Source organism: Methanobrevibacter wolinii SH, assembly GCF_000621965.1.
Lineage (GTDB): Archaea > Methanobacteriota > Methanobacteria > Methanobacteriales > Methanobacteriaceae > Methanarmilla > Methanarmilla wolinii.
In genome coordinates this window covers 1-115,343 of sequence record NZ_KK211375.1, presented here as the reverse complement: position 1 = coordinate 115,343, position 115,343 = coordinate 1, and the positions used below count along the sequence as shown (strand labels likewise).

85 protein-coding genes, 4 tRNA genes and 2 pseudogenes (1 of these 91 running past the window's edge) are annotated in these 115,343 nt (G+C 25.1%); 34 read left to right on the top strand and 57 right to left on the bottom strand.

The genetic code is table 11. The annotated features are described in order from the left end of the window. From cyaB to fen, 5 genes are all read left to right on the top strand, one after another. A protein-coding gene (gene cyaB / locus T523_RS04235) for a class IV adenylate cyclase (RefSeq protein WP_042707679.1) crosses the window boundary here: on the top strand, positions 1–223 show its end. The gene continues 329 nt to the left of window position 1, outside the view; the window shows 223 of its 552 coding nt (coding positions 330–552); its start codon lies off the left edge, out of view; it ends in the stop codon at positions 221–223. A 341-nt stretch (positions 224–564) separates the two neighbouring features. Then, the gene (locus tag T523_RS04230) at positions 565–1,734 is read left to right on the top strand and encodes a homocitrate synthase family protein (RefSeq protein ID WP_042707678.1); all 1,170 of its coding nucleotides are present in this window, start codon (positions 565–567) and stop codon (positions 1,732–1,734) included. Between the two features lie 386 nt (positions 1,735–2,120). Next, a complete protein-coding gene (gene hacA / locus T523_RS04225; protein WP_042707677.1) occupies positions 2,121–3,371 on the top strand; it encodes a homoaconitase large subunit in 1,251 nt (416 codons plus the stop codon). Between the two features lie 61 nt (positions 3,372–3,432). Continuing rightward, entirely contained in the window at positions 3,433–4,002 is a 570-nt protein-coding gene (locus T523_RS04220; RefSeq protein ID WP_042707676.1) for a chorismate--pyruvate lyase family protein, read from the top strand. A gap of 440 nt (positions 4,003–4,442) precedes the next feature. Next, positions 4,443–5,429 (top strand): flap endonuclease-1, encoded by a 987-nt coding sequence (fen, locus tag T523_RS04215; protein ID WP_042707675.1) that lies wholly within the window; start codon positions 4,443–4,445, stop codon positions 5,427–5,429. 77 nt (positions 5,430–5,506) lie between these two features. Here the strand turns inward: fen and T523_RS04210 are convergent, their stop codons facing one another. Beyond that, entirely contained in the window at positions 5,507–6,163 is a 657-nt protein-coding gene (locus T523_RS04210) for a DUF2119 domain-containing protein (RefSeq protein WP_042707674.1), read from the bottom strand. 93 nt (positions 6,164–6,256) lie between these two features. After that, on the bottom strand, positions 6,257–7,513 hold the full coding sequence (ahcY, locus tag T523_RS04205; RefSeq protein WP_042707673.1) for an adenosylhomocysteinase: 1,257 nt from the start codon (positions 7,511–7,513) through the stop codon (positions 6,257–6,259). Between the two features lie 316 nt (positions 7,514–7,829). Between ahcY and T523_RS04200 the strand changes: the two genes are divergently transcribed. The 5 genes from T523_RS04200 (at position 7,830) to T523_RS04180 (ending at position 15,135) form a co-directional block, all read left to right on the top strand. After that, positions 7,830–7,940, top strand: a tRNA-Met gene (locus T523_RS04200). A gap of 573 nt (positions 7,941–8,513) precedes the next feature. After that, positions 8,514–9,686 carry an aldo/keto reductase gene (locus T523_RS04195; RefSeq protein ID WP_042707672.1) on the top strand — a complete coding sequence of 391 codons (1,173 nt, stop codon included), beginning with the start codon at positions 8,514–8,516 and terminating at the stop codon, positions 9,684–9,686. 236 nt (positions 9,687–9,922) lie between these two features. Beyond that, on the top strand, positions 9,923–10,678 hold the full coding sequence (locus T523_RS04190) for a HesA/MoeB/ThiF family protein (RefSeq protein WP_042707671.1): 756 nt from the start codon (positions 9,923–9,925) through the stop codon (positions 10,676–10,678). Positions 10,679–11,729: 1,051 nt separating this feature from the next. Then, positions 11,730–13,100: a type I glutamate--ammonia ligase gene (gene glnA, locus T523_RS04185; RefSeq protein ID WP_052334636.1), complete on the top strand. Its 1,371-nt coding sequence runs from the start codon at positions 11,730–11,732 to the stop codon at positions 13,098–13,100. A 346-nt stretch (positions 13,101–13,446) separates the two neighbouring features. Then, on the top strand, positions 13,447–15,135 hold the full coding sequence (locus tag T523_RS04180) for a DUF128 domain-containing protein (protein WP_042707669.1): 1,689 nt from the start codon (positions 13,447–13,449) through the stop codon (positions 15,133–15,135). 662 nt (positions 15,136–15,797) lie between these two features. On the opposite strand, the gene T523_RS04175 is transcribed toward T523_RS04180, so the two are convergent. Then, complete coding sequence (locus T523_RS04175) at positions 15,798–16,655, bottom strand: hypothetical protein (RefSeq protein WP_042707668.1); 858 nt, start codon at positions 16,653–16,655, stop codon at positions 15,798–15,800. 274 nt (positions 16,656–16,929) lie between these two features. After that, positions 16,930–18,279: an adenylosuccinate lyase gene (gene purB / locus T523_RS04170; protein WP_042707667.1), complete on the bottom strand. Its 1,350-nt coding sequence runs from the start codon at positions 18,277–18,279 to the stop codon at positions 16,930–16,932. A gap of 334 nt (positions 18,280–18,613) precedes the next feature. On the opposite strand from purB, the gene T523_RS04165 reads away from it, so the two are divergent. Next, positions 18,614–19,273, top strand: a complete 660-nt coding sequence (locus tag T523_RS04165; RefSeq protein ID WP_042707666.1) for a class II glutamine amidotransferase — start codon at positions 18,614–18,616, stop codon at positions 19,271–19,273. A 293-nt stretch (positions 19,274–19,566) separates the two neighbouring features. Here T523_RS04165 and T523_RS04160 read toward each other — a convergent pair. Next, positions 19,567–19,641 (bottom strand) — tRNA-Glu (locus T523_RS04160). Positions 19,642–19,714: 73 nt separating this feature from the next. After that, positions 19,715–19,876 (bottom strand): preprotein translocase subunit Sec61beta, encoded by a 162-nt coding sequence (locus T523_RS04155; protein ID WP_042707665.1) that lies wholly within the window; start codon positions 19,874–19,876, stop codon positions 19,715–19,717. A 301-nt stretch (positions 19,877–20,177) separates the two neighbouring features. Between T523_RS04155 and lysS the strand changes: the two genes are divergently transcribed. After that, a complete protein-coding gene (gene lysS / locus T523_RS04150) occupies positions 20,178–21,764 on the top strand; it encodes a lysine--tRNA ligase (protein ID WP_042707664.1) in 1,587 nt (528 codons plus the stop codon). A 189-nt stretch (positions 21,765–21,953) separates the two neighbouring features. Here the strand turns inward: lysS and T523_RS04145 are convergent, their stop codons facing one another. From T523_RS04145 to T523_RS04115, 7 genes are all read right to left on the bottom strand, one after another. Next, complete coding sequence (locus T523_RS04145; RefSeq protein ID WP_042707663.1) at positions 21,954–22,433, bottom strand: nucleoside deaminase; 480 nt, start codon at positions 22,431–22,433, stop codon at positions 21,954–21,956. 18 nt (positions 22,434–22,451) lie between these two features. Then, positions 22,452–23,132, bottom strand: a complete 681-nt coding sequence (locus T523_RS04140) for a coiled-coil domain-containing protein (protein ID WP_052334635.1) — start codon at positions 23,130–23,132, stop codon at positions 22,452–22,454. A 238-nt stretch (positions 23,133–23,370) separates the two neighbouring features. Continuing rightward, entirely contained in the window at positions 23,371–25,689 is a 2,319-nt protein-coding gene (gene nrdD, locus T523_RS04135) for an anaerobic ribonucleoside-triphosphate reductase (RefSeq protein ID WP_042707662.1), read from the bottom strand. A 383-nt stretch (positions 25,690–26,072) separates the two neighbouring features. Next, positions 26,073–29,441, bottom strand: coding sequence for a DNA polymerase II large subunit (polC, locus tag T523_RS04130; RefSeq protein WP_042707661.1), 3,369 nt, complete (start codon positions 29,439–29,441; stop codon positions 26,073–26,075). Between the two features lie 695 nt (positions 29,442–30,136). Next, positions 30,137–31,441, bottom strand: a complete 1,305-nt coding sequence (thiC, locus tag T523_RS04125) for a phosphomethylpyrimidine synthase (protein ID WP_042707660.1) — start codon at positions 31,439–31,441, stop codon at positions 30,137–30,139. 516 nt (positions 31,442–31,957) lie between these two features. Then, positions 31,958–32,878, bottom strand: a complete 921-nt coding sequence (locus T523_RS04120) for a carbohydrate kinase family protein (RefSeq protein WP_042707659.1) — start codon at positions 32,876–32,878, stop codon at positions 31,958–31,960. A 264-nt stretch (positions 32,879–33,142) separates the two neighbouring features. Then, positions 33,143–34,006 carry a LysR family transcriptional regulator gene (locus T523_RS04115; RefSeq protein ID WP_042707658.1) on the bottom strand — a complete coding sequence of 288 codons (864 nt, stop codon included), beginning with the start codon at positions 34,004–34,006 and terminating at the stop codon, positions 33,143–33,145. A 206-nt stretch (positions 34,007–34,212) separates the two neighbouring features. Between T523_RS04115 and hxlB the strand changes: the two genes are divergently transcribed. The 5 genes from hxlB to T523_RS04090 all read left to right on the top strand — a co-directional run bounded on the left by hxlB (position 34,213) and on the right by T523_RS04090 (position 39,725). Then, complete coding sequence (gene hxlB / locus T523_RS04110; protein ID WP_042707657.1) at positions 34,213–34,803, top strand: 6-phospho-3-hexuloisomerase; 591 nt, start codon at positions 34,213–34,215, stop codon at positions 34,801–34,803. A 327-nt stretch (positions 34,804–35,130) separates the two neighbouring features. Beyond that, positions 35,131–35,703, top strand: coding sequence for an FmdE family protein (locus T523_RS04105; RefSeq protein WP_042707656.1), 573 nt, complete (start codon positions 35,131–35,133; stop codon positions 35,701–35,703). A gap of 264 nt (positions 35,704–35,967) precedes the next feature. Continuing rightward, positions 35,968–36,357: a DUF126 domain-containing protein gene (locus T523_RS04100; RefSeq protein ID WP_042707655.1), complete on the top strand. Its 390-nt coding sequence runs from the start codon at positions 35,968–35,970 to the stop codon at positions 36,355–36,357. A gap of 402 nt (positions 36,358–36,759) precedes the next feature. Next, complete coding sequence (locus tag T523_RS04095; protein ID WP_042707654.1) at positions 36,760–36,972, top strand: heavy-metal-associated domain-containing protein; 213 nt, start codon at positions 36,760–36,762, stop codon at positions 36,970–36,972. Between the two features lie 290 nt (positions 36,973–37,262). Then, positions 37,263–39,725, top strand: a complete 2,463-nt coding sequence (locus tag T523_RS04090) for a heavy metal translocating P-type ATPase (RefSeq protein WP_042707653.1) — start codon at positions 37,263–37,265, stop codon at positions 39,723–39,725. A gap of 392 nt (positions 39,726–40,117) precedes the next feature. Here the strand turns inward: T523_RS04090 and T523_RS04085 are convergent, their stop codons facing one another. The 8 genes from T523_RS04085 to T523_RS04050 form a co-directional block, all read right to left on the bottom strand. Then, entirely contained in the window at positions 40,118–40,408 is a 291-nt protein-coding gene (locus T523_RS04085; RefSeq protein ID WP_042707652.1) for a DUF2097 domain-containing protein, read from the bottom strand. A gap of 475 nt (positions 40,409–40,883) precedes the next feature. Further along, complete coding sequence (locus tag T523_RS04080) at positions 40,884–41,750, bottom strand: formylmethanofuran dehydrogenase subunit C (RefSeq protein WP_042707651.1); 867 nt, start codon at positions 41,748–41,750, stop codon at positions 40,884–40,886. A gap of 14 nt (positions 41,751–41,764) precedes the next feature. After that, a complete protein-coding gene (locus T523_RS04075) occupies positions 41,765–43,477 on the bottom strand; it encodes a formylmethanofuran dehydrogenase subunit A (protein ID WP_042707650.1) in 1,713 nt (570 codons plus the stop codon). A gap of 17 nt (positions 43,478–43,494) precedes the next feature. After that, the gene (locus tag T523_RS04070; protein ID WP_042707649.1) at positions 43,495–44,871 is read right to left on the bottom strand and encodes a formylmethanofuran dehydrogenase subunit B; all 1,377 of its coding nucleotides are present in this window, start codon (positions 44,869–44,871) and stop codon (positions 43,495–43,497) included. Further along, on the bottom strand, positions 44,861–45,436 hold the full coding sequence (locus T523_RS04065; RefSeq protein ID WP_042707648.1) for a molybdopterin dinucleotide binding domain-containing protein: 576 nt from the start codon (positions 45,434–45,436) through the stop codon (positions 44,861–44,863). Before T523_RS04065 ends, T523_RS04070 begins: the two co-directional genes overlap by 11 nt. Before the next feature lie 10 nt (positions 45,437–45,446). Then, positions 45,447–45,677 (bottom strand): 4Fe-4S binding protein, encoded by a 231-nt coding sequence (locus T523_RS04060; protein ID WP_042707647.1) that lies wholly within the window; start codon positions 45,675–45,677, stop codon positions 45,447–45,449. A 10-nt stretch (positions 45,678–45,687) separates the two neighbouring features. Then, complete coding sequence (gene fwdF, locus T523_RS04055; protein ID WP_052334634.1) at positions 45,688–46,788, bottom strand: tungsten-dependent formylmethanofuran dehydrogenase subunit FwdF; 1,101 nt, start codon at positions 46,786–46,788, stop codon at positions 45,688–45,690. Next, positions 46,785–47,252, bottom strand: coding sequence for a helix-turn-helix domain-containing protein (locus tag T523_RS04050; RefSeq protein ID WP_198016026.1), 468 nt, complete (start codon positions 47,250–47,252; stop codon positions 46,785–46,787). The genes fwdF and T523_RS04050 overlap by 4 nt, the downstream gene beginning before the upstream one ends. Before the next feature lie 667 nt (positions 47,253–47,919). Here T523_RS04050 and mobB point away from each other — a divergent pair. Continuing rightward, positions 47,920–48,624 (top strand): molybdopterin-guanine dinucleotide biosynthesis protein B, encoded by a 705-nt coding sequence (gene mobB / locus T523_RS04045; RefSeq protein WP_042707645.1) that lies wholly within the window; start codon positions 47,920–47,922, stop codon positions 48,622–48,624. A gap of 8 nt (positions 48,625–48,632) precedes the next feature. Continuing rightward, on the top strand, positions 48,633–49,568 hold the full coding sequence (gene moaA, locus T523_RS04040) for a GTP 3',8-cyclase MoaA (protein ID WP_042707644.1): 936 nt from the start codon (positions 48,633–48,635) through the stop codon (positions 49,566–49,568). Between the two features lie 230 nt (positions 49,569–49,798). Here moaA and T523_RS04035 read toward each other — a convergent pair whose 3' ends face one another. The 12 genes from T523_RS04035 to T523_RS03980 form a co-directional block, all read right to left on the bottom strand. Beyond that, complete coding sequence (locus T523_RS04035; RefSeq protein WP_042707643.1) at positions 49,799–50,284, bottom strand: hypothetical protein; 486 nt, start codon at positions 50,282–50,284, stop codon at positions 49,799–49,801. A 578-nt stretch (positions 50,285–50,862) separates the two neighbouring features. Continuing rightward, on the bottom strand, positions 50,863–52,089 hold the full coding sequence (locus T523_RS04030; protein ID WP_042707642.1) for a Coenzyme F420 hydrogenase/dehydrogenase, beta subunit C-terminal domain: 1,227 nt from the start codon (positions 52,087–52,089) through the stop codon (positions 50,863–50,865). Positions 52,090–52,095: 6 nt separating this feature from the next. After that, positions 52,096–54,159, bottom strand: coding sequence for a formate dehydrogenase subunit alpha (gene fdhF / locus T523_RS04025; RefSeq protein ID WP_042707641.1), 2,064 nt, complete (start codon positions 54,157–54,159; stop codon positions 52,096–52,098). Positions 54,160–54,306: 147 nt separating this feature from the next. Continuing rightward, on the bottom strand, positions 54,307–55,161 hold the full coding sequence (locus T523_RS04020; RefSeq protein WP_042707640.1) for a formate/nitrite transporter family protein: 855 nt from the start codon (positions 55,159–55,161) through the stop codon (positions 54,307–54,309). A 912-nt stretch (positions 55,162–56,073) separates the two neighbouring features. Continuing rightward, positions 56,074–56,682: a class I SAM-dependent methyltransferase gene (locus T523_RS04015; RefSeq protein ID WP_042707639.1), complete on the bottom strand. Its 609-nt coding sequence runs from the start codon at positions 56,680–56,682 to the stop codon at positions 56,074–56,076. A gap of 131 nt (positions 56,683–56,813) precedes the next feature. Beyond that, positions 56,814–58,097, bottom strand: a complete 1,284-nt coding sequence (gene truD / locus T523_RS04010) for a tRNA pseudouridine(13) synthase TruD (protein ID WP_042707638.1) — start codon at positions 58,095–58,097, stop codon at positions 56,814–56,816. A 65-nt stretch (positions 58,098–58,162) separates the two neighbouring features. Then, a tRNA-Arg gene (locus T523_RS04005) sits at positions 58,163–58,236 on the bottom strand. A 259-nt stretch (positions 58,237–58,495) separates the two neighbouring features. Beyond that, positions 58,496–58,912, bottom strand: a complete 417-nt coding sequence (locus T523_RS04000) for a hypothetical protein (protein ID WP_042707637.1) — start codon at positions 58,910–58,912, stop codon at positions 58,496–58,498. A gap of 75 nt (positions 58,913–58,987) precedes the next feature. Beyond that, on the bottom strand, positions 58,988–60,358 hold the full coding sequence (locus T523_RS03995; RefSeq protein WP_042707636.1) for an AIR synthase-related protein: 1,371 nt from the start codon (positions 60,356–60,358) through the stop codon (positions 58,988–58,990). 562 nt (positions 60,359–60,920) lie between these two features. Beyond that, complete coding sequence (gene hisH, locus T523_RS03990; RefSeq protein WP_042707635.1) at positions 60,921–61,517, bottom strand: imidazole glycerol phosphate synthase subunit HisH; 597 nt, start codon at positions 61,515–61,517, stop codon at positions 60,921–60,923. Between the two features lie 401 nt (positions 61,518–61,918). Then, entirely contained in the window at positions 61,919–63,004 is a 1,086-nt protein-coding gene (cfbD, locus tag T523_RS03985) for a Ni-sirohydrochlorin a,c-diamide reductive cyclase catalytic subunit (RefSeq protein ID WP_042707634.1), read from the bottom strand. 945 nt (positions 63,005–63,949) lie between these two features. Next, the gene (locus tag T523_RS03980; RefSeq protein WP_042707633.1) at positions 63,950–65,137 is read right to left on the bottom strand and encodes a redox-regulated ATPase YchF; all 1,188 of its coding nucleotides are present in this window, start codon (positions 65,135–65,137) and stop codon (positions 63,950–63,952) included. Between the two features lie 442 nt (positions 65,138–65,579). Here T523_RS03980 and T523_RS03975 point away from each other — a divergent pair. The 3 genes and pseudogenes from T523_RS03975 to T523_RS03965 all read left to right on the top strand — a co-directional run. Beyond that, positions 65,580–66,452, top strand: a pseudogene (locus tag T523_RS03975) (metallophosphoesterase); the annotation flags it as partial. Between the two features lie 386 nt (positions 66,453–66,838). Beyond that, positions 66,839–68,872, top strand: coding sequence for a phage holin family protein (locus T523_RS03970; protein WP_042707841.1), 2,034 nt, complete (start codon positions 66,839–66,841; stop codon positions 68,870–68,872). A gap of 244 nt (positions 68,873–69,116) precedes the next feature. Beyond that, positions 69,117–69,758, top strand: coding sequence for a cobalt-precorrin-7 (C(5))-methyltransferase (locus tag T523_RS03965; RefSeq protein ID WP_042707631.1), 642 nt, complete (start codon positions 69,117–69,119; stop codon positions 69,756–69,758). An 878-nt stretch (positions 69,759–70,636) separates the two neighbouring features. Here the strand turns inward: T523_RS03965 and leuS are convergent. The 3 genes from leuS to T523_RS03950 form a co-directional block, all read right to left on the bottom strand. Continuing rightward, positions 70,637–73,504, bottom strand: a complete 2,868-nt coding sequence (gene leuS / locus T523_RS03960) for a leucine--tRNA ligase (RefSeq protein WP_042707630.1) — start codon at positions 73,502–73,504, stop codon at positions 70,637–70,639. A gap of 125 nt (positions 73,505–73,629) precedes the next feature. Next, positions 73,630–74,445 carry an NAD+ synthase gene (locus tag T523_RS03955; RefSeq protein WP_042707629.1) on the bottom strand — a complete coding sequence of 272 codons (816 nt, stop codon included), beginning with the start codon at positions 74,443–74,445 and terminating at the stop codon, positions 73,630–73,632. Positions 74,446–75,050: 605 nt separating this feature from the next. Next, the gene (locus tag T523_RS03950; protein ID WP_042707628.1) at positions 75,051–75,590 is read right to left on the bottom strand and encodes a DUF2115 domain-containing protein; all 540 of its coding nucleotides are present in this window, start codon (positions 75,588–75,590) and stop codon (positions 75,051–75,053) included. A gap of 267 nt (positions 75,591–75,857) precedes the next feature. Here T523_RS03950 and T523_RS03945 point away from each other — a divergent pair, with 267 nt between their 5' ends. Continuing rightward, positions 75,858–76,871, top strand: coding sequence for an ArsA family ATPase (locus T523_RS03945; protein ID WP_042707626.1), 1,014 nt, complete (start codon positions 75,858–75,860; stop codon positions 76,869–76,871). Between the two features lie 521 nt (positions 76,872–77,392). Further along, a complete protein-coding gene (locus T523_RS03940; protein WP_042707625.1) occupies positions 77,393–79,540 on the top strand; it encodes a hypothetical protein in 2,148 nt (715 codons plus the stop codon). Positions 79,541–79,634: 94 nt separating this feature from the next. Here T523_RS03940 and T523_RS03935 read toward each other — a convergent pair whose 3' ends face one another. The 9 genes from T523_RS03935 to T523_RS03895 all read right to left on the bottom strand — a co-directional run bounded on the left by T523_RS03935 (position 79,635) and on the right by T523_RS03895 (position 93,326). Further along, positions 79,635–80,366, bottom strand: coding sequence for a tRNA (adenine-N1)-methyltransferase (locus T523_RS03935; protein ID WP_042707624.1), 732 nt, complete (start codon positions 80,364–80,366; stop codon positions 79,635–79,637). 240 nt (positions 80,367–80,606) lie between these two features. After that, the gene (locus T523_RS03930) at positions 80,607–82,970 is read right to left on the bottom strand and encodes a DEAD/DEAH box helicase (protein ID WP_042707623.1); all 2,364 of its coding nucleotides are present in this window, start codon (positions 82,968–82,970) and stop codon (positions 80,607–80,609) included. A gap of 273 nt (positions 82,971–83,243) precedes the next feature. Beyond that, complete coding sequence (locus tag T523_RS03925) at positions 83,244–84,704, bottom strand: Mur ligase family protein (protein WP_042707622.1); 1,461 nt, start codon at positions 84,702–84,704, stop codon at positions 83,244–83,246. 439 nt (positions 84,705–85,143) lie between these two features. Next, entirely contained in the window at positions 85,144–86,337 is a 1,194-nt protein-coding gene (locus T523_RS03920; protein WP_042707621.1) for an aconitase X, read from the bottom strand. Positions 86,338–86,801: 464 nt separating this feature from the next. Next, positions 86,802–88,691 (bottom strand): Ig-like domain repeat protein, encoded by a 1,890-nt coding sequence (locus tag T523_RS03915; RefSeq protein ID WP_042707620.1) that lies wholly within the window; start codon positions 88,689–88,691, stop codon positions 86,802–86,804. 350 nt (positions 88,692–89,041) lie between these two features. After that, entirely contained in the window at positions 89,042–90,376 is a 1,335-nt protein-coding gene (locus T523_RS03910; protein ID WP_084486419.1) for a DHHA1 domain-containing protein, read from the bottom strand. Beyond that, positions 90,366–90,764, bottom strand: coding sequence for a 30S ribosomal protein S15 (locus T523_RS03905; protein ID WP_042707618.1), 399 nt, complete (start codon positions 90,762–90,764; stop codon positions 90,366–90,368). The genes T523_RS03910 and T523_RS03905 overlap by 11 nt, the downstream gene beginning before the upstream one ends. 184 nt (positions 90,765–90,948) lie before the next feature. Then, on the bottom strand, positions 90,949–91,506 hold the full coding sequence (locus tag T523_RS03900; protein ID WP_042707617.1) for an XTP/dITP diphosphatase: 558 nt from the start codon (positions 91,504–91,506) through the stop codon (positions 90,949–90,951). A gap of 167 nt (positions 91,507–91,673) precedes the next feature. Next, positions 91,674–93,326 (bottom strand): bifunctional N(6)-L-threonylcarbamoyladenine synthase/serine/threonine protein kinase, encoded by a 1,653-nt coding sequence (locus tag T523_RS03895; RefSeq protein WP_042707616.1) that lies wholly within the window; start codon positions 93,324–93,326, stop codon positions 91,674–91,676. A gap of 392 nt (positions 93,327–93,718) precedes the next feature. On the opposite strand from T523_RS03895, the gene cobT reads away from it, so the two are divergent. After that, the gene (gene cobT, locus T523_RS03890; protein ID WP_042707615.1) at positions 93,719–94,777 is read left to right on the top strand and encodes a nicotinate mononucleotide-dependent phosphoribosyltransferase CobT; all 1,059 of its coding nucleotides are present in this window, start codon (positions 93,719–93,721) and stop codon (positions 94,775–94,777) included. 448 nt (positions 94,778–95,225) lie between these two features. Here the strand turns inward: cobT and T523_RS03885 are convergent, their stop codons facing one another. The 4 genes from T523_RS03885 to T523_RS03870 form a co-directional block, all read right to left on the bottom strand. Then, complete coding sequence (locus T523_RS03885) at positions 95,226–95,924, bottom strand: DUF4013 domain-containing protein (protein ID WP_042707614.1); 699 nt, start codon at positions 95,922–95,924, stop codon at positions 95,226–95,228. 6 nt (positions 95,925–95,930) lie between these two features. After that, entirely contained in the window at positions 95,931–96,140 is a 210-nt protein-coding gene (locus tag T523_RS03880; protein ID WP_042707613.1) for a helix-turn-helix transcriptional regulator, read from the bottom strand. A gap of 420 nt (positions 96,141–96,560) precedes the next feature. Continuing rightward, on the bottom strand, positions 96,561–97,388 hold the full coding sequence (locus tag T523_RS03875; protein WP_042707840.1) for an undecaprenyl-diphosphate phosphatase: 828 nt from the start codon (positions 97,386–97,388) through the stop codon (positions 96,561–96,563). A gap of 44 nt (positions 97,389–97,432) precedes the next feature. After that, positions 97,433–98,359: a branched-chain amino acid transaminase gene (locus T523_RS03870; protein ID WP_042707612.1), complete on the bottom strand. Its 927-nt coding sequence runs from the start codon at positions 98,357–98,359 to the stop codon at positions 97,433–97,435. 490 nt (positions 98,360–98,849) lie between these two features. On the opposite strand from T523_RS03870, the gene T523_RS03865 reads away from it, so the two are divergent. Then, a tRNA-Val gene (locus tag T523_RS03865) sits at positions 98,850–98,921 on the top strand. Positions 98,922–99,290: 369 nt separating this feature from the next. On the opposite strand, the gene T523_RS09385 is transcribed toward T523_RS03865, so the two are convergent. Then, positions 99,291–100,370: a restriction endonuclease gene (locus tag T523_RS09385; protein WP_042707611.1), complete on the bottom strand. Its 1,080-nt coding sequence runs from the start codon at positions 100,368–100,370 to the stop codon at positions 99,291–99,293. A 313-nt stretch (positions 100,371–100,683) separates the two neighbouring features. Here T523_RS09385 and surE point away from each other — a divergent pair, with 313 nt between their 5' ends. Beyond that, a complete protein-coding gene (gene surE / locus T523_RS03855) occupies positions 100,684–101,469 on the top strand; it encodes a 5'/3'-nucleotidase SurE (RefSeq protein WP_042707610.1) in 786 nt (261 codons plus the stop codon). Positions 101,470–101,624: 155 nt separating this feature from the next. Here surE and T523_RS09155 read toward each other — a convergent pair whose 3' ends face one another. Next, entirely contained in the window at positions 101,625–101,771 is a 147-nt protein-coding gene (locus T523_RS09155) for a hypothetical protein (RefSeq protein WP_198016025.1), read from the bottom strand. A gap of 139 nt (positions 101,772–101,910) precedes the next feature. Between T523_RS09155 and T523_RS03850 the strand changes: the two genes are divergently transcribed. Next, a complete protein-coding gene (locus tag T523_RS03850; protein ID WP_042707609.1) occupies positions 101,911–102,114 on the top strand; it encodes an LSm family protein in 204 nt (67 codons plus the stop codon). A gap of 187 nt (positions 102,115–102,301) precedes the next feature. Here T523_RS03850 and T523_RS03845 read toward each other — a convergent pair whose 3' ends face one another. Next, entirely contained in the window at positions 102,302–103,309 is a 1,008-nt protein-coding gene (locus tag T523_RS03845) for a methanogenesis marker 12 protein (RefSeq protein WP_042707608.1), read from the bottom strand. Positions 103,310–103,553: 244 nt separating this feature from the next. Between T523_RS03845 and T523_RS03840 the strand changes: the two genes are divergently transcribed. Then, positions 103,554–103,892 carry a hypothetical protein gene (locus T523_RS03840; protein WP_042707607.1) on the top strand — a complete coding sequence of 113 codons (339 nt, stop codon included), beginning with the start codon at positions 103,554–103,556 and terminating at the stop codon, positions 103,890–103,892. Between the two features lie 594 nt (positions 103,893–104,486). After that, positions 104,487–105,014 (top strand): beta-class carbonic anhydrase, encoded by a 528-nt coding sequence (locus tag T523_RS03835; RefSeq protein ID WP_042707606.1) that lies wholly within the window; start codon positions 104,487–104,489, stop codon positions 105,012–105,014. A gap of 242 nt (positions 105,015–105,256) precedes the next feature. Here the strand turns inward: T523_RS03835 and ilvC are convergent, their stop codons facing one another. From ilvC to T523_RS03820, 3 genes are all read right to left on the bottom strand, one after another. Beyond that, complete coding sequence (gene ilvC, locus T523_RS03830; RefSeq protein WP_042707605.1) at positions 105,257–106,252, bottom strand: ketol-acid reductoisomerase; 996 nt, start codon at positions 106,250–106,252, stop codon at positions 105,257–105,259. A gap of 482 nt (positions 106,253–106,734) precedes the next feature. Continuing rightward, the gene (ilvN, locus tag T523_RS03825; protein WP_042707839.1) at positions 106,735–107,229 is read right to left on the bottom strand and encodes an acetolactate synthase small subunit; all 495 of its coding nucleotides are present in this window, start codon (positions 107,227–107,229) and stop codon (positions 106,735–106,737) included. Positions 107,230–107,239: 10 nt separating this feature from the next. Continuing rightward, entirely contained in the window at positions 107,240–108,940 is a 1,701-nt protein-coding gene (locus tag T523_RS03820) for an acetolactate synthase large subunit (protein WP_042707604.1), read from the bottom strand. Positions 108,941–109,246: 306 nt separating this feature from the next. On the opposite strand from T523_RS03820, the gene purD reads away from it, so the two are divergent. From purD to T523_RS03800, 4 genes are all read left to right on the top strand, one after another. Next, a complete protein-coding gene (gene purD / locus T523_RS03815) occupies positions 109,247–110,560 on the top strand; it encodes a phosphoribosylamine--glycine ligase (RefSeq protein WP_042707603.1) in 1,314 nt (437 codons plus the stop codon). Between the two features lie 223 nt (positions 110,561–110,783). Further along, positions 110,784–111,689: an ornithine carbamoyltransferase gene (gene argF, locus T523_RS03810; protein WP_042707602.1), complete on the top strand. Its 906-nt coding sequence runs from the start codon at positions 110,784–110,786 to the stop codon at positions 111,687–111,689. Positions 111,690–112,044: 355 nt separating this feature from the next. Next, positions 112,045–113,442, top strand: a complete 1,398-nt coding sequence (locus tag T523_RS03805) for an MATE family efflux transporter (protein WP_042707601.1) — start codon at positions 112,045–112,047, stop codon at positions 113,440–113,442. Positions 113,443–113,664: 222 nt separating this feature from the next. Then, on the top strand, positions 113,665–114,129 hold the full coding sequence (locus T523_RS03800; protein WP_042707600.1) for a MarR family winged helix-turn-helix transcriptional regulator: 465 nt from the start codon (positions 113,665–113,667) through the stop codon (positions 114,127–114,129). 142 nt (positions 114,130–114,271) lie between these two features. On the opposite strand, the gene T523_RS03795 is transcribed toward T523_RS03800, so the two are convergent. Together T523_RS03795 and T523_RS03790 are read right to left on the bottom strand one after the other, a co-directional pair. Beyond that, complete coding sequence (locus T523_RS03795) at positions 114,272–115,009, bottom strand: acyltransferase family protein (RefSeq protein ID WP_269593601.1); 738 nt, start codon at positions 115,007–115,009, stop codon at positions 114,272–114,274. 34 nt (positions 115,010–115,043) lie between these two features. Further along, positions 115,044–115,343 (bottom strand): annotated as a pseudogene (locus tag T523_RS03790) (IS5-like element ISMefo1 family transposase); the annotation flags it as partial.

Sequence of the window (115,343 nt, the reverse complement as noted above, 5' to 3'; positions counted from 1 at the left end):
TAAAGATAGAGAAATTTTCAAATATAAAAATTATGAATTAAGCCTAGATCATGTAAAAGGATTAGGTCCATATATGGAAATAGAAATATTAGTTAAAGATGGAACAGATTACAATGATGCTCAAAATGGATTATTTGACTTATTTAATAAATTAGGAATAAATGATGGATTTGAAAGAACATCTTACCTTGAACTATTAGAAAATAAAAATACAAAAGATTAAATTAATTATAATTAAATTTTAAAAAAATAAAAATTTAATATAAAATATTTTTTAAAAGATTTAATAAAATATTAAAATATTTAAATTGATAAATGTAAGAATTATATATTATAAAAAAATTAAGTATATAATATTATAAAATTAATATAATACTCAGACAAAATACTTATAATTATGCTTTAAAAAATAATAAAAATTTAAAAAATACTGTTTTTAGAGACTTTTAAAGTTAAAATATGTTTTTGGCTGACTATAAAATTTTTAAAAAAATAAATTTTATAATATATCTAAAAAATTAATATAATCAATAATTACTTATAAATTCAAGAAGGAGTGATATTTTGCAATACTATGTAAGTCCTTATAATAAAGAAGTTAAATACAATTTTCCAGAGAATATTGTAATTTATGATACAACCTTAAGGGATGGAGAACAAACCCCTGGTGTATGTTTTAATAAAGAGGAAAAACTAGCTATTGCCCATAAATTAGATGAACTTAGAATTCCACAAATAGAAGCAGGATTTCCAAGAGTATCAGAAAGAGAAAAGGACACAGTAAAATCCATATGTAATGAAGGATTAGATGCACAAATCATATGTTTAGCAAGAACTAAAAAAGAAGATATTGATGCTGCATTAGATGCAGATGTTGATGGAATTATTACATTTATGGGTGCATCAGATTTACACTTAGAACACAAATTACATTTTACACGTGAACAAGCATTAAATACCTGTATGAAATCAATTGAATATGCTAAAGACCATGGATTATTTGTAGCATTTTCTGCAGAAGATGCAACAAGAGCTGATTTAGATTTCTTAAAAAGATTATATAAAAAAGCTGAAGGATATGGTGTTGACAGAGTTCATGTAGCAGATACAGTTGGTGCAGCTACACCACAAGGAATTGAATATTTAATTAAAGAACTTAAAAAGGATATAAATGTAGATATTGCAATGCATTGTCACAATGATTTTGGTTTAGCAGTAATAAATTCAATTGCAGGTCTTTTAGCTGGAGCAAGTGGAGTTTCAGTTACAGCAAATGGTATTGGTGAAAGAGCAGGAAATGCTTCACTTGAAGAATTAACTATGGCTCTTAAAATATTATATGGAAAAGATCTTGGATTTAAAACAAAACATATTAAAGAATTATCTGATCTTGTATCAAAAGCTACAGGTCTACCAGTACCATATAACAAACCAATAGTAGGTAAAAACATATTTAGACATGAATCAGGAATTCATGTAGATGCTGTTATAGAAGAACCATTAACTTATGAACCATATGTACCTGAACTTGTAGGACAAAAAAGACAAATCGTCTTAGGAAAACATTCTGGATGTAGAGCAGTAAAAGCAAAACTTGATTCATGTGGTGTTGAAGTAAGTAACGAAGAATTATGTGAAATTGTTAAAAAAGTTAAAGAAACTAGAGAAAAAGGAACATATATTAATGATAATATCTTTAAAGAAATTGTGAAAGATGTTAATCTTAAATATTAAACCTTTTCTTCTTTTTAAATTTTACTACCATATTAAAATTATTAGATTTAATCTCATTTTCAAATAAACAATGTCTAATAATTTAAATTTTTAAAATAAAAATATCTTAATAATAATTTAATTATTTTTATTAATAGCTTAAGATAAACTATTAAAATATATTTAAAAGTTAAATTTTTATATACTTTTTTTTAAAATTTAATTTAATATATAATTTATTTTCAAATTAAAAATATACTGATTTTAGAAAATTAAATTTTTAAATAAATTAATTACAAGTAAAACAAATGCTTTAATGTTTTTAATTGAAAACTTAAAAATATAAAATATTAAAAACTTTAAAATTTATAATAATATATAAAAATATTAATTTTCAGTGTGAAAGAATGAATATTACAGAAAAAATATTATCTGAAAAAGTAGGCCATGATGTAAATCCTGGTGAAATTATAGAATCAAATGTAGATCTTGTAATGTCTCATGATGGAACATCCCCTCCTGCTATAAAAACATTTGAAAAAGTAGCAGATAAAGTATGGAATCCTGAAAAAATAGCTATTGTATTTGATCATAATATACCAGCCAATACTATAGGATCTGCAGAATTTCAAAAAGTTACAAGAAACTTCATAAAAGAACAGAAAATTACACACCATTATATTAATGGAGAAGGTATTTGTCATCAAGTCCTCCCAGAAAAAGGTTTAGTAGAGCCTGGAAAACTTATTGTTGGAGCAGACTCACATACTTGTACATATGGTGCTTTCGGAGCATTTTCAACTGGAATGGGTGCAACAGATATTGCAATGGTTTATGCTACTGGAAAAACTTGGTTTATGGTTCCAGAAGCTATTAAAATAGAAGTTACAGATAATTTAAATAATTTAACTTCAAAAGACATTATTCTTAATATTATAGGCAAAATTGGTATTGCTGGTGCAACTTATAAAACTGCAGAATTCTGTGGTGAAACAATAGATAATTTAGATATTGCAAGTAGAATGACTATGACTAATATGGCAATTGAAATGGGTGCAAAAAATGGTATAATGGAACCTAATGATGAAACTATAAAATATGTTTGTAAAAGAACTGGAAAAACAAAAGACCAATTAAACATCAAAAAATCAGATAAAGATGCTGATTATGTCAAAGAATACCATTTTAATATTGATGGATTAGAAGAACAAATTTCATGCCCTAATGATGTAGATAATGTTAAAGGAATTAGTAAAGTACAAGGTACATCTATTGACCAAGCAGTGATTGGATCATGTACTAATGGAAGACTTAATGATTTAAAAGTAGCTGCAGAGATTCTTGAAGGACATAAAGTTCATGAAGATGTAAGACTTATAATTCTTCCTGCATCACGTGAAATCTATCTTAATGCAATAAATAAAGGTTATATTCAAACATTTATTGATGCTGGTGCAATTGTTTGTAATCCTGGATGTGGACCATGCCTTGGTGCACATATGGGTGTTTTATGTGAAGGAGAAACTGCAATTTCAACAACAAATAGGAATTTTAAAGGAAGAATGGGAGATCCAAAATCTTCAGTATATCTTTCAAACCCAAAAGTTGTTGCAGCTTCTGCAATAAAAGGATTTATTGAAAAACCAGAAAACATATAACCTTTTTCTTTTTTTATTTTGATTTAATATAACTAATAAAAACTATTTTTAATGTGAAACTATGGACAAAAAAGAGAACAATATTAATAAATGTTTAATTGATAAAATAAATTATCTTGAAAACAAATATAATAAAAAATTTTCAAATACACAGAAAATACTTTTAACAACTGATGGATCAATTACTGCAATTTTAGATGTATTATATAATAAAATTAGTTTAAAAACAATAGAACAACATTTTGAAAAAGCAGATAAAAATGTTGCAGAACATTTCAATATTAAAGAAGATGAAATAGTTAATAACAGAACCATCATTATGCATAAAGAAAATCAACCATTAATTTTTGCAAGAAGTTTTATTCCATTATCTAGGATAAGTAAAGAAATAAAAGATTCATTAATGGCTGAAGATATCCCAATTGGAAGAATATTAAAAAATTATAAACTTGAAACAAGACGTGAAATTGGAGAAATTAAAATATTAAAAGCAAATGAAGAGTTAAATAAAATTTATAAAACAAATAATGATTTCTTATCAAGAGATTATGATATTATTTATAATAAAAAGAAATTTATGTGGATTCAAGAAATGTTTCCAATAGACTATTTTACTAAAAAACAATTATAAAACATTACCAAATTATATTTAATTAAAAAACTTTAAGTAATCTTTAAAAGTATAAATCTAATTATTTTAGTTGATATTTTTTAAATTTATAAAGTAATGAATTTAATTTAAAAAAAATAAATTTAAGAATTTTCTAAATTAAAAAGACATAATATTAAATTAAAAAATTAGATAAAACTAAAATTTAATTTATGTTAAAAAAATGTAAAGTATTACTAAAAAATTAGATAAAACTAAAATTTAATTTATGTTAAAAAAATGTAAAGTATTACTAAAAAATTAGATAAAACTAAAATTTAATTTAATGTGAGATTGATAAAAAAATATTAAAAATAATTATTAAATTTAAGATTATAATACAATTAAATAATAAAAAATTTTAAAATTAAAAAATTAAAGATAATATATGAAATTAATTAAATATAATTGAAGGTGAAAGAATGGGAGTAAATTTTAAAGATATTGCTTCTCCAGAAAAAATTGAATTAAAAGATATAGAAGGAAGAACAATAGCAATAGATGCATATAATACTATTTATCAATTTTTATCAGGTATACGTCAAAAAGATGGAAGTCCTCTTAAAGATGAAAATGGTAATGTAACTTCCCATTTAAGTGGCCTTTTATATAGAACATCATCAATTGTAGAAAAAGGAATAAAACCAATATATGTTTTTGATGGTAAACCTTCTGAATATAAAGCAGAAACAATTAAAAAACGAAGAGAAGCTAAAGAAAAATCAGAAATGAAAATGAAAAAAGCAATTGCAGAAGGTAATGATGAACTAGCACGTAAATATGCTATTCGTACCTCAAGGATGTCACCATATATTGTAGAAAGTTCTAAAGAATTACTTGATTATATGGGAATTCCATGGGTACAAGCTTCAAGAGAAGGAGAAGCACAAGCATCATACATGGTTCAACAAAAGGATGCATGGGCAGTATCCTCACAAGATTATGATTGTTTACTTTTTGGAGCACCTAAAATTATTAGAAATCTCACATTAAGTGGAGGCTTATCTAAATTAGAATATATGGAGCTTAATAAAGTTTTAGATAATCTTAAATTTACAAGAGAACAACTAATAGACTTAGCTCTTTTAGTAGGTACTGATTTTAATAATGGAATCCATGGAATAGGTATAAAAAGAGGTATTAAATTATTAAATGAAAAAAGTCTTGAAAATATATTAGAAGATTTAGATTACAAACCAGAAACAGATATTGAAATTTTAAGAAACATTTTCCTAAATCCAAATGTAAATAAAAATTATAAAATTAAATTCAAAAATTATGATAATGAAAAAATCATTGAATTTTTATGTGAAGAACATGGATTTGGAAAAGATAGAGTAAATAATGTACTTAAAAATAAAATGAAAAATCTTAATGTAAGTCAAAAAAGTTTAGAAGATTGGTTCTAAGTTTAGATAATAAGAATCATAAAATTCCTAGACATATAATAAATATAATTTTTATTAAAATTTTAAATAAACTTTTTTTAAAAGGGAGGAAAATCATCTCCCCAAAGTATTTTAACAAATTTTTTTGCCATTTCAACTTGTCTAGGATAATATTTACTAATATTAATTGTAAAATCTTCACGATTAGTAGATTTTGTAATTAATCTTAATAAATCCATATATCTCCTAATTGATTTATCTATATCAAAATCATAATTTTTAACAGCAAAATCTATTTTTTTAGAATTATGAAGACAAGGAATTTCTAATGTTTTACATATAGTTTCACGTGTAAAATATTTAACACGAATAAGTGGAGAAACAGAACTTATTAAAATATAATCTCCACAAGGAATTAAAGGAGGAACTCCTTGAGTATCTAATCTATCATAACTTGTAAGTCTCATATAATGTTGGATATTATAACAATGAAGTTCTGTATAAAAATTAGGTTTATATTCATTTATTAAACTAATAATTTTTTGACCCATTTCAGATTCATAATACTTCTTATCTACAGTTGAAATATATGGACTAGAATCAAAATTATAAAAGTAAAATTGACCTTCAGATAAATCTTCCAAATTTAAACGTTTAATTAATTTAATAGCAGTTTTACCTTCATTTCCATGAACACCACCAATAAATAACTTAGTAGGTCCTTCACCATTATCAATATGTTTAAAATAGTCCATAATATCATTTAATATAATTATAAATAAAATAAAATAAAATAAAAACAGAAAAAATTAATAAAAAATAAAAAAATATTTTAAAAATGGAAATAATTATGTTCCAGCATGCCAATCAGACATATAATCTTTTTGAGTATCAGTAATTGAATCAATTTCAATTCCCATAGCTTTTAATTTTAATCTAGCTACAGTATCATCAATAGAATCTGGAGCTTTCATAACTCCTAATTTTAAATTATTTTCATTTTCAAGAATATATTTAGCAGATAAAGCTTGTACTGCAAAACTCATATCCATAATTTCAGCAGGGTGACCTTGACCCCTTGCAGCAGCAAGATTAACTAATCTACCATCTGCTAAGAGATAGATTTTTCTTCCATCTGGCATGGTAAACATTTCAATACTTTCTCTTACAGTTTTAACTGAAACAGATTGTTCTTCTAAGTCATTTCTATTAATTTCTACATTGAAATGTCCAGAATTACAAAGCATACATCCGTCTTTCATGTATTTAAAATCATCACCAGAAATAATATTAATATTACCAGTTACAGTGATAATAATATCAGATATTTTAACAGCTTCTCTAATAGTCATTACTCTGAAACCATCCATTCTAGCTTCAAGAGCCCTGATAGGATCAACTTCAGTAACAATAACATTAGCACCCATACCTCTTGCTCTATTAGCTACACCACGGCCACACCAACCATAACCACATACAGTAAAGTTTTTACCAGCAATTAACATGTTTGTTGTACCCATAATAGCATCTAAAGAAGATTGACCAGTACCATACCTATTATCAAATAAATATTTAGTATAAGCATCATTTACTGCAACTACTGGGAATTTTAAAGCATTATCTTTAGCCATAGCTTTTAATCTATGTACACCAGTAGTGGTTTCTTCACAAGCTCCTTTAATATTTGATAAAAGTTCTTGTCTTTTACCATGTAAATGCATAATCATATCTGCACCATCATCAATAATGATATCAGGTTTATGATCTAAAACATTATCAATAGCTTGATAATATTCTTCATCAGATTGACCTCTCCAACCATATATATTTAAACCAAGAGCAGCAGCACCTGCAGCAGCATCATCATGAGTGGATAAAGGATTACAACCAGTCATTGCAACTTCTGCACCTCCTGCTTGTAAAGTTAAACCTAAATTAACTGTTTTAGGTTCAAGGTGTAAACATGATCCAATAGTAATTCCTTCAAAAGGTTTTTCTTCTTCAAAAACTTTTTTAATATGTTCAAGAACAGGCATATGTTTCTGTACCCATTCAATTTTCATTATTCCATCATCTGCAAGAGACATATCTTTAACATTACTCATTATAATCACGAAATAATCATTTTTAAATATTTGAGCGATACACCTAAATAAGAATTTAAAATATCATTCAAATAATATTATTTAAAATAAAATAGATTTTAATAATTTATATAATATATTTATATTTTTAAATTTTTAAATATTACTAAAAAATCATGATTAAAAAAGATAATATTATAAAAAATATTAGAATAAATATTAAAAAAAGAAAAATAAAATTAAATTAAATAAAAAATTAAATTAAAACACAAAGTATAAATATTAAAAAATACAAATTTAAGAAAGTATAATATTTAATATACTTTATTAATATTATGCCGGGGTGGCTCAGCTGGTTAGAGCGCACGGCTCATAGGGTTTTTTAGCTATGCTCTGACTGAATTCCTGGGATACCGTGAGGCCGCGGGTTCGAATCCCGCCCCCGGCATAAAAAAATCCCAGGAAAATTTTTAAAACTTTTTTTATACTATTTTAAAATACTGAATTTTATTTTAATCTATTTTTCAAAGATAATTTTTATTTTAACTACTGAATAATCTATTTTTCAAAAAATAAAATTAAATAAATAAAAATTAATAATATTTAATGGCTTTGTTGAAATCCTCAAAATTTTTAGAATAAACTTTCTTAAAATTGATTTTCATACATTAAATACTGTTTAAATTTTTATAAAAAATAGGATTTCAACAGATTCTATTTAATTTAAAAAATACTAAAAAATAAACTAACTTAATTAATAAATAAAATTAAACTATTTATTAATTAAATTACTAAATTATCAATTAAATTCAAGAATTATTATAAAATATTTTAATTATTAATTTATATTTGAAAATTTAGTTTTAAAACACATTAACTTTAAATTTAGAGTAAATTATAAATTTAAATAATTTCAAGAAGGATTATTTTAAAAAATAATAATTAAAAAACTTATAAAAAAATTAAATAAAATATTAAATTAATATATAATTAATTTATAAAAAGATATTTTGGTGTTTAAATGGAATATAGAGAATTAGGAAATACTGGGGAAAATGTATCTATTTTAGGCTTTGGAGGAATGAGATTACCTACTAACAATGAAAATAAAGATATTAACAAAAAACAAGCAGAAGAATTATTATCTTATGGAATAGACAATGGTATAAACATAATAGATACTGCATATTCATTTCATGCAAATGAAATACATGGTGGTGCTGGAAATAGTGAACCATTTTTAGGAGAATTTTTAGAAACAGGTTACAGAGATAAAGTTTATCTTCAAACAAAAATGCCATCATGGTTAATAAAAAAAGAAGAAGATTTAGAATTTTATTTAGACCAACAACTTAAAAGACTTAAAACAGATCATATTGATAATTACTTACTTCATGGTGTCAATAATGAAAACTGGGAAAATTATAAAAATGTAAATATTTTAGAATTTTTAGATAATATTCTTAGTGATGGTAGAGTTAAACATGTAGGCTTTTCAACACATGGAACTGTTGAAACATTATTTATTTTAACTGCAGAATATGATAAATGGGAAATTGCACTTACTCAAATGAATTTTTTAGATGAAACTTATCAAACAGGTATAGAAGGTTTAAATATTTTATCACAAATGGGTATTGGAAATATGATTATGGAACCATTACGTGGTGGAAGATTAGTTCAAAATGTTCCTGAAAATATTATGAAAATATGGGATAGTGCAGAAGAAAAAAGGACCCCAATAGAATGGGCATTAGAATATCTTTGGAATATGGAAAATGTTAGTTGTGTATTTAGTGGTATGAATTCTTTAGAACACTTAAAAACCAATATTAAAATTGCATCTAAATCCAAACCAAACATGATTTCTAAAAATGATAAAAAAGTTATTAAAGATGTAGCTGAAGAATATAGACAGCATAAAGGTAATGATTGCACTTCATGTGGTTACTGTATGCCTTGCCCTAATAAAATTAATATACCTCATTGTTTTAGAGAATACAACATGGGGAATATATTAAATAGTCCTAAAGGTTCTGCAAGACAATATTTCACCTATTTTGAAGACGAAACATTAGCACATCATTGTACCCAATGTGGAGATTGTGTAAATATGTGTCCACAAGGAATAAATATTCCTGAGGAAATGAAAAAAGTAGAAGAATATTTTGGAGATAAATTCAATCATTTTTAAGAGTTTATATAATAAATAACCTTAAATTAATAAGCTTAATAAATAAAAATTTTTTTAAAAATAAAAAATTATAAAGATATAAATATTAAAAGATAAAATATATAAAAAATAACAATTGTTATAAAAATTTTTAGTAAAAGGAGAATCAACAAAATATAATATAAAATAAAACAATTATATAACTTATTTATAAAAGAGATTTTGTTTGAAACTCAAAACAAATATTAAGTGATAAGATGCCAACAAGATATATTGGAAATGGATACTGGGAAATAGTATCAAGACAAATGAGTATAGTTACAAGAAGTGAACAACAAAGATTTAAAGATGCTAAAATAGCTGTAGTAGGTTGTGGTGGAATTGGAGGATCCGCAATTGAAATGTTAGCAAGAATGGGTGTTGGAAAACTTACAATAATAGATCAAGATTATTTTGATTTATCAAATCTTAATAGACAAGTAATGAGTAGTATAAATTGTTTAAGAAAAGATAAAACAGAAGTTACAAAAGAAAAAATAAGATTAATTAACCCATATGTAGAAGTTAATGCAAAAAATGCTAAAGTTGATGAAGATAATGTTGCAGAGTTAATTGGTGATGTTGATATTATCATTGATGCATTAGACAATCTTGTAACACGTATAATTGTAAGTAGATATGCAAAAGAAAAAAACATACCATTTATACATGGTGCAATAAATGGAACTAAAGGACAAATAACTGTATTTACTCCAGATACAGATAAAGATTATGAAGAATTATTTGGAATGCCATCAAAAGGTCGTGAATTAAATGAAGAAGTTAAAAAAGAAGTTGGAAACTTAACTTATGGTGTTCCTCCAGTAATTGGTCCAGTACCAAATATAATTGGTAATTTAGAAGCATTTGAAGCTTTTAAATATATTACAGGTATTGGAAAAGTTATAAAAGCCCCAAAAATATTAACTTATGATTTATTAGATTTAAATTCAATAACAGAAATAGAATTATGATTTAATGAATATATAATTTAAAATCTTAATCTATTTCATTTGAAATTTTAATCTTTTAAACATATTTATTTTTAATTTTAAATTTATATAATTAATTAATTAAAAAAACACTCTTTTTTAACTTTTTTAAAAATCTAATTTAATTAAAAAAAATGATTTTTTAAAATTTATTATTTTTAAATATAAAAAATTATATTCAAATTTTAAGAATTTAAGAATATCTCTTTTTAATAAACTTTAAATATAAATAATTAATTTTAAGATATTAATTAAAAAATTTAAGTTTTTAAAAACCATATTTAATTAAAAATTTAATTTTATAAACTATTTTTATTTTTAAATTTAAAATGATATTTAACTTAAATTTAAATAAATTCAATAAATCCAAAATTCAATTAAAAGTTTCTATTTATATAAGTAAAAAATATTTAAAAATAAGCTTTGTTGAAATCCTCAAAATTTTTTTAAAATAAACTTTCTTAAAATTAATTATCAATTATAACTAAGTTTAAATTTTTATAAAAAATAGTTTTCAACAGACCTAAAAATAATTAAAAAATATACAATTTTTAACAAATAAATATATAATCATTTAAAAATATAAAATTTAAAAAAAAATTGAAAAATAATATTAAACGTTCAATATTTTAATAAAAAAATGAATATAAAAACATAGAACATGATAGAAAACATTTATATATGAAAAAAATAAAATATATTGAAAGTAGGAATACTACTTCCGACTAAAATTAAAATCAATATAAAATAAAATGATAAATTTTATTTCATAAAGATTAATTTAAAATCAAAAAATTATTACCCTTAAATATTAATTATATACTGTTCATTTATTTAAACTAAAAATAATTAATATTAGACTGAATATAAAATTAATTTATTTTGATTAAAAATTAATTAAAAAATTGTATAAAAACATAATAAATAAACAAATTAATAAAACAATTAAATATATTAAAGATTAAATATTAAATAATTATTATAAAAAACATAATTTTTATTAAATAGTTTTTATTATTTTTATTTTATTAAAATGGAGACTGATTTAATGAGTAAAGATGTAGATAAAAAACAGATAGATAATGTAATAGAACAAATGGACAAAGACGATATCCAATTTATAAGATTACAATTTGTAGATATCCATGGTTTCCAAAAAAATATTGCAATACCAAAACCAAAAGATTTAGAAGATTTATTTACTGAAGGTAACTTATTTGATGGATCTTCAATTGATGGATTTGTAGATATTAATAACAGTGATTTATTATTAAAACCAGATATTAGTACCTACTCCAGATTACCATGGAGACCTGATGATTCTGCTGTATGTAGATTTATCTGTGATATTTACGATCCAAATGGAAAACCATTTGTAGGAGACCCAAGAAGTCAACTTAAAAAATCATTAGCAAAAATTTCAAAAGATGGATTACAATATAATATTGGTCCAGAACCAGAATTCTTTATTGTAGATATTGATGATGAAGGATATCCAATGCCTTATGATGATGCAGCTTACTTTGATATTGAACCTAAAGATAAAGGACCTGATTTCAGAAGAGAAATTAGTTTAAACCTACAAGAATTAGGATTTAATGTAGAAGCACTTCACCACGAAGTTGGTCCAGGTCAAAACGAAATTGCATTTAGATTTGATGATGCACTTAAAACTGCAGATGCAGTAGTAACCTTTAAAACAGCAATTAAATCAATTGTTAGTAACATGGCTGCATTTGATGAAATTGATTACAGAGTAACTTTCATGCCTAAACCATTCTTTGGTGTAAATGGTAGTGGAATGCACTGTCACCAAAGTTTATTTAAAAATGGTAAAAACTTATTTGCTGATGCAGATAGTGAAACTGGTTTATCAGATGATGCGATTTACTTTATTGGTGGATTATTAAAACATGCGCCTGCATTAACTGCTGTAACTAACCCAATTGTAAACTCATACAAACGTTTAGTTCCTGGATACGAAGCTCCAGTATATATTGCATATGGTCTTAAAAACAGATCAGCACTTGTAAGAGTACCTGCAGCTCGTGGACAAGCTACTCGTATTGAATATAGGGCACCTGACCCAGCATGTAACCCATACTTAGCATTTGCTGCTATGCTTGAAGCTGGTTTAGATGGTATTAAAAATAAAGTTGATCCTGGTGAACCTACTGAAGTTAACATTTACAAATTAAGTGAGGAAGAACTTAAAGAAAGAGGAATTGGTTTATTACCTGCAAGTTTATGGGAAGCATATCATACACTTGAAAACGATCCTGTTGTTTTAGGTGCATTAGGTGACCATATTGCTAATAAATTCCTTGACAGCAAATATGCTGAATGGGATGATTACAGAGTTCAAGTATTTGGTTACGAACAAAGAAGATATTTAGATGTATAAATCTAATATCTTTAATTTTTTATTTTTAAAATTTAACTAATAGTTATCTATTAGACGACTTTTTTTACAACATAATTAAAACTTAATATTCTATTAAAGAATTGCTTTTTTTAATTGTTTAATATTTAATATTAAATTTATTTAAAATAGAGTTAATAGTTTTAAAATTATATATAATCAAAAAATTAATGCTATTTATTAAATTAAAATAAATAATTTAATAAGATTAAAAAATAAAATAATAATATAAATATTTAATATTTTTATAATAAGTTAAAAACGATATAAAATTTTAGAAGACTCTATAATTTTATAAACTTAAAAAATAATAAAGTAAAGGTGCCATATGTCTGAATCAAAACAGAAGACTATTGAAATTTTACGAATTTTAGAACAAGCTGAAAAACCAGTAGGTTCTAAAAAAATAGCAAATGAATTAAAAAACAAAGGGTATAATTTAGGAGAAAGAGCTGTTCGTTATCATATGCAACTTTTAGATGAAAAAGGATACACTGAGCGAATAGGATATTCTGGAAGAAAAATCACAGAACTTGGGAAATCAGTATTAGAAAAAGGACTTGTATACGACCAAGTAGATTTTACATTTTCAAAATTTGAAGAATATATCTATCAAACAACATTTAATCCTAATAATAAAACTGGAAATGTTATTGTTAATACATCACATATATTTGATGATGAAGGATTAGAATTAATTAAAAAAGTTTTTCAAGCAAATATTGCAGTAAGTCCTCTTGTTAAACTTGAAAAAAGTACATATAAAGGAAAAGAAGGATATAGTCTCAGAACAATTTGTGGAACAACTATTGATGGTGTATTATTAAACAATGGTATAAGTACCCAACCACAATATGGTGGATTACTAGAAGTTAAAGATTATGTACCTAAAAGATTTACAGAACTTATTTCCTATAAGAAAACATCAATTACTCCATTAGATGCATTTGTTGGAAAAAATATGACTTCTGTATTAAATGTTGTAGAAGAAGGTAATGGAACAATACCTGCAAATTTTAGAGTTATTCCTAGTGTTGCTCGTGATAAAACTGTTAAAATAATAAACAAACTTAAAAAAGCAAATATTAATGGAGTAATCGCAATAGGTAAAGAAGGTCAAGATATATTAGGTGTACCTGTACCTAAAGGAACAGTTGGTGTTGCTATATGTGGAGGAGTTACTCCTTTCTGTGCAGCACAAGAATTAGACTATGATGTAGATATAAAATTAGGTGAAGATTTAAATGATTATTCTGAACTAAAACCTATAACAAGTACAAAAACTATACTTAAAAGACCTAATAATAAAACAAACTATGAACAAATTCCATTTTTACTTTCAAAATCATGGAATCTTATTCAAAAAGTAGATTATAACTATAAGACTAAAAAAGGAAATATAATTGCTAATATTTCATATATTGATAAAGAAGATATAGATGATGCATTAGACATTATGGAGAAAACATATAATGACTATCCAAATTATATAAATCCTTATTATAAAATAGTTAAAAATGAAGATAACTCTGATAAAGTAGGAATAGCCACTGTATGTAGTCTTTCAGTTGATGGAATTTTAATTAAAAATGGAATTATGAGTTTACCAAAATATGGAGGATTACTTGAAATTGGAAATCCTTCACTATTTACAGAACTTATATCTTATGGTGGTTCCTCAATAGATCCACATAAAATATACATATCTAAAAATTTAACTTCAATTACACAAAAAGATACACCACAAAAAATTCTTGCATCTATTAAAGAAGTACCTTTAATAGCAAGAGAAGATGCAGAAGTTGTTTTAAATAAACTTAATGGTGAGGTATTATCTATTTATAAAATAGGTAAACCAAGAGAAGTAGTATACAATGCTAAAGTTAATAATTATAATTTTGGTGTTGTTGCAGGTAGTGGTTTAAATTCAATAGCTGCAATCCTTGAAGAAGGTATTAATATTGAAGTAAAAGCACTTGAAGGTTTAATGCCACTTAATGAAATGAATAAATTTTAAATTAAAAAATTTAAAAATTATTCTACTTTTTAAATTCTTCAAAATTTTTAAAATAAATTTTCAACTTTGTTGAATTACTCAAAATTTTTATAAATAAACTTTCTTAAAATTAATTTTCAAGTATTAATTAATTTTAAAATATTATAAAAAATAGTTTTCAACAAACTATTATTCTTTTACTAATTTTAAAAAAAATACTATTTATAAATTAAATAAAAATTTTTTTATTATTTTTCTATTTTTTAATAATTTGATTTTATTGAAATCTTTCTAATTTTTAGAATAAATTTTCTTAAAATTGATTTTCAAGTATTAATACCATTTAAATTATTATAAAAAATATTTTTAAACAAAAAAATCAAAAAATATCTAGTTAATATAAACGTTTAACTCTTAGATAAAAAATATCCTTTTTTTAAAAAATTAAAAAAAATGAATATGTATATAATTAGATGTACATATAATATAGAAAATACTAAAAATAAAATTAAAACTTTAATTAAAATAAAAAAACAGTTAAATAAAAAAGATAATTAATTAATAAAAACTAGAATTATTAATAAATATTTAAATTAAAAGACAAGAAATTATTTTGAAAATATTAATAAAAACAAAATAAAAATAGCTAAAAAATTATAAAAATTATTTAAAAATAAATAATTTTATAATTCATTTTCTAATTTAAGTTTAACTTCACCTAATTTTGGAGCTAAATAATTATAGAAATATGTAGCTAAAAAGATAATAACGAAATTTAAAACAAATGTAACAATAATATTGTATATTGCAGACATACCTGCTTTTTGATTTACAATTAACATGATAATTGAAACAATAACACTAAGAATTGTCATTACAATAGACATGATTATTGCGGTTTTTGTAGGATCAAAACGTTTAATAATAGCCATATCTTTTTCATCTTCTAATTCTACAATAATACCTCCAATAATAGGACTAAGATAATTATAACAGTAAGCACCAATAAGGACAAAAAGGAATGGGAATACAAATGAAGCAATAAGTAATGAAATAATAATTCTAGGAGATACCATTAACATTGCTACATTATATAAAATCATTGCAATACCCATTTGACCAGTCATCATTAACATTTGTAATAATGAACTAATCATAGCAGGTACAAATACTGCTATTAAAGTATATACAATAATAAAAGATACAAGAGAAATTAAAGCTAAAACTAATGCAATAGGTAAAGGTTTAATTTCTTTAACCTCATTATCTTCAATACTGAAATTGATAGCATTTAATCTTTTAACAAATATATTGTATAAAAATCCTCGTCCAAAAAAGTGAATTATACTTTGTAAAATAGTTCCAAAGACAATAACAGGTATTAAGACTAAAGCAATTGATGATGCATTTCCTCCAGTCATTACAGAAATTACAATAAATAGTATAACTGCAAATATTATACTTAATAAAGTATTAACACACATACCCATACTTGTAAAGGAAGATAAATCAATTTGTTTAATATTCTTTGAATTTACCATATTTTCACCCTTTTAAAAAAAATTATAGAATATTTGTTTAAATAATAGATATTTAAACAAACATTTAATTTAATATATTTTTTATAATATTAATCTTTTGATTTGTTTATAAAATAATAAAAAGAAAATATAAAAAATCAAATAATATTAAAAAACTTAAACATTCAATAATATTTAAATTATAAATTTAATATTTAAATAAATTTAAAATATATAAGAAATTTAAATTATAATTTAAAAAGTTTTAAAATATTATAAATAAAATAAATTAAATTTAAAACCAATTTTTAGAATCTTCTAAAATTTCATCAACAATTATATCTGCAGAACCAGTGTAAGTATGAGGATCCATAATTTTTCTAACTTCTTCTTCAGATAAGAATTTAGAAGCTTCTTCATCAGCAAGTATTAAATCTGCAAGTAATAATTTTTCTTTATTAGCTTTAATAGCATTTTTCCTTACAATAGCATATGCAGTTTGTTTACCCATACCTGATCTAGTAAGTTCTGCCATTAATCTTTCAGCCATGACTAAACCATGAGTTAAATTAAGATTTTTCTCAATATTTTCATCATGGAATTGTAATTTAGTCATGAGTTTAATAGTTAATTCTAAAGTATAATCACTTAAAATACATGCTTCAGGTAACATTATTCTTTCACAAGAAGAATTAGTTAAATCTCTTTCATGCCATAATGGATTATTTTCCATAGCAGCAGTTACATATGATTTTACAATCCTTGAAATACCACAAATTCTTTCAGCAGTAATAGGATTCATTTTATGTGGCATAGTACTACTACCTACTTGTTTTTCTGGATCAAAGAATTCTCCAACTTCCATGATTTCAGTTCTTTGAAGATTTCTGATTTCAAGAGCTATTTTTGTAAGAGTAGTTGCAAGGTTTGCAATTACCATAATAAATTCTACATGATTATCTCTTTGAACAACTTGATTAGTAATAGTTGCATAAGGTAAATCTAAAATTTCAGAAACTTTTTTATGTACTTCCCAACCTTGAGGACCTAATGCTGCAGTAGTACCAACTGCACCATCTAACATTCCAACACAGACATTATTTTTTGCATGTTCTAATCTATCATACTGTCTTTTAAGTTCAGCAGCCCAATTAGCAAATTTCATACCATAAGTAGTAGGAATAGCATGTTGACCATGAGTACGTCCTATACATACTTTATCTTTGTTTTCTTTAGCTAATTTAAGAATAATATTAGTTAATTTAATTATTTTATCTTCAAGTACATGAATAGAATCTTTAAGAAGTAAAGAATTTGAAGTATCTACAATATCATTAGAAGTTGCTCCAAAGTGAACATATTCACCAGCTTCACCATCACATTGTTCTGCAATTCCTTGAACCATAGATGCAATATCATGTTTTTTAGCAGCTTCAATTTCATTTACTCTTTCAAGTTTAACATAATTAGTATTAGCTTTTTTACTAATCTCATCAGCATATTCTTTTTTAATAATTCCAAGTTGACCTTCAGCTTGAGCTAATGCAGATTCTACATCTAACATTTTTTGTAATTTATTTTCATATTCCCAAATATTCTTCATTTCAGGAGTACCATATCTAAATTCTATTGGATGTATTGCCATTATAACACTTCTTAAAATTTTTAACAAATATCATAATAAAAATTAATTTATTAAATCACAAATAAAATAATCCATTGATTTTAATAAAATAAAATTTTTACTACAATTAATAAATATTATAATAATATTTTTAATTTTAAAATTAATATAATTAGCTATAAAAAAATATTAAAAAATAAAAAATAAAATTAAAATCAATATAAATAGCTATAAAAATATTAAAAAATAAAAAATAAAATTAAAATTAAACATATAATTTTTATAATAAAAAAATTAAAGAGATATCTAGTTAATATATCAATCTGTTAAATTTTAATTAAGAAGGCGATTTTAAATGTGTGTAATTGTTATTAAACCACCAAACACAAATATTTCAAGAAGAAATATAGAAGCAATGTATAAACAAAACCCACATGGAGTAGGAATAAGTTATTATAATCCAAAAGAAGATATGATAGTTTGGAAAAAAGGTTTAACAGACTTAGATGAAATTGAAAACATTATAAACAAATTATATCCTATAGAGACCATTATTCATTTTAGATATGGAACATCAGGACCAAATAATGCTAAAATGTGCCATCCTTTTCCAATTAATGAAGAAAATAGACTCCAAGGTAAATCAAAAAAAATATTTTATCATAATGGAGAATTAAAAGCATTTGAACCAGAAGAAAATTCAGAATATAGTGATGCATATCTTTTTTGGAAAGAAGTTGTAAATAAAGTTAATATTCCTCTTGATAAAGAAGTTGAGAAATGGTTTGATGATGGAATAAATAAAATGGCATTTCATACAACAGATGGTATTCAAACAGTAGGAGAATACTTTGAATGGGATGGACTTAAAGTAAGTAATCTTAAATTTACAAGATTTTTATTTGAAAAATCTAAACCAAGAAAAGTTCTATCTTTTATAAAATGGAAAATAGTTTTAAGATCAATTAATGGAATTATTAATGGATTTACAAAATTAAGAGATAAAATTGAATAAATTTTATCTATTCAAACTACTTTTAAAACATGAAAATATTATATAACATTAACAATTTTTAAAATTTTATCTATTCAAACTACTTTTAAAACAAATATTAATATTAAAATTTCTAAGAAAATAAAAAAATTAAACTTATTTTAAAAAATTATAAATGTTAAAACTTTTTAAATTTAATAAAAAATTATAAAGTAAATTTATTTAAAACCTTTAATTTTTAAAATAGAATTTTTTCAAAATCTAGTTCTCAAGTATTAAAAGACTTTAAAATTTAATAAAAATATGTAAAATAGTGCTCCGTCCGGGATTCGAACCCGTGTCTCTGGTTCGAGAGACCAGAATGATTGGCCGGACTACACTAACGGAGCATATAAAATAAATATATAAAATAAAACAAGAAATTAAATAATAAATAAAAAATTTAATTATTATTTAAAGTATTTATGCAGAATATCTTAAAACAAAACAGAATATTGCTAAGATTATAGTTGCAACCACTACGATTTCAGGAGAAAGTTTAGGTCCTACACTTTCTTCATCAAAATATCTAACTAAACCTGCACCTGTCTGTGGCATATCAATTTTATCGTCTTTTCTAGACATAATATCACCATATATTCTTAAAAAAAATAATATAAATATAAACAAATAAAAAAGAATAAATTTAATTATATATTATAATATATGATAATACTTATATTTAAACCTTAATTTAAATTTAATAAAGATACTGGTTTTTCATAAAATAAAAATAAAAATATCAACATATTTATATTATATTTAAAAGAGATAATAACATATTATAAAAACTTATTTTTAGATTATTTTAAATTTTAAAATTATTTTATAAAGTTTAAATATTTATTTAAATAATAATTAATTCTTATTAAATAAAGGTGATTAAATGGAACATTGGATAGAAAGAATAGCTGATGATTTAAATAATATGGATGTAGAAAAACACACAATAGCTAGTGGTACATCTATATCAGGATCAATACATATTGGAAATTCTTGTGATATATTTATTGCAAATGCAATAGGTAAACAATTAAAAAAATTAGGTAGTGATGTTGAAGTCATATGGATTGCTGATGATCACGATCCATTAAGAAAAGTACCATACCCACTTCCAGAAAATTTTACTAAATACTTAGGTATGCCTTATTCAACAATTCCATGTCCTGATGGATGTTGTAAAAACTTTGTTGAACACTTTGAAAAACCATTATTTAATGTATTAGATGATTATGGAATAGATGTAAGTATTAAATCTGGTTTTGAAATGTATAAATCAGGAGTATACAACGATTATATAAGAACTGCATTAGAAAACCATAATAGAATAAGAGAAATATTCGATCAATACAGAAGAGAACCATTAGCAGAAAATTGGTTACCTTACAATCCAATTTGTGAAAAATGTGGAAGAGTAAACACAACTACTGCATATGATTTTGATGGTGATAAAGTTTACTACAAATGTGAATGTGGTCATGAAGGAGTTTCTGATATAACTAAAGGTGATGGAAAACTTACATGGAGAGTAGAATGGGCTGCTAGATGGAAAATATTCAACACTACTTGTGAACCATTTGGAAAAGATCATGCAGCAAGTGGTGGATCTTATGATGTAAGTAAAGTTATTTCAAAAGAAATATTTGATTATGATGCACCATATCCAGTTCCATATGAATGGATTACTCTTAATGGTGAAGCAATGAGTAAATCCCATGGAGTATTCTTTACACCACAACAATGGTTAGAAATTGGACCTGCAGAAAGTCTTAATTATTATTTATTCAGAAGTAAACCAATGAAACCAAAAGATTTCTCACCTAAAATGGACTTTGTAAATTTAATGGAACAATTTGATACTGTAGAAAAAGTATTTTATGATGAAGTAGAAGCACCATCTGAAAAAGAAGCAAGAAAATTCAAAGAAATCTATAATATAGCACAAATTAATGAAGGTAGTCCATTACCATTTAGACCACCTTATAGATTCCTTATTAATGCAATACAAATTGTTGGTGGTTGTGACCTTGAAAAAATTTTTGGAATCTTAAAAAGAAATTCACAATTAACTAAAAGCTTTGAAGATAAAGAATTTAATGATTTAACTGAAACAGAACTTGCACAATATAAAGAAAGAGTAGAGAATGTAAATAATTGGTTAAATTTATATGCACCTAAATTTGTTAAATTTAATGTACAATATAAATCAATACCTAATTTACCACTTCAAGAAGAACAAGATGCATTCTTAAAAGACCTTGCAGATTTAATTGAAAATAACAATTATACACATGCTGAAGATTTACATGACGATATGTATAAAGCATTAGAATCTCACAATTTAAAACCACAAAAAGCATTCCAAGCAATTTATAAAATGATTCTTGGTAAAAAACAAGGTCCTAGAGCAGCATCATTCTTACTTTCATTAGATAAAGATTTTGTTGTTAAAAGACTTAGAAAAGAAGAATAAATATTCTTCTTTTTACTAATTTTAAAAAAAATAGTGGTTTTGTTGAAACCCACAAAACTTTTAGAATAAACTTTCTTAAAATTGATTTTCAAGTATTACTATTGTTTAACTTTTTATAAAAATAGGATTTCAACAGACTTAAAATAGTATAAAAAATATAAATTCTCCTAATTTTTAGAACTAATTCATTTAAAAACTAGAATTACAAGTAGTAGAATTTGAAACACGCTCTTTTTCTTTATCCCATACTTCAGGATGATTCTCTATAAAGTCATTAAAAATTTCACGTATTTCTTCCATTTGAAGAACTTCAACTTCAATATTATTAATTTCTAAAAAATTCTCAGCACCCATTAAAGTTACATTTTCCCCAATTACAACACGAGGAATATTATATAAAACAATTGCACCAGAACACATTGGACAAGGAGAAAGAGTAGTATATAATGTAGATTGACTATATTCAAGATAAGTTAATCTTCCTGCATTATTAATTGCATCTATTTCACCATGTAAAATAGGAGAATCTTCTTGAATCATACGATTATGACCACGACCTACAATTTTCCCATTAGAAACTAAAACAGCCCCAATTGGAATTCCTCCTTCTTCAATAGATTTTTTAGCTTCAATAATTGCTTCTTTCATAAAATAGATATCATCAATCATTATAACACCATAATGATATTAATTAATTAACTTTGATAAAAAACCTTTATTTTGTTCATCTTTAAGATTATCATTTAACTTATTGTTAGATTTTTTAAGATCTTTAATAATTTTATCTTTATGATTAAGTTCAGAATTAAGTTTATTAAGTTGTTTTTCTTTATTTGAAATACTTTCTTTTAAATCATTAATTTTATATTCTAAATTTGCAATTTTTTCATTTAAATCATTTTTATAGGATTCTAATTCATTTTTATCATTATATAAACTTTTTCTTTCTTCTTTTAAAGAATTATTATCATTAGTTAATTTAGATAATTTACTTTCAGCTGAATCTAATTTTTTAGAAAGTTCCTTATTTTCTTTTTTTAATTGTTTAATTTCATTACTATTCTCTTCATTTTGAGAACTTATTACTTTATCATAATCTTTTTGAAGTTTTTCATATTTTACTTTAAGAATTGCAAGTTCTGCACCATTTTTAGTAAATGTTTCACTTAAATCTGCATTAATATCTAACTGTTCATAATATCTTTTAGTAGAAGAGTCTAATGCATCAGTTAATTCTTTTTTTAAATTTTTTAACTGTTTATTTTCCTTTTTAAGATCAGGTATGATTTCATTAGTTAAATGATTTAATTCTTCTGATTGATTTTTGCTTTTTAATACTAATTTTTCGTATTTTTCATCATCTACCACAATAATCACCATGTATAAGAAAAAACTTAATAAATTAGAAATGAAACTAATTCAATATATATTTATTTGTATATCATTATTATATTTAATTGTTTTAGTAAATAAGATTTATAATAGTAATTAAAAAATTAAACAAAATAATAAAAAAAGAACTAAAATTTAAGTAAAATTAATAAAGAAAAAAAGTAAAAATCTAAAAAAATCAATAAAAAATAAAAAAAGTGGAGAAAAAGTAGGTTTAATTTCTTTGGAATCGGCGTCTATCTAAAAGTTCTTGACGTTTACCTGCATTCCATCCACCATTAGCAGATTTAGCATGACCTACTTGTTGAACATATCCAGTAATCCTATCATACCATTCAACATCTTCAGTTTCACCACAGTTAGGACATTTATTATTTAATCCTTTCATTAATGTTTTACATTTTAAACAGAAACTTAAAGCAGAACTGTAAGCCCAGAATCCAATATCTGATTTTTTAGCAATTTTATTAGTTAAACTCATTAATGATTGTGGATCAGAGTAAGATTCACCCATAAATGCGTGGAAAATATGTCCACCAGGAGTAATTGGATGATATTGTTCTTCTATTTTTATTTTATCTACAAGTGAAATCTCAGAGTTAACAGGAACATGTGAAGAGTTAGTGTAATAATTAGCACCATTATCTCCTTGTAATATTGCTTTATCTCCAAATTGTTCTTTATCAAGTGTTGCAAATCTATATGCAGTAGTTTCTGCAGGAGTTTGAATTACAGACCATCTAAGACCAGTTTCTTTTTGTAATTCTTCAGCTCTATCATAGATATATTTAATACATTTTACACCAAATTTATTTGCATCTGGATTATCAATACCTTCACCAAATAATGCAAGTAACATTTCATTAAGACCAACAAAACCAAAGGATAAAGTAGAGTTTTCTACTCTGTAATAATTTTCACCATTAATTTTTTGAGTTAAGAAAGGAAGTACATCATAATCATTTAAACAATGTAATGCTTGCTCTCTTCTTAATAATAAAGTTTCAACTACTAAATCCATGTAATTATCTAAGTATTCAAATACTTGAGATTCATCTTTAGATTGATACCCAATTCTAGGAAGGTTCATTGTAACATAAGCAAGGTTACCTGTTCTTAAACAATCTTGATCCCAGTCTCCAGTCCAAGTATCTTGGAGACAAGTCCTACATCCCATATAATTTGCCATGTTTCCTCTGTATTTAGGTAACATATTTACAAAGTAAGGAGAACCAAATTTTGCAGAGAGTTCATGTACTCTATATAAATCCTCATCATAATCTCCTTTTAATGTTTCTTTACGTAAAGTATAAATAGTATTTGGGAAAAGGTGAGGTTTTCCATCTTTATCTCCGTGATATAAATTTTCAGTAAATGCTCTTTGGATTAATCTAGTTTCTTCCTCAAAATCACCATAAGTTCCAACTACTTTTCCACCAGGACCATATGCTGTTACATCTTCTAAGAATTTTGGAACTCCAAATTCTAATTGCATACTTGTAAATGGAACTTGTGAACCTCTAGCAGCATAAGCCATGTTCAAGTTGTAGATTAACATTTGAACAGCTTGTTTAATCTCTTCATAAGATCTACCTCTTGCAAATGGTGCTACAAATACATTCCAGAAAGACATAGCTTGTCCACCAGACATGTTTTGTTGTGCTGCAAGCATAATTTCACCAGTATGGTTCATTAAAGTTTCCATATGAGAAGGAGCTCCTGCAACAGAAGTATGATCTCCAGTACCATCTACTTTAAGACCATATCTAATAAATGATCTAATATCATGTTGTAAACAATTTAATGGTCTTGCTGCAAAGTATTCTAAATCATGTATGTGAATATCACCAGACATATGAGCATCTGCTAAATGTGAAGGTAATACATGTAATAATGCATATTGTTTTAATGCTTCATCAGCAACATATTTATGAATAGTTTCAGGGTTATGCATCATATTAGCATTATCATGGTTACCATTTTCAATTAAAGAAGTAATGTTATATACTGGAATTCCTAAACGAGTATAATCTTTCCTAATATCTTCAAGACCATATTCAACTAATTTAGTGTTAACCATTTCCCTAATCATAGGTGCAGTTACATAATCAACATTTAATTTTTTAAGTTCTTTCCAAACTTCAGAAGCAATTTCAAAAGCAGTTTCTTGAGATGCATTAGTTTCTTGAACTAAAGTATTAACTATTTTAGTTAAATCAAATGCTTCAATTTTATCTCTTGTAGTTCTTACTTTTAAAGTAGTAGTTGCTAAATATTTATTAGCTGATTCTTCACTAACATCACATAATGATTCATAAACAATTTTTTTAATTTCTTTTGTAGTGATTCCATCATATAATGATGAAACAACATTTGAAATTATTTTATCAGATTCAAAAAATGGTGTTTCTACCATGACTAAAGATTTTAATAATTTTTCATAACTGAATCTCTCCATTACACCATTATTCTTTTTTACAGAAACTTTAATATTTTTATTTAAGTTATTTGCGACTTCAGATCTAGTTTCCATTTTATTCTCCTCCACTTTAAAAATTAAAGTAATTAAAAAAAGTTCAAAACCCATTAAAATAAATTTAAACCATAAATATTATTTTATTAATCCTAAAGAACTTAATTTAGATAATAATAATCTAGAAAAAATTAGATTATATTATTAAGTAAGTAATATTATATCAGTTGTAACTAGTATAATAATGTTCGTATTAATACAAACAATATTATATACTTAATATAATTTAAACTTTGTGTATTTTTATAAAATAAAAAAATACTAAAAAATTAAATTAAAAATATAAATTAAAATATGAAAATAAGCTTAATTAATGACAGGTTAAATATAAATTAAATAATTAATAGTCAGTAATCTATAAAACTTATTTTAATAAAACTAAACTATAAAAACACATCTAATGAACTTTGTTTAGATTTATCACTTTCAAACAGAGACTTAATACCAAATTCTTGGATTTCTAACCTTTGTTCAAGATAATGTGAAACAGGATATCTATTAACTAATTGTTTTGAAATATCTAAATATTTAGTTACAGAACCTTTAGATACACTGAGAATAAGATTACCTCCACAATTAGTACATTTACCAGATAATGGAATTCGTCTATATTTTGAATTACAATTAGTACATCTAACTTTTTGTTTAGAAAATGCACGTACATTACCCATAATATCAGGTAAGAAATGACTTGATAAAACTCCTTCAACTACACCTCTTTGATCTACAGCACGTATAATTTCTGCAAGGTTAATTTGACCTTCTACTTTTTCTTTCATTGAAGGTAAGCGTTTATACATACATAATGTTGGACCTGCATGAATACTAGATGTGTTATGAGAAAACATTAAACCACTATACTGTTCAGGAGTTCCTAAATGCATACTTACATTATCAATAAGGTCAAGTAATTCTGCTGGTTTAACTGGTTTTTTAGTTCTTTCAAAAAATTCAAGAGGGAATCTTTCAAATATATCTAAATTATGTGATTCATCATCAATTTCCTGAGGATCAATTCGAGTTGATAAAACCAAAGGAGCATCCATACTTCCACCACGAGTACTTGGCAAATAGGATTTTGAAAAGTTAATTAACGGATCAAGTAAAAGCATTACTGAATCTTCATCACTATCACAATTTCTTCTTTTTGAAGAATGGAAATATGGATGAGCATAACATCCTAATGCTTTAGTAAATCCAACAATACGTCCTAAAACACCTGCAGAAGTGTGAGGAGCAAGACCTGCAATTAAATGACCAATTAAATCCTCACGTTTATCCACATTATAAAATGTATCCATTTTATAAAATTTCTCAAGTTCATCATCTACAAAATTTGCAACATTAACTAAATAATCTGCACAATTTTCTGAAATAACAACATCTTGAACTTTAAGTTCTATAATTTGTTCTTCACTAGTAATAGGTTGGCCATAACAATCATTTTCATATCCCATTTCATGTAATTTTTCAACACTTACCCCAATTTCTTTTGGAATAAAGTGAGTTAAAGGTAAATCAGTAGAATCATGTCTAATTGTAGCTTCTTTAAAACAAAATACATGATTTTTAGCACGTAAAATACCTTTTTCTAAAGGTTCAGGTATTTTATTCTCAGAAATTAAACCTACAACACCTTTCATTTCATCAACTTTTCTAACACCAATATTATCAGATGCATTTCTAAGCATTTTAGCTAAATTAATCTTTTTAATACCAGTTTTACCAAAAGTTGTAGGTGCACCACAATATGGACATAATGATTGGAATGAACTTAAATTACATTTAGTACATTGTCGTCTAGCAAGATCTATTTTAATTGAACCTTTTTTAGCAGCTTCTGCAACTAACCTTCTACTTCCACCATTATTACCAATAGGGAATAAAACATTAGGTGCTGGTCTCATTAATCTTTCTTTAGATTTTTCTGGTCTACCTACACGAGTTCCAATATATGTTGGTGCCTTAAATTCAATAGGTACTTCTGAAATTAAATTTATTGCATCCATTACTTCCATGTCATGATTATTTAATTCTTCATCAGTAAGAGTTCTTCCTAAAGTATGTATTAAAGCATAAGAAATATCTTTATTAATTATTATATTTCCATCTTCAACTTTATGAAAAACACCAATAACCTCAAGAATACGTTTTTGATATGAAATATTAAGTTTAAGTTCATCACCATCATTATAATCTGGATTTTCATCTAAAATCCATTGGATTAAATCATTAAGCTCTTTTTTACTTATATCATGATAACAGAAAGTATAATCAGGATGAAGTGGAACATTATACTCTTTAGAGATTCTAAATGCTTCTTCTGCAGAGATTTCTTCAAATTCTAAACTTTTTAAATCTAATTCATGTACATTATCTCCAGATTTGTACTTAGTAGAATTCCTAATATGTTCAATCCACCATTCTTGACACCATCCTGCAGGAAGCATAGGTTGGTTGTTTCTTAAGAATTCACCAAATGCAATAAGCATATCACCAAGGAAAAGAATTTCTGCAATATTCTTTTTAATTTTACGAGCAAGTTTAATACTATCTACACGTAAAACATCACCATTTTTAAGTTTAACAATTGGTCCTTCAATAGAATCTACAGGAACAACACAATTACCTTTACCTGGTCTTTCAATTTTCATTTGGGTTCCAACAGCAATATATTCAATAATTTCCATTGCTGCAGGATGAACTCCCATAGTAGCAAGTCCAGTATTACGTGAACGACCATATCTTAATCTAAAACCTCCTTTTTCAGAAGGATAACTTAAAACAGGCCTTCCTCCAATAATATCCTGAATATATTTAGCAAATATTGGTTTATCATCAACTTCTCCAGGATAAGTTTCTACATCACCTTCTTCAAGAGAATCATCAGATTTATTATCAGAACTATCATCAGATTTAGGTTTTGCATATTCAAGTAAAAACTCCCATTTATCTAACTTAAGTTTATTAGCAATTTTATGAATTTTTTTAGATTTTTGGATAACTCCTTCAACCATAGCAAGAAGAGCTCCACCACGTATATTATTAGTTTCAACACGAGGAAGATCTCTATGTGATACTTCAATAGAATCAGTAGTTTCACCAGTTACTTCAACAGGAATATTATTTGCAGCAAATCTTACTTCATCAGCAGTAGGAGAATATTGAAGATTAGTAACTTCAGATTCATAAAGTTCTACTTCTTCTACATATCTTTCAATTTCATCATCAGTAGGTTTATAAATATCTAAACCTGTAGCTTCCCTGATTTTATCTCCAAGAAGTACAGCTAAAGCAGCAGCAGTACCTCCTGCACTCCTAATTGGACCTGCAAAATAAACTGCAAGATATTTACCTCCATCAGAATTCTCTTTAATACTAACTTTAGCAATACCTTCTAAAGGAGCAGCAACTACTCCTTCTGTTAATATAGCTAATGCAGTCCTAAGAGCTTGATCAGCTAATTCTTCTCTTTTAGCAGATGCTTCTTTACCTTTTTCTTCAATATCTTGAGAAGATATTTCTGCTGCAATTTCAAATGCTACTTGCTCACGATCAAGACCTTGTGATTCAAGATGTTTAATCTGCTTAGCAACACCTTCAGGACCAACAAGCCCCTCTACTCTTTCAGCTAAATCTTTTGCTCTTGGAATTTCTGTTTCAGTAGTGACATCCAAACCTTTAGACCTAGCTTCATTAGCTATATCATATAATTCCAGTGTTTCTTTTTCTAATCTTTCAAAATAATCCATAATATCACTAAATTATAAAATCAAATTAATAAAAAATTATGATTTTCATAAAAAAATTAATGAAACTTATTAAATTGCATATAATATTTTAGTAAAAATTCATATTTAATAGTATTGAGTGTATAAGAAAAGTAATAAATAAATAGTTAAAACTTAATAAAAAAGATGAATAAAAATTAAATAAATAAACAAAAAACTTAAAGAGATTAAAACTAAAATTATTAGATAAAAATTATTAAAAATAAAAATAACTTATTTTAAATCAAATATATATTAAAATATAAATTTATACAAATTTAAACATGATATGACTTAATATATTTTCAAATATAAAAAATATTGATAAAATATCATATAATATACAATAATCTAAAATAAAATAATAAAATTTAAAAATATTATAAAAAACAATTTTAAAATTAAAAAAAATAGAATTTATTAAAATTCTATAAATTATAAAATTTAAACAATATTTAATATATTAAAATTAAGTTTATAAGAACTTATTCTAAAAATTAATGAATTTTAAGAAAAAAATAAAGATTATTAAAATAAATAAAAAATGTATTATTTAACTTATTCTAAAAATCTAAAAATTTAATTTAATACAATCTTCTATTTTTAAACTAGAAAAAATTTAAACAATACTAAGTGATAAAAAATGATAAAAAATGATAAAATTTTAATAATCTAAATTAAATATCATCAAAGACATTATCATCAGCTTTGTCTAACCATGCATTAACTATTTTAATTGCACAATAATCTCCACACATAGTACATGCATCACTATCTGATGGTGGCCTATTATTTCTTTTTGCACGAGCATCTTCAGGAGAAATAGCTAAATCATATTGAGCTTCCCAATCTAATGCTTTACGAGCATGTGCCATTTTAAGATCTTTTTCACCATTATGTACTCCCTTTGCCATATCTCCAGCATAAGCACCAATTCTAGTAGAAATAACACCAGTTTTTACATCTTCAGAAGATGGTAAAGCAAGATGTTCTGCAGGAGTTACATAACATACAAAATCAGCACCTGCTTTAGCAGATTCTGCAGCACCAATAGCAGATACAATATGATCATAACCAGGCGCAATATCACATACTAATGGTCCTAACATATAGAAAGGTGCATTACTACATAATTTTTTCTGAATAGTTACATTTGCAGGAATTTCATTAATAGGAATATGACCTGGTCCTTCAATCATAGTTTGAACACCTGCTTCCCTAGCACGGTCTACTAATTCACCAAGAACAATAAGTTCTTGAACTTGTGCTCTATCAGTAGAATCTGCAATTGCTCCCGCTCTCATAGCATTTGCAAGAGATAATACAACATCATTTTCTTTAGCAATATCTAAAATATAATCATAATCTTTGTATAATGGATTTTCTAATTTATTTTCAACCATCCATGAAGAAATAAATGATCCTCCTCTTGATACAAGACCACATTCACGACCTTGTTTTTTAAGTCTTTTTAAAGTTTCAACATTTACACTACAATGAATAGCCATAAAGTCAATACCCATTTTAGCTTGTTTTTCAATGGTTTTAAATAAATCATCTTCATCCATTTCTATTACAGAACCATTATTTCTAATAGATTCAATAGCAGCTTGATATACTGGAACACTCCCTACTGGGAGTGGTGACATATCTAAAACTCTTTGTCTAATTTCATCAAGATCCCCACCAATACTTAATTCCATTAAACAATCTGCACCTGCATCAATTGCAACTTGAGCTTTATAAACTTCTTCATCAAAATTAACAATATCAGTAGAAGTACCTACAGTAGCATTAACTTTAGTTCTAAGTCCAGCACCAATACCAGTAGCTTTAATATCATGATTTAAATTTTTTGGAATAACAATAGTTCCATTAGCAACAGATTTTAAAATAAAATCTTCTGAAACATTTTCTCTTTTTGCTACTGTTTTCATTTCATCAGTAAGTATACCTTTTCTTGCATCTTCTAATTGAGTCATATTATTTCTCCACAATATACAATAAAATAAATTTTAAAATTTAATAAAATTAAATTGATTAAAATCAAATTTAATTAAATTAAAATAGAGATTAGTTTTATAATAATACTTAAACTTTATAATATATAAATTAATCCATTATACTTATATTAAAATTAAAATAAACTTGATAAAATTAAAGAAAATCTTATAAATAAAGAAAATAAACTTGATAAAATAAAATATTAATCTAGATATTAAAATATAAGTATTAACTTAAAAATAGAGGATATTAAAAAATTTAACCAAATAATATAAATTAAAATTTAAATTTAAGAAAAAAATAATCATAAAATTTAAAAATAATCAAGATAAAAAAATAAAATTCAAAAAATAGCTTTATTAAAATCTTTTAGATTTAATATAAGTATATTTTTAATTTAAAAATAATTAGTTTTATAAAATAAAATTTTAAATAAAAAATTTTAACAAATCCTAAAAAATAAAATTCAAAAAATAGAAAGTTTTAAAAGAGATTTAATCATTATAAAAATTATTCATTCTTTCTTTTGCTTCTTCTAAACTAGGAATATTAGTTTGACAACCTTGTTTTTCTACAATAAATGAAGAAACTGATGATGCAAACTTAGCAGATTCAACTAAAGACTTTCCATTTAAATAATAATATAAAAATCCTGCTTTATAAGAATCTCCAGCTCCAGTTGGATCTACTGCAGGTCTATAAATAGCATCTACTTTATATTCATTATCCTTTGTATAGATATAACTTCCATATTCTCTACATGTTTTAAGAATAATTTCAGGTCCTAAATCAAGTAAACCATCAATATCAAGATTTAATGAATCTTTAATCTTATCAATTTCAAAATTATTTCCAAATAATATTGTTGAGTTTTCAATAACTTGTTTTAATCTTTCTAAACTATAAGTATTTAAATCTTGACCAGGATCAAATGATAAAATTTTACCTTGTTTTTTAGCTTCACAGGAACATTTCCAATTAAAATCAGGATTACCTGTTGCTAAATGAATTGCATCATGTGATTTAATTGCATTTATAGGTATATCTGCATCCCCAAATGCTTTACCAGAGCCTTCATAAAAATAAGTAATAGTATCTTTTTCTTTATCATTTACCATAATAGCAGTAGGGATTAATTCATCTTTAACTGTAATAAAATAATCTGTGTTTACCCCAATTTTTTTAAAATTATAATAATATTCAGAATTTAAAAAACTTTCACCAACAGAAGATACCAAACTAGTATCTAATCCAAAAGTAGCAGCACACATTGCAACATTAGCTGCTGCACCACCTTGTAAATTTTTTAAAGAATCCATATGAGCTGAAGTGTTTGGTTTAGGAAATTCTGGAACATCTATAATAAAGTCAGAAGCAGTATGTCCAATTACTAATAATTTTGAATTATTCTCCATATAATCACCTTAAAAAAATAGTTAAAAACTACATAAAAAATTATATTTTCATTATAAAATATTATACTATATAAAATATTATATATTTTTCATAGCTCATGAAAATTAATAAAATATTAAATTTTTTTAAAATAAAAAGTTTATGAAAAAAATAATACACTTAAAATAGAAAAAATATACTAAATAAAAAACTTATAAAAAATAGTAAATTTAAGAATATTAATAAGGAATAAGTTTAAATCAACTAAAATATTAATAAAAACTCTAAAAAGAACTAAATCCTTGTAATTTAATTAAATCAGAGCAATTATTAGAAATATAATCAACAAATTTATCAACTTCTGGATTAACACCATGAGAATATACAAAACCAAGTGAATGAATAGTTTGATTTTTTAAAACATTATTTCCTTTAAAATAACTACCATTTAAAAATGTATAAAGATTATCAGAATTTTTAACTAATTTAAATGCATCAAATTGTGATTTAACCTCTTTTTCTAAATTAAATGGAATATTATTAGTTTTCAATGTATCCCACACTAATCTCTGAGCAGATCCTTTTACAGGAACAAAATTTAAATTAGATAAATCTTTAATAGAATTTATTCTTATATTATTTTTATTATTTGACACTAAAACCATATAATCAAATGCAATTGGTGTAAAATCAAGGTCATTACTTAATGCAATTAAAGGATCATCTAATGCAAGAATATCAATTAAATCATCTTCTGCAAGACTAAATGCACTATCTGTATCAGTACTAAAAACTTCAAGATTAAAAGGTAAATCAAGAGATTCAATTAATCCTGTGATTATATGTCCTCCTGCTATACGAATATTATCTGATTTTTTAAGACGATTATTATAAGTATGATATAAATCTAAAAGATTTAAAGCCTCATTTGTAAGTTCACTTCCAGAACCTATTTTATTTACTAATTTATATCCTAAATCTTTTTCAGCTTTAAGAATACGCCTATTAAAAACAGAATGAGATATTCCTAATTTTTTAGCAGATTTTCTTTGAGAATAAGTCTTAGATAAAACATCTAATGATTGAAACAATTTATAATTATAAATCTTTCCATTAATTTCAATATTTAACAATGGTTTTATATCCATGATTTAACCTACTAAAAAGTCTTAAAAAAATTAATAAAAAATAATACTAAATAAAATTTAAAATAATAAATGTTTATTAAATAATATATTTCTATACTAAATAAAATTTAAAATAATAAATATTTATTAGATAATATACTTATATAATATTATATATTAATAAATTAAAATAATATATTATTAAAAAATATAGGTTATAAGATATTATGGAACAGATGAAATCTTCAATACATGCAATTTTAGATAATATACAAAGTGCTGAAAAATATTTAAATGATGAAGATATCAAAAAATTTATGGAGATTATTTTAAAATCAGAAAATGTTTTTGTAGTAGGTGCTGGAAGATCAGGACTTGTAGGTAAAGCATTTGCAATGAGATTAATGCATTTAGGTATTAGTGCTTATGTTGTTGGTGAAACAATTACTCCCGCAATTAATAAAGATGATGCAATTCTTGCAATATCTGGTTCTGGAGAAACAAATACTATAGTTTCAGCAGCGAAAACATCTAAAGAAAGAGGAGCTAAAGTATTATCATTTACTTCATATGTAGAATCTTCACTTGGTAAATTATCTGATGTATCTATTTATATCCAAGGAAGAACTAAAGCAGAGTCAGATGATAAAAATTACTTAAAACGTCAAATTGATGGCAATTATACTTCACTTACACCATTAGGTACTGCTTTTGAGTTAACTTCACTTGTTTTCCTTGATGGGATTATTGCTCAATTAATGAATGAAATGGGCGAAACTGAAAGTGATTTAAAAAGTAGACATGCAGTAATTGAATAAAGTATTTTTAAATTAAAATACTTTTAAAAATTTTCAGTTTATTCTATATACTTACTATTTTTTATTATTTAATAAAGTGAATAAACTTAAATATAAACAATAATTCAAAAATATTATAAAAAATTGAAATTTAAATTTCAATTAATAAATTAACAACAATATCTCTTTTTTAATATAAACAATAATATATTAAGTACTATACTAATTTTAAAGAATTAAATTTAAGCAATAAATTTTTTCTTCAATTAATTTAAAAGATTTAGAAATCAGAAAAAATTAGGAATATTATTAATAAAAAAATAATAAAAAACTTAAATAGGTGAAAAAATGGACATAAAAACTTATGACGAACAATTAATGAAAGTTAAAGAATATCATGGTGAAGTATGTGGTGGAATTGCAATAGGTACTAAACTTGCAATGTATGGTATGGAAATTATGGGTATGGAACTTAATCAAAGACATAAAAATTTAATGGTATTTGTTGAAACTGATAGATGTATGGCTGATGCTATTTTAATTGTAACCCATTGTAGTATGGGTAAAAGAGCATTTAAACAGATGTATTATGGAAGATTTGCTGCAACTTTTTATAATATTGAAACTGGAGAAGCATACAGAATTACTGATGTAGATGCTAATAAAAAAGAAACTAAGAAAGAAACTAAAGAAGAATTAGTTAAAAGATTTAGAGAAACCCCTGCTGAAGAATTATTTAATGTTCAAAAAGTAAAAATTGTAGGTCTTAAAGAAGCTCAAAAACCTGGACCATTACATACACATACTTTTTGTTCAGTATGTGGTGAAAAAATAGCTGACGATCAGCATTTAGTTATTGGTGGAAGACCTATTTGTAAAGCTTGTGCTTTAGGTTCTTATTATGAAATAATTGATGAATAAAACTTCTTTTATTTCATTTTTAAAATATTAACTTTGATTAAAAATATATTTAATCTGATATTATTTTTTAAAATTCATTTATTTTTAGATACTTTAAAATTTCAATAAGAATTAAAATTAATTAAGAGAATAAGATTAAAAAAAATAAAACAATTAACTTTGATTTATTAATATTTTATAAAGATAAATTATTAAAAAATTACAAAAAAGGTTATATTACTTAAATTTAAAAAATAATATTAAATATTTTTTATATGGGATATTATGATAAGTTGTAGAAAAATAGCAAAAGGTAAAGCAAGTGGAGAATTACTTGTAAGTAATGAACCTATTAGTTTTTTAGGTGGAGTAGATCCAGAAACTGGAGAAATCATTGATATTAATCATGAATTAAAAGGTCAAATAATTAAAGATAAAATATTATTTATACCTGGAGGTAAAGGATCTACAGTAGGTTCATATGTTATTTTTCAAATGAAAAAAAATAATACAGCACCTAAAGCTATTATTTGTCTCAAAGCAGAACCAATTATAGCAACAGGCGCTATTATGTCAAATATTCCAATGGTTGATTCACCAGATAATACTGAAAATCTTGTTAATGGACAAAAAGTAGAAGTAAATAGTGATGAAGGCATTATTAAATTATTATAATTTTAAATATAAAATAATAAAACTTTTTTTCTATTTTTTAAAGATTTAAATTTTTAAATAAAATAAGTTTTCAAACTTATTTTTTATAGATATACTAATTTTACATTATAAAAGTTTAAATTATAAGAATAACATATAATATTTTTTAGGTACAACTAAATTTTATAAATATTAAGAATTAATAATTTTAATTTTTATATAAATTTAAATTATTTAAAAGTTATTTAAATTAAAATAATTAATAAATGTTTATTATTATTAATCAATTTAAAACATAACTATTAAATATTAATAATTTTTATATAATTTTATAAATAATATTATAATATATAAAAATATAAATAGATTTAAATATATGAATATTATAATAATATAAAATATATAATCAAAGGAGAATTAATAATGGCTAACGAAAAAAAAGAATTTAAAGTTGTAGGAATGCATTGTCCTAGTTGTGTAAATGCTGTTGAATTATCACTTACTGATGTTGATGGTATTGATTCTGCAAAAGCAAGTTTAGAAGACAATAATGTAATCATTGATTATGATGCAAGTAAAGTTTCTGATAAAGATATTGAATATGCAGTTGAAGAAGCTGGATTTAAAGTAGAATAAATAAATTAATATTCCTTAATTTTAAGGAATATTTTTTTTAAAATAAAATATAACACCACTTATATTTGTTTGTATGTAATAAAATTAAAATTTTTACTATAATTGATTTTGTTTAAATCTTTAAAAATTAATAAAGAGTTTATTTTCAATTTAAAAATAAATTAAATTTTTAAAAAATAGAATATAAAAAAACTTAAGTAAATCCATAGAATTAGAATCTTATTTATAAATAATTTTAAAATCTTAGTAAAAATCAATATTATAAATAAAATATAAAGTGAGGTGATTTAATGACAAAGAAAAAAAATATGGATCTTCCTATTGAAGGTATGCATTGTGCATCATGTGCACTTAGTATAGACAAATCATTAAATCGACTAGATGGTATTAGTGATGTTAATGTAGATTTAAACACTAATAGAGCGCATTTTACTATGGATTCTAAAGAAGTTTCAATGGATGAAATTGATAAAACCATTAAAAATTTAGGATTTAGTATACGTAAAGATGAAGTAAAACTTAGAACTAAAGGTATGCATTGTGCATCTTGTGTAGTGAGTATTGAAAAATCAATGTCTCGTCTTAATGGTATTTTTTATGTAAATGCAGATTTAACTACAGGAATAGTTACAGTAGAATATGATAGTAGTCAAGTTGCAGTAGATGATATGATTAAAGTTATTGAAAATCTTGGTTTTGAATATCTTGGTCTAGAAGGAGATCTTAATGAAACTGATGAAGAAGAAATATACCAAGAAGATCTTAATCAAAAAAGAAATCGTATAATCGTTGGTTTAGTATTTTCTGGAATATTAATGTATATAATGTTTAATCATATAATGGTACCTTATCTTTCAATGGGAGAATTATCATTAATAATATCTATTATACCATTTATATATGTTTCATATCCAATAGTAAAAGCAGGATTAACTGGATTATTCCATAAAAACCTTAATATGGATGTAATGTATACAATGGGTATTCTTGTAGCATATGTTTCAAGTATTCTAGGAACCTTTAATATAGTACTTAATTCAAGTTTCATGTTATATGATACAGCAGTAATGCTTCCATCATTTCTTATGATTGGTAGATATTTAGAAGCAAGAGCTAAAAGAAAAACATCATCATCAATTAAATCTTTAATTGGTCTTCAACCTAAAAATGCAATTAAAATAGAATTAGATGAAAATGGAAATATTCTTAAAGAAGAAGAAATACCAATTGAAAATATTAAAATTGGAGATATATTACTTGTTAAACCTGGTGAAAAAATACCTGCAGATTCTACAGTATTATATGGTAGTTCATATATTGATGAATCTATGATTACAGGTGAACCAGTACCTAAAATTAAAGAAAGTGGTTCTGAGATATTTTCAGGAACTTTAAATCAAAATGGTGTTTTAAAAGTTAAAGCTAAAAAAATTGGAAAAGATACTGTATTATCACAAATAATTACCCTTGTTGAAAAAGCACAATCTTCAAAACCTCCAGTACAAGGATTTGCAGATAAAGTAGTTGGAGTATTTATACCAACAATTATTACAATTGCAGTTCTTGTGTTTATAATATGGTACTTCTTACTTGGAGGAAGTTTATTATTCTCACTTACTACATTAATATCAATATTAGTAGTAGCATGTCCATGTGCATTAGGACTTGCAACACCTACAGCAGTAACTGTAGGTATTGGTAGATCTGCAGAATATGGTATTTTAATTAAAAATGGTGAAACACTTGAAAGTTCTGAAAAAGTAAATTATGCAGTATTTGATAAAACAGGTACAATTACCCAAGGTAAACCTGAAGTCGTTGATGTTTTACCATTAAAAGAAAACATTTCAGAAGAAGAATTATTATCTTATATTGTAAGTATTGAAAAAAATTCAAACCATCCAATTGCAAATGCAATTGTAAATTATGGTAATAATAAAAAAATAGAAATCTATAATGTAGAAGACTTTGAAAATGTTACGGGTAAAGGATTAAAAGGAAAAATCAATGGTAAAAATGTATATGCTGGAAATAAAGCATTACTTAAAGACAATAATGTAAATATTTCCAATAATGATTTAAAAGAATTTGATGAATTTGTATCTCATGCAAAAACTGCTATTTTCCTTGGAATTAATAATGAAGTAAAAGGAATAATAACATTGATGGATAAAATTAAACCAGATTCAAAAAGTGCTATGAAAGAACTTCATAAAATGGGTATTGAAACTTATATGATTACAGGAGATAATAATAAAACAGCTAAAGTTGTAGCATCAGAAGTTGGAATAGACCATGTAATTAGTGATGTACTTCCTAATGAAAAATTAGATAAAGTACGTGAACTTCAAAAATTAAATAATGGAAAAGTACTTTTCGTTGGTGATGGTATTAATGATGCACCAGCAATTACAGGTGCAGATATAGGTATTGCTGTTGGTGGAGGTACTGATGTTGCTATGGAAAGTGGAGATATTGTATTAATGGATGGTAGCCTTGAAAATGTTGTTGCATCTATACAACTTTCAAAAAAAGTAATGACTAGAATTAAAGAAAATATTTTTTGGGCATTTGCATACAATGCAATACTCATTCCTGTTGCTGCAGGAATATTATATCCAAATTATGGTATATTATTCAGACCAGAATATGCAGCACTTGCTATGGCTTGCAGTTCAGTTACAGTAGTATGTCTTTCATTACTTCTTAAATCATATGTTCCAGATATTAAAAAATCTAAAACACAAACTTAAGGGATCCTATTCCCTTTTTTCTATTTTTAAATCTTTTAAAACTAATTTAAATTAATATAAAATCTATTTTTAAATAAATATAATTAAAAAAATCAATAATAAAATATAGTTTTTATTATATAAAATAAATTCCTTAAAAAAAATAAATTTCTAGAAAAAAAGAAACATGATTTTAATTAAAAATAAACTTAATTAAAAATATAAAATTAAATATATTTTAAATCAAAATACAAAGAATTTAATAATAAAAATAAGACTTTTCTAAAATATAAATTTTAATTAAATCCATGTATATATAGACATAGAAAAAAGTAAAATTAAAAAAAAATAAAATTTTTTTAATAATATGTAGATAGAAAAAAGTAAAATTAAAAAAAAGAAAATAAAATTTTTTAATAAAATTCAATAGTTATATCATCTTCATCATTAATATGACGTATTTCAACTATTTCATCTTTAACTTCATTTAAATCAACTTCAATGTTTTGATTTAAAATTTCACCATTAAGTTGTAAGTTTATTCTTAATCCTTCACCTGTTTCTGGATCTTCACCAATAACACTTAAAACTTCACCTGGTGCAAATATACGGTTGTAAGATAATTCTATAGTATCTCCTACATTAACATTATTACGAATGTATTCAACAGCTTCATCAGGAGTCATTTTAACTTCTTTTTCCATAATATCACACTCTTTATTATATATAAGAATTATATTTACTTAATATATAGTATATAATTTTATTTAAAAGTTTATACTTTAGTTCATTTAAAAAATTAAATTATTAAATATATTAAAATTATTATAAACTTTTTTAAACCATATTACTATTTGATTTAAAAATACAATTAATTTTAAAAAATACAAATCATAATAAAACAAATTTTACTAAAAACCATCAAAATAAAAAAACAAACATAAAAAACAAAATTTACTAAAAAACTAAGGTAATAAATAAAATAAAAAATAATAGAATTCTAATAAATTTCTAAAGTGATTCCATAATTTAGACAATATAAAATTCTTTTTTTCAAAATAAAATCTTTTAAAAATATTTAATTAAGATATTGTAAATTTCGATTTAATTATTAAATTATAAAAAAAAGTGTTAAGAAAATAGAAATAATCTATTTTCTTCGTGTTTTCAGTTGTGAATTTAGTATTTCCTATTTTCACCAAGAGAAATATATTCATCATCTGTTTCTTTCCAAGCAGATAATTTATCTCTATTTTTCTCAGCGTCAAGGTATAAGTGTCCTTTACCGTTTAAAGCAATATCTCCTTTATATTGGATATATCTTCCTTCGTAAACTTCACCATTAATTTCAGGATCAGTGACAATATCTTCTTCAACAAATCCTTCAAGTAATCTACCTAATTTACCGTGGATAATGATATTACCATTTTTCATTTGTCCACCAGGCCAACGGTTTACATTACCATCAATTTCAATAACACCTTTAGTCATGTGGATTCCAGCAAGAATATCACAGTCACCAAGAACATGGATATTTCCACCAGTTAAACATTCACCACATTGTTTTCCAGCATTTCCGTGGACAATGATTTTTCCACCAGTCATACCTCTCCATTCACCAATGTATGAAGCACCAGTAAATTCTTTAGTATTACCGAAAATTTCAAGTTCTCCACCAGACATTTCACGTCCAGCATGAGCTTCTACATTACCCATAACGGTCATTTTTCCACCAGACATTTCTGCTCCAGCATGTAAATCTGCATCACCGTTTACGATAATTTCTCCAGCACTCATTTTATTTCCAATATATTTTACTCTTCCACAATCTCCATTAAAGACCATTTTTACTTCAGCAGGAGAGTCAGCAGTACCTTCTACTGTAATATCAAAAAAGTCTGTTAATGGGAATCTTGAGTTTCCTACAGGAACAGCATATTTATCGAAGTCTTCAGCTTCCCAAGTGTAAACAGTATCAGGAATGATTTCATCGAATTCTAATGCTATTGGATTTCTTTTTTTAACATCAAAAGTTATTGTTTTCATTCTATCACCCTAATTTATTCTACATCTACTCTAATTGGGTTAGATAAGAAGTGGTCATGTACTTTGTAGTTTTCCCATTTAACTGAGTAGTATTGTTTGAAGAATGGCATTACTTTATCAATAATTGCTTTTTCTTGTTCTTCCATACCTTTAACATTACTCCAAATTACGTGGGAAGGTTTAGTACTAACAATTTCTCCATCTTTAACCATAATTTGACCATCTTTAATTGTGTATTTTGCACGACTGAAAGCTCTTTCAACAGTTTCAGGGTTTTTAGATGGATCGAAGTCATTAGGGTTAATATCATATACTGCAATATCTGCATTAGAACCAACAGATAAGTTACCTCTATCAGTAAATCCATGGATTTTAGCATTAGCTGCTCTTGTAATAGTAGCAATATCATAGAAGTCGTATTCTCTGTCAATACTTGCGACCATTGTTCTTTTTTCAGCCCATTTATGGATTTCGTGGCTTTCAATCATTTGATTTCTTTTTGGAGCACTCATTAACCAAGAGATAATTCTTGGGTATCTTGTGAATGGTCCTGCATTAGGGTGATCAGTAGTTAAGTTAATTTGCCATGGATTATCAATTAATAAGAATAATTCCATACCAATACCCCATTGCAAAGCACTTACTGGTGCTTTTTTAGAGTAAATACAAGGGATAATACCTGCAGCAGTTTCACATTCAATATCTGCATTAACCCATTTTAATCCAGATAATCTGTATAAATCGTATTCCATAGGTGCATCTGCAGTCATGGTTGTAGTTTCATCAAAGGTTACTTGACCAACATCTCCAGTTGCATATTTACAATGGTTCATGAATTTAGCTACTTCAGGAGCACCTGATCCAGCATTTCTCCAGTTAGTTCCAGTGTAAGAATGGAAATGCATGTGACAACAGTGGACAGTTTGATCTCTTACAGATGCTGTTTTTTTAGTACTTTTAACAACATCTTTAAGTGAATCAAGAGTTTCAAGAGTTGTTGGAGTGTTTCCTGGGTGTCCTAAATCATTAGGGTGTATATGTATAGAATGAGGAAGTCCAAGTTTTTCATTTGCTTTTGCAAGAGCTCTTACAACTTCTTTAGAAGATACATCAAAGTATGGTGCACTATCATTGTATCCGTGTACATTCATACCCCAACCCCATGCTTCACTACCACATGGGTTTACAATTTTTACACCGTATCCTTTAGTAATTTTTAACCAAGCTGAAATAAATGCAGCAAGACCATCAATATCTCCTTCTTTTGCAAGTTCCATTACAATCCAGTTGTTACCGAATAAGGTTAATGGGTTTACATCAATGTTTGGAATAATTCCAATTTCTTCATGAGTGTGTTTTGCTTCTAAAGGAGGCATAGCTGCTTCACAAACTGTACCATATCCCATTCTTGAGTATCTGTATCCAGTTGTAGGACAACTAGGAATAGAGAATCCAGATTCTCCTTTTTCTACTTTAGTTTTTTGGGTAACTCCTCTTCTTGAATCTTCAGGTCTGTATAACCTTCCTAAAACTAATTTTGGTCCTGCAATGTGAGCGTGTGTATCTACACCTGCTGGCATAACGATTTTATCAGTTACATCAATAACTTTTGCAGCAGAAGAAACATCTTCAACGATTTTACCATCTTTGAAGTATACATCTTTTTTCTCACCGTTTACTTCATTAGCAGGATCGTAAACAATACCATTTTTAAGTATATATTCCATATTTAATCACCTTTAATCTATTCTGCTGCCGGGTTAGGTACGTATTTAGGAGCTACATTAGGTTCTTCTCTAAGTTTCATAACTCTTTCTTTTAATTCACGTACAATCCATTCATCATCACGACAGGTTTCAGGTTTATCAATAGCTTTTTTCATGTAAATAGGTACACCATCCATACGATAACTTGTACCAGCACATTCTACACCAACAAATGAACCAGGTAATACTACATCAGCAAGTTCAGTAGATGGTCCCCAGTGAATATCAATTTGGATAACAGGAATGTGAGCTAAGTGTTGATTAGCACCGTTAGGGAAGTGAGCACCAGGATCTGCTGCAATAACCATAAATACATCAGGTTCTTTTCTAACAAGTAAATCAATAGTGTTAGTTTCACCTAACATATATCTAGCATAACCTCTACAGAAGTCAACACCAAATGCAAATCCAGTTTCATATGCCATAAAGATGTTGAAACCATTTACGTTAAAGTGACCTCTCATAGGAGTAAGTCCCCATTTACTTTCTTTGTTAAGATCCATGACCATTTTAATTGCAATATCAATGTTTCTTTGTTTGGATAAAGTATGGGTTAAACCTAAACCAAAGAAGAGAACACCGAATTCTGCATGTTTCATTTCATCTACTAATTCATAGATATCTTCTCTAGGAATTCCAGAAATTACTTCTTGAGTAAGTTTTTTACCTTTAATAACTGCTCTAATAGCATTATAGAATCCGTAATCTCCATTTTGTTCAAATCCAATCCATTTATCAGACATTTTTGCAGTATCTGAGAATTTAGGATCCATAGTAACTACAGTTCTATCAAATCTTCCTCTTTGTCTGAAGTATCCACGAGGGAATACAGAGTATCTTGCCATGTGTCTAGGGTGAGAGTTCATAGCATTACTTCCAGAGTAAACAATCATATCTGCTCTGTTTTTAACTTCACCTAAAGTTTGAATAGGATATCCTGCATTTTGAATAGCTTGTAAACTAGGTCCATGACAAATAGTTGCTTGGTTATCTAAAACTGCACCAATATATTGACCTAATTCAAGACCTTCTTTCATACATTCTGTAGAAGTTTCAGACCAACCATAAAATACAGGTCTTACGGAGTTAGCGATGTATTCTGCTGCTTTATCAAGAGCAGTATCCCAATCAACTTCTTCAAGTTCTCCGTCGTCTCCTCTAATCATAGGTACAACTAATCTTTGATCTAAATCTTCCATAATTTTACTTGCACCTAATCTACATGCATGTCTTACTGCAACTACATGACCATCTTTAATTAAGTAGTCTAAATCATCACAGTTACAACCACAGAAAGCACATGTACAGTTTTCTACAATTTCATCATAATCGGTTATTGGTGGTTCATAACTCATCTAATTCCTCCCATTTACGTCCCCTGTAAACAGGTCTTTCACCTAATGATTCCATATTTTCAATTACTTCATCATCAGTTTCATCAGTATATTTTTTATAAACTAATCTCATAAGATCAGCCATTAATAAAACTTTTCTGTCTGTTTTTTCAACAGTACATTGAATTCCTTTATAAGTAGGATCTGAACAACAGTAAGTTTCATGACTTACAATAGTATTAGCCCATGGTCCTTTACAAATAAATACAGTACCTTTGTGAGGTGCATCTCTGGATTTTGCTGCATTTACTACAACTTCACCATAATCAGTTTTTACAAGTACAGTATCCCAGTTTTTAACACCTAATTCAATCATGTCTCTAGGGTCCATGTAACAGGTTCCTGCAACATTTTTATATTCTTCTTTTAAAGTAGAACCTCTTTTTTTACATGCTCCTTGATAAATATCAGAACCAGTATTTAACATACAATGGAGAACTTTAGTAGTTCCTTCTTGACCTTCAGAATAAGATTCATCTAAGTCTCCAACTACTGGTTTGCTTAAGTAAGTATTTGCATAATGCATAATTATCACCTTATTCTAACCATATTGCATCTACTGGACAGAACATTTGACATGTTCCACATTCTTCACATTTTTCAGGTGAAAATAATTTAATAAAACCATTTTCTACCATCATAATGGTTTCTGTAGTTTTAGAACCGTGTCCACCAGCAACTTCTGGACTAATAGAAGCGTTAACAGGACATGCTACAACACAGACACCACATCCTAAACAATTATCTTGATTTACTTTAAGTTCCATATAATATCACCTAATTTTTTAAAGCTTCTAATGCATCTATCCAAGATTGGGAATCAGTAGCAGTATAATCAATACCAGTCCTTGTTACTTCAATAGCATCATTAGGACAGATTCTTGCACATGCTCCACATTTAATACAATAATCATCATTTGCGACGATTTGTACAGCTCTTATTGCTCCTTTAGTTGTTGGGAAAGATAAAGCATTACATGGACATACATCTACACATGCTCCACAAGTTCCACATTTTTCAGGATATGCAGTTAATTTACCAACAAATGCTTTTTTAACTTTAGCAGCATTAGTAGGACATACACCTGCACACCATCCACATTTAATACATGCTTCTTGATCAATAATAGTTGCTCCAGTAATTTCAGCATCAGCTTCATCTAAATCATATTCACCATAAGAACATAATCTACATAATGCTTTAATTGCATTAACTGGACAAGATTTTTTACATACTAAACAGTAAACACATTTATCTGTATCAATTTCAATAGATTCTTCACCAATGGTTTTTACTACATCAATTGCATCTGCAGGACACATTTCTTCACAAACACCACAGTGAATACATTCTTCTTCAATTACTTCAATTTCACCAGTAACTAATTTAGATCTATCTGGTAATTTTCTTGTTACAGTAATTGCATCTCTAGGACAAGCAGCTTCACATCTTTCACAGTAAATACATTCATCATCATCAATTTCAGCATAAGCATTATAACTAGGGTACGCATCGATGTTTTTAATTGGTTCATCATTAATAGTTAATGTTAATGCATCAGCAGGACATAAACCACTGCACATACCACAAAGAACACATTTATTTTCATCAATTGTAAGTCTTGTGAGTTTTCCGGATTTGTTAGTTTCTAACACATTATTTTGTTTAATTTTATCGTGACCACTGAAATAAATTCCTGTGTAGTTACGTTCTACATTAGCTACACCTTCAAGAGTAATAGCACTTACAGGACAAGTGGATTCACAAATTCCACAACCAATACAAACATGATCGTTAAAAGAAAGAGTACGTAATTCTTCTGCTGATCTTGTTATATTAAAGTTATTACCTTTAATTTCTTTCTCATTTTTGATCATTTATTAACCTCCAAAATTCGAATTGACCTTGTTGGACATTCTTCTTCACAAGTAAGACAACCACAACATAAGTCATTTTGTATTTTGGCTTTTAATGAATCTAACTTAATAGCCTTCATTACACATAAATCTACACATAATCCACAACCGATACATGAATTTTTAATCATTCCTTCGTAATTATTTGGTCTTAAGACTAAAACCATTGTACGAATTTTATCTAAATCTTCAAATAAAACCTGCACCATAGCAAGAAAGTCTTTTGAACACATATTTACAATAGTGTTTGCAACTTCTATAGAGTTCCAAGAAAGATTTCGTCCATTTAAATAATGAGAAACTGTGGAACGATCCATATCTAACTTTTCTGCTATTTCTTTTTGAGTATAATCTTTATTTCTTAACTTAACTGCAGCTAAATATTTTAGACCAGATGCTATATGTTTCGGCATATTATCTACCATGTGTACAATATACAAGTTTATTTTCTATTAATATAAAGTTTACCTAAGATTTTTAATTAAAAAATATTATATACTAATGTGTATTAACTACACATTTATGTTTTTTTAAAATGAATTTAAAGAAATAAAATAATAGATATAATTATTAAAATATTAAAATAAGTTAAAAACAGCATATTTAAAAATAGTTTCAAATAATAATCATTTTAATAAGATATATAAGTTTTTAAAAAATTATTTAAAAATAAATATATGTAAAAAAATAGTTGATTTTTTAAAAATTTCATTAATTTTTTAAAATTTTTTAATAAAAAAAGTATTACAAAAATAGTAATGTGGTATTACTACACACTTTATAATACTTTTATTAAATTTAATATTATAAGAAAAGTATAATAGAAATTTAAGATATTGTATAAAAAACTTAAAAAAAATAAAGTATATTTAAATAAATTTATATAATTTTCAAAATCAATTAAATAAATCTTAATCAAATAAAATATTAAAAAAATCAATGAAAAAAAGAATTTGAAATATTTAAAAATTAAAATCAAATATAAAAATACTATTACTATAAAGTATAATATTATTATATAGTGTAAATTTTTTTATTAAGTTAAAAAATTAAATAGATTATACAAAGAATCATAATATTGAGGGAATAATTATGAGAATTTTATCTGTGGTAGGTAAAAAAGATAGTGGAAAAACTTCATTAACTGTTCGTATTATAAAAGAACTTAAAAATAGAAATTACAAGGTAGCTAGTATAAAACATTCTCATCATCAAATGGAAATGGATCATGAAGGTACTGATACTTATAAACATAAACAAGCAGGTTCCAATATTACAATAGGAATAGGAACAAAAAGTTTTTTTAATATTGATGGTGTAATACCTCTTGAAAGGTTACTTTTCTTAATAAAACTCATTGATGAACCAGATTTTGTAGTAATTGAAGGATTTAAAAATTACAATTATCCAAAAATTGTAACATCAGAGGAACTTGTTGATGATTATTGTATAAAACTTGTAGATGCAAAAAATCTTAGTGATGATGATGTAAAATCACTTGTTAATATTATAGAAAATAAATCATATGATATTCTCCCAACATTATTTACTAAAGACTGTGGACATACTGATAGTAAATCAATTGCTAAAGCAATCATCAATGGAGATTTAGATTATGAATATGATAAACAAGCAGATGTTACCTTATCTATTGATGGAAAAGTCATAGGTTTAAATGATTTTGTTAATAAATTTTTAAAAGAAACTATTTTAGGTATGCTAAAATCTTTAAAAACCGAAGAATATGGTGTTAAAGACTTTGATAAAATAGAAATTCTTATTAATAATAAGAAATAGGTGGTTTAATGAGTATTCATGATAAATATAATAGGCCAATAATCTCTTTAAGAATTTCTATTACAAATAGATGTAATATTAAATGTTTATACTGCCATCATGATGGTATGCTACCATCAAATGAAGAAATGACTCCTTATGAAATTATTAAAATTGCTGAAATTGCAAAAAAACTTGGAGTTAAAAAAATTAGAATATCTGGTGGAGAACCATTAGTAAGAAAAGATATTATTGAAATTATTGAAGGCATTAATAATATAGGATTTAAAGACATATCTATTACAACAAATGGTAACTATCTTGAAAAATATGCTAAAGATTTAAAAGAAGCTGGTCTTAATAGAGTTAATGTTAGTTTAGATACTTTAAATAATGATACTTATAAATTCTTAACTAAAAAAGATTATCTTAATCAAACAAAAAGAGGTATCCTTAAAGCAGCAAAAATTGGACTTTATCCAGTTAAAATTAATATGATATTAATGAAAGGTATTAATGACAATGAAGTAAAAGATATGTTTGATTTTTGTCGTGAAAATGGACTTGTTCTTCAAATTATTGAATTATTAAAAAGTGAAAGTTGTGATGATGAAAGTTTCAGTGATAAATATCACTGTAATATTGATTCACTTGAAGAAAAACTTAGTAAAATAGCAGATGAAGTTAAAGTTCGTGAATTCATGCAAGATAGAAGAAAATATTATATTGATGGTGGAGAAATAGAAATAGTAAAACCAATGGATAATACTTGCTTCTGCGAAAATTGTTCAAGACTTAGAATTACCCCAAATGGAGAAATTAAACCTTGTTTACTTAGAAATGATAATTTAACAAATATTGTTAAATATATTCGAGAAGGTGCTTCTGATGAAAAATTAGAAGAAATCTTTATAGAAGGTATAATGAAAAGAAAACCATATTATTCTGAAGATAATGAAGAATAATATTAAATAAAATTTATAAATTAAATATTTAAAATCTTAAAGATATAAATTTAAAAAATTTATATTTCTATTATTTTTTAAATATTTAAATTAAAAAGCTTATTTTAATTAGAAAATTAAAAAAATTACTTATTTTAAACTGAAATAATTTTAAATTTAAAAATTAAGAGATTATATTTTTTCAATTATTAAAAAGATAATAATTAACTTTAAACTAAAAATAAAAATATTCATATAAGGAATATTTTAATATCTCCAGTTAATAAACTCTCAATAACTCCTAATGGATTTGCAGGGTGATTGGATAAAGATTCATCAATTGCATTTCCTCTAGATTGTCCTTCTCCCCAATTATTTTCTCTAATTGATCCAATCATATCAGTACCAAAAATCCTATCAGATGCATTATTTGTTAATACAACACAAACATTTGGAGTTACATTATAACTATATTGAATAATATCTTTAGCATCTCCATAAGGATCATGATTTTGGAATAAAAATATATTATGTAATGTACTACCTTCAGCATTCACTGAACTTCCAGGATAAATCCACTGAAATCCTCCAGATAATGACCATAAAGCAGCCATATCAACACCAGGTTCTGCTACACTCTCACTTGTATCTTCTGCTAAAAATAAAACATTAGCAGTACTTGCAAAGAAAAACAATATAACAATTATTAATAATAATATAATACTTAATTTTTTCATAGTATCACATCACTAATTTATAAAATCAAAATTCTCAATAATCTGTAAAAAATATAATTGTATGTTTAAAATACAAAGTAAAAATACTTTTTTTAAAAATTTTTAAAGAATTAACTTAAATAAAATAAAATCATATTAAACATAAAATACTATGTAAAAAATATATTACATTTAATATTTAAATTTATCTAAAAATTAAATTTTATAAAATTATAAAAAATTAAAATTTATTAATTATAATATAAATTTTATTTCTAATTTAAAAATAAAAAAGGTTCTGTTGAAAATCTATTTTATTTAAATATTTAACTCTTTAAAAATCATTTATAGTTATAAAATAAATTTAAATTTTATATTAAAATTAAAGGATTTCAACAAGGCCAATGAAAAATTAAAGTTTTTAAAGAAAAAATTAGCTAAATATAATCTAAATAAAGAAAAAATAAAATAAGATATGTTGAAAACTTTATACTGAGGCTATATAAAGTTTCCAAGCAAGTAGTTAAATATAATAATTAAAAAAACTAAAGAGGATGTTTTTGTTTCGAGTGATAAAAAATATAAGGAAATAAAATTATTTATTTCCTTTTTAAGTAGTCTCTAGTACCAGTATCTTTGAATTCAGTAAATGGTAACGGTGTATCACCATTATCAATACCACTGTAATAATCAAATTTATCTCTAACAGCTTGATTAACAGTAGCCCAAATTTTTGAAACTGGAATTTCTACAGGACATACATCAGAACATTGACCACAATTAGTACATGCATCAGCCATGTGCACCATACGTGTTAAATGGAAGAATGGAGCTGCAGGTACATATCCACCAGGTACCCATTCTGGACCTTCTGTTTCTAAACAACAATCGTCACAGTAACAGAGAGGACAAGATTCACGACAACCATAACATTTTATACATTTAGATAAATCATCTTTATATTTATCTAAAACATCTAAAACATCACCAGTAGTACCAGCGAAGTCAACTTCTCTTTGTTTAAATGCATTTTTAGTCATGATGCCATCAATTTTTTCACGAATTTCAATACCTTTTTCAATAGGTTCAACAGCTTCAACTAATCCTGCATCAACAACTTTATTAAATATATCTGCACCTTTTTCAGAACAAAGTTCTACAAATGTAGCTTTTCCATTAAGATCACCAATTACACCCCAATTACCTAATGCCATATCTGCATTAGTTGGAATGTTCATGGTACAACGTTGACAGTTTTCACGTCTACCTTTACCTTCTTTTTCAAGCTCATCTATTTTAAATGCTTTTTCTGTACCATCAGCATATCCCATAATGAGTTTACCTTTTTCAATTTCTTCTTTGGTAATTTTAGTAGGATCCATTTCATAGACTTCTTTAATCATTTTAATTGTGTCTACTGGAGGCATTGTACCACCACAGTTTACACCAATCATAATGACATTGTCTTCAATGATTCTACCTTTCCTCATTAATTCTCTAATAGTCATAGAATCACATGGTTTACATGTAACTGCTATTTTTATATCTCTTGCACCATCTAAGTATCTAGTTATAAATTTAGCTAAGTTTAATGTACCACAATGAAGGGATCCTGCAGATTTAATTATATCATCAGGATCAGTTATGAGAATAGGTTTAGCATCATATAAATCCCATCCTTCTTCAACAGCAACAACTGCATCAACGATGTTTTCTTCAAGTAAGTATTTCATTATGGTAGTTACTGCTCCACCATATTCTCCTTTTTCTTTAATGGTGTCGTTTGCAGAATAAGCATAAGCCATATCATTTACTTTATATGTCATTTTAATCTACTCCATTTTTTCAACATTAATAGCACAAGCTTTAAGTTCTACCATTTTAGATTTTGGATCGAATGATTTTGAGTTAGTTAACATGTTTGCTGCACATTCAGTAAAGTGCATAGGTATATTAACTATACCAGGTTTAATATCATCAGTAACTCTTGCAGGAATCTCAATAGATCCTCTTCTAGAACTTGCTTTTACAATTTCGCCATCTAAAATACCTAATTTTTTAGCATCATCAGTGTTAATTTCAATATATCCAGTTTTTACCTCATTAGCTAAAGTTTTACATCTTCTAGTCATTGCTGCATGGTAATGGAATAAAAGACGTGTAGTAGTTAAAAGGAATGGATATTCTTCATCAGGAACTTCTACAGGACCAGTATGTTCTAAAGGTTGGAATATAGCTAATCCATCAGGATGTGAGAATTTTTCTTCATACATTAAAGGACCACATGGATCATCAACACTGAAACAAGGCCAGTGGCAAGCTTCAGGAGTATCTAATCTTTCAGAACTTATACCAGACATGTTTGGAGCAACTTCTCTGATTTCTTCCCAAATATCTTGAGCAGTTTCATAATGGAATTGTTCTGGATGTGCATCTTCACCCATTCTAATAGCAATTTGTTCCATGATTTTCCAATCTAACATTGCTTCTCCAGGTGGATTTTGAGCTTTACGTACTCTTTGAACACGTCTTTCACCATTAGTGAAAGTACCATCTTGTTCACCCCAACCTGCTGCAGGTAATACAATATCTGCACATTGTGCAGTATCAGTCATGAAAAGATCTTGTACAACTAACATGTCTAAGTTAGCTAATGATTTTTTAGTATGGTTAATATCTGCATCAGATAATACTGGGTCTTCTCCAGTAATGTATAATACTTTTAAATCACCAGTTTCAGCTGCATTAATCATTTCAACTAAAGTTAAACCAGGTTCAGTACTAAGATTACAACCCCAGTATTCATTCATCCATGCTGTAGTTTCTGGATCTTTAACTTTACGATATCCTGCATAATCAGTAGGTAATGCTCCCATATCACAAGCACCTTGTACATTGTTTTGTCCTCTTAATGGGTTTACACCAGTACCTTCTCTTCCAAGATTACCAGTTAACATAGCCATGTTAGCAGTGGACATAACATTATCTGCACCATGTGAGTGTTCAGTAATACCTAATGAATAAACAATTGCTGCTTTATCTGCTTTAGCATATTCAATTGCAATTTCTTTAATTAATTCAGGATCAGCTTCAGTAATTTCAGCTACTCTATCTAAGTCATATTTTTCAACAACATCTTTAAATGCATCGAAGTTTTTAGTCCTTTTTTCAATAAATTCTTTATCTTCAAGACCTTCATCTATGATGATTTTCATCATACCATTTAACAATGCAACATCAGTACCTGATTTAAATTCAAGATAGGTATCAGCAATTCTTGCAGTAGGAGTATAACGTGGATCAATTACTACAATTTTTGCACCATTATTTTCTTTAGCTCTAATTAATTTACGACCAAATAATGGGTGTGCTTCCATACTGTTAGCACCAATAACAATAATATAATCAGATTGTTCAATACTATCGAATCCATTGGTCATAGCACCTGAACCAAAAGAGTTAGCAAGTCCAGCTACAGTAGGACCGTGACAAATACGTGCACAGTGATCAACATTATGAGTATTACATGCTACTCTAGCGAATTTTTGAGTAACAAAAATGTTTTCATTTGGTGATCTTGCACATGCATAAAATCCTATTTGTTTTGGATCTTCTGCTTTAACTTCATTTAATTTATTTGCAATTTTAGTTAAAGCTTCATCCCAAGTAGCTTCTCTAAATTCACCATTTTCTTTGATAAGTGGTTTTTTCAACCTATCTTCTCTATTGATAAATTCCCATGAAAAGTTTCCTTTTGGACATAATTTTCCAGAGTTTACAGGATGTCTTTTCCATGGTTCAACACCACAGATTTTACCGTCTTTTACAACGAGGTTTAATCCACAACCAGTTCCACAGAATGGACATATTGTTGGGACATATTTTATCTCAACCATTTTATAATCTCCATATTAAATTATATTAAATTTTAATCTCTCTAAAAATATATGTGTAAAATAATGTTATACCCCCTAGTTTAACATTATTTTGTGTTTTATATGGATCCATATATTTTTTTAAATTTAGTCTTATTGATAACTTGTCTACATAATTCCAACAAGGTAATCATTACCATTTTTAATATAGACAAAGTAGTAAATCATTGCAACGAATATAGCTCCACCAATTATGTTACCAATTGTTACAGGAATTAAGTTATTTACAATAGCTTGAGTCCAAGTAATTTTTCCACCTAAGAAAATACCTAATGGGATAAAGAACATGTTTGCAACACTGTGCTCAAATCCAAGGGTAACGAAAGCCATAATTGGGAACCAAATACCTAATATTTTACCAATTACATCATCAGAAGCTACTGCTAACCAACATGCTACACATACAAGCCAGTTACAACCAATACCTCTTAATAATGCTTGGGTCCATGTAAGGGATGCAGTTGCTTTTCCAGCAGCCATAAATTTAGCACCACCAAGTGCTTTAGTACTAGCAACTGTAATTGCTCCAGCTTTGAATGGTGCAGCTGTCATAATACCTGTTGAGTATGCAAGTACATATGCAACAAATAAAGCTCCAACAAAGTTGAAAACCCAACTGATAATCCAATTTTTACCTAATTTACCAGCAGTAGTTCTACCAGATAATACACTTAAAGTCATGTATAAACAGTTTCCAGTAAATAAATCAGATCCAGCAATAATAACCATAATAAGACCTACAGGGAACACTGCCCCGAATACTAATTTACTAAGTCCAACAGGATAACCTGCAGCAACCATTCCGGCATTAGCAATTTCTGCTAACATTCCACCAAATGCAATATATGCACCAGCAAGGAAACTTAATAAAACAGCTTCAGTTACTGTTGCATTACCTTTTGCCTCACCAGTTGTTGCTACTGCAGCAGCAACCTGTTTAGGACTTTTACAAGAAGAACTCATTTTAATAACCTCTATTTTCCCATATTATTTTTTTTTGATAATACTTAGTTACTCATAATATTCCCACATATTACAAGTCTTAATAGTATTATGTTTACTTATTTTCTTAATTCTATTAATAAAAGATTTTCATTAGATTCAAATGAAAATATTTATATAATAAGTTCAGATAATATAATAATATTACAATTAAAAATCATGATAAATACTATTTTTTAAACTAATTTTAAAAATAAAAAAAACAGATTAATTAACTTATTTTTATTAAATATTAATAATATATCTTTTAATAAATAATACAATGATAAATTCATCTTATTTTCTAATAATATAACTACTTCTTAAATTTTTTAAAAAAATAAAAAGAAATTAAAAAATTATTATAAATCATGATAAATTTTTTTATACACTAGATTTTTATATTCATAAAATTAGTTTTTATTTTGATTTTAACATCATTAAAGATTCTAATAGATTTAAAATTTTAGACATTAAAAAAACATGTCAAAAATCAATTTATCATTATTTATCATTGTAAACTAATTCATGTCGATGAAATAAATTAGAATAAAAAAATCTTAAATAAATAAATATTAAAAAATAAAGATTTAAATTCAAATTAAATATATAATAATTGAAATAAATTAAAAATAATAAATATAAAACCCATTTTAAACAATAAAATAATATTAATCGAAATGAAATATATAAAATTATATTTATTGAATTTATTAAAAATTCAAAGTAATAAAAAAGCATTTTTAAAAGAAAGATAAGAATAAAAAAAAGAATTTAATTAAATATAATAGATAAAAAAAGAAATATACACTTAAAAAAGAAATATTAACTAAAATATAAATTAATAAGAATTTTCTAACTATATTCTACATTAATTATCATAATAAAATTCAATCATTTTGTAAAAATTATTAAATAATGAGATTTACCAGTTTCAATATCTTCACCAGTATCATTTATTAATTTTAAACATTTAAGACCATGTTTATTAAAAAGCTTTTCAATTTCTTCAGAACTCATTCTTATAGGATAAGGAGGACCATGTTTTGCTTCTTGTTTTTTATAGTCCATAATAGCAATTTTTCCTCCAGGTTTAATAATCCGTTTAAATTCTTCAACAGCTTCATCTAATTTTCTTACTGCATTAAAGCCATGAAAAACATTAACCATTAAAACAACATCTACAAAATCATTAGGAATATTTACATGATTTGTAAAATCCCCAACAAGAGGAATAATATTATCAATATCCTCTTCTTTAATTTGATTTTTTAAATCATCAATTGAAGGTTCATATATGTCAACAGCATAAATTTTACTATCATCATTTAATAATTTTCTTGCTTCCATTGCAATATGTCCATCCCCACAGCCTGCATCCATAAATATTTCATCACCATTTAAATCCAAATTATTTAAGATTTCATTTGCATCTAAAAATGATTCACTAGATATTCCTTGAACTCTATGACCATTTGCTGGAGCCATCATACTTTTTTTCATTTTATACACCTTTTTTAAATTCTATTAAGTAAACTAAATTATTAAAAATTTCAGATAATTATAAGTCCACTTATCTTTAAATCTAAAAATAAATTTAAACAATTTAAAAAGAATTTTTAAAAGAATATAAATTATACAACATCTATTTTCATGATTTCTCTTAAAACAGCTGTTGCATAAGAACCTTTATTTATTGAAAATTCAACAGAAATTCCATCTTCAATTAAATCAACATTTGTATCCCATATTTGAAATCTCATAGAACGTCTTAAACCATGGCTTCCAAGTTTAGGCATTTTAGGACATTCAAAATCTTCTTTATTTAAATTATAACTTTTTAAAACTTCTTTTTCCATTTCTCCTACTTTTCCACCTGCAAATGGGACTTTTGTACCATATAAAGGAGAAGTAGGGTTTCCTTGGAAATTAGTAATTAATTCTTGATACTCAAAAGGTGTTTTATCTCTTATAATAGCTTCATCATTGTCAATTACAATATCTCCTTCAACATATTTATCAATACCCATTGCAACTCTTCTACTTACAACATCATTAAATAAATAAGATTGATAAGCATGTACAAACATTCTTTGAAGAGGTTTTGGAAGACTTAAAAGAGCACTTTTATAAGATTCATCATTAAGTTGTCCAAATTTATTATAATCATGAATAAGTTGTCTTAACATCATCTTTTCATAACGCATACCACCATGCATTAATTCTAATGATTTTCCCATATCTCCCTCATCATATGCTTTTCTTGCTTTTTGACTATCTAGAGATTCTAATTCAGAAGGATTACCAATATATAAATCTACAGCCTTTTTAAGATCATTTTGTACTAATGCTTCACCTACTAAATGAGTAGTAGTTCGTGGTTTACCAAATCTTTGCCAACCAAAGTAATTAGGAACACCTGTCTTTTCTAATTGTTTTAATACATCACGAGCAATTTCTGCAGCATCTTCTAAACTTTTAACATTATCATTGAATGGAATATGTTTAATATTTATTTTAAATTTATTTCCTTTAAGCTGACCCATTCTTAATTTTTTATGACCTCTTACTACTTTAAGAAATTTAGTATTATGAATACTATTTTTTAAATCTAAAACTTCTTGAAGTTTTTCATCAGATTCCATATTAGAAATACAAATCCATTGACGAGTTATAGCTTTCTTATCTTTCATTCCTGCAAAACCAGTCCTTTTACGACTAATATGCAAATCTCTTGAAATATCTAAAACAACATCTAATGTAGTTCTTCCAAGTTTTTCTATCCATATCCATATATTTGGACCTTCACCTTCAGGAAGATGTTCTGGAATCTCTTCAACATAAAAATCTTCATATTTATCTCTAATTACTCCACCAATACCTGGATTATTTGTAACATATGTGTTTGCATTAAGCATAATATCTAAAACCTAAAAATCATTAAAATAATATAAAATCTAAAAAGCTAAGAAAAAAATAGTTATGCCCTGGCCGGGATTTGAACCCGGGGAATAGGATCCGCAATCCTACGTGTTATCCAAACTACACCACCAGGGCATTTATATAAAAATTTAAAAATAACATTATAAAATCTTACAATTGTAAAACTTCATATATAATAAATTTTAGTAAGTTATAATATTTAAAACTTTATTAAAATTATTAAAAAAATAGGAAATCTCAAAGATAAATTAAAAAATATAAATATTAAAAATTTTAATTTAAATAAAAAAATTTACTTTAAAATTTAATATTTTAATTAATAATTAATAATTTAAACTATAAATCATTATAAAAATATAAAATTAAATAATATTTAGTAAATACTTAAACTAAATAAATAACCATTTACATATCTTGTAGCAGAATTATAATTATCTGATTTAGAATTAATATTCGATACTAAAGTTTTACCATTAACAGTGAATAAATAAGTTTTATTTGGAATTGTCTCATTTAAATATTTTTGAGAAATATATTTTGCATTATTAAAATTATTTGAATATTCTATTTCACAATAAATAGAATTTAAAGTATTATCCTCAGACATTAATTCTAGAACATCTTCTGCAGTATTATAATTATTTAAAGTTTTAGAATTAGAATTTAAAATATTTAAATTATTATTTACATTAAAAGCAAAAATTACAATGAAAATTAGAAAAATAGCTAAGATACCATCAAGTATTGAATAAAATCCTTTTTTATCAAAGATGAATCTTTTAAATAACATAATTATTATTAAATTTACTCCTTTTAAATTAATAAAAAATAATTAATAAAAATTAATTATTTTAAAAGAAATTTACTAACGATTATTTAAAATATAATCAATAACTTTATCTTTTTTATTTATTGCATTATCTGCTGCTTTTTGAACTTTATCTTTCATTATTTCAAAGTCTTCAGGAGTAGTATCTCCAACTAATTTTTTAATTTTAGTATAAGCAGCCTCTCTAAATAATGGAGTTAAAGTTTCAACAGAACCATCTTCATTAATAAGTCTTGGACTACCTTCATCATCAACTTCACCAATAATATCTATTGGTACATTAACTGATTTAATAGTTTTAATAACTTCATCAGAAATTTCCGGAGGTACAATTAACATTAATGAATCAGTAGATACTCCAAGAGGATCAATATTTAAATTTTCTAACATATTTAATACTTTAGGTGCTACAAGACTTTTGATTTTTTCATGATTAAATTTTAAACCTACACCAGTAGTTGAAGATATTTCATGAGCATCTCCACGTAATCCTCCATTTGTAACATCAGTCATAGCATGAATATCTTTAACAAGATCATTATTAAATAATGCATTAGATGCTTTTACAAAGTCAACATTTAATGTATCCCATACAACATCAAAGTATCCATTATATAATGCAGTAGTAGTAATAGTTCCTCCACCAGCACCTTGAGTCATTAATATAATATCTCCTTCAGTAGCTCCTTTTCTTGCAGTAGGTGGATATGGACTTACACCAACACTTCCAACAGCACTTACTAATCTATCACCTAAAACCATATCTCCACCAACACGTAATGTACTACCTGCTACAAGTGGAACATCAAGAAGTTCAGATACTGCACATACTCCTGCAGTAAAATCAAATAATTTACCAACATCTCCATCATCTGCAAGATGTAAATCACTTAAAATAGCTACTGGATCTGCACCCATAACACAGACATCTCTTAAAGTTGCACGTGTTACATGGAATCCTCCTAAAAATGGGTAGTCACTAAGTCTTGAGTGTACTCCATCAACAGCAGTAGTGACATAGATATCATCATTATTAGATTTAACCTTTACTACTCCCCCATCATCTTGAGCAGATGGATTAACCTCTGAATCAGTATTTGTACTTGATACAATTTGTGCAATTCTTCTATGTACAAAGAAATCACCAGCACCACGAGATCCTACTCCCATTTGACCCATACCAACACCTGATTCAGGTATTTTTATTATATCTTTTAATTCTTCATCATCACTATCATTAAGTTTAAGTGTTGTGTTTACCTCATCAATAACACTTTGAGCCATTAAAAGAGAACGTTCATCATTTATATCTTTATATTCTTTAATCCTTTCTGCAAGAATCTCTTTTAATTCTCCTTCATCTTGACCTTCTTTAAGTCTAGATCTTACAAATCCTTCAATATCCATTATTACACCATAATAATTATTAAACAAAATATTAAACAATTATTTTCTATTTTATAATAATTACTTTAGAAAATTTAAGAGTCATGAAATAATTGTTTAAATACATAGTTGATTAATAAAAATAAATTATTAAAATAAAAATTTATACATAAATTAGTTTAGTTTAAGATTAAATAAAATTTTTGATTACAATCTAAAAAAATTTTTTATAAATTAAATATTTTTAAAAATCAAACAATAAAATAAAGAAGATAAGTAGAAAGAAAATGAAAAGATTATAAAAAACTAAAATATATAATTTAAACATTTAAAAAATAAAATTAAAAAAATAAAGCTAATAAAATACACAAAAATTAAAAATTAACACTAAAAATTAACACTAAAAAAATAAAGCTAATAAAATACACAAAAATAAAAAAATAAAATAAAAAAATAAAACTAATAAAATATGCAAATTTTAAAATAAATATATTTAAATTTAATTTTCAAGTAATAAATACTGTTTAAAATTTTATAAAAAATAGATTTCAAGAATTTAAATATTAAAATTTAAAAGATAAATTTAATATTTTAAGTTTACAAAGTTTTTAAGTATTTTAAGACCAAATTTTCCACTTTTTTCTGGATGAAATTGAGTAGCATAAACATTGTTCTCACATAATGCTGCAGGTACATCAAAACCATAATCACAAGTTGCAACAATATTTTCCTCATTATCAGGATTAGCATAATAAGAATGTACGAAATAAAAATATTTTCCATCCATACCTTCAAGAATTGAACATGGTCTACATAAATTTAATTTATTCCAACCCATATGAGGTATTTTAAGACCTTTAGGTAATCTTTTAACATGTCCCTTAAAAATATCTAAACCTTTAACATCAGGTGTCTCATCACTAGTAGAAAGTAATACTTGAAGACCTAAACAAATACCTAAAAAAGGTTTATCATCATTAATATGTTCATAAATAATATCTTTAAAAGGTTCAAGATTTTCCATTGATGCACCAAATGAACCTACACCTGGTAAAACTAAATAATCAGCATCAGCTAATATTTCAGGATCATCAGTAAGTTGTACATCTACTCCTATTTTTTTAAAACCATTAGAAATACTTCGAATATTTCCACTTTTATAATCAATAATAGTAATCATATTATCTTCCAAAATAGATTATTAAAATTAGAATTATTATAAATTCTTAAATAAATTATCTTTTAAAACTCCACTAAAAATCTAGTTATATAATATTATATTAATAATAATATTTAATTATTAAATAAAATTATTAAAAAATAAATTATATTATACTAAAAAATAAATATTAAAAATCCATTAAAATTATTGAAATTTAATATTAAATTTTTTAATATGATTTCAATTAATAAAATTAACTAAATTTTAAAATAAATAAATTTTAATTAGTAATTAATAAAAAACTCTGTTAAAACCATTCTAGAATATAATTTATATAATTAAAAATTAAAGTTTAAAAAAAATTAGTAAAATAAATAAACAAAGTATAAGTATAATATTTTCTAATTTAAAAGTATAAATTATTCATTAGCCCACTCAATAACAGAACGAATCATCATACCAAAATCAGAATCAACAACACTATCTACACCAAGAGTTTTAGAATGTGCATCAAGTTCTGCAATAACATGATTATAACCATCATCACGTAAAGCTTCTACAAGTCTTGGACCATCAGTTACTGCAATAGATTCTACATTCAAATTATCGATTTTAAGAGCATGGGGAACACCTACTACAACTAATAAATCAATGCCTTTATTTTTAAGATATTTTTCTGCAACATCACCAGTAATAGGATATTCATCAAGACCTCCAGTAATATAATCAAAATCAATATTTGAGTATTTCTTTAAATCTGATTTAACATTTTTTGCATGAGTTCTTATTCTTGGAAGACCAATATTTTCATCTAAATTTCCAATAAATATTGGTTTATTATTTGGATTAATTTTAGTATAATCAAAGTTTAAAATATCAGCAAATAAATATGATGTCTCTTTTTTAGCATTTAATACAAAAGCAACCTTTTTATTATCACGAATAGCATCAACAATTATATTTGCAATTTTTTCTTTATTATCTCCAAAATTAGGTTTAATATATTTACCTTGTGCCATACCTCTTGTTTTTTCAACTTCAGTAGCAAGTTTTAACATTTTAATTTGTCTATCTGCTTCTTCTTTAGGTATTACACCATATTCAACTGCACGTTCTAAGACTAAAATAGCTCCTTCAGTATTATCTCCTTCACCTAAACCTGCATGAACTTCAACAGGTATTATAATGCAATCTAAATCAACATTTTCAATAGCTTCTTTTAAATCTTCACCTATAATCATACTAGCACATGTTCCAACAACTCCCATAAGTTTAGGATGAAACATATTATATGCTTTAATTAATGTTTCTTCTAATTTTTCACCAGCACCTAAAATAAAATCATTTTCACTCATACCTGTTGTTAAAACACGTACTCCATCACTTTCTAATAATCTACTTGTTCTAAAGCAACATCCTTTAGGACCATGCATAACAATAACATCAACATTTAAATCTCTTAATGTATATAATGAAGCAGCTATAGGACTTGGACGTGGATGCATTCTTTCACCTTTTTAATTAATTAAATAAAATTATAATTTTTAAATAAATTTTAGATTATTGAAATACTTTAAATTCAAGATATATAACTTATACTTAAAATATAAATTTTAAACTCCAAATACTTTAAATTCAAGATATATCTTATAATTAACATAATCTTTAAATAAATCATAAATACTTAAAATTTTTTAAATTTAAGATATATAACCTATAATTAATATAATCTTTAAATAAATCATAAATACTTAAAATTTTTTAAATTTAAGATATATAACCTATAATTAATATAATCTTTAAATAAATCATAAATACTTAAAATTTTTTAAATTTAAGATATATAATCTATAATTAATATAATCTTTAAATAAATCATAAATACTTAAAATTTTTTAAATTTAAGATATATAATTCATTTAAAAACAATGAAATTTATAAAAAATTCATAAATAAGATTTTCAATATTAACTAAATCTATCAAAAAATATATTATTTAATTTAATATCTTTAAATAATTTTATTTATACTTAATATAATTTTAAGAGGAGCATTTCAACTGTAAATATTGTTTAATTAAAAGTATATTATTTTTAATAAAAATTTAAAAAATAATTATTAATTACTAATCATTAAAAATAAAAAAACAAAATTAATAAAAATAAAAAATAAATTAAAATTTTATTAAATAGGTTTAAAATATAAATAAAAGGATAAGAAATCAAAATCACTTAAATAGAAAAATAAAAAAAAACAAAGTAAACAATAAATAGCTAGAAATAATAATAAATAAAAATTATAAATAATACTTAGAATACGAAAATTAAAATAATTAAAAAAATAATATAAAAAATCCACCAAAATATAGGATTTAAAACAATGAAAAAAATAGATATAAGAAAAACCCAATTAAAACCTAGAATTTAAAACAATAAAAAAAATAAAAGAAATTAAGTAGTTACAATACTTATAATGTCTCCATCAACAAGTTCATAATCACTAGCTATTCTCATATTTTTTCTTGCATCAATTGCATATAAAAATTTATCACCAATATCTGTATGGATAACATATGCAAGTTCTTGAGGAGTTGCACCTCTTTTAACAAGTATTGCATCAGGTAAAATATTACCTTTTTGATCTGAATATTTATGTTCGTCTTGAACAGGATAAACAACAATCATATCAAGTAAATCAAATACAGCTGTATTTAATGCTTTTTGAATACCTGTACTTCCATAAACATCTAAAATATTAGTTTGAATATAATCAAGTGCTAATTTTTGTTTTTTAGAAAGTTTATCTTCTTCAATAATTTCAAATGAAGAATCTCCTGAGATATATTTTATAAGGCCAGATTCTGCAGCTCTAACAAGAGCAAGTTCTGATTCAGCACTTGTTGGAATAACATGAGGATATTTTTCTTGAAGTCTTTTAATATTTTCACCTGAAGTAGGTAAATCTGCTTTATTTGCAATAATAATCATAGGTTTTGCAAGGTGTAAAATATTACGTGAAAGTTCAATTAAATCTTCTTCTTCCCAATTAGTATAATCAGGATCCATTTTTCTTTTTGCTTCAATTACATCCTCTATTGTAACGCCAGTACCAGATAATTGGTCAAATATTACATGTGCAACATCTAAATGTTCAGCACCTATTTTACGTGTAAGTCTTACCCAATTTCTATTTAAAATTCCATATAACCACATTACAATCTCATTTTCCATGAAATCAATATCATCTAATGGATCATGAGATCCAGGGTCAACTGGATTTCCTTCAGCATCTGTAGAACCAGAAGCATCAATTACATGAATCAATACTTTTGCTTGCATTAAATCATCTAAAAATTTATTACCTAAACCTTTACCTTCATGTGCTCCAGGTACTAAACCTGCAACATCAATAAGTTCTACAGGTATAATTCTTTTTCCATCTTTACAATCTGAATTTCTAGGATTACATGTTACACCAAGTTCTTTACAAGGACATGTTCCAATAACATGACCAATAGCTATGTTTGCATCAATAGTTGTAAAAGGGTAATTTGCCATTTCAACTTTAGATGCTGTAGCTGAATTAAAGAATGATGATTTTCCTACATTTGGTTTTCCTGTAACAGCAATTTGTAGCATAATATCACTAAATATAAAATAAATAAAAATTTTATAAATTGAAAATCTTTTTAATAAAAATAAATATAAAATTAGTTTTTGAATTTTTATATAGAATTTTACTTATTAATTTATTTTACAAAAAACTAAAATTTTTAAATTCATATTACTTAAGTTATTTTTCTATATATAAAATAAAACTCTACTTATTATAATATATTTTTTAGATTTATAAATATTATTATATATCCTAATCAAATAGTAATTAAATGTATAAAAACAAATATTATATATTCTCTAAACTAGTTGAAATCATTTAAAAATTTTAGATTAAAATTTATTAAATTCAAAAATTAATAATCTAAATTTCTAAATATATTCTTAAATAATCAATAAAAAATGAATAAAAAAAGATAGAAATTAAAATTTAAATATTCAATATATAAAACACAGTGATGATAAAATGGAAGAAGATAAACCTACAGCATTAGCTGCAAGACAAATGATTCAAAAAGCCATGACTATAACACGTGAAAAAATAATACCTATGGAATTTGATGAAAGTGTTTATGATATTGTAGAGGTTAATGTTGAAATTAAAAATCTTAATCCAATGTTTCATGATTATAAAATCGTAAACTTATCAGATCTTCATCTTGGACAATGGTTAACAGCAGAATATCTTGAAGGTGTGATAAATATAGTAAATAAACAAAAACCAGATATGGTTGCTTTAACTGGAGATTATGTATCCTATATATTAGATGATGTTGCAGATGATCTTCAAAGATGTCTTTCAATGTTAAAACCGAAAGATGCTTCACTTGCAGTACTTGGAAACCATGATCATTGGAATGGTGCTGATAGAATACGTGAAATACTAAAAAATTCAGGAATAATTGATATAAGTAATGATGTTTATACAATTAAAAGGAAAAGAAATAATAAAACTTCACAATTAAACATTGCTGGTGTAGATAGTATGATGCTTCAGAAAGAAGACATTGATACAGTAATGAAAAAACTTCCTAAAGAAGGACCTGCAATAATGTTAGCACATGAACCTGATTTTGCAGATATCTCTGCATTAACTGGAAGATTTGCACTACAAATATCTGGACATTCACATGGAGGACAATTTATAATTCCAGGTCTTAACACAACAATACTTAGAGGATCATGTTCCCATAAATATCCTGTAGGAGAATACCAAGTAGGAGACATGATTCAATATACAAGTAAAGGTCTTGGAACAAATATTTTTTGGCTTAGAATAAATTGTGCACCAGAAATAACAATTTTTAAACTTAAAAGTCCAGACGTTCTTAAAAAAGAAAATAAAGATGATAAACATCATAAAAAAATTTATGTTAAACATTCAAATCAAATAAAACCATTTCCAACAAGAAAAGAAATAAATAAATTTTTAAATATTGATGATATTGAAAATTTTATTGAAGAAAAAACTAAAGAACTAAAAGAAAAAATGTCAATAAATGAAAATGAAAACAATAAGAAAAACAAAAATTAAAATAAACCCCTTAAAAATAAAAAAACAAAAATTAGTATAAACAATAAATAAAATTTTCCAATTAAATAAAAATCAATATCAAATATTTAAATAAACTATTTTTACAGATAAAATGATATAAACAATGAAATGGTGAGTGTATGGAAAGAGAAAAACCAGATACTGAAAAGCTAAAAAGAACACTTACTAGAATGCCTGAGGATTATCAACCAAAAGTTGAAAAATTTTCATATAAAAATTTCTTTTTACGTACACTTATAGTTTGGATAGGAAATATAATTGGTTTTTTAATTATTGCACCATTTAAACTAGGATTAACTGTAGATAGTATTACTACTGCAATAATTGTAGTAACCATTGTAGGTATAGTAAATGCTATACTTTGGCCAATTATTACACGAGTATTTATGCCATTTTTTATATACACCTTTGGAGCAGCATCACTTATTTTTAATGGATTATTCTTTTGGATACTTAATTTTTTTGTTCCAGGATTTTCAATAGATGGACCAGCTACATTTTTAACACCATTATGTATGGCTGGAGTAAATACATTTCTTTCAGGAATAATTACTATTGATGATAATAGTTCCTATTATCGTGCAGTTACAAGAGATGCAATAAAACTTAGAAGAAATAATCCAATGAAAAAATCTAAAGGTATGATTATTATTGAAATTGATGGATTAGCTTATGAAATTTTAAAAGAAGCAATAGAAAAAGATTATATGCCAACTCTTAAATCTTGGATTGAAATAGGTAGCCATCATATTACAGAATGGGAAACAGATCTTTCTAGTCAAACTGGAGCAAGTCAGGCAGGAATACTTCAAGGAAACAATGAAGGTATTGTTGCATATAGATGGGTTGAAAAAGAAAACAATAATAAAATTATGACTTGTGGAAGTTTTAATGATGTTAATGAAATAGAAAAAAGAATATCAAATGGAAATGGATTACTTATTAAAAATGGTGGAAGTCGTTGTAATTTATTCTCTGGAGATACAGATAATGTAATATTTACATTATCAAAAGCATTGAACTTACAAAAAATGTATAATAAAGCATGGGTATCTGTATTTGCAAATCCAAGTAGTTTTGCACGTATATGTATTCTTTTCTTAGAAGAAATCGTTATAGAAATATACTCACAAATTAAACATTCTATTAAAAATATTAGACCTAGAATAAGAAGAAGTCCAATATATACACTTACACGTGCAGGAACTAATGTTTTCCTAAGAGAGGTAAATACACAAAGTATTATTTTAGATATGATGGTTGGAAATCTAGACACAATATATGCAACTTATCTTGGGTATGATGAAGTTGCACATCATTCTGGAACAAGAGATGAAGATTCTTTTAATGTTCTTAGGAAACTAGATAAACAAATTGATCGTATAAAAAATGCTATGAGATATTCTGAAAGAAAATATGATATTGTGATTCAATCAGATCATGGTCAATGTAATGGAGCTACCTTTAAACAAAGATATGGGGTAAGTTTTGAAAAATTTGTAAGAAGTTTACTTCCAGAAGATATGAAAATATATAGTGTAATGGGATCAAATGATAAAAATGATTTAAAAGAAGTATTTATTCCATTAAATAGACAAAAAACATATTTAGAAAACATGTATAAAGATAGCCTTGATTACATTGAAAAATATAGTCCAGTACAGTATAAATTTAAAAAACCTGAAAACTCAGAAGTAATAGTACTTGGTTCAGGAAATCTTGCATTAATTTATCTTACACAATGGCCTAGAAGATTATATTATGAAGAAATTGTAGAATTCTTCCCTAATTTAATTCCAGGTCTTGTTAAAAATAAGTATATTGGATTTATACTTGTAAATTCAAGTCTTAATGGACCAATGGTAATTGGAGAAGAAGGAATATATTATCTTAATAATGGAAAAATCAAAGGAAAAAATCCATTGAGAGGATATGGTAAAAATGCAAGATATCATCTTAAACGTACTAATTCATTTAAACATTGTCCTGATATACTTGTAAATAGTTTTTATGACCCTGAAACTGAAGAAGTATGTGCATTTGAAGAGTTAGTAGGTAGTCATGGAGGTATGGGTGGACCTCAAACAAAACCATTTATTATGCATCCAAGTACATGGCAAATAGAAAATGAAATCATTGGTGCAGAAAATCTTTATAAAGTTCTTAAAAGAGAAATAGAAAAATTAGAAAAATATGAATATTAATTATATTATATTCAAAATAAAGATTAAATTATATTTCTAAAATCAAGAATTTAAAATAAAATTTATTCATACTTTAAAGATAAATGAATTTAAAGTTAAACTTTAAATAGCTAAATTTAAAAAATTGAAATTTTTGAAAATCAATTTATAAAAGTTTAATACTTAAAATTAGATTTAAAAAAAACTTATCCTAAGTTAAAAATTAAAGATTTTTCAATAAATAAAATTAAAATAGGTAAATAAAATGTCAAAATTATACATAATTGGTATTGGTCCAGGTGCAAAAGAGTATTTAACATACAAAGCTGTTAAAACTGTAGAAGATGTAGATATTGTAATAGGAAGTCAAAGAGCAATAAATCTTTTTGATAATATAAACAAAACAATAATATTTAATGTTAAAAATTTACATGGAAACCTTGAAGAAAGTGTTAATCTTGCATTAAATGGTAAAACTGTAGCACTATTATCTACAGGAGATCCTGGATTTTCAGGTCTTTTAAGTCCAATACTTGAAATTTCTAAAGAAAAAAATTTCAATACCAATAATATAGAAGTTATACCTGGAATAAGTTCACTTCAACTTGCAAGTGCAAAATCTCAGATTCCATGGGATAAAGCAAACATAGTAACTTTTCATGGAAGAAAAAATATTAAAGATATATTAAGAATCATTGATAATGGGAAACCAACAATAGCACTCCCATCTAGAAAAGTTAAAGATATGGCACAATATTTAATTGATAATGGAGTAAATCCTAAAAGAAAAGTTATGGTATGTGAAAGATTAAGTTATCCTGATGAAAAAATAGTTAAAAGTACTCTTAAAGATATAAGTACTTCTGAATTTACATATATGTGTGTAATAGTCATATATACTGAATAAATACTGCTTATTAAATCATTATATTTATATTCAAAATTTTCAAGTGCAATACATTCTGAATAAACACCTACTAAATCGATATATTTATTGAATTTTCAAGTATAATAATCATATATACTGAATAAACATTTCTAAATTTTAATAGAAATAGCTAATAATGAGTAATAAATATTTATATTATAACATACTTGGTTTAAGTGATGTGTAATTAAATACAATTGCAACTGAGCCAAATAATAGAATAAGTAAAAATAAAACCACAATACTATATTTAAACCATTTTTCTTTATCCATATTTTTAATTTTTAAATTATTTAAAATAAAAATTTAACTATTAAAATTTATTTACTATTAATTAAAAATCAATAAGGACATTAAATTAAAATATTAATTTAATAAAACTTTAAGATAAAAAAATATAAAAAAATAAACAAAGAAGAAAATAAGATAAAGCAAAAAAAATATAAAAATTTTATATTTATTTAAACTAATCCTATTTAATTAATCGAACTTTTAAATAAAATCAAAGATTTAATAAAAATATTTAGTATAAAGTATTATATGTATATGTAAGTGTATAATTTTAATAGTTTTATAAAATTTATTATTTAATGTAAATAAATAAAATATCTCTTTATAATCTATTTTCTATAAAAACCTAATTTTTAAAAATACCCTTATTTTAATATAAATAAATATATTCTAAATTTTAAAAATATTAAAAAACTGAGTCTATTAAAAACTATTTTTTATAATAATTTAAACATTACAATACTTGAAAATAAGCCTATTCTAAAAATTAAAAGAATTTCAAAAGCTAATATCATAATTGAAAAATTAAAAAATATAAAAAAAGTATTAGAATAGTTAATTAATAACTATTCTAAGAATATAGCAGGTTTATATGGCATAGCATTTCTTGCTTTGTTTTGTGGATCGTATGAATCATCAGTATGTATAATTACTTCACTTCCACATTCTTCCTCAAGATATGCTTTACTATCATTTAAAATAGCTGCTTCATCTATTTTTCCAATATATTTTGTTTTAGTCATTTCACGACTAATTTTTTTAGCAGTATTAGCTATTTCTTTTTTATCTGAGTAAATATTAGCTTTAATTGCTTTACCCATCATTTGACCAATATCAGGTTTTCCAATTTCATCAGCAATCTCATATAAATCCCATTTCCATTTTGGAGCAAGATAAATATGGATTTTATTTACATCTTCATCAACCATTTTTTTAATCTCATTAATATCTTTAACAAGGTTTTGAATAAGCTCTTCAGATTTTTCAATTTCTTCATCTATTAAACTATCATCATATTCTGGCCATGAAGCTTCTGATACAAATCCTTCTCCACCATATTTATTCCATAATTCTTCACAAGTATGTGGTGTAAATGGTGCTAATATTTTAATCCAATCTTTAATTAAAGTAGATAATACATATTTAACTTCTTCATCATCATCGTTTATAATATGTTGTACTCTGTACATATAATGATCTACATCTTTTTTAAGTAAGAAAAGTGCTTCTTGTGAAGCTTTTCTTGTTTGGAATACTTCTAATGCTTCTGTAGAGTTTTTAATATGTTGGTTTAATTTTGCAATAATCCATTTACTAATATTTGTTTTAACTTCCACTTCAGGAATATTAGATAAATTAAGATTTCCTCCATTGATTTGATTTACTTTAGCTGCAAAATCTCTAAACCATTGAAGTCTTCTTTGAGTTCCTTTAACCTCTTTTTCTCTCCAATCAAAATCTTGCCATGGTTCAGCTGAAGACATTAAGAATAATCTTACAACATCAGCAGAATATTCATTTATTGCATCATCAAGTAAAATAACATTTCCTTTTGATGAAGACATTTTATTTCCTTCAAGAAGTCCCATACCAAATACTACAGTTCCTTTAGGCCATTTTGCTTTAGGGAAGATTGCAGTATGTGCAAACATTAAGAAACTTAAATGGTTTCCAACTAAATCTTTTGCAGATAACCTCCAATCTAATGGATACCAATAATTAAATTCTTTTTGTATTTTATCAACTAATTCTGGTTCTACTTTAATATCATCAGAATCTATATTTAAAAATACTTTATCAAAGAATGCATCATTTAACAATTCTGGATCCATATCTCTAAGGTATTTTGCAATAGTATAATAAGACATGTAAATTGTAGAATCTGTAAGTGGTTCAATTAACCATTTTTTATCCCATGGTACTCTAGTTCCAAGACCTACTCTTCTTGAACATGCCCAATCTTGTAACCATCCAAGATAGTAATCAAAGTTTGCTTTTATTTCTCCAGGAATAACAGTTTCTCCTTCAAGACATTCTTTAGCTTTTTTAGTCCATTCTTCATCAGAATATTTCATAAACCATTGGTCATCCATGATTTTAACTACACAACGATTACCACATCTACATATTACAGGTCTTTCTGCAAAGTCATAAATAATATCTGCAATATTCTCTTTAACAAGATCTTCTTTAACTTCATCTCTTACATATGCAACTTTTTTACCACCATATTTAGGGAAACGTTGACTAAGATATCCTTTACTATGTTCAGTTTTATATAATTCTTCAGTTGCTTCATGTACTTTAGAATCATTTTGATTTGTAATTTGAAGTTTTTCTATAATTTCTTTTGCAGGAATATCACCATATCCTTTAACACTTACAACATTAATTGGTTCTACTTTTTCAACGATTTCTGCAATATTATATTTTTCAATTAATTCTTTATTCTGTTTTAAGTCTTGAAGTGCAATATAATCTGCTGGTGCATCAGCAGGTTCTGAAAATACTACTCCACTACCATATTCAGAGCTTACAAAACTAGCAGGGAATATTGGAAGTTTTTCATGACTTAATGGGTTTTCAACCATTTTTCCAATTAATTCTTCAGGGTTTATATCTTTAATTACTTTAAGTTCTTTCTGATTTGAAATATTGTAATATGCATCATCAGACATTACCCATTTTTCACCTTTAGATTGTCCTTTTTCAACTTCAACTAAAATATAATGGACTTCTGGGTTTAACCATAAATTAGTTGCACCAAAAATAGTTTCTGGACGTAAGGTTGCTGTAACAAGAGTTATATCTTCACATTTGAACTTTAATAAAGTAAGTTCATTTACTCCAACACCTTCACCTTCAAGAAGGTCGTGATCTCCTACTGGGTTTTTATCATGTGGACAATATTTTACTGGATGTTCCCCTTGTTTAATTAATCCTTTTTTATAAAGAGTATTAGCTTGCCAAGTTACAAATTTCTGATAAGTTGGATCAATAGTTCTAAATTCTCTTCTCCAATCAATTGAATATCCCATTTTATTCATAACATTGTGGTATTCTGTACTGAAATATTTGACAATATTAATAGGATCTGCAAGTTCAGGTAATTTATCTTTAGGTACTTTATGTACATGTTCATATAAATCTAAAGTCCAAGGATCTTTTCTTTGAATTCTATCTGCAATTCCAATAACTGGAGCTCCAGTTACATGCCATGCCATAGGGAACAATACATTATATCCTTCCATTCTTTTAAATCTTGCATATACATCAGGAACTGTATATGTTCTTCCATGTCCTACATGCATTGCTCCACTTGGATATGGAAATGCTACAGTAATATATAATTTTTCTTTATCATTTGGATCTGACTCAAATAACTTTGCATCTTGCCATTTTTTTTGCCATTTTTTTTCAATATTTTCTGACACACTTAACACCATTAGTATAAATTTTTTGAATTATTCAGTAATTTAGAGTTTAATAATATTTTAACCTATTTAAATTAAATTTTATAAAATTAATTTAATGAATTTTAAATGTTTTTATTGTATATTTAACTAAATATTTTATCTGATACAATTGGACTTTCTGGAACTTCTACTTTATGTCTACTTCCTAAAATCATATTTCTTATTCTATTAATTTCATCATTTGAAATATTAGTTAGATTCATAATGTCTTTATTTGATAAGTCTTTATCTACTATTAAATAAAGTACAGAATCTAAAAGTTCATAACTTAATCCAATTTCATCCTCATCAGTCTGACCTGGCCATAATCCAGCTCTTGGAGGTTTTATGATAATTTCCTCAGGAATTTTCCATTCTCTTGCAAGAGACCTTAATTGAGTTTTATATATATCCCCAATAGGTTCCATATCACAACCACCATCACCATATTTAGTGAAATAACCTATTAAGAGTTCACTTTTATTTCCAGTTCCTACAACCATTGAATTTCTAAGGTTAGCATAATAATATAATAAACACATTCTTATTCTAGCTTTAAGATTACCATTAGCCATTTTAACTGTATTTTCATCATAATCTTTAAGTTTAGATGCTTCTTTAAGGAATTCTTTTGTTATTTTATCAATGTTAATCTCTTTATATTCAATTTCTAATAAACGAGCCATTAGCCTAGCATGATCTGTATCTTCTTTTGGTGTAGTTGAAGAATACATATGTATTCCAAATACATTTTCACAACCTATTGCTTGAGCAGATAAATATGCAGATACAGTGGAATCTATTCCCCCACTTAATCCAATTACAATACCCTCACAATTTGCTTTTGATACTTTATTTTCTATAAATAAGCAAATTTCTTCTTTAACTTTTTCTTCATCAAGTTCAGGTAATTTATACATAAAAATCACATTAAACAATTTTTTATTAAAAATTCATTAATGTATTATATATTGTTTTTAATTTATTTATAATTAAGTTTCTAATAAAAATTAATTATTTATAGATAAAAAACTATGAATTTAATTTTTATAATTATATTTTCAGTTTTAAAAAAATAAAATAAGTTAAAACTAACTAAAAATACTTAATTTAAATTTTAAAGTCATATTATAAAAATATAATGTTTATATATTCATATAAATCTTTTAAATTTAATAAAAAATTCATATAATAAATCAAGTTTAATTTTAATAGAATTTTTTGAAATCTTATCTATAAAAATTTAAACTATAATTAAAAATTAAATTTAAGAGAATTTACTAAGTATGTTGAAATCTTATTTATAAAAATTTAAACTATAATTAAAAATTAAATTTAAGAGAATTTACTAAGTATGTTGAAATCTTATTTATAAAAATTTAAACTTAATACTTGAAAATCACTTTTAAGAAAGTTTATTCTAAAAATTATAAAAATTTCAACAAAGTCTATTTATTTTAAGAATTATAAGGATTTTTAAAAAAATCTATTTTTTAAGAATTATAAAGACTTTTAAGAAAATTTATTAATAATCAAGATTTTCAGCAATACAAAATTGACATACTGCTTTAGGATTATCCTCATTATTCTTTTTAACTGGACAGTAATATTTTCCATTTTTATATATAATCTCTAAATTTCCAGGAAATTTAGTACCAATTTCATGTATAGGTTCTTCAAGTATAAATGTTGTATATAAAGATATAATCGTATAAATAGTTTTAAATTCTTTACTATTTGTTTTATTCTCATTATCTTCTTCATATTGCCTTTTAAGTATTATAATTGATTTTATATATTCATCTATATCAAATTCATCATTAGAATATTTCTCTAGATTTTCATCTTTTATAGTATTAATTCTTATTACAAAACCTTTAGCATATGTTTTAAAGAAATCTTTTCTATACTGTTTTTGTACAGAATTTAAAGATTCTTTTAATTCATTTACTACTTTCATTTGATCATATATTGAAATTTTACGTGATTCTTCTTTCAATATTTTAAGAAGCTCAGATTTAGAATTATATCTATTTTTTCCTAATTCTTCAAGTTCTTGAAACATAGACATACCTCTATATTAAAATTTTAACTTATTATATTTAAAATTAACAAAAGATTATATATTATAAAATATAATTATAATAATAACTTTTAGTTACTAAAATAATTTAATGATTTTACTTATTTAAATAATTCACTATAATCACTTAAAATTTAAGAATAATATTGTGATTTTAATTTAATTAAGATAAAATCTTAAATAAAAATATAAATTTTTAAAAATTGTATAAATAAAATTATTAAAAAAATAGATATTAATGGTGAAATTATGGCATTTAAAGATTTATTTGATTTTAATAAAGATAAAACAACATTCATATTTGTAGGTGGAAAAGGAGGAGTTGGAAAAACATCTGTTTCAGCTTCAACAGCTATTTGGCTTGCAAATAAAGGTAAAAAAACATTACTTGTATCAACTGACCCTGCCCACTCATTATCTGATTCACTTGAAACATATATTGGACCTTATCCAAAATTCATTCGTGAAAATTTATGGGGTCTTGAAATAGATCCCGATGTAGCAATGGAAGAAAAACAAAGAGAAATTGATGCAAGAAAAGCAAGTTCTACAGATAGTAATACAATGTTTGGTTTAGATATTTTAGCTGATCAAATGGATATGGCTTCTTCTGCACCTGGTGCTGATGAAACTGCAGCATTTGAAGTTTTCTTAAAAATCATAAATGATGAAAGTAATGATTATGATATGGTAGTATTTGATACTGCACCTACAGGACATACATTAAGACTTTTATCATTCCCAGAACTAATGGAAACATGGGTAGGACGTATGATGAAAGCTAAAGCTAAACTTGGTGATGCTGCAAATAAAATTAAAAATATCCTTCCATTTCTAGATGGAGATGATGCAAGAACTAGTGAAGAGCTTGAAAGAACTAAACGTGAAGTAGAAAAAGCTAAGAAAGTATTATCTGATCCTGATAGAACTACATTTAAAATGGTTGTTATTCCTGAAGAAATGTCTATTTATGAATCAGAAAGAGCTATTGAAGCATTAAATAAACATGATATAACCACTGATGGGGTTATTGTAAATCAAGTTATGCCCGATATTGATGACTGTGATTTTTGTCACTCAAGGTATGTCCTACAACAAAAACGTTTAGCTTTAATTAATCAAAAATTTAAAAATCAGGAAATTACACAGGTTCCTTTGTTTAAAGATGAAGTTAAAGGTATTGATAACTTAACTAAATTTGGTGAAATTCTTTATGAAGGAAGAGAAAATGATGAAGTTCAACATAAAACTATTCAATTATAAGTTTATTTTATAAATAATGAAATTAAATTTAATACTTATTTTTACTTTATTTTCATATTTAAATCTATAAAAATCCTTAATTAATAATTTAATTTCATTAAATTATTTTTAAAAAATTTAACTTAAATTTAAGAGTTTAATACTTAAAAATTAATTAATATAATTAATAATAATATTATTATTAATTTTAATAGCTTCTTATAAAAAAACCACTATTTTTAAAATATTAATTATAAATTTACTTAATAAAATATCAAATATAAAAAATATTATATAATAAAATATAAAAATATTAAAGTATATCTTAAAAATTATAAAGAATAATTTAATAATAAAAAATAATATTATTGAAATAAATACTCTTGTTAAACCCTATTTAATTAGAAGTTTACTTATTAATTCATCTATTTATAAATTATAAATAAATTTTATATAATTTTAAAGGAATTTAACAAGTTAAATATTAAATAAAAATTAAATTATCCTAATTATTAAGATATAAAAAATAAAGAGGCTTTTTAATGAAAAAATCAATAGTTATTTTTACATTAAGTCTGGTTATTATATTTTGTTGTTTAAATGGAATTAGTGCAAGTACAGATAACAACACAATAATAAATAATCATACAAGTCCTGTTTTAACAAATACTAATAATAATATTGATAATAATATTAGTAATAATAATATAAAACAAGACAAAAGTTCTTTATCTTTAAATCAAAGCGAAAATCCTGATTATTATACTGTAAATTCAAGTAATATTCATAATTACTTTGATGATAATAATAAATTAAAACCAGAATATGGTGGTAAAATCATTGTATTTCAAGGAGAATTTAAAGATTTAAATACTCTTAGAATTGAATCAGATAATACTGTCATAGTAGGTAATAATTCACTATTGAAAAATACAGTACTTGGATTATATGGTAAAAACATTTATATCCAAAACTTAAACTTCCAATTAAATAAAAGTTTTAGTGATAATAAAGATTCAGGTATTTATGTTGGATCTGATAATATAACCATTGATAATATTACAATGGATTATAATGTTCCAGCTGGAAATAATGGTTTTGGAATCTATGTAGGAGATACTGGTTATAAAAATATCTTTAGATTCAATCTATATTACAGTACAGTAAATCTTACAAGTACAAATCCAGATGGATATCATAAATATGGTGTCCTTATAAGAGATACAACCCTTGGATTAATCTATGGAAATAAAATTAATTGTAAACTACCTTTAGTACCAGTTAATTGGCAAGGAGGAATCTTTGGTGGAGTAAGTATGGATTATGTACTTGGTTTTGGAGCTGAAGATTCAAAATATATTAATTTTATTAACAACTATGTAAACGTTACAGCATCTACTTTAGGAGGAGCTTTTCCTACATTAGATGCATGTATGTTTTATAAATGTGATAAAGCAGTTATTAAAGGAAATAAAATCTATGAAGAAGATTTAATAACTAAAAAAGGAGTTAATAACTACTTATATGGTTTAGATATTTATATTATGAATAATGTAACCATTGTAGATAATGAAATCCATATGAAAACATATGGTGGACAAGATTCAAATGGTGCTGCATATCCAATCCAAATAAATGGACCTTCATCAGATATAAAAATTGCATATAACAATTTAACAAGTATAAATAATGGTCCAAACCTTGGAATATATTCCAACAATTATTATGGAGAAGTAAAACTTTATATCTTAAGTAATTTCATAAATATTACAGGTTATGCTAGTGAAAATAACTGGGCATTAGTTGCAGGTATTGAAGTACAAGATAGTGATGATATAATATTAAATAACACAATCTATGCACAAAATGTAAACAACAATAACAATAGTAAGAATAATATTTATGGTATTAGTTATTCACAATCTACAAGTGGAAATCATAAATACAATATACAATACAATAAAGTTATAACCAATGGATATAAAGCAGTAATGTTAGATGCAGGTCATGGAGTTACAGATAGTAAAGTTGGAAACAATGTATTAATAACAGACCATTCACAAGGAAATGATGCTGTTGATATACATAATGATTATGAAGGATACAATAATCAAGTTTTCAACAATACTGGAAACCCTAATGAAAAACAAGATATGTCTAAAGATTTAATTCCTAAGGATGTCATAAATGCAATGAACAATTTATATACTCCAAATACTAGAAATTTCTTTAATACAAATACTAATGGAAATGGTACAAATCCATTTAATGGAAACGGAACTGGAAACAGTACAAATCCATTCCATGGAAATGGTACTGGATCCCATAGTGGCTTTAATACAAATTCCTCTCAAAATGGTATAATTCATAATGGAAATGGAATTAGAAATAATGGAGCAATATTCTTTAATAATGGTAATTCCTTTTTAAACCATAATGGATTAAGTAAAATTGCAAGTAACTCAACAAATATAAATACAGGAACATCAAGTCAAGAATTAGCTAGTGCATCAATTTCATCTGCTGGAGATGGTGGTCAATCATCACCTAAAGCATATGCAATTTACAAAAATACTAAAAGTATTAAAAATAATGACTATAAAATACCATTTGGAATAATTCTTATAATCATAGTATTATTAATTATTGCTGGATATAAATTCAGAAAAGATAAAGAAGAAGATGAATAAAATTTAAACTTATTAAATAATTAAATATTTATATACAAATATTTAATTATACTATTTTTTATTAAATTAAATAAATAAAAATTTATTTTATTTTTTATAATTTACGTGCAAAGATTAAATAACCACTATGACCAACCATACGTGTTTTAGGCCTCATACCTTGATTTCTAACTTCAATGCCTCTTTCTAAAGTTTCAAGAATATCAATATTTGAAAAACCTAATTTTTTAGAAATTTTATATGCAAGTTCTGCTTGTTCCATATATGGAGCATAAACAGCTAACCATCCTCCTAATTTTAAACTAGACCAAACACTTTCAAATATTTCATAAGGTTTAGGTAAATCAAGAAATACTAAATCAAGGTCTTCTTCTTCAATACCCTCTTTAATATCCTGATTTTTAATTTCAATATTAGTTAAACCGAAATTTTCAATATTCTTACTTGCAACTTTAGCAAAATCTTCTCTTATTTCATAGGAGGTAACATGACCTGTTTTACCTACTACATTTCCAAAATTTAATGCACTAGCCCCAGCACCAGTACCTGCATCTACAACACGATCACCAGAACCTAAGCCAGTATGGGAAAGTACAACACCAATGTCTTTTTGAATTAAAATAGAACATCTTCTATCCATTAAATCAATGAAATCATTAACATTAGGTTTAATAACTTTAAAATCTTTACCTAAATGAGTAGTTAAAGTATCTCCTATTGTTGCTCTTTCCATTTGTTCTTTTTTAATAATTCCTAAATCACTTTGGAATTCTTTATCTTGAGGAATTAAATATTTTTTCCCTCTTTCATCCATAATAACTTTCAATATACCACCAAGCTAATAAATTAAGATTAATAATTAAAATTAATATTATTAATAAATTACTAATTAAGAATAAATAATTTAATTAAAATATTATTAATAAACTACTAATTAAAAATTAATAATTTAATTAAAATTAATATTATTAATAAACTACTACATTAAAAATTAAAATTAATATTTAAAAATATTCTAATTAAAACTAAGTATCTAATTAAATATATAATATTAAGATATTTAATTTTACATCAATTTTTTATTTTTATCATCTTTTTTAAAATGTAAATATTTTGATTCAACAACTTTAATAATTTCATTAGCAGTTTTTTTACCAATTCCTTCAACTTCTGTTAAATCTTCTACTGAAGAATTTATAATATTTTTAACAGTACCAAAATGTTTTAATAATTTTTTAGCAGTTACTGGACCAATATTTGGTAAAGATTCAATGATGAACTGTTGTTGTTCCCAAAGATTATCTGGTTTTTTCTCTGTTCTAATTTGAATACTTGGAGTTTTACCATTCTGCTCTTTAATAGCAATACGTTTAATCATTGCTGCTGTATCATCAGGACCACGAGTTGGTATAATACTTATTCCAAAATCAATAGCAATTGAAGCTATAGCTCCACGAATAGCATTAGGATTTATAAAACCAGAATAAAAATCATTACCTTCTAAAATCATTATTGGTTTTTTAAATTCTTCCATCATTAATGTTGCTTGTTTAAATAAACGTTTATCTACAATAGAATCTACAAAATCTTTAGCAGTTTTACGTTCAATAATAATATCATCAGTTATTTGATAGTCTCCAACAGTCATAGTTTTAACTTCAACATTAACACCAATTGTATCAAGATTTCGTATAACTTTTGAGTTTCCTTCTCTTGAATCAGCATAAACCACAACTTTTTTTCGTTTATTTTTATTATTTAATTTATCTTCTTCTTTATTAAGTTCATTAAGATTATCAACTGATTTAATATTCCTAACACTATTCATTCTCTCTACAGCATTAAGATTAATATTTTTAAATAAATCATTATTAATTAATTGTGATTTCATATTTCTTTCTTTACGTTTAGAAGACCAGAAATAAGCTTCATCAATAGTGCCTTTTGTTATAAGTACTTTCATTCTACCTTGATGTTTCCTTCCAGTTCTTCCTCTACGTTGAATCATTCTAACTTCAGAAGGTACAGGTTCATATAATACTACAAGATCAATAGCTGGTATATCAATACCTTCCTCTGCAACACTAGTAGATAAAAGTACATCATAAATACCCATTTTAAATGCTTTAATAATCTCATGTTGTTGTTTTTGGGTTAAACCTTTCTCTCCATCACGTGTACCTTGACCATAAAATTTAATAGCTTTAATACCTTCATCTTCACATTTTTGACGAATCATTTCAAGAGTATCTCTAAATTGAGTAAAAACTAAGATTTTAGGAGAGGTTCTACTATCATGAGAATCTTCCATTTCACGTAAAGATTTTAATCTAGTTTGACCATCTTCATAACCTAATTCTTGTTTAAGAATACTTATTAACTTCCTAAGCTTAGGATGTTCATGACCATTTTCTTCTGCAATACTTGAAAGACGAACAGCACGTGAGAAATTATGATCCATGAAAAGATTTCTAGATGCTTTAGTTTTTTTCTTTTTTAATCTATTCACATATTGATTAAATGTTATTACACCTTGTGTTTCAACTAATTCTAAAGCATGTTGTAAATTAATTACTGCAGTTAAAATTGAAATAGCTTGATAACATTCCTTAGGAGGATTAGTTGTAGTAGCTAATTTATTTTGAACTCTACCTCTTGCTTTAAGAATATCTCTTTTATTAACTGTAATTGAATTAATAACTCCCATATTTTTTAAAGCTTTTAATCTTGATTTTAATGATTTTTTAAGTAATGATTGTATTTTTTCAAGATCTCTTCCAAGTTCTACAGGAATCCAATCAATTTTAATTGGGTTAAAATATGGTTTTACATCAGGATCTTCTTCAGATTTAACTACAACATCTTGAATAAATAAATTATCACAAACTTCTTTAATTTTAGCTTTATCATATCCTGGAGAAGCTGTTAAAGCTAGAATTAAATGGTTATCTCTTTCTTGAATATATCTATTTGCTAAATAAACATAAGAATAAGAACCAACAGCATGATGACATTCATCAAATACTATTAAAGAAACATTTTCTAGTGTGTATCTTCCATTTAATAAGTCTGCTTCAACAGTTTGTGGAGTAGCACATATAACAGATGATTCTTCCCATCTTTCTTTTCTATCATCTGGTTTAATAGAACCAGTAAGAGCAGTACATGGAACTGTTAAAAATTCTCTAAAAGATTCTTCATGTTGAATAGTTAAAGGTTTACTTGGAGATAAAATAAGAACTTTAGTTCCTTTTAATTTTTCTAACCTATCTGCAGCTACAAGAACAGCCACAATAGTTTTACCTAAAGCTGTTGGTGCAACAATCATAGTATTTCCTTTTTTAAGAGCGTTTGCTGCTAGAACCTTCTGATAGATTCTTGATTCAACAGTATTTTTTCTAAGTAAAGGATGTACTATATAATTTGACATAAGTCTATTTTAAGTTTCTAAGTTTATAAACCTTTTATTAAATTTATAAGTTATAATTTATAAATTATAAATAATAAATAATAAGTTATAAGTTATAAGTTATATGAAATAAGTTATAATAAAAAATCACTAAAAAATATTTTTTAAATAGTAAAAAATCAGTTAAATATCTTATAAACTCTAAATTAAATATAAAATACTAAAAAAAGAAGTAAAATATAATAAAAAGTAAAAAACTATTAGAACAAAAAAATATAACAAAAAATAAATTAATTATTCTTCATAATCAAATTTACCTTCATATTCTAAACAACCTTCTTTAAGACCTTTTTTAATACTAGAAACAATTCTTTCTCTATCATGCATAATAACTGGTCCAATATGAAGAATAATATCTCCAGGCTTTGAATATTTAATACAAAGTTTAGAACCTTCTTCCATAGTATCTGCAACTACACCTTTAGCTTTAGTATTTTTAGAACCTTCAAGAATAGCTTCTGCAGCAGCCATCTCTACTTTTTGAGTAACTTCATTAAATCCAGTTGCAACAATTACATTAACATACTTACCACATAATCTACCTACTTCTTGTTTATCTCTTTTAGTTGTGGTATCAAAATTATCTAATAAAAGAACAACATCATCATCTTTAAAGTATTCCATAGTAAGTCTCATACCTTCATATAAAAATGCAGAATCAAGAATAACTTCACGACCATTATATTTACCAATATTTTCCATGTGAACTTCAAGACCTTTAAATTTACTTAAAGCTTTAATAATAGATTCTTTATTAATACCATAAGTTAAAGCTGCTGCAGCTGCTGCTGTTGTATTTTCATAGAAATAGCTTTTCATTTTAAACGGTGATGTAAAACTACCTTTAATTGGACCAATACCTGTTTTTAATTTATCAGTATCATATTTTATTTCAATAGAGCCTTTAGAACCAATACCTATAAAATTACAGAAACTTGTATCCCAATCAGGGTTTTCCCAACCATAATATAATATATCATTTCTATTAGTACGTTCTTCAAGAAGTTGTTTTAAATGATTACTTGCAATTAAAGTTTCACTATCACGAGCTATAAAGAGTTTTCTATTAATGTATTTTTCCATAGATCCTCCAAACTCAGATAAATGATCTTCATGAATATTTAAGAAAATTCCAACTTTTATGTTTATATTTGGGAAAAGTCCAGCAGTTCCATGAGGTATTTCAAATACACAGATATCACATTCTTCATTTTGACCATTAACAATACCATCAACAATTACTTCACTAACTAGATTTTGATTAAGTGATGAACATGACCATACATTATATCCTGCTGCTTCAAAAATAGTAGTAGTGATATAGGTTGTTGTTGTTTTACCCATAGTTCCAGTAATACCAATAATATCTAAAGTAATAGCATCATTAATAAATTCACTTACCATCTCATTTGTTAAAACTTTAAGATTCAATTCTTGAACTTTTTTATATGCATAAGATGTTTTTGGTAAAGTTGGAGCCATGTAAACATAATCGATATCATTAAATTCAGGTTTTGGATTTCCTAAATCTAAAATTACACCTTCACTTTCCATTTCTAAAAGTCTTCTTTTAAAGTCTGGATGAAAATCATCAAGTTCTTTAGGATCTGTAATCTCAACATGATTACCTAAATGATTTAATAATCTTGCAACAGGTCTTCCTGCATTTCCAGCCCCAATAATTTTATAATTCATAATAGTTACTTCCTAAAAAATTAATAAATAATAATTATAAGTTTTAAACTCCAATAATATATAAAAATTTTACAAAATTCAAAATAAAAGCATTATAAAATTTAACAATATCCTAATCATTAATAATTAAAATCTAAAATTGAATTTACAAAATTCAAAATAAAAGCATTATAAAATTTAACAATATCCTAATCATTAATAATTAAAATCTAAAATCAATAATAAAAAATATCCCATTAAAGATTTAAGAATTAAATCAACAATAAATAATTATTCCTATTTAAAACTTAAAATCAATAATAATACATTATTTCTATTAAAAAATTTAAATTTAAAAATAAATTCTTTAAATTTAAACTTAATTGTATAAATTTAATTTTTTAAATAAATCTTTTTAAATTAAAGTTAATTATATAAATTTAAATTCTTAAATATCAAATTATTCAAAAATTAATAAATTCTCAACATCATCATATTTTACATCTATGCCTCCCATAGATGGTACATAGTTAGCTGCCTTTGCAGAATTTACACCAATTACTTTATATCCTAAGTCTTCAATTGGAGCAACTACCATACAAGTGTCACATACTATATGTCCACCTGCATTTTCAATAATTTTTGTATAACCCATTCTATCTGCAGATGCTTTAATGTTAATAGAAGTACAAATCCATAATTCATTTTTAATTTTCTTACCTTTAACAATTTCTGCAAGACTTTCAATTTCTGCAAGAGAAGCATGAGGACAACCTAAACACACTAAATCAGCATCTTTATCACTAGTAGATAATTTAGCTCTAGTTTCTTTAATATCAGAACTATCAATGCTTACTACATCCTTAAGTTCTTCAACTCCAACATCCTTATATTCAGGAGTAACCCCTTCAACTTGATACAATGCTACTGCACCAGATGAAGCAAGTGCTGCACCTAAAGTTTTAAGATCATCATTACTAATTTTTTGATTTTCACTTAAAGTAAAATATGGAACACCATCTTTTACTATTTGACCAATTGCATAACCTAAAGCACCGAAATCAGCACCTTTTAATTCAGTATCAACATTGACTTTTAAGGTAGCTTTTCTATTTTCATCTAAATGAAAACCATATAATGGTGTTTTACCACATATTGCTGCTGCAAGAGCTCCAGGTCCACCTTCACGATTAGTTCTTGCACCAATTACAGAATTAACATATGCAACTGCAGAAGATTCACTCCATGAAATATGATCCCCAAATCTTGGAACATTACCAATTAAATAAGGAGTACAAGTACATGTTGTATTAATACCAAGTTTCCCATAAGCATCAACGATTTTATTCTGTTTATTTGCAAAAAATTCTGAAAAACCTAATTCTTCCCAATTATCTAAGTCAACACCTGCAGGATTTAAAGTTGATGGAATACTTGCTTTAGCTTTAGTATCTAAAGCTAAATCTTCTAAATATTCTAAACCTGCTTGACCAATAGTTTTATAAGATACACCTGAAACTTGTGCAGAACTAATATCTACAAATTTTTCAGCTCCGTAAATATCTCCTAAAGCTATTAAAATATCCATACTTTTTCTAATGGTTTCTCCATATTCCCCATTAGACATTTTTTCTTCTTCTGGAGTCAAAAACATATTATCATCTTAATTTATTATTTTTATAATTGATATTTAGATAAAAGAAGCTAAAACTTAAATAAAAAATATTCAATTTAAATAGATTATATTATTACCTAATTATCAAATTATTAAAAAATTATTATTAAAACTAATAATTTAATTATAATAAGATTTGTTTATTATAATTTTTATATTTTTAATAAAAATTAATTCTTAAAGATATGAATTTTAAAATCAGATTTAATTAAAATATCCAATACGAATATTTTGACTCTACTAAAATCAATAAATTTTATTTTAAGTTAAATATTTAAATAAATTTATATTAATACTTTTTAGAGAAAATACTAAGATAATTTCCAAATATATAAAAAACTAAAAACTAAAAAACAAGAAAAATAAAAAAAATTAAACCTAAAGTAATATATAAAAAATTAAAAAATAAAATAGCCACAAATGGCTACTTTATTAAAAAAAAACTATCTTATAACTTTAATTTTAGTACTTGTAGTTTTACCATTGAAAGTACCATCACCAGCAAATTGTGTAGTAATTATATAAGTTCCAACACGAGTAAACCTTAATTTAAGGAATGCTTTACCATTTTTATCAGTTTTAAGGGTGTATGTTTTACCATTAACTTTAACAGTGATTTTTTTATTAACACCATTAACTGATTTTTTACTATCTAAAGCATTAGTACCTTTTAAAACAAAAGTCAAAGTCCTATAAGTATTTACTTTAACAGGATTAACACCACTAACAGCAATATTACTTACTTTAGGACTAACAGTAATTTTATTTACAACAAAACTACCATTATAATTATCATCACCTAAAAATGCAACAGCAAATGTATAAATCCCAGACCATGCAAGATTAATTTGAAGTTTAGCTACACCATTTTCATCAGTAGTTAAATTATAAACAACACCATTAAAACCAACACTAACAGGTTTATTAGCTAAAACATTACCATTTTGGTCTTTAAGAGTGACAATAAAGTATCTACCACGTTCACCATGATAAAAATCAACAGCAGTCTGATTAAAATCAGTAGAAACAATATTAGTAGCTAATTTTTCAGGAGTTTTATGATTAATTATTTGAATAGTACTATTTTCACCATTATAAGTATTATCTCCAGCATAATTAAATTTAATTGTAAGTTTACCATCAATTACTCTATCAATTTCTGCTATACCATTTTCATCAGTAGTAGCAGTAGCTTCAACACCATCAATAGTATATTTAAAGTCAGTTAAAGGAAGAGGATTACCAAGAGCATCAGTTAAATTAACAACAATTTTATCAGTACTATCATTATAATTTACATTAAAAACACCATGATTTTTAACAACAGTCCAATTATTTACATTTGATTTTATTTCTCTATAATCTTCCCCATTTAAATCATCATTATCCCCATAAATTTTTTGATCAAAGTAATAAGTACCAACATAATCACATTTTACAGTCATATTATATACTGGATTAGTTAAAAATTTTTCACCCAAATCATCTCTATAATCAAAATTATCCAATATTATAGGATAAGAACCAGGGACTGTATACATAATTTGTATAAGATATCCTGGCTGTTTTTTAAGCTCTTCTTCAGTAAAACCAGTAACAATTAAACTCAAACAAATTTCTTGACCTACAACTAAAACTTGATTTTGAGTAATATTTAAAACAATAGTCATATTAAAGTCTTTAGAAGATTTAAGTATATCATTTGGTTTAACATTTAATAAATATTTTTTTGCATTAGAAGAACTATTTGTTTGTGGACTATTAATAAATATATTATTATTTACAAATGTATAATTTCCATTTGGAATGTAAACTGTATCATTAGAATTACTTGTATGATTAATGAATGTGTTATTATATATTTTTAAGTATGGTGTACCATTTCCATCATAACCTACATTACTTGCATATATAGCTTGACCAATCTTAGCACTATTATGTACAAATGTAGATCCATGAAGATCAAAATATCCTCCAGCAGCTGTAGAAATAGCACCACCACATCCATTAGCAGTACTTATATTATCTGCAGTATAAGTAATATTACTATTAACATTATCATTACTAGATTCAACAGTATCTTTTAAATTTGCCCAATTATCAACAGTTTTTTCTGAATCAGAATAAACATTTGATTCATTAACAGATTGAACATCGTTTATTTCACTGTTTGAAGTTTGAACTTCATTAATTGAAGTAGTAGAACTATCATCAACACTGAAACTATTAGTATCAGCAGTAGAATTGCCTACATCAGTAGCACTAACTGCACCAATTAATAATAAAAGAGCAAATAAAGAAAGAATTAAATAAATTGAATTAATTTTCTTCATATAATCTCCTTATCCATTTAATTATAAAAAACAAATATTTTCATAATTATCAATTTTTAATCAATTATAATCTGTAAAAACAAAATTTAAACAAATTAAAAATAATTAAAAATTTAAACTATAAAAATATTATAAATAATCTAAAACAATTATAATAAAATAAATTTTAGATTAATTAAATTATTTATTAAAAATTTCATAAAATAAAAGAAAAAGTAAAAAATATTAATAAAACATTAAAATAATAAAAATTAAAATTTAAAATAATAAAAACAGAAAAATAAGATAATTTATATTAAAATAAATAATAATCCTAAATAAAAAAGTAAAAAAAAGAATAATAATTAAGTTTAACTATTATTTATTTGATATTCAATAGCCTCATTAACTAAATGTAAAAATTGATCTTTAGCAGAGTAAGGAATCATAGCACCAGCTGCTATATCATGACCTCCTCCTTGACCACCAAAATTAGATGAAACTTCTTGAAGAGCTTTACCTAAATTAACACCTCTATCAACTAATTCTCTAGTCGCTCTTCCAGATATTTTAATATCTTTATGTAATCTAGATAAACCTAAAACTGGTTTATTTTCATTAAATAATCCTACAGATAAACCAACACTTGCAATTGTTCCCATGACTTTTTTAATTATTTGATCTTCACTATATAAGTATTGGATAGCACTAAGTTGAACTGCACCTTCTTTTTTAATCCATTCCATACCTTTAATTAATTGTTTTCTATAGTTAGATCTTAATTTTAATGCAACATCAAGTGCTTCTCCACGTTCACCTAAAGCTAAACTTAAACCTAAACCATATTTTTTATTTTTTCCACATGCATCAAGAATATCTGAAAAATCTTCAAGATCTTTAAGAGCAGATATCTCTTTAGGAACTGTATAAATATTAGAAAGAATTTGTGGATTGATTTTAATAAGTTCATCTTTTACAATATCTTGTTCTTCACCAGGAAGTTCAGAGAATTTTATTGCATAAGAAACTCCCATATCCACTAAAAATTCTTGTGAAGCTTCTAAATCACCAGTCAATCCTTTAAGTGCTGGTTTAAATGTATATGCTAAAGATTTGTAAAGTGGTTCTGTGTTTTTAGATGCAATTTTTAATCCTTCATTAACTTCTAAAATACCAGATTCTAATGCATCATTTAAAATTAATTTATTCATACCAATAAATTCATTTTGACATTGCATATCACCAAATGCACCTACAAGTGCAAGACAAGCTAAGTGTTTTTTATTCATATTTCTTATAACAAGATATGATGAACCTGCTCCACTTAACTCTTTACTACCATCAACACCAAATAAATGTGGATTTACATGAATCACATTTTCATTTGCTTCAACATCAGCAGGTTGATGATGATCTGCAATAATAACATCAGCTTTAAATGAATTTATAGGTTTTAAACATGCACTTCCCATATCACAAAATACAAAAATTTCATAATTTTCTTTTTTTAATTCTTTTAAAACATCTAATTTAAGACGTGGAACTATTGTAATATGGAATTGTCCACCTTCTTCTTTAACCGCATTAGCAATTACTCCAGCTGCAGATAAACCATCTGCATCGTTATGGGAAATAATTCTAATAATATGGTTTTGTTGGATATGCTTTTTTAGCATATCACAAGCTTCAGCAGATCTATTTAACAAGTAATGCTGCTTCTGTTGGGTCATATCTCCATCCTTCAGGTAATTGACCATCTCTTACATAGTATTTTCCTAATCTTCTGATTCTGGATTCTACTATAGTTAATCCTCTTTTACTGTGAACATCTTTAGGGTTTTCAGCTAAGTGATCTCTTATGTTTACAGCTCTTCTAATTAAGTTCATTAAATCTTCTGGATATTTACCGAATTCATTATTTCTTTTTAAAATTTCAGTAATTTTTTCACCAGTAACTTCTTTAACACTAGGAACTCCATATTGATCTCTTAAAATAATACCAATTTCACTAGAAGATTTACCTTCTTTATGGAATTTTACAATAAATTCTTCAATTTCTTCATTTGAGTACATTACCCAATCAGGTCTTGCCATATTTAATACCTCATATAATTTTTATTTAATAAATAAGAAATAATCAGATTATAATCAAATTATTATTGCCCAAAAGATTAAAAAATCCAATTAATAGAAAAAATCTATTATACAAATATATATTTTAATATTTTAAAATCATACAATCAATAAATAGTTAAATAAATTTTAGATTCTAGTAAATTTATTCTTTATATTCACTAGCATACCATTTAATAAATTTATTTAAAGAGTTTTTTCTATGAGAAAACTTATTTTTTTCTTCAGTACTTAATTCACCAAATGTTTTGCCTTCAGATTCAACATAAAATATTGGGTCAAAAGCAAAACCTAAGTTTCCTCTTTCTTCTGTTGAGATTAATCCGTTGACTTTGCCTAAAAAGATCTTGGGCTCAGAATTGGGGGCACAAAACCCAATAACTGACCTGAATTCGGCATATCTATCATCAACGTCCTCCATTAACTTTAAAATTCCTTGGTTACCAAGAGTATCTTGAACATAATGTGAATATACTCCAGGAAAACCTTTTAAAGCTCTAATGAATAGACCAGCATCTTCAACAATCACAGATTTATTTAATTTACGACTAGCATATTTTGCACCGAAAAGAGCCACGTCTTCAAGTGTTCCTTGAGGTTCCATGTACCCTAAATCAATATGCTCTAATTTAATATCATAATTTTTGAATATACTTTCTGCTTCTATAACTTTATGTTTATTACCAGTTATAAATGTTATCATAAAATCACTTTTTTTAATGTTTATAGAAAAAATAATAAATTTTTAAAATAAATTAATAATCATAGAAAAATACAAATATTAACCTTCCTAATACCAAACAAATTAATAATCATAGAAAAATACAAATATTAACTTTTTTAATACCAAATTAATAATAATACATAATCTTAATGAGTATAACGACCTCTATGTTCAATTTCATCTATTTTATTACGGAACTCAAGAGGATTACTTGAATTTTCAAGATAAGCATCTAAAATCCAATTAAAAGTTTCTAGTGAAACATTATAATCAACACTTTTAATTGATTTTTTAAGTACAAGTAAATCATCAGCTTTATCTTCTAAAAGATTTGAATAATATGAAAGACCAAAGTCAATAAATACTAAATCTCCATTTTTATTTATTATCATATTAGAAGTTGTTAAATCTCCATGTATAATATCCATTTCATGCATTAAATTAATATATTCACCAATTTTAAATGATAGTTCTTTCCTTTTATTATAAGATAAATCATCAATTATATCTTTAACAGTATTACCTTTAATATATTCCATTGTAATGTTTTTATCATGTATATCAACATCATAAATTATTGGAGTTAATATACCTGAATTTTTAACATGAGATAATATTCTAGCTTCAGATTTAGTTCTTAATTTACGGATTTTATTATCAATTTCAGGAATCCTATAAGTTTTTTTAAGTCTTTTTTTAGTAATTACATCAGTTTCAAAATCATAATCATCAAAGCCATCAAACCATTTTCCTTTAACAATATCTGATTCAGCACCTTTTGCAATGAGATTATCTGGAAGTTTAATTTTATTATCAATATCTTTAACCCATGGAACATCAACTTCATCAGTTCTATACCTTTGTATAATATGAGTATCTTCAATATTCATAAATCCAAAGTATTTACTTCTTAACAAGCCAAGCCATGCAATCATTGCACCATTATCTCCACAGAATTTCATATCAGGCATGTAAAATTTAGCATAATGATTTTCAGCCATAGTATTTAACATCTCCCTTAAATGAGAATTTGCTGCAACACCACCACATAATAATACTTCATCTCTTTCAGTATGTGATAATGCTCTTTCTGTAACTTCTACAAGCATTGAAAATGCAGTTTCTTGTAATGAATAACAAACATCTTCTATTGCTGCACCATTTTTATATGCACGTAATGCTGCACTAAGAAGACCAGAAAATGAAAAGTCCATACCTTTAACTACATAAGGAAGTTCTATATATGAACCTTTTTTTGCAAGTTTTTCAATAACAGGACCTCCAGGATGACCAAGACCAGTTTCACGGCCAAAATGATCAAGACAATTACCTACAGCAATATCTAATGTTTCACCAAATATTCTGTATCTACCAGACTCATATGCTATAACCTGACTATTTCCACCGCTAACATATAATGTCACAGGATTTACAGCTCCTGTTGTTAATTTACCAATTTCAACATGTCCAATACAATGATTTACACCAATAATTGGTTTATTAATTGATAATGCTAAGGTTCTTGCAGAAGTTGCAACAATCCTTAAAGCAGGACCTAAACCAGGACCTTGAGAAAATGATACTAAATCAATATCATCAAAATTCAAATTTGCTTCATTTAAAGCTTGAGTTATAAGTTTAGGAATCCATTTAGCATGATGTTCAGCAGCTTCACGTGGATGTATACCTCCTTTTTCTGGATACAATTGATTTCCACAAATAGCTAAAATATTACCATCACTATCAACTATACCTACACCTGTTTTTTCTGCAGTTCCTTCAATTCCTAATGAGATCAATAATAATTCTCCTATAAATTATTTTAAATAAATAAATACCATGTTTAAATTAAATTTCTAAAAAAATCTTAATACTTAAATTAAATATTCTTAAAAAAACTTAATAATAGATAATAAATTAAAGAAAATACCTTTTTTAGAAACATAATTTGTAAATATCAAATAAATTTCAAATATAAAATCAAAGTAAATTAAGTTATATAAATTCTTCTTTATTAAATTTAAAATCTTAAATAGCTAAATTAAATAAAATTTAGATATATAGAAAATAGATTATTAAAAGATAATAATTAAACAAGTTAATAAACTTTAATAAACATAATAACAATTATAATTATATATAGTTTTTATAATATAAAAAAATTTTTTAAAAAACTAATTTAAGGGATAAAATGATAGATGGTCTTAAAACTTATGGAAAAGAAGATATAAACAAAAAATTAGAAGGAAAAAATCCAGTTTTTATTTGTACAATTGCAACAACTGATACTTCTAAAATACATGGAATAAGTGGAGCAGGTGCAAGTGAAGAACTTAATATGTATACTCCAGCAGCAGATGTAGAAATCATGAAATATGGAAAACCTCATTGTATGAAAGAAATTCCAGAAACAGTATCTGAGGGAGATTCAGCACCAACACCATCAATGTTAACAAAATCTTGTCTTGATCTAACTGGAACTGATTTAAAAGTAGTAGATGCAGGTTGTGAAATAAGACCAGATTTAGATTGTTATACACTTAGTGATTCATATGGTAAAGATATAAGTACAGGAAAAGGAGTAGATAATCCTCGTGAAATATACGAACAAGGATTAAAAATTGGTAAAGAATTAAGTAAAGAATATGATTATCTTGTAATAGGAGAAAGTATTGCTGCAGGAACTACAACTGCATTAGGTATTCTTAAAGCATTAGGTTATGATGCTGAATTTAAAGTAAGTGGAAGTATGCCTTATAATCCACATGAATTAAAATTAGAAACTGTTAATAAAGGTCTTAAAAATGCAAATATTACTCCTGGAAAAGTAGATGTATTTGATGCAATAGCTGCAGTAGGAGATCCAATGATGCCAGCAGTAGCAGGTATGACAATAGGTAGTGATGTTCCTGTAGTACTTGCAAGTGGAACTCAGATGGCAGGAGTATGTGCTGTAATAAAAGCTATTAAACCTGATTTTGATTTTACAAACATCACAATTGCAACTACAGTCTATGTTGCAAATGATGAAACAGCTGATATTTTCTATATTACAAAACAAATTAGTGATGATATTGTAATAAATGTTGTAGATCCTAAATTTGAAACAACAAATCATGGTGGTCTTAAAAATTATTTAACTGGATTTGTAAAAGAAGGTGCTGGTGCTGGTGGAGCAATGTATATGTCATTAATGGAAGGTAAAAATATTAATGAAATACTTAATGCAATTGTTAAAACATGTAGTTAATATTTTAACTATTTTTAACTAATAAAAATATTATTATAATAACTAAAAAATAGCTATATTATAGTTTATTATAATAATTAAAAACACAATTTTTAAATTTTTTTAACTAATAACTTTATTGAAATTCTTAAAATTTTTAGAATAAACTTTCTTAAAATTGATTCTTAATATTAACAATTTTGAATTTTTATAAAAAATAGTTTTTAGCAGCTTAATTTTAAAAAAACTTTCTTAAATTTAATTTCTAAGTATAAATATCCATTATACCATTATAAAAAAGGATTTTAAATAAATTTTTTAATAAGTATTAAAAATAATAATAATAATTAATAAAAAATTGCTAATTTTAAAAATAAAAACTCAATACATTATTAAAAAATAATTAAAAAAAGAAATCATATTAAAATTTAGTTTTAATATGATAAGAAGTACTTAATAAATCTTATAACTATCTAATATTATAAACTAAACCAGTTGCTCTACTATTAATCATAGTAATATATGGTTGAATAATAAAAGAAAATGCTAATAAAAGAATGATTAAAATACTTACTGCAATAACACTTCCTGGATTAAATATTCCTCCTAAAGAGGATATACCTAAACATACTGCTAATAATATTAATAAAACTGCACAGAATATTCCAATAATAACAGAATCTAAAACAATTAAACCAAGATAAAACCCTAAATATCTAAGTACACCAATAGATTTAAATACATTAAATACTTCTTCAAAATCAAATGCAGATCTAAGAGAATCATCATTTACAGACATATGAGCAATTGCAACCATTGAAAGCATATCAAATATAATAAATGTAATAATTGCTGCTATAATTATAGCAAAATTATATCTAAATGCAAGTATAGTTAATATAATTGGAATAATATTATATACAATTTTAGTAACTATAACTTTAAGTCCATCAATAATCATTTTTTTCCAATTACTAAAATCTGGCAATGGTTCATTACCATTAATCATACCATGAGTTGCAGTTTGAATTACTCTATATGAATATCCTTCTAACATAATAGCAGGTATTATTAAAAATCCAAATAAACCCATTACACCCATTATTACAAGGTTTTTAACATCTTTAACCCCATATTCTAATGAATCTTTATAAATATCTAATATCATAAAAAATTACTCCCCATTATTCTCATCTAATATGAAAACATCTTCAATATGTTCACATTTTAATATTTTAGTTATATTATAAGCAACAAGAAGTGAAGGATTATATCTTCCATTTTCTAGAGCATTAATAGTTTGTCTTGTAACACCTACTTTATCAGCTAGTTCTTGTTGACTTAATCCTAACTCTTTTCTATAAAAACCAATTTTAGTTTTCATTAAGTCACCTAGTAAATAAATTCACTTAAAACTTTATAAGATTTAATAAAATAAATCTCAATACATCAATCATATAATGTAGACTAGAAATATAATTAAATTTTACATAAAATAATTTATTATAAAATATTTTTTAATATCTAATAATTAAAGATAAAAGAATCTTAATATAATAAACTATTTCTTTAATATCTAATAATTAAAGATAAAAGAATCTTAATATAATAATTAAATAAAAATTTATGTAAAATATATATTACATGTAAGAAATATATTACATCTAATATATAAATATATCTAAAAAATCTATAAAATAATTAAAAAATTTGAAACTTTTAATATTAAACCTTAATTTAAGTACATTCTAATTAATAAAGAATAATAAATTAACTAAAAATAAAAAAAATAGAAATACTGTAATTATAAAACTACAGTAAATAATAAAATTAATGCACCTACAATCCAACAGTAGTATGCAAAGATATCTAAACTTCTTTCTTCAATAAGTTTAAGTAAAACTTTAATAGCAAATAAACCAGAGATTACAGCTGCTAAAAATCCCAATAAATATGGTATGAAGTTTACTGCAAGACCAGAACCAATATTTCCACCTTGAACAATAGTTGCACCTAAAATTGCAGGAATAGAAAGAATGAAACTGAATTTAGCAGCAAACTCTTTATCTAATCCTCCAAGTAAACCACAAGCAATAGTAGTACCAGATCTAGAAAGACCAGGTAAAATAGCACATGCTTGACCAATACCCATAAATATTGTTTCTTTTAATGAGATATCATCAAGATTTTTATCTCCAACATTATATCTTTGTGAGAAGTATAATAAACAACCTGTAATAAGTAAGAAAAATGCAGGTATAGAAACACCAGTAAATAATGCTTCAACAGTATCATTAAATAGAATACCAACAATACCAACAGGTATAGTTGCAACAATAGTGTACCATACTAATTTTTTATAAGGATCTTCTTTAATACCATTAATAAAGTTTCCTCTAAAAATATCAGCAATACTTTTAAAGAATGCAATAATCATATTAATAATATCTGGTAAAAAGAAACCAACAACAGCAACTAATGTTCCTAAATGTAAAAATACATCAAATGCTAAATTATTTTGATTTAAACCAAAGAAAGTTTGTGCAAAAACTAAGTGAGCTGAACTACTTACAGGTAAAAACTCAGTTAATCCTTGAACAATACCAATAACAATCGCTGATAATATATCCATCATATAAACACCTAAAGTAATATAAATATTACTAAATAGTTAGTTTATTCTACTGGGAATAACCAACCATATTTATCTTCTGTTTTTCCTTTAATGACATCAAAGAAAGCATCTTGAATTTCTTTAGTTATAGGTCCACGTCTACCTTCACCAATAACACGATGATCCATTGAACGAATTGGAGTAACTTCAGCAGCAGAACCTGCAAAGAATTCTTCATCAGCAATATATAAGAAATCTCTTGGTAATGGTTGTTCAATAACTTCATAACCTAAATCTGTAGCTAATTTAATAATACTATCTCTTGTAATACCTTCAAGAATAGAACTTGCTAAAACAGGAGTATATATTTTACCATCTTTAATTAAGAAGATATTTTCTCCAGGACCTTCTGCAATATGACCATTTACATCTAATAATAAAGCTTCATCAAAACCATTATCTTGAGCTTCAAGATTTGCAAGTTGAGAATTCATATAGTTAGCTGCAGCTTTAGCAAGAAGAGGGAAAGTTCCTTCAGCAGGTTTTCTCCATGAAGAAACACCAATATTTACACCATTTGCTAAAGCATCTTCACCTAAATATGCTCCCCATTCCCAAACAGCTATAGTAACACAAACTGGACAATTTACAGGTGAAACACCTAATTCTTTATATCCCCTATAAACAATAGGACGAATATAACAATCAGTTAAATTGTTTTCTTTAATTGTATCTTTAATTGCTTCACATATTTGATCTTCTGTAAATGGAATTTCCATTTTATAGATTTTTGCTGAATTAAACAATCTGTGAACATGATCTTTCAATCTAAAGATATTTGATTTACCATCAATTTCATATGCTCTTATACCTTCAAATACACTTGACCCATAGTGCATAGCATGAGATAAGACATGAACTTGAGCATCTTTCCAGTCAACAAATTCTCCGTCCATCCAAATTTTTCCAGACTCTTCATTAAATGCCATTATATCATTTCCATAATTTTCTACTAATAAATTCTTAGATAAAATTTAAGAAATATAAATATATTAATATTTATACATAAATTGTTAAATAAAATTTATATTATACAATATATATCTAATTTATAATATTTATATATTAAATTAAATAAAATAATATACCTATTTAAATAAAAAATAAGTCTTTAAAAATCTATTTAATTAAATAAATTAAATTAATTTATTAAATTATAAGTTTTAAAAGAAGATAATTTTTATCTTAAATTTAAAGTATCCATATAATAAAATCTAAATTAAGGATTTTATTAAATAAGAAATCTCTTGAAATCTAATTTTTTATATATTATTTATAATTAAAATTTAAGAAAATTTTTTTAAAAATTAGTAAAATTCAATGCCTAAAAAATAAAATTTTAATAAATTTAAGATAAAATCTTAAAAAACCATAAAGTTTATATAATATGAATAATAAATAATTGAATGTTGTTACATTGGTTCCGTGGTCTAGGGGTATGATACCTCGCTTACAACGAGGGGATCACGAGTTCAAATCTCGTCGGAACCACTATTTTTATTTTATTTTATTAAATTCTTATTTTTACATATAAACTTTATCAATATTTTAGTTATATTGCAATTCTATTTTTTATAATTAAAATTTAAATTTAAGAAAATTTTTTAAAAATTAGAAGACTTTAATATTTTATTAAATTTTTAAATTATAAGTAATTATATTCAATATATTAAAAATTAATACTATTTTTAAATAAATTTAAAGGCTAAAAACATGAATAAAATTCAATAGAAAATAACTTAAAAATAATTTGTTTAAACAAGACTAAATTAGTACCCTAAACTATAGTTAACATGTGTTTAACTTATAAAATAAGTAATTAAAGATGCTTTTAAAAAAATAAGTAAATTATAAAAAAAATTATAAGAATAATATTAAGATAATAAGTATTATCAATGATATAAAGAATACAGAAGTTCCTTTAACTAAAACTACAGTTCCATCTTTATCAGTATACCATACTAAACCATAAGATAATATTAATGAAAATATCATTTCAAATAATCCAATAATTCCACTAGATATTCCTCCAATAAAAGTAAATGTCAATGCAATTAAATATGAAACAATAACTACAATTAATATTAAAACTATAGGATTTCTAACAATTGAAATTAAATCAATATTACGTGATTTATTATTTTTTTCTGGACTTGTATTAGACTTAGAAAGATTTGCAATCCTTGGACTAGTTTTCTTAATAGGTTTAGGTTCAGGTTTAACCTTATTATCTTTCTTAGAATTCTTATTTTTCCTAGTAAAAAATGAAAATTTTGATTTTTCATTTTTATTATTAGAATTAGATGAGGTTTTATAAAGATTAGCTCCATTAGAATAATTATTTGAGCTTGAATTAATACTTGGATTATAATTTGAAATAGCTAGATTCTCATAGTATTCATCATCATAAGGCTCATCATAGTCATATCCTTTATATTCTGGATACTCTGTAATATCATCTACATCAGGATAATCATTATAATATTCATCATAAGGCTCATAATAAGAGCTTTCATCACTTTCATTATAAGAATCTAAATTCTCATTATCCTCTGAATCCTGATTTTTCATTTGAATACTATTTTTTTCTGAATATTTTTTAGCTAAACTTATTAAGTTATCCCTATCAACTAGTTTTATATTTTTACGAGATGCATAATTTCTAGCTTGTGGTGAAAATGTAGAACTAGTTACAACAGCTACTTTAGAAGCTTTAAGAGTTCTACCTACCATTTCCATTTCTTTAAGAATATCAATTCCTACTTCCCATTCTTTATCATAATTTTTACAAGCTACAACTACGCCAAAATCACCCATTTGTGTTGGAAGAACCGCATATATATCAATAGTAGTTTGAGATGTTTTAAAGTTTTTATAAACTTTAAATCCAGAGTCTTCCATAACTTTAGCAATGAAATTAATTAATTGTGGCTTTTGCACATTTTCACCTAGATAAAAAAATTTTAAATTATTAATACTATTATAAAATTTTGTTTTAAATATTAATATATCTTTTGGAAAGAAAAAGATATAAAAATTAAACCTATTGAAAACTTTATTTTTATTTAAAAATTTAATTTATAAAACTTATTTATTCTTAATCTAAAATAATAAATAAAATAATAAATTTAAGTGTTTAAAGAATTACCAATTAATTTAAAATAAACAATATAATTTAAATTATTCCAAGAAAATCAATAAATAAAATAATAAATAAAAAATCTTTTTAATAGGAAATAATCTATTTTTATATATGAAAGAAATTTTATTATGTAATGATGATGGTGTAAAATCAAGTGGTATACTTGCAGCAAATGAAGCTGTAAAAGACCTAGGAAATACAACAATAGTTGCTCCTTCAGTTCAACAAAGTGGTATTGGTCATGCATTAACCTTATTTGAACCAATTAGAATAAATAAAGAAAAATTAATAAATGGTAAAATAGGATACTCTGTAAGTGGAACACCAACAGATTCATTAATTGTTGGAGTATTTGAAATATTAAATAAAAAACCAGATCTTGTAATATCCGGAATAAATATAGGTTATAATTTAGGAAAAGCCGAACTTACAACATCTGGAACATTAGGTGCTGCTATAGAATCTGCATCATATGGTATACCAACTATTGCAGTATCACAAGCTGTAACTAATGAATCTACAAAATTTGAAAATGGACATGTTAATATTAACTTTGATTTTACTATAAAAATATTAAGAAAACTTAGTAAATATGTATTAAACAATGGTCTTCCAGATGGAGTAGACTTAATAAATCTTAATGTTCCAAGTAATCCTAAGTCAGATGAAGTAAAAATTGCAAGATTAACTGAAAGAATGTTTATACCAGAAGTAGAAACAAGATATGATCCTCGTGGTAAACCTTATTATTGGATTGATGGAATAGTAACTGATAATGATGAAAAAGGTACAGACGGATATTATGTTAAGAATAAAAACATTACAACAATAACTCCTGTAAGTATTGATTTAACAGGTAATTTAAATAAAACAGAAGAATGGTTTAAAGATTTTTAAACAATCATTAAACTATTTAATATTTAAAAGTATATAAAACTAGAAAAAATAGTTAAAAATCTAAAAACAGATAAAACTAAAAAAAATACTAAAAAAAATCCAAACAAAACACTAAAAACAGATAAAATTTATAATAATAAAAAAATTAAAAAAATTTATTGAATGTTAAGCTCTTTTAATATTTTAGCTCTCTCATTTTTTAATTCTTGTAATTTTTTAGGATCTGCATTACCTTTTTTCTCTAAAATAGCAATAGTGTTTGAAATTGCTTGTAAATTAGTTTCTAACATATTAACAGCCATAATAATAACTCTCCTTAATTAAATTATAATTAGTAAAAACTCTAAGTTTTATCATATATAAAATTTATTGAAACTAAAAAATATATAAATAAAAGAATAAATAAAAATAATTAATTATATCTTATCTGAGGTAAAAAATATGATAAATAAAAATCCAGAAGTAAATGAATCATTAGAACAATTTAAAGGAAAAAATGTTACTGTAATTCTTAAAAATGACGAAGAACATACCGGAAGATTAATTGCTATTGATAACTTTATAAACACTGTTTTAGAAAAAGAAGATGGAAATTTAGATGTTATTAAAGGAGGAAAAATATTAATTATCTCAATTAACAACTAAACTTCTTTTTTTATACATTTATAATTAAATGCTTTTAATAAATATAAATTTATAATATTTTTAATATAATTTATATTAAATTTAAATAAATCTTATTTTTCAAAAAGAATTGATAAATACAGGATTTTAATAATTATATTCCAAGTAATTAATAAAATCAAATATTACTTTTTTAATAAGACAATTATTAATTAAGTTCTACTTCAACACCTAAGATCTCTTTTTTACCATTGTAAATATCATGTGCTATTTGTACAGCACCTATTGCACCTGAATCTGCTGATATAACTTTAATAGGATACTTATTTTTTAAATATTTATTTAATTCTTTTTCAAAATCAAATGGTTTTTTCATTGAACCTAAAGATCCTGTAAGAACAATACCCTCAATATCTTCATTAGCAACAGTTATAAGACCACCAATTTCCATTGCAATAGTCATAATCATTGAATTTATTGCAAGTATTGCTTTTTTATCACCTTTCTCATATCTTGATAAAAGTTCATCTTTCATGAAAGCAACTTTTGTATCAATACCTGCAATTTTTACAGCACCTGCATGTGAAAAACATTCATTAGCAGTTCTTTTACCTTCATCAATATCTCTAATCATTTCAAGATCAATTGGTCCATGAACAAAACCCATTGCACCAAGACATGCATCTATTGCTCCTCTAATTTTACCATTTTCAATTAAAATATTTACACTATTAGAACTTAAATCACCTACTATAAGATTATTCCAATTAGTTTCCTTAACTGCATTATATGCAATTGAAATCTTTTCAGGACTTGCAAGATGAGAGTATGCTGCTGTAAAAAGTTCATCAAGAGAAGTGGAATTTTTATGTAATCCTGGAATAAGAACTGCTGGAATATTAGAGTTTTCAATCTCAGAATATACTGATGTTCCTCCACCAGTAACCTTACCTGCACCATTAATTGACAATATTCCCCTATTTTCAACTTTATCCATAGGAAGAATTTTATTTATTCCATCCCCCATTGCATAAGTTACTGCCATAAGTTTAACATCATCTAAATTACAACGTTTTGACAATTCTTCAATAGCACTAACTTTACCTTTTTTTGTATCTTCACGAGATAATTTAAATATATCTAAAATTTCACCATTATCATCTGATATTGCAAAACTAATACCAGTAGTTCCGTGATCCATTCCTATAAATACCATAATTTCATCCTAAATATTAAATAAGATTGTTGAAAAACTATTTTATTTAAAGTTTTAATTTTCTAGAAAAACTATAATTTTTAAATTAATTAATTGATTTCAACAAAGTTTATAACTTTATATAATAATTTTTAATTAATATTCATATATTTATTTCTAATTTTTACTAAAAATAGTAAACATTTATTAAATATTGTTTATAAATAATAATTTTTATACTATTCAATTTTACTATTGTGATAATATGACAAATCGTCTTGTAAAAAACTTGAAAAGTATGGACTCTAAAGAGCTTGTTAAAAATGCAACACTCATTTTAATAATAATTATTGCAATACAATTTGTACAATTACTTACACAAAGTGGAGTATTAGAACTAAAAGTTATATTCCTTACATTAGCACAAATAATTGCAGTTATAATTTCATTAACAGGTTCCGTACTTCCAGTTGGAAAACAAAGATTAATATTATATGTAATTTCTGCAATATTCACATTTATTTCATTTAATCCATTTGCTATTATTATTGGAATTTTCTATTTATATGCAGCATATAAAGTTAATCAAGAGATAAATAATTAATATTTACCAATCATTATTAATTATAAAATAAATTTATTATAATTTTTAATTAAACAAAGAATTTTTAAAATTTTAAATAAGAATTTTAAAGATTTCAAACTATATACTATTTTTAAAAAGTAGCATCTACTACTAAGGTTGAACCAATTCTAAAATATATACTGTTTTTTAAATATTTAATAAAGATTTTATTAAAAAAAGATTATATTTAAAGATTTAACTAGATAATTACAAATTAAACAAAGAATAATTAATCTTAAAATTTAGAAAATCTTAATATAATTAAATCTATTAAAAATCAATTTAACTAATTTTAATTTTTTAAATACTTATTTTAAATTTAAATAAAAATTATACTAAATTTAAAGTCTTAAACAATCATAAAATAAAAAATATAACATTCTATCACTTTACTTAATCATGAATATTTCATGAGTAAAAAAAATTAAATATAATTTAGATATTATTTAAAAAAATATAGAAACATATATTAAATATAAGTTAACTCTGAAAATAAAAGATAAAAATATAAATATTATTAAAATATATATAATAAAAAATTCTTTTAAATAGTTAATTATATGATGTGGTAAAATGATTATAGATGATATATTAAAGGCAAATGAAGAATTTACAGAAAATTTTGAAGGAGAAAAATTAAGTCATCTCCCTAATAAAAAATTAGCAATATTAACTTGTATGGATACAAGATTAGTTGACTTCTTAGAACCTGCATTAGGTATTAAAAGAGGAGATGCAAAAATTATTAAAAATGCAGGAAATACCATAGTTGGTGAAGATGCAATAAGATCAATAGCAGCTGCAATATACTCCTTAGGAGCAGAAGAAGTAATGGTAATAGGCCATACTGACTGTGGAATGGCTCATGCAGATGAAGAAAAAATAAAAAACAATATGATTGAAAAAGGAATTTCAGAAGAAGAAATAAATAAAGTTAATTTAAAAGAATGGATTGGTGCAATAGATGATGAAGAATCAAATGTAGTAAAAACTGTTGAAACAATTAAAAATCATCCTCTTATTAGTAATGAAATACCAATTCATGGTTTAATAATTAATATTGAAAATGGAAAATTAAAAGTTTTAGTAGATGGAAGATAATAATCTTTTAAAATTTTTTAAATTTTTTAAAACTTAAAATAAAATAATTTATTTAATTATATTTATATAATTAAAATTTCTCTTTTTAAAAACAGAATAAAAACTAAAAAACAATACAAAAAACAAAAACAACAAAAAACAGTAAAAAATCCAAATAAAACATTAAAAACAGAATAAAAACTAAAAAACAATACAAAAAACAGAATAAAAACTAAAAGTTAAAAAAAGAAAGATGAATAAATCTATTCATCATCTTTTTGTAATCCACAAGCTTTTCTGAGTCTGGTTCCAACTTTTTCAATTTGTTCGTTGTTTTCAGCAGATCTCATTTCTTTTAAGTTTGCGAAACCAGTTTTATATTCATCAGCGAATTCATCTTTAAAGGTACCATCTTGGATTTGTTTTAATACTTCTTTCATACCTTTTTTAGCTTCTTCACCGATAACAGTGTTTCTTCTAGTTAATCCACCGTATTCTGCAGTGTTACTTACATCTTTCCACATACCTTCGAAACCTTTTTGATAAATGATATCTACAATAAGTTTAACTTCGTGACAAGTTTCAAAGTATGCAATTTCAGGTTGGTATCCAGCTTCAACTAAAGTTTGGAAACCAGCGTTAATAAGTTCAGTTAATCCACCACATAAAACTGCTTGTTCACCAAATAAATCAGTTTCAGTTTCTTCTTTGAAAGTAGTTTCAATAACACCAGCTTTAGTAAATCCAGCAGCTTTTGCCATACCTAAAGCTAATTGTAAAGCGTCACCAGTAGCATCTTGTTCTACTGCAACAAGACCAGGGATTCCAAAACCATCAAGGTAAGTTTTTCTTACCATAGAACCAGGTCCTTTAGGTGCAAACATAACAACATTTACATCATCATCTGGTTCAATTAATCCAAAGTGAATATTATAACCGTGAGAGAATGATAAAGTGTTTCCACTTTCTACGTATGGTTTAATTTGTTCATTGTAAACTTTTTCTTGGATTTCATCAGGGATTAAGATGTGGATAATATCTGCTTCTTTAGCAGCATCTTCAATAGTCATTACATTCATACCATCATCTTTAGCTTTTTGCCAAGATTTTCCACCTTTTCTAAGTCCTACAATTACATTTAAACCACTGTCAGCCATGTTTCTAGATTGAGCATGACCTTGACTTCCGTATCCAATAACAGCGATAGTTTTATCTGCAATAACGTCTGTATCAACGTCTTTATCATAATACATTTGCATGTTAATAAACTCCTTTAATGATTTTTAAAAAAGATTATTAGAAAAAATAATTTTTATCTAAATAAATATTATTGTAATAAAACCCATTAAACTAACATTTTGTTACAGTAATATTATTTTATAGTATTATTTTCATTACTTATAAACTTAATCCATATAAATAAATTGAACATACCAATAATAAAATTTAAAAAATTAATCACTTGTAAAGATATGTTAATAAAAGGTTTAAAAAACATAAGTATAAAAACATAATATTAATAAATGTTAATTTTTGAATGAATAATAATTTTATTTAAAAAGAATAAGTAAAAAAAATTAAAATATTATTGTAAATATTTCCAATAATTTTGTAGAAAAAATATTTAAAAAAATACTAAATAAACCACAAAAACAATAAAAAAAATTATACTAAAAAATAGTAAAAACAACCACAAAAAATAGTAAAAAATACTAAAAAATAAAAAAATAAAAGATAAGAATTAATTTTGTTGAATTCCTCTAGATACAGCAGTTGGTCCTGTACGAGCAATCTTTTTAATTCCATATCCTTTAAGTAATCTAATTAATGCATCAATTTTACTTGGAGCACCAGTAATCTCAATTGTTACATTATTATCACAAACATCAATAATTTTACCTCTGAAAATATTGACATATTGCATGATTTCAGATCTAGCTTTCTCATTTTTAGTTTTAACTTTAATTAAACAAAGTTCTCTTTTAACAGATACTCCAGGTTTTAATTCTTTAACTTTAATAACATCAATTAATTTATTTAATTGTTTTTTAACTTGTTCTAAACCTTTTTCATCAGCTTTTACAACGATTACCATTCTAGCTAAAGATTCAACTTCAGATTCACCTACTGTAATACTACTAATGTTAAATCCTCTTCTTGTAAAAAGACTTGTAACTTTTTGTAAAACACCTGGTTTATCTTCAACCAAAGTAGATATTGTATGATTTTCAAGCATTTTAATCCCTCTAATTTTCATAGTCTTTAGCAAGTTCATATTCACCAAGAATTTCTTCAACACCTGCACCTGCAGGAACCATAGGTAAGAATTCATTTTTCTTAATTTCAATATCTAATACAAGAGCCTCATTATCTTTAATAGCTTTTTGTACAGCTTTTTTAGTTTCACCTGGTTGAGTAATTCTTTCAGCATTAATATTGAAACTTTCTGCTAATTTAACAAAGTCTGGAACATTTCCAAGATCAGTTTCTGATAAACGTTCATTATATAATAAACTTTGCCATTGATATACCATACCTAATTTACGATTGTTTAAAATAGTAACAATAACTGGTAAATCATATTCACGAACTGTTGCAAGTTCTTGACAAACCATTAAAAATCCACCATCACCAACAATAGCAAGAACTGGGTCATCTTCACATGCAACTTTTGCACCAATAGCTGCTGGGAAACCAAATCCCATAGTACCAAGACCACCAGAAGATATGAATTTACGTGGTTTATTAACATTGAAATAATGTGCAGCAAACATTTGATGAAGACCAACATCAGTGGTAACAACAGAATCATCAGTTAATGCTTCAGATATTTCTCTAATAACTCTTTGTGGCATTAATGGAACATCATCATAGTTAGTTCTAGGTATTAATTCTTGTTTTTTAAGTTCTAAATCTTTAAACCAATTTATAGCATTAGCATTAGGTTTATATGATTTTAATTCATTATTGAACATTTTTAATATGTTTTTAGCATCTCCAACAATAGGAATATCTACATCAACATTTTTACCAATTTCTGCAGGATCAATATCAATATGTATAACTTTAGTACCATTAGGTAAGAATTGATCTAATCTACCAGTAGTCCTGTCTGAGAATCTAGTACCAATTGCAATTAAAACATCTGCTTTATTAATATTTTTATTAGCAACTAATCTTCCATGCATTCCTAACATTCCAAGAGAATAATCTTCATCTTCAGGAACAGCACCTTTACCCATTAAAGTAGTTACAACAGGTGCTTTAATAGTTTTTGCAAATTTTTGTAATTCACCACCAGCACCAGATATAATTACTCCTCCACCAGCTAATATTATAGGATTTTTAGCTTTAGAAATTAATTTACAAGCAGTTTTAACTTGTTTAATATTTCCTTTAATTGTAGGATTATAACCTGGTGTTTTAATTAATGAAGTACTATATTTATTTAATTCATTTTCTTGCATTTCTTTTGGAATATCAATAAGAACTGGACCTGGACGACCAGTTTTAGCTATATTAAAACTTGATTTAATAATTGATGGAATACTATCAATGTCTTTAATTTGATAATTATGTTTTGTAATAGGCATTGAGATTCCCATAATATCTGCTTCTTGAAATGCATCATTTCCAATTAAATTAGAGGATACTTGACCAGTTAAAGCTATAATTGGAGAAGAATCCATATAAGCATTAGCAATACCTGTAATAAGGTTAGTTGCACCAGGACCTGAAGTAGCTATACAGACACCCACTTTACCAGAAGCCCTAGCATATCCTTCTGCAGCATGTGCAGCACATTGTTCATGACGTACTAATATATGGTTTAAATCATCATCATACAATGAATCATAAAATGGTATAACAGTTCCACCAGGATAACCAAATATAGTATCTACACCTTGTTCTTTTAGAGCTTTTATAATAGCTTCTCCGCCCTTCATTCAATCACCTTTTTTAAATAATTACTAATTCTTATTTATAATATATAATTCATGATAATAATCTTTATAAATTTATATAAAGAAAAATAAAGTATAAAACTTATTTAATTTTAAATATAGGCTTATTTAAAATAAATATTAAATAATTCCTAAAATTTTTATCTAAATTTTTAAAAAGAATTAGTAATACTAATTTACAATTTCATTTATTCATTTACTAAAATACAATAATATTATATTTAAAGATTTATATAAACTTTAATAATTATAATTTATTTAAATCATATTTTTATAAAAGGTGAAATTATGAAAGTTTTAGTAGTTGGTGCAGGTGCTAGAGAAAATGCAATTTGTGATTCATTAAAAGATGATGTAGATTTATATACTTATATTAGTAAAAAAAATCCAGGAATAAGTAAAATTTCTAAATACACTATAGGAGATGAAGGAGATTTAGATAAAGTTGCAGACTTTGCAAAAGAAAATAATATTGAAATTGCAGTTATTGGTCCAGAATCTCCACTTGGAAAAGGTATTGTAGATAAACTTGAGGAAGTTGGAGTAAAATGTGTAGGTCCATGTCAAAGTGCTGCAAGAATTGAAACTGATAAATCATTTATGAGAAATTTATTTGAAAAATATAATATTCCAGGATCTTTAACTTATAAAGTATTTGATAATACTAAAGACCTTAATGAATTCCTTGATTCTTATGATAAACAAGTCGTAGTAAAACCAGTAGGTTTAACTGGAGGAAAAGGAGTAAAAATTGTAGGTGACCACTTAAAAAATAATGAAGAAGCAAAAGAATATGCTTCAGAAGTAATTGATAATGTAATGGGTGGATTTGCACAAGTAATTATTGAAGAACGTGTAATTGGAGAAGAATACACCATTCAAGCTTTCTGTGATGGTGAACATTTAGCACCTATGCCTGCTGCTCAAGATCACCCACATGCATTTGAAGGAGATCAAGGTGCAATTACTGGAGGTATGGGTTCATATTCTGATAAAGGTGGACTCCTACCATTTTTAAGTCAATCAGATTATGATGAATCAGTAGAAATAATGAAAAAAGTTATAAAAGCAATTGCAAAAGAAGCTAAACCTTATAAAGGAATATTATATGGTCAATTCATGTTATCAAATGAAGGACCACGTTTAATTGAATTTAATGCAAGGTTTGGAGATCCTGAAGCAATGAATGTTCTTCCTTTAATGGATACTAAAATGATTGATGTATGTAAAGCTATTGTTGATGGAACTTTAGATAAAGTTGAATTTAAAGACCTTGCTAGTGTATGTAAATATATAGTACCTGATGGATATCCAAATACTAAATATGCTGGAGAAAGCATTGAAGTTGATGAAGATAAAATAAACGAATTAGGAGCTAAAGTATTTTATGCTTCAGTATCAGAAGAAAATGGAGAAATTAAACTTAGTGGTTCTAGAGCTTTAGGAATTGTTGCTCAAGGAGAAAACATATCTGAAGCAGAAAAAATAGCTGAAGAAGCATGTAAATATGTTAAAGGTAATGTTTATCATAGAAGAGATGTAGGTACAGATGCACTTGTAGAAAAACGTGTTAACCACATGAATGAAATTAGAAATAATTAGATTTTATTAAAATCTATATATTTTTCTATGATAAAATTTAATTTTAAATGTTAAAAATTATTTATTTAAATTAAAAATAATTAATTAACTAATTAAGAATAAATAAAGTATTTTAAAATAAATTTTTTTTAAAAATAAAACTAAGTTTATTAGAAAAGCTTTTATAACTATAAAAAACATATATTATTCTTTATTATAATTATTAATTTATTGGAGTAATGACATGAATAGTCTTTTATCAGTATGTGATGTTAAAGATGATGTATTAGATATTATCAAATTAGCTAATGATTTTAAAAATGGTAAAATAGAAAAAGAACCATTAAAAGACCAAAAATTAGCAATGATTTTTCAAAAATCATCAACAAGAACAAGAGTTTCCTTTGAAGTAGGAATGTATGAATTAGGTGGAACAGCACTCTTTTTATCAACAAATGATATACAACTTGGAAGAGGAGAACCTATAAAAGATACAGCAAAAGTATTAAGTAGATTTGTTGATGCAATAATGATAAGAGCTAATAAACATGAAGATGTAGTTGAATTTGCTAAAGAAGCAGATATTCCTGTAATAAATGGTTTAACTGATATCGAACATCCTTGCCAAGCATTTGCTGATATGTTAACAATATATGAGCATAAAGGTGATTTTAATAGAAAATTAACCTTTATTGGTGATGGAAATAATGTTTCTAATTCCCTTTTACTTATATGTGCATGTTTAGGTATGGACTTTGCAATAGCTTGTCCTAAAGGTTATGAACCTAAAGAAGATATTGTAAGAAAAGGAAAAGAAATAGCTAAAAAAACAGGAAGTGAAATCATTATAACTTCTGACCTTAAAATTGCATTGAAAGATGCAGATGCAGTATATACTGATGTATGGGTTAGTATGGGTGATGAAAAAGAAGCTGAAAAAAGAAATAATGATTTTATAAAATATCAAGTTAATAGTAATCTTATGAAATTAGCAAAAGATGATGCAATATTTATGCATTGTTTACCTGCAATAAGAGGTAAAGAAGTTACTAGTGATGTAATTGATGGTGAACAGTCTGTAATATATGATGAAGCTGAAAACAGATTACATGCACAAAAAGCTATATTATATTATTATCTTAAAAAATAAATTAAAATCATCATTCATTACTCTTTTACTCTTTTTTCTAAACACTACTTAAAATTAAAGTCAATAAATATTTATTTAACATATTTAACTAATTTTAAATTTATTATAAAATTTAGGTCATGTTGAAATCTTCTAATTTTCATATAAAATTTAAATTTATTTTAACTATAAATGATTTTTAAAGAGTTAAATATTTAAATAAAATAGGTTTTCAACAGAGCCAAAATTTACAAAATATTTATATACTATCAAATTATTATATTAAAATACTTGCATATACAAGTATTGCATATGCAATAATTGATATTAATAGAATAATATAATATTTAAAATAACTTATAAAAGGAGGCGTAAAATGGTAAATGAAACAGACAATGAAAGAATTAAATTAATTAGAGGAGATCCTAAACGAGCAATAAGAAAGTTAGCATTACCAATGATTTTAAGTATGTTACTTATGAGTTCAAACAATGTTATTGATAGTATATGGGTAGCAGGTTTAGGTTCAAACCCTCTTGCAGCATTAGGTTTTGTAACACCATTATTTTTAATAGTAGTAGGTCTTGGAGTAGGTATTGGTGCAGGTGCAAATTCACTTATTTCAAGATTCATTGGAGCTAAAAAACACGAAAAAGCAAGTAATGCAAGTATTCACTCAATAATTATTGGTATAATCATTACAATACTTTTAACAGTAGCATTAATAATATTTTTAAAACCTATACTTATTGCAATGGGTGCAAAAGAAGTTATTAATTTTGCAATGGAATATGGTATAATAATTGTAATTGGTACTTACTCATTTACACTTCCTGCATTATTTGGTGGTATATTTAGAGGAGAAGGTGATGTTAAAAGATCAACAATACCACTTATAGTAACTGCAGTATTAAATATAATTTTAGATCCAATATTTATTTACATATTAAATTTAGGTGTTGCAGGAGCAGCTATAGCAACAGTATTATCTGGTACAGTAGGACTTATACAATTTTTATATTGGGTTAAAATTAAGAAAGATACTTACTGTTCAATGGAAATGAAATATTATAAAAGAAGTAAAAATATGTATAAAGAGATTCTTCTTGTTGGAATACCAGCAAGTATAGAACAATTAGTAATGTCTATTACTGCAATACTTATTAATGCAATACTTGCAATAGCTGCAGGAACAACTGCAGTAGCAGTATATACAGCAGGTTGGAGATTAGTGCAAATAGGAATAATGCCTGCAATTGGTATTGGAACAGCAGCTATTACTGTAGCAGGTGTTGCATATGGTGAAAGAGACTATGAAAAACTAAATACAACAATAAATTACAGTGCAAAAATTGGATTTATAGCAAGTATAATAATAGCAGCAATATTCTATATATTTTCATACCAATTAGCATATCTCTTCTCATACTCATCATCAAGTGCAAATTTAGCACCATTAATTTCACAATTCTTACAGATTATGGTATTATACATCTTACCAGTACCATTAGGAGTAGTTGCATCAAATGTATTCCAAGCATTAGGTAAAGGAACTCATTCCTTAATATTAACAACTAATAGAAGTTTAATACTTGATGTTATTTTCTGTGCAATTGCAGCATTTGTACTTAGTGCTGGAGCAATAGGAGTTTACTGGGGTATTGTAATAGGAGATATTGTAGGATCTATTATTGCATTTATTGCAATAAAATTATATGTTAAAAGATTATATAAACTTGGAAAATTCAAACAAACACCAGAAAAAGCGAATTAAAATAATATATTAAAACCTTAAAATCCAATATTTATTAAAATTTTTAATTTTAAATTAAATATTAATATTCCAAACATAATCTCATTTGGATTTTTAATTAAACAATACTAATAATAAACCATCTTCAATAAAAAAATAAAAAATAACTTATAACTTATAAGAAAATCAATTATAAGTAATAAGTTATATGTTATAAGTTATAATAAAATTAAGAGGGAAAAAATGGTAAATATAGATAAAAAACTAGAAATTGGAGTACCAGGTATTTTTGATGCTATACATAGAAACCATTCCATATATTTAAAACATGCTTTAAAAGATGAAGATATTAATTTTGGACAATTTCCATATTTAATGTACCTTTACCATGAAGAAAACAAAGATAATACACAAATAAAAATAGCGAAAGTACATGGAGTTACAGAAGGAACTGTTGCAAGAGCATTATTAAAAATGGAAGAAAATGAAATTATTGAAAGAGAAGAAAACAAAGAAAATAGAAGGGAAAAAATAATTAAATTAACTAAAAAAGGAAGAAAAATAGCTAAAAAATTTAGAGATATTGATTATAAATGGGAAGAAGAAATATTAAAATTCTTAAATGAAGATGAAAAAGAAGATTTCAGAGAAAAATTAAAAGAAATAGAATATTGCTCTAGAAAATACAATGAAGAAATAAAGAGATAAACTTGTTAAAATCATTTAATTTTAATATAAATCTACTTCAAATCTAAAAACAAATGTTAAAATTTTAGATAACTTTTCAATGACAAAAATGATTAAAAATAATTAATATTAAAATTTAAATAGTAAAAAACTATCTAAATTTTTAAGATTTCCCTATTAATTTATTTAAATAATGAATTTTACCCAAAATCAATATTAATAACCAAGATATAATACAAGTCAATATTAATTTTAATGTTAAAACTACAGAAGGTTTAATAGCTAAAAGTGGATCTAAGAAATATCCTAATGAAAGAAGTATTATCATATGAGATAAATAAATTCCATAACTACAAGAACTAATAGATAAAATCAGTTCTTTTAATTTAAAACCTTTAATTAAATAATTATTTGATAGAATATTACTTTCATCTATATATCTAAAGAATAACATGACACTAGATACTAATAGTATATTTAAAATACTAAATTGACTTATTGCATTAAACTTATTAAATTGGTTAGTTAATCTTACATTTGTTAATAACACACAAGCATATAATGAAATAATTAAAATTCCAGTTATGAAAACCATTACCCTAGAATTAATTTTAAACTTTTTAAAGAGTTTAAAATTCAAAAAATCCGTATTTACTAAATAGTAACCAAATATAGCAAATATTGAAAAGAACAAATATCTTACCAGATTTATTTGATTATTAAAATTAAATAAATTAACTTCTTTTAATAATATTATTAGTATACTTAAAATTAAAAAACCTTTAAAAGTATTTTTATTATATGAATTTAATTTATTTAAAATAAAAATTATGAGATATACAGTCAAAATCATAGGTACAAACCAAAAATATTTCCAATCCCCAGGTTTTGATGCAAATATTTTATATAGTAAAAGATTTAGGGGCCTGAATTTTTCACATTTGTGATAGCTTTTGTAGGCCTGTTTTTGATGTATCGGAGTTCTGTATGAGTATTGTTCCTAATAATACATATAAATATAGGGTTTTTTCTACTGATTTTGGTGTAAATTTGTGTATTTTTCTCATTTCTAATGAATTTTTAAGTACTTTGAAATAATCTTCGATTTTACCTCTTATTGGTTTGTAATGTTTCCAATTCATGAGTTTACTGATTAATTCTTTTTTTAATCGTTTAAATAATCTTTTATTTTTATTTAATTGATTTTTATTTTTAAATATGTTTAATGAGTAGCT

What these genes read in the sequence shown, in the direction of transcription:
- T523_RS04015 (WP_042707639.1), bottom strand. Translation starts at nt 56,682, where the DNA reads ATGAAAAAAAGTATGATGGCTCCAGCAAATGGTCATAGAGTTCAAGGA.
- fdhF (WP_042707641.1), bottom strand. Translation starts at nt 54,159, where the DNA reads ATGGTTGAGATAAAATATGTCCCAACAATATGTCCATTCTGTGGAACT.
- ilvC (WP_042707605.1), bottom strand. Translation starts at nt 106,252, where the DNA reads ATGCAAATGTATTATGATAAAGACGTTGATACAGACGTTATTGCAGAT.
- T523_RS04100 (WP_042707655.1), top strand. Translation starts at nt 35,968, where the DNA reads ATGATAAGTTGTAGAAAAATAGCAAAAGGTAAAGCAAGTGGAGAATTA.
- cobT (WP_042707615.1), top strand. Translation starts at nt 93,719, where the DNA reads ATGATAGATGGTCTTAAAACTTATGGAAAAGAAGATATAAACAAAAAA.
- T523_RS04030 (WP_042707642.1), bottom strand. Translation starts at nt 52,089, where the DNA reads ATGACATATAAAGTAAATGATATGGCTTATGCTTATTCTGCAAACGAC.
- T523_RS03945 (WP_042707626.1), top strand. Translation starts at nt 75,858, where the DNA reads ATGGCATTTAAAGATTTATTTGATTTTAATAAAGATAAAACAACATTC.
- fen (WP_042707675.1), top strand. Translation starts at nt 4,443, where the DNA reads ATGGGAGTAAATTTTAAAGATATTGCTTCTCCAGAAAAAATTGAATTA.
- fwdF (WP_052334634.1), bottom strand. Translation starts at nt 46,788, where the DNA reads ATGATCAAAAATGAGAAAGAAATTAAAGGTAATAACTTTAATATAACA.
- surE (WP_042707610.1), top strand. Translation starts at nt 100,684, where the DNA reads ATGAAAGAAATTTTATTATGTAATGATGATGGTGTAAAATCAAGTGGT.
- moaA (WP_042707644.1), top strand. Translation starts at nt 48,633, where the DNA reads ATGAGTATTCATGATAAATATAATAGGCCAATAATCTCTTTAAGAATT.
- T523_RS03915 (WP_042707620.1), bottom strand. Translation starts at nt 88,691, where the DNA reads ATGAAGAAAATTAATTCAATTTATTTAATTCTTTCTTTATTTGCTCTT.
- ahcY (WP_042707673.1), bottom strand. Translation starts at nt 7,513, where the DNA reads ATGAGTAATGTTAAAGATATGTCTCTTGCAGATGATGGAATAATGAAA.
- T523_RS04060 (WP_042707647.1), bottom strand. Translation starts at nt 45,677, where the DNA reads ATGGAACTTAAAGTAAATCAAGATAATTGTTTAGGATGTGGTGTCTGT.
- T523_RS04090 (WP_042707653.1), top strand. Translation starts at nt 37,263, where the DNA reads ATGACAAAGAAAAAAAATATGGATCTTCCTATTGAAGGTATGCATTGT.
- T523_RS04210 (WP_042707674.1), bottom strand. Translation starts at nt 6,163, where the DNA reads ATGGACTATTTTAAACATATTGATAATGGTGAAGGACCTACTAAGTTA.
- T523_RS03970 (WP_042707841.1), top strand. Translation starts at nt 66,839, where the DNA reads ATGCCTGAGGATTATCAACCAAAAGTTGAAAAATTTTCATATAAAAAT.
- T523_RS04000 (WP_042707637.1), bottom strand. Translation starts at nt 58,912, where the DNA reads ATGTTATTTAAAAGATTCATCTTTGATAAAAAAGGATTTTATTCAATA.
- T523_RS03820 (WP_042707604.1), bottom strand. Translation starts at nt 108,940, where the DNA reads ATGAAGGGCGGAGAAGCTATTATAAAAGCTCTAAAAGAACAAGGTGTA.
- T523_RS04105 (WP_042707656.1), top strand. Translation starts at nt 35,131, where the DNA reads ATGGACATAAAAACTTATGACGAACAATTAATGAAAGTTAAAGAATAT.
- T523_RS04180 (WP_042707669.1), top strand. Translation starts at nt 13,447, where the DNA reads ATGTCTGAATCAAAACAGAAGACTATTGAAATTTTACGAATTTTAGAA.
- T523_RS04065 (WP_042707648.1), bottom strand. Translation starts at nt 45,436, where the DNA reads ATGCATTATGCAAATACTTACTTAAGCAAACCAGTAGTTGGAGACTTA.
- hacA (WP_042707677.1), top strand. Translation starts at nt 2,121, where the DNA reads ATGAATATTACAGAAAAAATATTATCTGAAAAAGTAGGCCATGATGTA.
- hisH (WP_042707635.1), bottom strand. Translation starts at nt 61,517, where the DNA reads ATGATTACTATTATTGATTATAAAAGTGGAAATATTCGAAGTATTTCT.
- glnA (WP_052334636.1), top strand. Translation starts at nt 11,730, where the DNA reads ATGGAGACTGATTTAATGAGTAAAGATGTAGATAAAAAACAGATAGAT.
- T523_RS03930 (WP_042707623.1), bottom strand. Translation starts at nt 82,970, where the DNA reads ATGTCAAATTATATAGTACATCCTTTACTTAGAAAAAATACTGTTGAA.
- argF (WP_042707602.1), top strand. Translation starts at nt 110,784, where the DNA reads ATGAATAGTCTTTTATCAGTATGTGATGTTAAAGATGATGTATTAGAT.
- T523_RS03980 (WP_042707633.1), bottom strand. Translation starts at nt 65,137, where the DNA reads ATGCTACAAATTGCTGTTACAGGAAAACCAAATGTAGGAAAATCATCA.
- T523_RS03940 (WP_042707625.1), top strand. Translation starts at nt 77,393, where the DNA reads ATGAAAAAATCAATAGTTATTTTTACATTAAGTCTGGTTATTATATTT.
- mobB (WP_042707645.1), top strand. Translation starts at nt 47,920, where the DNA reads ATGAGAATTTTATCTGTGGTAGGTAAAAAAGATAGTGGAAAAACTTCA.
- T523_RS04050 (WP_198016026.1), bottom strand. Translation starts at nt 47,252, where the DNA reads ATGGTAGATAATATGCCGAAACATATAGCATCTGGTCTAAAATATTTA.
- T523_RS04095 (WP_042707654.1), top strand. Translation starts at nt 36,760, where the DNA reads ATGGCTAACGAAAAAAAAGAATTTAAAGTTGTAGGAATGCATTGTCCT.
- T523_RS04075 (WP_042707650.1), bottom strand. Translation starts at nt 43,477, where the DNA reads ATGGAATATATACTTAAAAATGGTATTGTTTACGATCCTGCTAATGAA.
- T523_RS04070 (WP_042707649.1), bottom strand. Translation starts at nt 44,871, where the DNA reads ATGAGTTATGAACCACCAATAACCGATTATGATGAAATTGTAGAAAAC.
- T523_RS03870 (WP_042707612.1), bottom strand. Translation starts at nt 98,359, where the DNA reads ATGGCATTTAATGAAGAGTCTGGAAAAATTTGGATGGACGGAGAATTT.
- T523_RS03955 (WP_042707629.1), bottom strand. Translation starts at nt 74,445, where the DNA reads ATGTATAAATTACCTGAACTTGATGAAGAAAAAGTTAAAGAAGAAATT.
- T523_RS04195 (WP_042707672.1), top strand. Translation starts at nt 8,514, where the DNA reads ATGGAATATAGAGAATTAGGAAATACTGGGGAAAATGTATCTATTTTA.
- T523_RS04020 (WP_042707640.1), bottom strand. Translation starts at nt 55,161, where the DNA reads ATGAGTTCTTCTTGTAAAAGTCCTAAACAGGTTGCTGCTGCAGTAGCA.
- T523_RS03995 (WP_042707636.1), bottom strand. Translation starts at nt 60,358, where the DNA reads ATGGATATTGAAGGATTTGTAAGATCTAGACTTAAAGAAGGTCAAGAT.
- T523_RS04145 (WP_042707663.1), bottom strand. Translation starts at nt 22,433, where the DNA reads ATGATTGATGATATCTATTTTATGAAAGAAGCAATTATTGAAGCTAAA.
- T523_RS04155 (WP_042707665.1), bottom strand. Translation starts at nt 19,876, where the DNA reads ATGTCTAGAAAAGACGATAAAATTGATATGCCACAGACAGGTGCAGGT.
- polC (WP_042707661.1), bottom strand. Translation starts at nt 29,441, where the DNA reads ATGGATTATTTTGAAAGATTAGAAAAAGAAACACTGGAATTATATGAT.
- hxlB (WP_042707657.1), top strand. Translation starts at nt 34,213, where the DNA reads ATGGAACAGATGAAATCTTCAATACATGCAATTTTAGATAATATACAA.
- T523_RS04115 (WP_042707658.1), bottom strand. Translation starts at nt 34,006, where the DNA reads ATGGATATAAAACCATTGTTAAATATTGAAATTAATGGAAAGATTTAT.
- ilvN (WP_042707839.1), bottom strand. Translation starts at nt 107,229, where the DNA reads ATGCTTGAAAATCATACAATATCTACTTTGGTTGAAGATAAACCAGGT.
- truD (WP_042707638.1), bottom strand. Translation starts at nt 58,097, where the DNA reads ATGCTTAATGCAAACACATATGTTACAAATAATCCAGGTATTGGTGGA.
- nrdD (WP_042707662.1), bottom strand. Translation starts at nt 25,689, where the DNA reads ATGGAAACTAGATCTGAAGTCGCAAATAACTTAAATAAAAATATTAAA.
- T523_RS03925 (WP_042707622.1), bottom strand. Translation starts at nt 84,704, where the DNA reads ATGAATTATAAAATTATTGGGGCTGGAAATGCAGGAAGACCTGTTGCA.
- purD (WP_042707603.1), top strand. Translation starts at nt 109,247, where the DNA reads ATGAAAGTTTTAGTAGTTGGTGCAGGTGCTAGAGAAAATGCAATTTGT.
- T523_RS04175 (WP_042707668.1), bottom strand. Translation starts at nt 16,655, where the DNA reads ATGGTAAATTCAAAGAATATTAAACAAATTGATTTATCTTCCTTTACA.
- T523_RS03905 (WP_042707618.1), bottom strand. Translation starts at nt 90,764, where the DNA reads ATGGCAAGACCTGATTGGGTAATGTACTCAAATGAAGAAATTGAAGAA.
- T523_RS03885 (WP_042707614.1), bottom strand. Translation starts at nt 95,924, where the DNA reads ATGATATTAGATATTTATAAAGATTCATTAGAATATGGGGTTAAAGAT.
- T523_RS03965 (WP_042707631.1), top strand. Translation starts at nt 69,117, where the DNA reads ATGTCAAAATTATACATAATTGGTATTGGTCCAGGTGCAAAAGAGTAT.
- T523_RS03845 (WP_042707608.1), bottom strand. Translation starts at nt 103,309, where the DNA reads ATGGTATTTATAGGAATGGATCACGGAACTACTGGTATTAGTTTTGCA.
- T523_RS03920 (WP_042707621.1), bottom strand. Translation starts at nt 86,337, where the DNA reads ATGTTTTTGACTCCAGAAGAAGAAAAAATGTCTAATGGGGAATATGGA.
- T523_RS03875 (WP_042707840.1), bottom strand. Translation starts at nt 97,388, where the DNA reads ATGGATATATTATCAGCGATTGTTATTGGTATTGTTCAAGGATTAACT.
- T523_RS03950 (WP_042707628.1), bottom strand. Translation starts at nt 75,590, where the DNA reads ATGTTTCAAGAACTTGAAGAATTAGGAAAAAATAGATATAATTCTAAA.
- T523_RS03880 (WP_042707613.1), bottom strand. Translation starts at nt 96,140, where the DNA reads ATGAAAACTAAAATTGGTTTTTATAGAAAAGAGTTAGGATTAAGTCAA.
- T523_RS04190 (WP_042707671.1), top strand. Translation starts at nt 9,923, where the DNA reads ATGCCAACAAGATATATTGGAAATGGATACTGGGAAATAGTATCAAGA.
- T523_RS04120 (WP_042707659.1), bottom strand. Translation starts at nt 32,878, where the DNA reads ATGGAGAATAATTCAAAATTATTAGTAATTGGACATACTGCTTCTGAC.
- T523_RS03840 (WP_042707607.1), top strand. Translation starts at nt 103,554, where the DNA reads ATGACAAATCGTCTTGTAAAAAACTTGAAAAGTATGGACTCTAAAGAG.
- T523_RS03850 (WP_042707609.1), top strand. Translation starts at nt 101,911, where the DNA reads ATGATAAATAAAAATCCAGAAGTAAATGAATCATTAGAACAATTTAAA.
- T523_RS03800 (WP_042707600.1), top strand. Translation starts at nt 113,665, where the DNA reads ATGGTAAATATAGATAAAAAACTAGAAATTGGAGTACCAGGTATTTTT.
- T523_RS04165 (WP_042707666.1), top strand. Translation starts at nt 18,614, where the DNA reads ATGTGTGTAATTGTTATTAAACCACCAAACACAAATATTTCAAGAAGA.
- lysS (WP_042707664.1), top strand. Translation starts at nt 20,178, where the DNA reads ATGGAACATTGGATAGAAAGAATAGCTGATGATTTAAATAATATGGAT.
- T523_RS04085 (WP_042707652.1), bottom strand. Translation starts at nt 40,408, where the DNA reads ATGGAAAAAGAAGTTAAAATGACTCCTGATGAAGCTGTTGAATACATT.
- T523_RS03805 (WP_042707601.1), top strand. Translation starts at nt 112,045, where the DNA reads ATGGTAAATGAAACAGACAATGAAAGAATTAAATTAATTAGAGGAGAT.
- T523_RS04080 (WP_042707651.1), bottom strand. Translation starts at nt 41,750, where the DNA reads ATGAAAACAATAACTTTTGATGTTAAAAAAAGAAATCCAATAGCATTA.
- purB (WP_042707667.1), bottom strand. Translation starts at nt 18,279, where the DNA reads ATGGCAATACATCCAATAGAATTTAGATATGGTACTCCTGAAATGAAG.
- T523_RS04035 (WP_042707643.1), bottom strand. Translation starts at nt 50,284, where the DNA reads ATGAAAAAATTAAGTATTATATTATTATTAATAATTGTTATATTGTTT.
- T523_RS09155 (WP_198016025.1), bottom strand. Translation starts at nt 101,771, where the DNA reads ATGGCTGTTAATATGTTAGAAACTAATTTACAAGCAATTTCAAACACT.
- cfbD (WP_042707634.1), bottom strand. Translation starts at nt 63,004, where the DNA reads ATGCATCCACGTCCAAGTCCTATAGCTGCTTCATTATATACATTAAGA.
- T523_RS03900 (WP_042707617.1), bottom strand. Translation starts at nt 91,506, where the DNA reads ATGATAACATTTATAACTGGTAATAAACATAAAGTTATAGAAGCAGAA.
- thiC (WP_042707660.1), bottom strand. Translation starts at nt 31,441, where the DNA reads ATGACTCAATTAGAAGATGCAAGAAAAGGTATACTTACTGATGAAATG.
- T523_RS04220 (WP_042707676.1), top strand. Translation starts at nt 3,433, where the DNA reads ATGGACAAAAAAGAGAACAATATTAATAAATGTTTAATTGATAAAATA.
- T523_RS03835 (WP_042707606.1), top strand. Translation starts at nt 104,487, where the DNA reads ATGATTATAGATGATATATTAAAGGCAAATGAAGAATTTACAGAAAAT.